At 67.9% G+C, this 115,343-nt stretch carries 90 protein-coding genes and 1 pseudogene; 43 read left to right on the plus strand and 48 right to left on the minus strand.

Annotation, left to right across the window (positions count from 1 at the left end; translation table 11 throughout):
- Positions 1 to 55: 55 nt before the first annotated feature.
- A complete protein-coding gene (locus tag BO221_RS19065) occupies positions 56 to 316 on the minus strand; it encodes a hypothetical protein (RefSeq protein WP_043411435.1) in 261 nt (86 codons plus the stop codon).
- Positions 317 to 698: 382 nt separating this feature from the next.
- Between BO221_RS19065 and BO221_RS19070 the strand changes: the two genes are divergently transcribed.
- From BO221_RS19070 to BO221_RS19085, 4 genes are all read left to right on the plus strand, one after another.
- Positions 699 to 1,589 carry a histidine kinase dimerization/phospho-acceptor domain-containing protein gene (locus BO221_RS19070; protein WP_369865177.1) on the plus strand — a complete coding sequence of 297 codons (891 nt, stop codon included), beginning with the start codon at positions 699 to 701 and terminating at the stop codon, positions 1,587 to 1,589.
- Between the two features lie 5 nt (positions 1,590 to 1,594).
- Positions 1,595 to 3,040, plus strand: coding sequence for a sigma-54 dependent transcriptional regulator (locus tag BO221_RS19075; protein WP_073561920.1), 1,446 nt, complete (start codon positions 1,595 to 1,597; stop codon positions 3,038 to 3,040).
- A gap of 273 nt (positions 3,041 to 3,313) precedes the next feature.
- Positions 3,314 to 4,060 carry a Crp/Fnr family transcriptional regulator MrpC gene (gene mrpC / locus BO221_RS19080; RefSeq protein WP_043411430.1) on the plus strand — a complete coding sequence of 249 codons (747 nt, stop codon included), beginning with the start codon at positions 3,314 to 3,316 and terminating at the stop codon, positions 4,058 to 4,060.
- Between the two features lie 196 nt (positions 4,061 to 4,256).
- The gene (locus BO221_RS19085) at positions 4,257 to 6,137 is read left to right on the plus strand and encodes a DNA mismatch repair protein MutS (protein WP_083681187.1); all 1,881 of its coding nucleotides are present in this window, start codon (positions 4,257 to 4,259) and stop codon (positions 6,135 to 6,137) included.
- Positions 6,138 to 6,168: 31 nt separating this feature from the next.
- Here BO221_RS19085 and BO221_RS19090 read toward each other — a convergent pair whose 3' ends face one another.
- A complete protein-coding gene (locus tag BO221_RS19090) occupies positions 6,169 to 7,398 on the minus strand; it encodes a hypothetical protein (RefSeq protein WP_073561922.1) in 1,230 nt (409 codons plus the stop codon).
- A 315-nt stretch (positions 7,399 to 7,713) separates the two neighbouring features.
- On the opposite strand from BO221_RS19090, the gene BO221_RS19095 reads away from it, so the two are divergent.
- The 4 genes from BO221_RS19095 to BO221_RS19110 all read left to right on the plus strand — a co-directional run bounded on the left by BO221_RS19095 (position 7,714) and on the right by BO221_RS19110 (position 15,676).
- Positions 7,714 to 9,093: a TolC family protein gene (locus BO221_RS19095; protein ID WP_073561923.1), complete on the plus strand. Its 1,380-nt coding sequence runs from the start codon at positions 7,714 to 7,716 to the stop codon at positions 9,091 to 9,093.
- Positions 9,081 to 10,463: an efflux RND transporter periplasmic adaptor subunit gene (locus BO221_RS19100; protein ID WP_073561924.1), complete on the plus strand. Its 1,383-nt coding sequence runs from the start codon at positions 9,081 to 9,083 to the stop codon at positions 10,461 to 10,463. The genes BO221_RS19095 and BO221_RS19100 overlap by 13 nt, the downstream gene beginning before the upstream one ends.
- Entirely contained in the window at positions 10,456 to 13,773 is a 3,318-nt protein-coding gene (locus tag BO221_RS19105; protein ID WP_198956143.1) for an efflux RND transporter permease subunit, read from the plus strand. The genes BO221_RS19100 and BO221_RS19105 overlap by 8 nt, the downstream gene beginning before the upstream one ends.
- 61 nt (positions 13,774 to 13,834) lie before the next feature.
- Entirely contained in the window at positions 13,835 to 15,676 is a 1,842-nt protein-coding gene (locus tag BO221_RS19110; RefSeq protein WP_073561926.1) for an SIR2 family protein, read from the plus strand.
- Positions 15,677 to 15,810: 134 nt separating this feature from the next.
- Here BO221_RS19110 and BO221_RS19115 read toward each other — a convergent pair whose 3' ends face one another.
- Together BO221_RS19115 and BO221_RS19120 are read right to left on the minus strand one after the other, a co-directional pair.
- Positions 15,811 to 16,983, minus strand: coding sequence for a thiolase family protein (locus tag BO221_RS19115; protein WP_073561927.1), 1,173 nt, complete (start codon positions 16,981 to 16,983; stop codon positions 15,811 to 15,813).
- A gap of 88 nt (positions 16,984 to 17,071) precedes the next feature.
- Complete coding sequence (locus BO221_RS19120; protein WP_073561928.1) at positions 17,072 to 19,462, minus strand: 3-hydroxyacyl-CoA dehydrogenase/enoyl-CoA hydratase family protein; 2,391 nt, start codon at positions 19,460 to 19,462, stop codon at positions 17,072 to 17,074.
- 118 nt (positions 19,463 to 19,580) lie between these two features.
- Here BO221_RS19120 and BO221_RS19125 point away from each other — a divergent pair, with 118 nt between their 5' ends.
- Together BO221_RS19125 and BO221_RS19130 are read left to right on the plus strand one after the other, a co-directional pair.
- Positions 19,581 to 21,335, plus strand: coding sequence for a M1 family metallopeptidase (locus BO221_RS19125; protein ID WP_073561929.1), 1,755 nt, complete (start codon positions 19,581 to 19,583; stop codon positions 21,333 to 21,335).
- 164 nt (positions 21,336 to 21,499) lie between these two features.
- Positions 21,500 to 22,681 (plus strand): site-specific integrase, encoded by a 1,182-nt coding sequence (locus BO221_RS19130; protein WP_143195546.1) that lies wholly within the window; start codon positions 21,500 to 21,502, stop codon positions 22,679 to 22,681.
- Here BO221_RS19130 and BO221_RS19135 read toward each other — a convergent pair.
- On the minus strand, positions 22,659 to 23,111 hold the full coding sequence (locus tag BO221_RS19135; RefSeq protein WP_073561931.1) for a hypothetical protein: 453 nt from the start codon (positions 23,109 to 23,111) through the stop codon (positions 22,659 to 22,661). The genes BO221_RS19130 and BO221_RS19135 overlap by 23 nt on opposite strands.
- 893 nt (positions 23,112 to 24,004) lie before the next feature.
- On the opposite strand from BO221_RS19135, the gene BO221_RS19140 reads away from it, so the two are divergent.
- Positions 24,005 to 26,821, plus strand: a complete 2,817-nt coding sequence (locus BO221_RS19140) for a DEAD/DEAH box helicase family protein (RefSeq protein ID WP_143195547.1) — start codon at positions 24,005 to 24,007, stop codon at positions 26,819 to 26,821.
- Between the two features lie 166 nt (positions 26,822 to 26,987).
- Here BO221_RS19140 and BO221_RS53820 read toward each other — a convergent pair whose 3' ends face one another.
- The gene (locus tag BO221_RS53820; RefSeq protein WP_143195548.1) at positions 26,988 to 27,407 is read right to left on the minus strand and encodes a hypothetical protein; all 420 of its coding nucleotides are present in this window, start codon (positions 27,405 to 27,407) and stop codon (positions 26,988 to 26,990) included.
- A gap of 3,972 nt (positions 27,408 to 31,379) precedes the next feature.
- Here BO221_RS53820 and BO221_RS19145 point away from each other — a divergent pair.
- The 8 genes from BO221_RS19145 to BO221_RS19180 all read left to right on the plus strand — a co-directional run bounded on the left by BO221_RS19145 (position 31,380) and on the right by BO221_RS19180 (position 39,617).
- Positions 31,380 to 31,979 carry a hypothetical protein gene (locus tag BO221_RS19145; protein ID WP_143195549.1) on the plus strand — a complete coding sequence of 200 codons (600 nt, stop codon included), beginning with the start codon at positions 31,380 to 31,382 and terminating at the stop codon, positions 31,977 to 31,979.
- A gap of 37 nt (positions 31,980 to 32,016) precedes the next feature.
- Positions 32,017 to 33,213 carry a serine/threonine-protein kinase gene (locus tag BO221_RS19150; RefSeq protein ID WP_073561934.1) on the plus strand — a complete coding sequence of 399 codons (1,197 nt, stop codon included), beginning with the start codon at positions 32,017 to 32,019 and terminating at the stop codon, positions 33,211 to 33,213.
- An 82-nt stretch (positions 33,214 to 33,295) separates the two neighbouring features.
- On the plus strand, positions 33,296 to 33,691 hold the full coding sequence (locus BO221_RS19155) for a helix-turn-helix domain-containing protein (RefSeq protein WP_083681190.1): 396 nt from the start codon (positions 33,296 to 33,298) through the stop codon (positions 33,689 to 33,691).
- Positions 33,667 to 34,107 carry a helix-turn-helix domain-containing protein gene (locus BO221_RS19160; protein ID WP_083681191.1) on the plus strand — a complete coding sequence of 147 codons (441 nt, stop codon included), beginning with the start codon at positions 33,667 to 33,669 and terminating at the stop codon, positions 34,105 to 34,107. The genes BO221_RS19155 and BO221_RS19160 overlap by 25 nt, the downstream gene beginning before the upstream one ends.
- A 182-nt stretch (positions 34,108 to 34,289) precedes the next feature.
- Entirely contained in the window at positions 34,290 to 36,449 is a 2,160-nt protein-coding gene (locus BO221_RS57625; RefSeq protein WP_073561937.1) for a serine/threonine protein kinase, read from the plus strand.
- A gap of 120 nt (positions 36,450 to 36,569) precedes the next feature.
- Positions 36,570 to 37,538 carry a DUF2381 family protein gene (locus BO221_RS19170; protein WP_073561938.1) on the plus strand — a complete coding sequence of 323 codons (969 nt, stop codon included), beginning with the start codon at positions 36,570 to 36,572 and terminating at the stop codon, positions 37,536 to 37,538.
- 280 nt (positions 37,539 to 37,818) lie between these two features.
- Entirely contained in the window at positions 37,819 to 39,144 is a 1,326-nt protein-coding gene (locus tag BO221_RS53825; protein ID WP_233166152.1) for a hypothetical protein, read from the plus strand.
- The gene (locus BO221_RS19180) at positions 39,129 to 39,617 is read left to right on the plus strand and encodes a DUF2019 domain-containing protein (protein ID WP_073561940.1); all 489 of its coding nucleotides are present in this window, start codon (positions 39,129 to 39,131) and stop codon (positions 39,615 to 39,617) included. Before BO221_RS53825 ends, BO221_RS19180 begins: the two co-directional genes overlap by 16 nt.
- 508 nt (positions 39,618 to 40,125) lie before the next feature.
- Here BO221_RS19180 and BO221_RS53830 read toward each other — a convergent pair.
- Together BO221_RS53830 and BO221_RS19190 are read right to left on the minus strand one after the other, a co-directional pair.
- Positions 40,126 to 40,959 (minus strand): hypothetical protein, encoded by an 834-nt coding sequence (locus BO221_RS53830; protein ID WP_143195551.1) that lies wholly within the window; start codon positions 40,957 to 40,959, stop codon positions 40,126 to 40,128.
- 417 nt (positions 40,960 to 41,376) lie between these two features.
- Positions 41,377 to 41,601: a hypothetical protein gene (locus BO221_RS19190; RefSeq protein WP_073561942.1), complete on the minus strand. Its 225-nt coding sequence runs from the start codon at positions 41,599 to 41,601 to the stop codon at positions 41,377 to 41,379.
- Positions 41,602 to 41,806: 205 nt separating this feature from the next.
- On the opposite strand from BO221_RS19190, the gene BO221_RS19195 reads away from it, so the two are divergent.
- Positions 41,807 to 42,010, plus strand: a complete 204-nt coding sequence (locus tag BO221_RS19195; RefSeq protein WP_143195552.1) for a hypothetical protein — start codon at positions 41,807 to 41,809, stop codon at positions 42,008 to 42,010.
- Positions 42,011 to 42,407: 397 nt separating this feature from the next.
- On the opposite strand, the gene BO221_RS19200 is transcribed toward BO221_RS19195, so the two are convergent.
- On the minus strand, positions 42,408 to 43,352 hold the full coding sequence (locus BO221_RS19200; protein ID WP_073561944.1) for a fatty acid desaturase: 945 nt from the start codon (positions 43,350 to 43,352) through the stop codon (positions 42,408 to 42,410).
- 321 nt (positions 43,353 to 43,673) lie between these two features.
- On the minus strand, positions 43,674 to 44,321 hold the full coding sequence (locus tag BO221_RS19205) for a TetR/AcrR family transcriptional regulator (RefSeq protein WP_073561945.1): 648 nt from the start codon (positions 44,319 to 44,321) through the stop codon (positions 43,674 to 43,676).
- A 30-nt stretch (positions 44,322 to 44,351) separates the two neighbouring features.
- Between BO221_RS19205 and BO221_RS19210 the strand changes: the two genes are divergently transcribed.
- Complete coding sequence (locus BO221_RS19210; RefSeq protein ID WP_233166188.1) at positions 44,352 to 44,978, plus strand: DUF998 domain-containing protein; 627 nt, start codon at positions 44,352 to 44,354, stop codon at positions 44,976 to 44,978.
- 147 nt (positions 44,979 to 45,125) lie between these two features.
- Here the strand turns inward: BO221_RS19210 and BO221_RS52625 are convergent, their stop codons facing one another.
- A complete protein-coding gene (locus BO221_RS52625) occupies positions 45,126 to 46,478 on the minus strand; it encodes a hypothetical protein (RefSeq protein WP_143195553.1) in 1,353 nt (450 codons plus the stop codon).
- Between the two features lie 143 nt (positions 46,479 to 46,621).
- Complete coding sequence (locus tag BO221_RS19220) at positions 46,622 to 49,327, minus strand: TonB-dependent receptor (RefSeq protein WP_073561947.1); 2,706 nt, start codon at positions 49,325 to 49,327, stop codon at positions 46,622 to 46,624.
- 402 nt (positions 49,328 to 49,729) lie between these two features.
- Here BO221_RS19220 and BO221_RS19225 point away from each other — a divergent pair, with 402 nt between their 5' ends.
- From BO221_RS19225 to BO221_RS19265, 9 genes are read left to right on the plus strand one after another with little or no spacing between them, the layout of a single operon-like run.
- Positions 49,730 to 50,791, plus strand: a complete 1,062-nt coding sequence (locus BO221_RS19225; protein WP_073561948.1) for an aldose epimerase family protein — start codon at positions 49,730 to 49,732, stop codon at positions 50,789 to 50,791.
- Between the two features lie 27 nt (positions 50,792 to 50,818).
- Entirely contained in the window at positions 50,819 to 51,967 is a 1,149-nt protein-coding gene (locus tag BO221_RS19230) for a galactokinase (protein WP_073561949.1), read from the plus strand.
- A 38-nt stretch (positions 51,968 to 52,005) separates the two neighbouring features.
- Positions 52,006 to 53,091 carry an ABC transporter ATP-binding protein gene (locus BO221_RS19235; RefSeq protein WP_073561950.1) on the plus strand — a complete coding sequence of 362 codons (1,086 nt, stop codon included), beginning with the start codon at positions 52,006 to 52,008 and terminating at the stop codon, positions 53,089 to 53,091.
- Complete coding sequence (locus BO221_RS19240) at positions 53,088 to 54,002, plus strand: carbohydrate ABC transporter permease (RefSeq protein ID WP_073561951.1); 915 nt, start codon at positions 53,088 to 53,090, stop codon at positions 54,000 to 54,002. Before BO221_RS19235 ends, BO221_RS19240 begins: the two co-directional genes overlap by 4 nt.
- A gap of 4 nt (positions 54,003 to 54,006) precedes the next feature.
- A complete protein-coding gene (locus BO221_RS19245) occupies positions 54,007 to 54,831 on the plus strand; it encodes a carbohydrate ABC transporter permease (RefSeq protein ID WP_073561952.1) in 825 nt (274 codons plus the stop codon).
- A 7-nt stretch (positions 54,832 to 54,838) separates the two neighbouring features.
- Positions 54,839 to 56,161 (plus strand): extracellular solute-binding protein, encoded by a 1,323-nt coding sequence (locus BO221_RS19250; RefSeq protein WP_083681196.1) that lies wholly within the window; start codon positions 54,839 to 54,841, stop codon positions 56,159 to 56,161.
- Positions 56,162 to 56,180: 19 nt separating this feature from the next.
- A complete protein-coding gene (locus BO221_RS19255) occupies positions 56,181 to 57,362 on the plus strand; it encodes a family 43 glycosylhydrolase (protein WP_073561953.1) in 1,182 nt (393 codons plus the stop codon).
- A 16-nt stretch (positions 57,363 to 57,378) separates the two neighbouring features.
- Positions 57,379 to 59,262, plus strand: coding sequence for a family 43 glycosylhydrolase (locus BO221_RS19260; protein WP_083681197.1), 1,884 nt, complete (start codon positions 57,379 to 57,381; stop codon positions 59,260 to 59,262).
- Positions 59,263 to 59,292: 30 nt separating this feature from the next.
- Positions 59,293 to 60,240 carry a glycoside hydrolase family 43 protein gene (locus BO221_RS19265; RefSeq protein ID WP_073561954.1) on the plus strand — a complete coding sequence of 316 codons (948 nt, stop codon included), beginning with the start codon at positions 59,293 to 59,295 and terminating at the stop codon, positions 60,238 to 60,240.
- A gap of 35 nt (positions 60,241 to 60,275) precedes the next feature.
- Here BO221_RS19265 and BO221_RS19270 read toward each other — a convergent pair whose 3' ends face one another.
- Positions 60,276 to 61,340, minus strand: coding sequence for a hypothetical protein (locus BO221_RS19270; RefSeq protein ID WP_073561955.1), 1,065 nt, complete (start codon positions 61,338 to 61,340; stop codon positions 60,276 to 60,278).
- 174 nt (positions 61,341 to 61,514) lie between these two features.
- Here BO221_RS19270 and BO221_RS19275 point away from each other — a divergent pair, with 174 nt between their 5' ends.
- Positions 61,515 to 62,381, plus strand: a complete 867-nt coding sequence (locus BO221_RS19275; protein ID WP_073561956.1) for an SRPBCC domain-containing protein — start codon at positions 61,515 to 61,517, stop codon at positions 62,379 to 62,381.
- Between the two features lie 76 nt (positions 62,382 to 62,457).
- Here the strand turns inward: BO221_RS19275 and BO221_RS19280 are convergent, their stop codons facing one another.
- The 7 genes from BO221_RS19280 to BO221_RS19310 form a co-directional block, all read right to left on the minus strand.
- Entirely contained in the window at positions 62,458 to 62,925 is a 468-nt protein-coding gene (locus tag BO221_RS19280; RefSeq protein ID WP_073561957.1) for a hypothetical protein, read from the minus strand.
- Positions 62,926 to 63,150: 225 nt separating this feature from the next.
- Positions 63,151 to 63,912 (minus strand): zinc-dependent metalloprotease, encoded by a 762-nt coding sequence (locus BO221_RS19285; protein WP_073561958.1) that lies wholly within the window; start codon positions 63,910 to 63,912, stop codon positions 63,151 to 63,153.
- Between the two features lie 312 nt (positions 63,913 to 64,224).
- Positions 64,225 to 65,205 (minus strand): pentapeptide repeat-containing protein, encoded by a 981-nt coding sequence (locus BO221_RS19290; protein WP_073561959.1) that lies wholly within the window; start codon positions 65,203 to 65,205, stop codon positions 64,225 to 64,227.
- Between the two features lie 160 nt (positions 65,206 to 65,365).
- Positions 65,366 to 65,938, minus strand: a complete 573-nt coding sequence (locus tag BO221_RS19295; RefSeq protein WP_073561960.1) for a tRNA-uridine aminocarboxypropyltransferase — start codon at positions 65,936 to 65,938, stop codon at positions 65,366 to 65,368.
- Between the two features lie 99 nt (positions 65,939 to 66,037).
- Entirely contained in the window at positions 66,038 to 66,721 is a 684-nt protein-coding gene (locus BO221_RS19300; protein WP_073562333.1) for a hypothetical protein, read from the minus strand.
- 182 nt (positions 66,722 to 66,903) lie between these two features.
- Positions 66,904 to 67,374, minus strand: a complete 471-nt coding sequence (locus BO221_RS19305) for an FBP domain-containing protein (protein WP_073561961.1) — start codon at positions 67,372 to 67,374, stop codon at positions 66,904 to 66,906.
- 330 nt (positions 67,375 to 67,704) lie between these two features.
- The gene (locus tag BO221_RS19310; RefSeq protein ID WP_073561962.1) at positions 67,705 to 67,899 is read right to left on the minus strand and encodes a hypothetical protein; all 195 of its coding nucleotides are present in this window, start codon (positions 67,897 to 67,899) and stop codon (positions 67,705 to 67,707) included.
- Positions 67,900 to 68,069: 170 nt separating this feature from the next.
- Between BO221_RS19310 and BO221_RS19315 the strand changes: the two genes are divergently transcribed.
- Positions 68,070 to 69,611, plus strand: a complete 1,542-nt coding sequence (locus tag BO221_RS19315) for a hypothetical protein (protein ID WP_073561963.1) — start codon at positions 68,070 to 68,072, stop codon at positions 69,609 to 69,611.
- A gap of 19 nt (positions 69,612 to 69,630) precedes the next feature.
- On the opposite strand, the gene BO221_RS19320 is transcribed toward BO221_RS19315, so the two are convergent.
- On the minus strand, positions 69,631 to 71,367 hold the full coding sequence (locus BO221_RS19320) for a methyl-accepting chemotaxis protein (RefSeq protein ID WP_158079876.1): 1,737 nt from the start codon (positions 71,365 to 71,367) through the stop codon (positions 69,631 to 69,633).
- A gap of 268 nt (positions 71,368 to 71,635) precedes the next feature.
- Here BO221_RS19320 and BO221_RS19325 point away from each other — a divergent pair, with 268 nt between their 5' ends.
- Positions 71,636 to 72,934: a hypothetical protein gene (locus tag BO221_RS19325; protein ID WP_233166155.1), complete on the plus strand. Its 1,299-nt coding sequence runs from the start codon at positions 71,636 to 71,638 to the stop codon at positions 72,932 to 72,934.
- 4 nt (positions 72,935 to 72,938) lie between these two features.
- Here BO221_RS19325 and purU read toward each other — a convergent pair whose 3' ends face one another.
- The 4 genes from purU to BO221_RS19345 all read right to left on the minus strand — a co-directional run bounded on the left by purU (position 72,939) and on the right by BO221_RS19345 (position 75,707).
- The gene (gene purU, locus BO221_RS19330; protein ID WP_073561965.1) at positions 72,939 to 73,787 is read right to left on the minus strand and encodes a formyltetrahydrofolate deformylase; all 849 of its coding nucleotides are present in this window, start codon (positions 73,785 to 73,787) and stop codon (positions 72,939 to 72,941) included.
- 127 nt (positions 73,788 to 73,914) lie between these two features.
- Positions 73,915 to 75,243, minus strand: coding sequence for a cytochrome P450 (locus tag BO221_RS19335; protein WP_073562335.1), 1,329 nt, complete (start codon positions 75,241 to 75,243; stop codon positions 73,915 to 73,917).
- Positions 75,244 to 75,258: 15 nt separating this feature from the next.
- The gene (locus tag BO221_RS19340; RefSeq protein ID WP_073561966.1) at positions 75,259 to 75,522 is read right to left on the minus strand and encodes a hypothetical protein; all 264 of its coding nucleotides are present in this window, start codon (positions 75,520 to 75,522) and stop codon (positions 75,259 to 75,261) included.
- Complete coding sequence (locus BO221_RS19345; protein ID WP_073561967.1) at positions 75,519 to 75,707, minus strand: hypothetical protein; 189 nt, start codon at positions 75,705 to 75,707, stop codon at positions 75,519 to 75,521. Before BO221_RS19345 ends, BO221_RS19340 begins: the two co-directional genes overlap by 4 nt.
- A 608-nt stretch (positions 75,708 to 76,315) precedes the next feature.
- On the opposite strand from BO221_RS19345, the gene BO221_RS53835 reads away from it, so the two are divergent.
- Together BO221_RS53835 and BO221_RS19350 are read left to right on the plus strand one after the other, a co-directional pair.
- On the plus strand, positions 76,316 to 77,101 hold the full coding sequence (locus BO221_RS53835; protein ID WP_143195555.1) for a hypothetical protein: 786 nt from the start codon (positions 76,316 to 76,318) through the stop codon (positions 77,099 to 77,101).
- A gap of 3 nt (positions 77,102 to 77,104) precedes the next feature.
- Positions 77,105 to 77,563, plus strand: coding sequence for an Imm26 family immunity protein (locus BO221_RS19350; RefSeq protein WP_073561968.1), 459 nt, complete (start codon positions 77,105 to 77,107; stop codon positions 77,561 to 77,563).
- Positions 77,564 to 77,804: 241 nt separating this feature from the next.
- Here the strand turns inward: BO221_RS19350 and BO221_RS19355 are convergent, their stop codons facing one another.
- Complete coding sequence (locus tag BO221_RS19355; RefSeq protein ID WP_073561969.1) at positions 77,805 to 78,962, minus strand: RtcB family protein; 1,158 nt, start codon at positions 78,960 to 78,962, stop codon at positions 77,805 to 77,807.
- Positions 78,959 to 79,297, minus strand: coding sequence for a ribosome-binding factor A (locus tag BO221_RS19360; RefSeq protein ID WP_073561970.1), 339 nt, complete (start codon positions 79,295 to 79,297; stop codon positions 78,959 to 78,961). The genes BO221_RS19355 and BO221_RS19360 overlap by 4 nt, the downstream gene beginning before the upstream one ends.
- A 406-nt stretch (positions 79,298 to 79,703) precedes the next feature.
- On the opposite strand from BO221_RS19360, the gene msrB reads away from it, so the two are divergent.
- Positions 79,704 to 80,126 carry a peptide-methionine (R)-S-oxide reductase MsrB gene (gene msrB, locus BO221_RS19365; protein ID WP_073561971.1) on the plus strand — a complete coding sequence of 141 codons (423 nt, stop codon included), beginning with the start codon at positions 79,704 to 79,706 and terminating at the stop codon, positions 80,124 to 80,126.
- 12 nt (positions 80,127 to 80,138) lie between these two features.
- Here the strand turns inward: msrB and BO221_RS19370 are convergent, their stop codons facing one another.
- The 4 genes from BO221_RS19370 to BO221_RS19385 all read right to left on the minus strand — a co-directional run bounded on the left by BO221_RS19370 (position 80,139) and on the right by BO221_RS19385 (position 85,290).
- A complete protein-coding gene (locus BO221_RS19370) occupies positions 80,139 to 81,176 on the minus strand; it encodes a polyprenyl synthetase family protein (RefSeq protein WP_073561972.1) in 1,038 nt (345 codons plus the stop codon).
- A gap of 11 nt (positions 81,177 to 81,187) precedes the next feature.
- Positions 81,188 to 81,955: a hypothetical protein gene (locus BO221_RS19375; protein WP_158079877.1), complete on the minus strand. Its 768-nt coding sequence runs from the start codon at positions 81,953 to 81,955 to the stop codon at positions 81,188 to 81,190.
- A 23-nt stretch (positions 81,956 to 81,978) separates the two neighbouring features.
- Positions 81,979 to 84,144, minus strand: a complete 2,166-nt coding sequence (locus BO221_RS19380) for an FAD-dependent oxidoreductase (RefSeq protein WP_073561974.1) — start codon at positions 84,142 to 84,144, stop codon at positions 81,979 to 81,981.
- A 93-nt stretch (positions 84,145 to 84,237) separates the two neighbouring features.
- Positions 84,238 to 85,290, minus strand: a complete 1,053-nt coding sequence (locus tag BO221_RS19385; protein WP_073561975.1) for a trans-acting enoyl reductase family protein — start codon at positions 85,288 to 85,290, stop codon at positions 84,238 to 84,240.
- A 137-nt stretch (positions 85,291 to 85,427) separates the two neighbouring features.
- On the opposite strand from BO221_RS19385, the gene BO221_RS19390 reads away from it, so the two are divergent.
- From BO221_RS19390 to BO221_RS19400, 3 genes are read left to right on the plus strand one after another with little or no spacing between them, the layout of a single operon-like run.
- Positions 85,428 to 86,669, plus strand: a complete 1,242-nt coding sequence (locus tag BO221_RS19390; protein WP_073561976.1) for a hypothetical protein — start codon at positions 85,428 to 85,430, stop codon at positions 86,667 to 86,669.
- A 29-nt stretch (positions 86,670 to 86,698) separates the two neighbouring features.
- Positions 86,699 to 87,343: a hypothetical protein gene (locus BO221_RS19395; protein WP_073561977.1), complete on the plus strand. Its 645-nt coding sequence runs from the start codon at positions 86,699 to 86,701 to the stop codon at positions 87,341 to 87,343.
- A 5-nt stretch (positions 87,344 to 87,348) separates the two neighbouring features.
- A complete protein-coding gene (locus BO221_RS19400; protein ID WP_073561978.1) occupies positions 87,349 to 91,569 on the plus strand; it encodes a protein kinase in 4,221 nt (1,406 codons plus the stop codon).
- A 37-nt stretch (positions 91,570 to 91,606) separates the two neighbouring features.
- Here the strand turns inward: BO221_RS19400 and BO221_RS19405 are convergent, their stop codons facing one another.
- Positions 91,607 to 92,392 (minus strand): hypothetical protein, encoded by a 786-nt coding sequence (locus BO221_RS19405; protein ID WP_073561979.1) that lies wholly within the window; start codon positions 92,390 to 92,392, stop codon positions 91,607 to 91,609.
- Between the two features lie 33 nt (positions 92,393 to 92,425).
- Complete coding sequence (locus BO221_RS19410; protein WP_073561980.1) at positions 92,426 to 93,859, minus strand: ankyrin repeat domain-containing protein; 1,434 nt, start codon at positions 93,857 to 93,859, stop codon at positions 92,426 to 92,428.
- A 62-nt stretch (positions 93,860 to 93,921) separates the two neighbouring features.
- On the opposite strand from BO221_RS19410, the gene BO221_RS19415 reads away from it, so the two are divergent.
- Positions 93,922 to 94,635 carry a lysoplasmalogenase gene (locus BO221_RS19415; RefSeq protein WP_073561981.1) on the plus strand — a complete coding sequence of 238 codons (714 nt, stop codon included), beginning with the start codon at positions 93,922 to 93,924 and terminating at the stop codon, positions 94,633 to 94,635.
- Between the two features lie 188 nt (positions 94,636 to 94,823).
- On the opposite strand, the gene BO221_RS19420 is transcribed toward BO221_RS19415, so the two are convergent.
- Both BO221_RS19420 and BO221_RS19425 read right to left on the minus strand, forming a co-directional pair.
- A complete protein-coding gene (locus tag BO221_RS19420; RefSeq protein WP_233166157.1) occupies positions 94,824 to 95,975 on the minus strand; it encodes an endonuclease in 1,152 nt (383 codons plus the stop codon).
- A gap of 38 nt (positions 95,976 to 96,013) precedes the next feature.
- The gene (locus tag BO221_RS19425) at positions 96,014 to 97,060 is read right to left on the minus strand and encodes a lipase chaperone (protein WP_233166159.1); all 1,047 of its coding nucleotides are present in this window, start codon (positions 97,058 to 97,060) and stop codon (positions 96,014 to 96,016) included.
- Between the two features lie 289 nt (positions 97,061 to 97,349).
- Between BO221_RS19425 and BO221_RS19430 the strand changes: the two genes are divergently transcribed.
- Positions 97,350 to 98,849, plus strand: a complete 1,500-nt coding sequence (locus BO221_RS19430; protein ID WP_158079878.1) for a CotH kinase family protein — start codon at positions 97,350 to 97,352, stop codon at positions 98,847 to 98,849.
- A 417-nt stretch (positions 98,850 to 99,266) separates the two neighbouring features.
- Positions 99,267 to 101,039, plus strand: coding sequence for a hypothetical protein (locus BO221_RS19435; RefSeq protein ID WP_073561983.1), 1,773 nt, complete (start codon positions 99,267 to 99,269; stop codon positions 101,037 to 101,039).
- A 20-nt stretch (positions 101,040 to 101,059) separates the two neighbouring features.
- Here BO221_RS19435 and BO221_RS19440 read toward each other — a convergent pair whose 3' ends face one another.
- From BO221_RS19440 to BO221_RS19495, 13 genes and pseudogenes are all read right to left on the minus strand, one after another.
- The gene (locus BO221_RS19440; protein WP_073561984.1) at positions 101,060 to 101,944 is read right to left on the minus strand and encodes a site-specific DNA-methyltransferase; all 885 of its coding nucleotides are present in this window, start codon (positions 101,942 to 101,944) and stop codon (positions 101,060 to 101,062) included.
- A gap of 279 nt (positions 101,945 to 102,223) precedes the next feature.
- Positions 102,224 to 102,442 (minus strand): annotated as a pseudogene (gene rpmE, locus BO221_RS19445) (50S ribosomal protein L31); the annotation flags it as partial.
- A 123-nt stretch (positions 102,443 to 102,565) separates the two neighbouring features.
- Entirely contained in the window at positions 102,566 to 103,477 is a 912-nt protein-coding gene (locus tag BO221_RS19450; RefSeq protein ID WP_073561986.1) for a 5'-nucleotidase, read from the minus strand.
- A 72-nt stretch (positions 103,478 to 103,549) separates the two neighbouring features.
- Positions 103,550 to 103,696, minus strand: a complete 147-nt coding sequence (locus tag BO221_RS54905; RefSeq protein WP_158079879.1) for a hypothetical protein — start codon at positions 103,694 to 103,696, stop codon at positions 103,550 to 103,552.
- Positions 103,693 to 104,541 (minus strand): tetratricopeptide repeat protein, encoded by an 849-nt coding sequence (locus BO221_RS19455; RefSeq protein ID WP_143195557.1) that lies wholly within the window; start codon positions 104,539 to 104,541, stop codon positions 103,693 to 103,695. Before BO221_RS19455 ends, BO221_RS54905 begins: the two co-directional genes overlap by 4 nt.
- 77 nt (positions 104,542 to 104,618) lie before the next feature.
- Entirely contained in the window at positions 104,619 to 105,938 is a 1,320-nt protein-coding gene (locus BO221_RS19460; protein ID WP_073561987.1) for a CheR family methyltransferase, read from the minus strand.
- Positions 105,939 to 105,944: 6 nt separating this feature from the next.
- Positions 105,945 to 107,021, minus strand: a complete 1,077-nt coding sequence (cheB, locus tag BO221_RS19465) for a chemotaxis-specific protein-glutamate methyltransferase CheB (RefSeq protein WP_073561988.1) — start codon at positions 107,019 to 107,021, stop codon at positions 105,945 to 105,947.
- Between the two features lie 69 nt (positions 107,022 to 107,090).
- Positions 107,091 to 109,547, minus strand: coding sequence for a response regulator (locus tag BO221_RS19470; RefSeq protein WP_073561989.1), 2,457 nt, complete (start codon positions 109,545 to 109,547; stop codon positions 107,091 to 107,093).
- On the minus strand, positions 109,544 to 111,364 hold the full coding sequence (locus tag BO221_RS19475) for a methyl-accepting chemotaxis protein (RefSeq protein WP_073561990.1): 1,821 nt from the start codon (positions 111,362 to 111,364) through the stop codon (positions 109,544 to 109,546). The genes BO221_RS19470 and BO221_RS19475 overlap by 4 nt, the downstream gene beginning before the upstream one ends.
- Positions 111,364 to 113,145 carry a methyl-accepting chemotaxis protein gene (locus BO221_RS19480; RefSeq protein WP_073561991.1) on the minus strand — a complete coding sequence of 594 codons (1,782 nt, stop codon included), beginning with the start codon at positions 113,143 to 113,145 and terminating at the stop codon, positions 111,364 to 111,366. The genes BO221_RS19475 and BO221_RS19480 overlap by 1 nt, the downstream gene beginning before the upstream one ends.
- A gap of 38 nt (positions 113,146 to 113,183) precedes the next feature.
- Positions 113,184 to 113,564 carry a protein CrdC gene (locus BO221_RS19485; RefSeq protein ID WP_073561992.1) on the minus strand — a complete coding sequence of 127 codons (381 nt, stop codon included), beginning with the start codon at positions 113,562 to 113,564 and terminating at the stop codon, positions 113,184 to 113,186.
- Between the two features lie 3 nt (positions 113,565 to 113,567).
- Positions 113,568 to 114,002: a chemotaxis protein CheW gene (locus BO221_RS19490; RefSeq protein WP_043403672.1), complete on the minus strand. Its 435-nt coding sequence runs from the start codon at positions 114,000 to 114,002 to the stop codon at positions 113,568 to 113,570.
- A gap of 27 nt (positions 114,003 to 114,029) precedes the next feature.
- The gene (locus BO221_RS19495) at positions 114,030 to 114,782 is read right to left on the minus strand and encodes an OmpA family protein (RefSeq protein ID WP_073561993.1); all 753 of its coding nucleotides are present in this window, start codon (positions 114,780 to 114,782) and stop codon (positions 114,030 to 114,032) included.
- A gap of 301 nt (positions 114,783 to 115,083) precedes the next feature.
- Between BO221_RS19495 and BO221_RS19500 the strand changes: the two genes are divergently transcribed.
- On the plus strand, positions 115,084 to 115,305 hold the full coding sequence (locus BO221_RS19500; RefSeq protein ID WP_073561994.1) for a hypothetical protein: 222 nt from the start codon (positions 115,084 to 115,086) through the stop codon (positions 115,303 to 115,305).
- Positions 115,306 to 115,343 lie beyond the last annotated feature (38 nt).

Below are 115,343 nucleotides of genomic sequence, written 5' to 3' on the forward strand. Positions count from 1 at the left end.
ACGCGGCCACTCGGGCCACGCGGGGCTGGATGCACCGCGAATGCGGCGCGCTGCTTCAGTCGGCCTTGTTGGCGCCGAAGTTCGCCAGCGACTTGCGCTGCAGCTGGTTGGTGGCCGTCTGTCCCGTGTTCTTCACTTCCTCGTTACCGGCCAGGGCCTCGGCGGAGGCGCCGAAGAGCTTGCGGATGTTGTTGCCGAAGAGGGTGATGACGCCGATCGCCGCGATGGCGATCAGGGCCACGATGATGATGTACTCGGTCATACCCTGACCACGGCGCTTGCCCAGCTTCTTCAGGTTCTTCTTGGTGGCGATCATTGAAATCTCCGGGGTGGCAGGTGGCGGGGGTCAGCCACCAACGACGATGTGCAACCTACATGGGTCCCCGCCCCACCTCCATCCGTCATCGGGAGGATGATCGTACTTCCCTCGGATTCCATGGACCTGAGAACTGGCGGACTTCCATAGCCGTCAGAATGTTACCTGGCGGACAGATAGGCGCCCGTCAGGGCCGCCGCATGGGGGCCCGGAGCGCCAAGTATCGGATTCTAAAGGAGAACCCCCTCCCCCGCTGGGGACATCAGGGGGGGCGATTCGTTATGTTTCGCACCTGCCCATGAACCTCCACTTGCTGCAAGCCGTCCAGATTTCATGGTCTCCCAGCCTGCGCGTGACTCGCGCCGGGGGGGAGTGTGAGACCGTGCTGCACCGCCCCCCCTCGGAGCTGATGGAGCGGCCGCTCCACGTGGTGCTGGGAACCACCCCGGAGAAGGTCCGGGAGCTGGATGCCCTGGCACGCGAGGACCGGCGGGCCGTGGAGTTCCTCTATGCCTCGCTCGGCGGGGGAGATCCGCTGCCCCTGCGGCTGACGCTCGTCATGGAGGAGGGCGAGGCCACCGCCGTCATCGTGGACCTGCGCACCCTGCTGGAGGGCGCGCCGCCGGTGCAGCTCTCCGGGCTCGCCTCGCAACTGAGCCACGAGCTGCGCAACCCGCTCAGCTCGGTGAAGATGGCGGTGCAGACGCTGGCCCGCAACACGGGCCTGTCCGAGAGGGACCAGCGCCGGCTGACCATCGCCAACCGGGAGATCCGCACCCTGGAGCGGATGCTCTGGCAGCTGTCCGAGTACGGCCGGGGCACCACGCCCAACCTGGAGCAGCACGCGCCGCGCACCCTGGTGCAGGAAGCCATGGCCATGGTGACCCCGGAGCTGACCGAGCGCCGCGTCGAGATACAGATAGACGAGGCACCGGACGTGCCCCGGGTCCGGGTGGATGCGGGCAGGCTGCGGCCGGTGCTGGCCCAGGTGCTGCTCAACGTGGCCATGGGGATGACGGAGGGGGGCACGGTGAAGGTGTCCATCCGCCCCGGCGCCGAGGGACGGGTGGTGATGGAGCTCGTGGAGCCCGCCAGCCTGCTGCCCGAGGAGAAACGGGACTCGCTCTTCAAGCCCTACGAGTGCCATCTGGCACGGGGAGCCGGCCTGTCGCTGGCGGCCTTGCGCCGCGTGCTGCAACACCAGGGGGGTGAGGTCTCCGCCGAGACGGCCCCCGGAACCGGCACCGTGTTCACGCTCACCTTCGCCGCCTGAGGAACATGGAGACGCTTCTCATCGTCGACGACGACCTCTCGCTGCTCGAGTCCTTGAAGATGCACTTCGAGGACATCGAGCACGATGGCGCTCCGCGCTACCAGGTGGTGACGGCCACCCGCGCCGCCGAGGCGCTCCGGGTCGCGCAGGAGGTCATGCCCAGCGTCGTCATCCTCGACATGAAACTCCCGGACCGCACGGGCCTGGACATCATCGAGGAGATGAAGAGCCTGTGCGGGGACGCGCGCATCATCCTCGTCACCGCCTTCCATGACATGGAGACGACCATCCGGGCCATGAAGGCCGGGGCTTTCGACTACATCCACAAGCCCTTCCCGGACCTGACGGCCCTGGACATCGTGGTGTCCCGCGCCCTGGAGTACCGGCAACTGTCGCGCCGGGCGGCCACGGTGAACGTGGAGACGGCGGCGGCGCGCCTGGGTGACATCGTCGGCACCAGCCCGCTCATGCAGCAGCTGGTCAAGGAGATCGGCAAGGTGGCCGCCAGCCGCGCCACCGTCCTCATCCACGGCGAGAGCGGCACCGGCAAGGAGCTCATCGCCCGCGTCATCCACAACTACTCCTACGACGAGCCCAAGCCCTTCATCGGCATCAACTGCTCGGCCATCGTGGACACGCTGCTGGAGAGCGAGCTGTTCGGCCACGAGAAGGGAGCCTTCACCGGCGCCAACGCCGTCAAGCCCGGCAAGTTCGAGATGGCCGAGGACGGCACCATCTTCCTGGATGAAATCGGCGACATGTCGCTGATGCTCCAGGCCAAGCTCCTGCGCGTCCTCCAGGAGCGCGAGTTCGAGCGCGTGGGCGGCGTCAAGCGCATCAAACTGCGCGCCCGCGTCATCGCCGCCACCCACCGCAACCTGGTGGAAGAGGTGTCCACCGGCCGCTTCCGCGAGGACCTCTACCAGCGCCTCAAGGTGATTACGCTGCAGCTCCCCCCGCTGCGCGAGCGCCGCGACGACATCCCCTCGCTGGTGCACCACCTGCTGGAGCGCATCAACGAGAAGGTGCACAAGCGCGTCACCCGCGTGCCGCCCGAGGTGTTGGCCCACCTCATGCGCCTGCCCTGGCGGGGCAACGTGCGTGAGCTGGAGAACGTCCTGACGCGTGCGGTGGTGCTCGCCCCGGGTGAGGTGCTGCTCGCCGACAACCTGCCCGCGCTCGAGTCCAACGAGCTCGAGCACGGGGGCACCCCCGTCAACGGCCACCCCGTCCACACCAACGGACACTCCCTGCCCGGCTTCCTGGTCGCCCCCATCGATGATCCCAGCCGCATCCCCACCCTGGAGGAAGCGGAGCGGATGCTCATCGAGCTCACCATGACGGTGACCAAGGGTCACAAGGGCAAGACGTGCCAGATCCTCGGCATCAGTCGCCCCACCCTGGAGCGCAAGCTCCAGAAGTACGGTGTGCGACAGGATCAGCAGGTCTGAGCGTCGAAGGACGCTTTCCGGACATTGTCACCCTTCCGACAACTCCCCGCACGAATTGAACGAAACGTTCAGCTTGATCAGACTGTTTGAACGTTCTGTTTCAGGTTTCGGACACTCGGAAGGTGAGAATGGAGGGGTGTAGCGCCAAGTAGCCGTCATTGCAGGCTTTTTCAGGACTTGGGAGAAGCGTTGGGGTTGGCACAAAGCTTGGAAAGGGACTGTTCCGTCCGCAGCAAAGCAACCCAACTTTCAACCGCCTGCAGGAGTGCCCACATGCACGGTTTCAATCGTCCCCTCGGTCCCATCGGCTCCAACGTCGTCGCCCCCATCCAGACCACCAGCTCCGGGATGCTCGTCACGGCCAACAAGCTGATCCCCGGCCAGGAGGCGATCGACTTCAAGGGCTACTTCAAGGTCGAGAGCTTCCCGCACAACTCGGTCATCTACCGCCCGGGCGACACGACGGACCGCGTGTACCTGCTCAAGAGCGGCCGCGTGCGCCTGATGCGGCTGGGCAAGAACAGCTCGCGCTCGGTGGTGAGCATCCTGCGCCCGGGCGACCTGTTCGGCGAGCTGTTCCGTCCCGAGGGCACGCCGGTGGAGGAGATGGCGATCGCCTCCGGTGAGGCCGAGGTGTGGAGCATCGAGGGCCGCGACTTCCGCGCGCAGCTCGAGGCCCGGCCGGCCCTGGCGGTGGACGTGGTTCGCGCCTACGCCGAGCGCGTGCGCTCCCTGCGCAAGCGCGTGCTGGGACTGACCTTCAAGGAAGTGCCGGCCCGTCTGGCCGACACCCTGCTCACCCTGGCCGAGGCCCACGGCGAGCGCTGCCCGCACGGCGGTGAGACGGACCTGCGTGGCATCACCCAGCAGGACTTGGCGGACCTGGTGGGCGCCTCCCGCTCCTTCGTGTCCACGCTCATCAACGAGATGAAGCGCGACGGCGTGCTGGGCAACGTGGGCCGCATCCTCTGCATCCGCGACCAGAAGGCGCTGCGCAAGCTGGCCTCCAAGGAGAAGTGAAAGAGAAGTGATTCGGCCGTAGAGCGGTTGTCTTCGGTGGGCACCCGCGGTGCCCCCACTGCGTGTCCCGGTTGACCGGGCACGACACCCGAGAGCCCCGGCCGCCTCCCCTTCTCAGGGCCTGGCGCCGGGGTTCGCCATTTTCCGGGCACCACGCGCGTGTCCGGGCTTGCCCTGTCCGCCCGGGCGACCCAGCATGCGCCCGCCCGTGACCACTTCCCTGCCAGAGTCCTCCTCCCCGCATCGCACGTACACCGAGCGCCGCGCCACCGCAGAGGCGGAGCTGAAGCGGCTGGACGATGTCAGCGCCCGCTACGCCAACCTGCGCGCCCTGGTGTTTCTCTCGGGAGCGGCGGTGGCGGGGCTCGTCCTGTTCCACCGGCTGCCGACGACGTGGTGGTGGGCGGCGGGAGCGGCGTTCATCGGCTACCTCGTGCTGGCGGTGCTGCACCACCAGGTGTTCCTGCGCGAGGAGCGGCAACGGCTGTACATGCAGCTCAACGAGCGGGGGCTGGCGCGGCTGACTCGGGGTTGGCACGACTTCGCCGAGCGGGGGGAGCGATTCCTGACAGGCTCGCACCTGTACGCGGCGGACCTGGACGTCTTCGGGCAGGGCAGCGTCTTCCAGCTCATGAACGAAACGGCGACACGGGCGGGCGAGGAGCGGCTCGCGGCGTGGCTGGCCTGGCCGGCGCAGGCGGAGACGGTGAGGGCCCGGCAGGGAGCGGCGCGCGAGCTGGTGCCCCAGGTGGCGTTCCGCCAGGACATGTGCGTGGAGGCGCGCACGGTGGCGAAGGAGAAGGCGGACCCAGGACTCTTCATCCAGTGGGTGGAGAGCGAGCGGTCGCTCACGAGCATCCGGTGGGCGAGGCCGGTGGCGGTGGTGCTGCCGCTGGTGACGCTGACACTGATGGTGCTGGGAAGCTTCGACGTGGTGCACGGACGGGCGTGGTGGGGAGGCGTGCTGGCGCAACTGGCGGTGGTGAGGGCGACGCGGGGCCCGCTGCGCGCCATGGAGGAGAAGCTGAACGCGGGCGAGCACGGCTTCGTGCGCTACGCGCCCATCTTCGAGCGGGTGGAACGGGAACGTTTCGAGCACCCGGAGCTACGGCGGGTGCAGGGAGGGATGCAGCACGAGGGAGAGCCGCCGGTCTCCACGCACCTGAAGCGCTTCAGCTGGCTGTACTCGTTCGTGGAGTTCAAGCGGCACCAGTTCCACCCCATCGTGCATCTGTTCACGCTGTGGGACGTGCACGCGTTGTTCGCGCTGGAGCGCTGGAAGGCGCAGCATGCGGCGCGGGTGCGAGGCTGGTTCGAGTCACTGGCGGAACTGGAGGCGCTCTCGTGCCTGGCGGGGCTGGCCTTTGACCGGCCGGGCTTCACGTGGCCCACGCTGGAGGCGGACGGGCCGAAGGTGAAGACGGTGGGAGTGGGCCACCCGCTGCTGGACGAGCCGGTGCTGAACGACGTGGAGCTGCCGGGGCCGGGCTGCGGGCTGCTGCTGACGGGCTCGAACATGTCGGGGAAGACGACGCTGCTGCGAGCGGTGGGGCTGAACACGGTGCTCGCGCTGGCGGGAGCGCCGGTGTGCGCGAAGAGCTTCTCGGTGTCACCGCTGCAGGTGCTGACGAGCATGCGGGTGAAGGACTCGCTGGAGCGGGGCGTGTCGTACTTCTACGCGGAGGTGCAGCGCATCAAGGCGGTGCTGGACGCGGCGGCGGCGGCGAAGGGACACGCGATGTTCCTGCTGGATGAAATCCTCCTGGGGACGAACACGCGGGAGCGGCAGATCGCCTCGCGTGAGGTGCTGAGGCTGCTGCTGGCCACGGGAGCGATCGGCGGGGTGACGACGCACGATCTGTCCCTGGCGAGCCTGGCGGAGGAGCACAGCGGGAAGGTGGTGAACATGCACTTCCGTGACCATCTGGAGAACGGAAAGATGGTGTTCGACTACCAGCTGAGACCTGGGGTGGTGGACACGACGAACGCCTTGCGAGTGCTGAGGATGGCGGGAGTCCCGGTGGAGGATCCGGAGCAGGCCAATATCCCCTCGCCCTCCGGGAGAGGGACGGGGTGAGGGTGCCCGTCCCCGTGCTCCAACCCCGAGCTCACAACCAGTTATCCGGGATGTGCGAGCGCTGAAGATCCCGCAGTCCCTCGGTGAGCAAAGGCAACAACCGCTGAGCCTCCACGGGCCGGGGATTCCACCTGCGAAGCTCGGCCTCGAAGGAATGAATCAGCGCCAGCGACTCCTTCCGGCCGAGCCGCGAGAAATCAGGAACGCGCAACCCGAGCGCCCTGAACCCACTCTGGATGCTGGACCGGTGCGTCTCCTGGAAACGAGCCGCGACGTTGCCATGGAAGAGCAACCGGAGGGTCTGATCCCGCGCCCGCTCGAGCCCGCTCCGCTCGAGGGCGGAAATCTCCGGCCGGCCCAGCAGGGCCTGGAGGGTGTTGTAGTGCTCCCGCAGCGGGCCGTGCTGGGAATCACGCACCACCGCGGCCCCCTGGAAATAACGCTCGAAGGTCACGTGGCCCGCCGAGAGACGGGCACGCAGGTCTGCGGTACTGACGCGCACGGTGGCGGTCTGGTGCCCTCCCAATCGTGACCACACCGCGAGGTTATCCCCCTTGCGCATCCCCCGGAGCAGATCGGGCCGGAGCGACTCCACCGAGCCGCGAGTCGCCTTCTCCCAGCGGGCCAGATGAGCCGTGGCGCCGGAGAACGTACCGGGCGCACTGCCGTCATAAGCCCACATCGTGCGGAGGTTGGGGAAGAGCTCGCGCCACGCCTCCATGGTGGTCTCGCCACCGTTGTAACAAGCGGCGAGGCACAGGTCCTCGACCCCCGCCGCGGCCCTGGGCATGGCCTCCGCGAGCCGGGCGAAGTCACGACGGGTGAGCACTCCATTCTTGAAGCTCCCCTCCTCACCCCACAGGCTCGAGCCCCCGCTGTGCCCGGAGAGCACGAGGCGAGAGGGAACGACGCCCCCCTTCTCCGCCCGGGCCCACACCAGGGCCAGCTGCGCCAGCTCGTCACGGGCATCCTCGCCCGCCCTCTCGATGGCCGACGCCACCTGTTTCCCCTGGGCGAGCGGCAGCCCCAGGGTGGCCACGAATCTCCGGATGCCGTCGGGGGTCCGCAGATCATGAACCCGCATCGCGCCATCCGGACCACTGGCACGGACGTGATCATTCTGGAAGGAGTCCCGGACGGTGATGACCCGGGCGCTGGGGTTGGACTTCTGGAGGGCCTCGCCCTCCGCTTGGGCGTGCGGGTTCATCCCGAGCACGAGGGTGTCATCGTTCCGCCGCGAGCCTACGCTGGTCATGGTCATGCCCGGGCACAGGGCAAGTCATGGGCCACGGCGGCGCGCCGTCATTTCGAGCCCTTGCGAGAAACAGCCACGCCGGAAGCGTCCCGAGGGCCGCGCAGCGTCCATGGCGCGAGACCACGCACGCGCATGCCGTTCACCCGTTGACCGTGGGGAAGGCACCCTGACAACGCCCGCGACAGGTCCTCCAGCACGAGGAATCTGTGAGCGATCGGGCAGGCAAAGCGTTGAGTGCCCTACCCTGCCCCGGTCCAACGTCTGCTCCATGCTGCGAGGGGGCTCCGGATTCACCATCTGGAACCCATCTCCTCTTCGCGCATGCTGCTGGCCCTCTTCCTGCTCGCCGCCGTCCCCGCCACCGGTGAAGCCGGAGTGACCTCATCGGCGAGCACCGACTCCGAGCCTGTCGCGGAGTTGACGGTCCCTCCTGCCCCCGAGGTGCGGCTCACCGGTTGGGGCGAGGCGGTGGAGCGGCTTCGGACGCGCTCGGTGGAGTTGCGGACCGCGCTCGCCCAGTTGGAGCTGGCCGGGGCCCAGGGCCGCCTGGCACTCGCGCCCCTGCTGCCCACCGTCAGCGCTTCCCTGTCCCTGCAAGAGCGCCTGGCGGGAGGCGGAGGCTCGCTCGTCGTCGAAGGTGGCGGCGGTGGCGGCATCAACGTGGGTGGCGGCGATGAGGGAGAGTCGAGACCCACCTCGCCCCTGCTCGCACTGCGGGCCAGCGCGAGCCAGTCGCTCCTCAACGTGCCAGCCTGGCAGCAGTTGTCCGCGGCACGGGCCCGGGAGCGCGCGGCGAGTGCCTCCGCGCAGGACACCTGGAGGCTCCTGATACGCGAGCTCGCGCTGGGCCTCGTGTCGGTGGTGGCCGCCGAGCGGGTGGTGGAGCTCAACCAGATGGGCCTCGAACAGGCGAGGGAGAGACACCGGCTCACCCTGGAGGCGGAGCGGCTGGGCTCCGGGCGCAAGCTGGACGCGCTGCGCACGGCGAGGGACCTGGAGGTCGCGCGCGCTGAGTTGCTCTCCAGCGTGGAGTCCCTGCGCCGCGCACGGGCCGGGCTGGGGCTGGCGCTCGGCACGGGCGCGGAGGTGGGACTGGCGCCCGGCTTCCGCCTGGACGGGCTGCGCGACGAGCTGGCCGCGCTGTGCCGCCCGCTCGAGGGAGAATCCCGCGCGGATCTCGTGGCCGCGAACGAGACCCTCCGCGCGGCCGAGCGGGAAGTGGCCGGAGCACGCGCGGCCTACGTGCCCAGACTGGGAGTCCAGAGTTCCCTGACGGCCCTGTCAGTGGACCCGGGGCTTGCGCGTGTGAGCGTGTGGAACATCGCCGCGGTGCTGGAGGTGCCCTTGTGGGACGGGGGCGCGCGGGGAGCCACGGTGCGAGCGGAGCGGGCCAACCGCGAGGTGGCCGGGCAACAGCTCGAGTCGGTGCGGCGGACGCTGGACGTGGAGGTGGAGCAGGCGCGCCGGGGCGTGGCGCTGGCGGAGGCCCTGCGGGTGGCGGCTCGGCGCGCACGGGATGCCGCGGCCCGGACGGATGCCCTCACCCAGGAGTCCTTCCGCGAGGGTGTGGGCACCAGCCTGGAGCTGGTGCAGAGCGCCGAGGAACTGCGCGAGGCGGAACGCACGCTCGCCCTGCGGGAGCTGGACCTGGTGCAGGCGCGCGTGGAGGCGTTGATGGTGGAGGCGGCATGTCCTCTCTGAGGAATGGACGGACCCCGCACCTCGGGCGGACGGTGGGGCTCGCGCTCCTGCTGGTGCTCGGGGCCTGTGCGCGCGAACCGGAAGGCGGACGCCAGGGGGGCCCGGGTGACGGAGGCCAGGGCACGGTGGCCGTGGACGTGAAGGAGGCACGGCGGGGACAACTGCGTACGCCCCTCACGCTCGTGGGCACCACGCAACCGGTGGAGCAGGTGGCGGTCCGCGCGCGTGTGGAGGGTCACCTGGAGCGGCTCACGGTGGACGTGGGCGACGCCGTGAAGGAGGGCCAGGAGCTGGGGCGGCTGAGCACGGCGCTCCTCGACGCGGTGGTGCACCAGACAGAGGCGGGGCTGGCCGAGGCCCGCTCGGAGGTGGCGAGCGCGGAGGCTGGGGTCGCCCAGGCGAGGAGCGAACTCGAGCAGGCGCGGCTCGCGCTGGCCCAGGCGCAGGTGGAAGCACGGCGCTACCAGCGGCTCGCCCAGCGCGGCATCGCCAGCCGGCAGGAGGCGGAGCAACGCGCCACCCAGGCCCGCACCGCACAACAGGCCGTCCGGGCCGCGTCCGGGCAGGTGCGCACACAGCGGAGCCTCGTATCGGCGGCGAAAGCCCGGGTGCGAGCCCAGTCGGCCCTGCTCGCCGCGGCACGAGAGCGCCGCTCCTTCTCCAGCCTGCGCTCGCCGGTGGACGGACACGTGGTGGAGCGGATGCACTCGCTGGGAGACCTGGTGCTGGCCGGCAACGAGGTGCTGCGCGTGGGAGACTTCTCCCAGGTGGAGGTGGTCGTCTCCGTATCCGAGCTGGAGCTCTCGCGGGTGAAGCCCGGACAACGGGTCGCCGTTCGCCTCGATGCCTTCGGAGACACGCCCTTCACCGGCACGGTGGCGCGCGTGTCGCCTCAAGCGGATCCACGGAGCCGGCTGGTGCCCGTGGAGGTGGTGGTGGACAACCCCGAGGGCCGCATTGGCAGCGGACTGCTCGCCCGGGTGCGGCTCGACAATGGGGGCGAGGCCCGGCTGCTGGTGCTCGAATCGGCCCTCCGGGTGGACCAGCCGGGCGGCCCGGGAGGCCTCTCCGGAGCACAGGGCGGCTCTGGCAGCGGCACCGGTGACGGACTCCCGGAGGCCTCACCGGACAAGGGCCGCGTCTTCGTCGTGACGAACGGAGCCGATGGGGGTGGACCCCGGGTAGAGGAGCGGCAGGTGCGCCTGGGCGCGCGTGCCGACGGACAGGTGGAGATCCTCTCCGGGCTGCGGGAAGGCGAGCGGGTGGTGGTCCGCAGCGAGCGGCCCCTGAAACCGGGCACCGAGGTGCGTCCCAGCGCCCTGTCGGACGTGCCCGAGCCGGAAGGTGGCGGCGGAGGTGGCCGTGAGTGAGGGGGCAGGGGCGCCCTCGGAGGGCACGGGAGGGACACCGCGCCAGCGGGGCGGCCTGAGCGCGCTCGCGGTGCGGCGGCCGGTGGGCACCCTGATGCTCGCGGCCACGGTGGTGGTGCTCGGGCTCTTCTTCCTCTTCCGCCTGCCGGTGGATCTGCTCCCCTCCATCACCTACCCGCGCATTGGCGTGCGGGTGGACGCGCCCGGCGTGGCGCCCTCGGTGGCGGTGGAGGAGATCACCCGCCCGCTGGAGCAGGCGCTCGCGGCGACGGAAGGCGTGGTGCAGGTCTACTCACAGACGCGCGAGGGGCAGGTCAGCATCAACCTGTTCTTCCAACCGGGCGGCGACGTGGACCAGGCGCTCAACGACGCCACGGCGGCCGTCAACCGTGCCCGCGGCAACCTGCCGGACACCATCGAGCAGCCGCGCCTCTTCAAGGTGGACCCCTCGCAGCAGCCCGTCGCGGAGTTCGCCCTCACCTCCCCCGGCCTCTCGGGCCGGGCGCTGCGCGTCTTCGCGGACGAGGAACTGGCGCGAGAGCTGGCGGTGGTGCCCGGCGTGGCGGCGGTGGACGTGTCCGGTGGCGCGGTCGAGGAAGTCCAGGTGCGGTTGGACCTGCAGCGGCTGCAATCCTCCCGGCTGGGGCTCGTGGAGGTGCTGCAGGCGCTCGCGTCGGAGAACCAGGACATCTCCGCGGGACGGCTGGAGGGCCGGCGATCCGAGGCGCTCGTGCGCACGGTGGGCCGCTTCCGCGAAGCCTCCGAGCTGGAGCGTCTCACCTTCCTCGTGGACGACGCGCCAGCACCTCGAACCGCTACCGGGACCCCAGCGCCGCCCGTGGCGCCCCAGCAGCGCAAGGTCCTGCTAGGTGACTTCGCCACCGTGGTGGACGGAACCGAGGACCAGCGCGTCTTCGTCACGCTCAACGGCCAGCCCGCGGTGAAGGTGAGCATCCAGAAGCAGCCGGACGCCAACACGGTGGAGGTCGTCGACGCGGTGAAGGCGCGGGTGGAGGAGCTGCGGCGCCGGGGACGGCTTCCGGAGGGCACGGTGCTCACCGCCACGCTGGACGAGTCCGTCTTCATCAAGCGCTCCATCCAGGACGTGGCGGTCTCGGGTCTGGCCGGCGCGGCGCTGGCGAGCGTCATGGTGCTGCTCTTCCTGGGCTCGCTGCGGCAGACCTTCATCGTGGTGCTGTCCATTCCGCTCGGCACGCTGCTGGCGGTGAGCCTGCTGTCGCTCGCGGATGCCTCGCTCAACATTTTCAGCCTCGGCGGGCTGGCGGTGGGCATTGGCGCGGTGGACAGCTGCATCGTGGTGCTGGAGAACATCGTGCGAGGCGTGGAGGAGCGGCGCCGGCGCGACGAGGGCAACGGAAACGGCAACGGCGGTGCGGACACCCTGCCCCTCTCCGAGCTCGTCCCCCTCACCCAGGCGCGCGCCACCGAGCTGGAGTCGGCCCTGGTGGCCTCCACCACGACCAACCTCGTCGCCGTGGTGCCCTTCCTGCTCATCGGCGGCTTCGTGGCGCTGCTCTTCAACGAGCTCATCCTCACGGTGCTTTTCACGGTGGGCGCCTCGCTCGTCACCGCGCTCACGGTCATCCCCTCGCTCGCGGCGCGGCTGCTCGCCATCCGGAAGACGAGTGGCCTGTCCCGCCTGAAGCCGGTGCGCTGGTTCGGCGCCCGGGTGGAGCGCCTCACCCACGGTTACGGAGCGCTCCTCGCGCGTGCGCTGGCCCACCGGCTGGCGGTGCTCGCCTCGGTGTTCGTGGGGCTCGGGCTGCTCGCGGCCCTGGTGCTGCCCTTCCTCTCCACGGAGATCCTCCCGCGCGTGGGCACGGGTCAGGCGCGCCTCGTCGTCCAACTCCCGCCGGGCATTCCGATCGCGGACAACCTGCGGTTGATGAAGCAGGTGGACGAGCTGCTGCTGCGCCAGCCGGAGACGCGCTACGCCTTCACCACGGTGGGCGGCTTCCTCTTCGGCACGGCCACGTCGGAGAACGCACTGCGCTCCTCGAGCACCATCACCCTGAAACCTGGCACGGACGTGCAGGCCTTCGTCTCCCGCGTCAACGCCGAGATGGCGAAGCTCAACCTGGTGGGCATCCGGCTGAGACTGTCGCCGGAGCAGATCCGCGGCCTCATCACCAGCAACTCCCCGGTGCGCGCCGAGGTGGACGTGGTGCTCGAGGGAGAGGATCCCCAGGCCCTGGAGCGGGCGGGACGGCAGGTGGTGGCGGCGCTCGACGAGAAGGCGAAGCTCGCGCGCTTCCGCCCGGACGCGGACCCCGTGCAGCCCGAGGTGCAGGTGCGGAGGGATCCGGAGCGCGCGGGGCTGCTCGGACTGTCCTCCGGAGACATCGGCCAGGCGGTGCAGACGGCGCTGGAGGGCTCCATCGCCACGCAGCTCCAGCGCGGAGAGCGTCTGGTGGACGTGCGGGTAAAGCTGGCGCGCGAGGCACTGCGCACCCGCTCCCAACTCGAGCAGCTTCCACTCGTCTACCAGGGGCAGGCGCCGGTGCGGCTCTCCGAGGTGGCGAGCGTATCCGAGGGCACCACGCCCGCGGAGATCCAACGCATCAACCAGCGGCAGGTGTTCATCATCGCGGGAGACCTGGCGGAGGGAGTGAGCCTCGGGGATGCGCTCGCGGAGACGGAGCGGATCCTCTCCGAGGTCGAGCTGCCGCGCGGCGTGTCGATCATGGAGAGCAACGCGGCCCGGAGCAACCGGGAGCTACAGCGCTCGCTGTTCGTGCTGGGAGCGCTCGCCGTCTTCCTGGTGCTCACCGTGATGGCCGTGCAGTACGACTCACTGGTGGATCCGCTCGTCATCCTCTTCACCATTCCACTGGCGCTGGTGGGAGGAACGGTGGGACTGGTGGTGACGGGCGTGGCCATGGGAGCCACCGCGCTCATTGGCATGGTGATGCTGGTGGGCGTCATCGTCGGCAACGGCATCATCCTGGTGGAGCTGGCCAACCAGCTGCGCGAGGAGTCCCCGGGCCTGTCTCGCCTGGAGGCGATGCACCGCGCGGCCCCCCTGCGCTTGCGCCCCATCCTCATCACCACGTTGCTGGCCACGCTGGGCCTGGTGCCCATCGCGCTCGGATTCGGCGAGGGCACCGAGCTGCTACGCCCGCTCGCGCTCGTCACCCTCTCCGGGCTGAGCGTGGGCACGCTGCTCACGCTCTTCGTTGTGCCGTGCCTCTACGTCAGCCTGCACGCGCTCGTCGCATGGCGCCCCGGGGGGCGGCGGCGGAACACGGGCAGCGGATTGACGTCCCCCCCGGGCCGCCTCGGGCCTTGAGTGGCCCGCCACCTCCCGCCAGACTCGCGCCCGTCCGCCGAGTCCGGGTGGAGGGGAGCCCATGACCTTCGATGACATCCTTCCGTTCCTCGCCAGCGCGTACCGGCGAGGCGTGCTCGTCCCCTTCATCGGCTCGGGAATGAGCATTCCCGCCTGCACGGGCTGGCTGGAGTTCCTCACCCGGCTGGCGGATGCAGCCGGCGTCCCCGTGCCTGATCATCTGAGGAAGGGCGAGCCAGGAGACAAATCGGAACTGTACCGTCTGGCCGACTCGGCGGTGCTCGGACTTGGCGCGCTGGGAGCGGAGAAACGCGCGGAGGCCTATCGCCGCGCGTTGAACGCCGGTGGCAAACGCTCGGGCGACTGCATCATTCCTCTACAGACGCGGGCGCTGGCGCGGAGCAACTGGCCCCTCGTGGTGACCACCAACTACGACGACCTGTATGCGGCGAGCTGGTTGGGGAAGCCGGACGAGACGAACATCCCGGAGGTGCTCGGACGGAGCATCGAGGACTGTCACAAGGTCGTCCGGGCTCTGGATGCGCCCACGCGGCCCATCCTCTGGGCCGTGCAGGGCTTCTTGGGAGGACAGGCGGCCGAGCCCGAGGCGCTCGTCCCCCACTCGCGACGGTGCCTCGAGCTGGCGGGACAGGTGGTTGTTGGCCATCAGCAGTACCAGAACGCCATCAACGCCCATGCGCACTTCCGGCGCGCCTTCGCCGAGGTGCTCCACCGGCGCTCGCTCCTCTTCCTGGGCTCCGGCATCCTCGAGGACTACCTCATCAACCTCTTCGGCGAGATCGCCCACCACTACGGCCCCGGCCCACATCCGCACTTCGCGCTGTTCTCGGAGGACAAGCGGAAGACGCTCGATCCCCGCTTCCTCCAGATGCGGCTCGGCATCATCCCCGTCTTCTATGGGCACTACTCGGAGCTCCCGAGCCTGCTCGACCGTCTGGCCGACACCGTCTCGGGCCCGGGGAGTGCCCCGAGGGCGGGTGCCGCTCAGCCCGTGGGGTGGTTGCCGGACGAGCTGGGCTTCAGCCTGACCGATGGCGCGAAACCGCCGTTCAGCCCGGCCAGGAAGAGACTGCGGCTGAGGTACGCCACGCTGGAGGTTCCCGCCCGGGATGGCGACGAGTGCGTCATTCTCAGCCTCGGCAGGGAGCCGGACAATCAACCCATCCATGGCAGTCAGGCCAGGACGTTCCTCGACGAAGCGCGCCAGGCCGGGCTCATTGCGGAGACGGAGGTCCACCACTGGCGTGCATTCGACGAGGCACCGTCGTATGCCTTCCGGTTCGGCGGCTCGCCCATCTTCGGCGTCGCCGCCCGAGTCCGGAGCCCGGTGGGCATTCCCGCCCCCGGCGAGCCCAGGGACCGCCGGAATCTCAGCATCATCGATGAAGCGGTCTACGTGGCCCTGCGCGCGGCGAATGACGCGGGTTTCCGCCGGGTGCGCCTCGGTCCAGTGGCCGCGGGGCAGTTCCGCCTGTGGAACCCCATCCACCCGTTCGTCCAGACGCTGGTGGGCATCCGCCGGTTCTTCACCGACCATCCCGGCACCGCCATCGAGCAGCTCGACCTCCACGTCTTCACCCCGGCGGTCTGGTTCCCCGTGGTCTCCGGCAAGGTGCCAGTCTCGGAGATCCTCTCCACCGACGTGATGAAGGTGTGGGTCGACGTCCGAACGCCCGAAGGGGTCTCGGAGATCTTCGCGATCACCGCGCGGGGGCCCATGACCGTGAAGAAACTCAAGGAACTCTGCGGGCTGACGCCCGACCGGTGGAGCACGGAGATCATGCCCCGGCCAGGTAAGGAGCCCGCCTCGGCCGAGGACGATCTGCTCGTCGCGCCCACGGCCATCGTCGTCTTCTCGCCCAGGGCCTTGCCCACGGCCTGAGCCCGGAAACACGAAGGCCCCTCCTGGAGTGCCAGGAAGGGCCGCGTGAGGGATTCAACCCGAGGAACCCATACCCTCACCCCGACCCTCTCCCAGGGGGAGAAGGAGGAGCGGCGTGGGAGGAGCGGCGTGGATTACTTCGCCAGCTCGATGAGGGCCGCAGCGCCCATGCCGCCGCCGATGCACATCGTCACCACGCCGTAACGGCCGTTGCGCCGCTTCAGCTCGCGCAGGATGGTGGCCACCAGGCGCGCACCGGACACGCCCAGCGGGTGGCCCAGCGCGATGGCGCCGCCGTTCGGGTTCACCTTGTCCTGGGAGATGCCCAGCTCGCGGATGCAGTGCAGCGCCTGCGCGGCGAAGGCCTCGTTCAGCTCGAAGACGTCGATGTCCTCGACCTTGAGGTTGTTCTTCGCCAGCAGCTTCTTCACCGCGGGCACCGGGCCCACACCCATGATCTCCGGCGGCACGCCGGCCACCTGGTAGTCCAGGAAGTAGCCGAGCGGCTTCACGCCGAGCTGCTGGGCCTTCTCCTCGCTCATCACCACCGCGGCCGCCGCGCCGTCGGTCAGCGGCGACGCGTTACCGGCCGTCACCACGCCCTTCTGGTTGAAGGCGGGGCGGAGCTTGGCCAGGCCCTCCAGCGTGGTGTCCGGACGCAGGATGGTGTCCACCGAGACCGTCACCTGGTGCGCCTTGCCCTCCTCATCGAAGACGGTGGTGGTGACGGGGAAGATCTCCTCCTTGAACTTGCCCTGCTCGCGCGCGGTGGCGGCACGGCGCTGGCTCTCGTAGGCGAACTTGTCCGCGTCCTCGCGCGACACGCTGTAGCGCGAGGCGATGTTCTCCGCGGTGGCGCCCATGGAGGTGTAGACCTCCGGGTACTTCTCCATGATCTCCGGGTTGGCGCTGACCTTGTTGCCACCCATGGGGACCATGGTCATGGACTCGGTGCCACCGGCCACGGCGACCTGCATCATCCCCGCCTTGATGGCCTGCGCCGCCTGGGCAATGGACTGCGTGCCCGACGAGCAGAAGCGGTTGATGGTCATTCCGGGCACGGTGTCCGGCAGGCCAGCCAGCAGGGCGGCGTTGCGCGCCACGTTCATCCCCTGCTCCGCCTCCGGCATGGCACAGCCGAGGATCACGTCCTCGACCTCTTCGGGCTTCAGGCCGGGGACCTGCGCCACGGCCTCCTTGATGGCGAGGGCCGCGAGCGTATCGGGCCGGGTGTCCTTGAACTCTCCCTTGTGCGCGCGGGTGAACGGGGTGCGCACCGCGCTGGCAATCACGACTCGACCGGGCATCTGTCTGTCTCCTCGCCCGGGGAGCGACCCCCGGGCTTCGAAATCTTCAATCAGTGGATGACTTGGAAACTCGCTTAACGCCGCCGCCTCAGTTGCGCAGCGGCTTGCCCTTCTCGAGCATGTGCATCAGCCGGTCCTGCGTCTTCTCCTCGCCGCACAGGCTCAGGAACGCCTCCAGCTCCAGCTCCAGCAGCCGCTCTTCGGTGACGAGCAGCGACGGGCTGGTGTCACCACCGGTGAGCACGCGCGCCAGCTTCTGGGCGATCTTCCGGTCGTGCGCGGACACCTGTCCGTTGAGCTCCATGTCGTAGAGGAGCATGTCGATGGTGGCGTAGCCGCTGGCGCCGGGCAGGCGGAAGCGGGTGGGCCGCGGCGCGCGGAAGCCCGCGTTGGCCATGCCGATGACGCGCTGCTTGGCGTCCGACAGCAGGAAGTCGCGGTTGGCGCTGATGCCGTCGTTGGCGTTGAGGAAGCCCAGCTCGCGAGCCTCTTCGGCGCTGGTGGCCACCTTCGCGGTGCCGATGGCCAGGAACACCTTCTTGATGAAGGGGAAGGCGTCGAAGTCCTTGTCCGCCGAGTACTGGCCGTACACGTTGCGCAACAGCTGCATGGTGCCGCCGCCGCCGGGGATGAGGCCCACGCCCACCTCGACGAGGCCCATGTACAGCTCGGCCGAGGCCTGGATGGCGTTGCCGCCCATGGCCGTCTCGGCGCCGCCGCCGAGCGTCAGGTTGAAGGGCGCCGTCACCACCGGCACCGGGCTGTAGCGCATGCGCTGGTTGGCCGCCTGGAAGCCCGACGCCATGTTGCGGATGGTGTCGAACTCGCCATTCTTCGCGCCCCACAGCAGCGCCATGATGTTGGCGCCCGCCGAGAAGTTCGCCCCATCGTTGCCGATGACCAGGCCGCGGAAGTTCTTCTCCGTCTCGTCCAGGGCCGTGTTCATCATGGCGATGATGTTGTCGTCGATGGAGTTCATCTTCGAGTGGAACTCCAGCAGCGTCACGCCATCGCCCATGTCCCAGAGCGTGGCGCTGTCATTGCCGGTGATCTTCTTGTTGCCGCGCTTGAGGTACTCCACGCGCGACGTGCGGGCGTTCTCCGGCACCACCTTCACGGACTTGGAGGGGATGTCCCAGTAGGTGTCCTTGCCGTTCTCCACGCCGTAGAAGCTCGTGCGGCCCTTGGCGAGCATCTCCTCCACCCAGGGGGCGGCCTTGAGGCCCAGCTCCTTCATGCGCTCCAGGCCCTTCTTCACGCCGTAGGCATCCCAGGTCTCGAAGGGCCCCAGGTCCCAGGCGAAGCCCCAGCGCATGCCGCGGTCGATGTTGACCACGTCATCGGCGATCTCCGGAATCCGGCGGCTGGCGTAGGCGAGCACGTCCAGGGTGATCCGCTCGGCGAACTTCGCGGCCTTGTCCTGGCCGCTCATCACCGTGGCCACGCGCTCGCGCACGTTCTCCACGTCCTTGGCGGCGCCCAGCGACTCGTAGCGCACCTTGTTCTGCGGCCGGTACTCGAGCGTCTTCAGGTCCAGCGCGAGGATGTCCTTGCCGCCCGCGCTCCTGTCCTTCTTGTAGAAGCCGCCGCCGCTCTTGTCGCCGAGCATCCCCTTGGCGACCATCTTCTGGAGGAACTCGGGGATGGCGAAGACGTCACGCTCCTCGTCCTGGGTGAGCGTGTCGTAACAGTTCTTCGCCACGTGGCTGAAGGTGTCCAGGCCCACGATGTCGGCGGTGCGGAACACGGCGGACTTGGGACGGCCCATGGCGGGGCCAAAGATCTTGTCCACCTCCTCGATGGTCAGCTCCGCCTTCTGCATCTCCGAGATGGTGCGCATCATCCCGTAGGTGCCCACGCGGTTGGCGATGAAGTTGGTGGTGTCCTTGCCGTAGACGATGCCCTTGCCGAGCACCTCCTCGCCAAAGCGGTGGACCGTCTTCACCACCTCGGGGTCCGTCTCCGGGCCCGCCACCAGCTCCAGCAGCTTCATGTAGCGGACGGGGTTGAAGAAGTGGGTGACGAGGAAGTTCTTGCGGAAGTCGGCGCCGCGGCCCTCCAGCATGCCCTTGATGGACAGGCCCGAGGTGTTGGAGCTGATGATGGTGCCCTTGCGCGCGTGCTGCTCCACCTTGGCGAACAGGGCCTGCTTGACGGCCATGTCCTCCTTCACCACCTCGATGACCCAGTCACACTCCTCCAGCCGGTGCAGGTCGTCCTCGAAGTTGCCCACCTCGATGGCCGTGAACACCTGCTCGGACACGATGGGGCTGGGCTTCTGCTTGCGCATGTTCGCCAGGGCTCCCTGGGCGAACTTGTTCTTGAAGGCCTTGGAGGCCGTGTCCTCGCCCGGCGCCGCCTTGGGCGGAACGATGTCCAGCAGGAGAGCACGTACGCCCGAGTTGGCCAGGTGCGCGGCGATGCCGCTGCCCATCACGCCCGCGCCCAGAACTGCCACTTTGCGGATCCGCATCGTCATCGAAAGAGGCTCCCGAATTGAAAAAGGGTGGCACCAGACATTGCGCCGGTTGATTCAAAAGTCAACCGGCTCTTGAGGCCCCTGTCACCGGCTGGTGGAGGGTAAGGTGCGAGCCCCCATGGCCCGACCCGACCCGCACTCGTACAACGACGACACTCAACCCGAGACCGAGAGCCTCACCTGGAAGGCGCGCGTGGACTTCCGCACGCGCCGGCTGCACGCCGAGGCCACCCTCAGCCTGAAGGAAGCATCCGCCGGCCCGCTGGACCTGGACACGCGGGAATTGGAGATCCGCTCGGTGGTGGACGCTGAGGGCAAGCCCCTGCCCTACCTGCTGTCGCCGCCCGAGCCCATTCTCGGCAGCCGCCTGAGGGTGGAGCTGCGCCCGGGGACGAAGCAGCTCACCATCCGCTACCGGACGTCCCCGCAGGCGAGCGCGCTGCAGTGGCTGACGCCGGCCCAGACGGCGGGAGGCGAGTACCCGTACCTCTTCAGCCAGTGCCAGGCCATCCACGCACGCTCGGTGATGCCACTCCAGGACACGCCGCGAATCCGCATCCGCTACAAGGCGGAGCTGACGGTGCCCAAGGAGCTCAAGGCGGTGATGGCGGCGGGCTTCGTGGGGCGCGAGGAACAGGGTGTGGAGGCGCTGGAGCGCTACGAGATGCCGCAGCCGATTCCGCCCTACCTGCTGGCCTTCGCGGTGGGGAGGCTGGCGGCGAAGGAGCTGGGCCCGCGCTCGCGCGTGTGGGCCGAGCCCGAGGTGCTGGAGGAGGCGGCCGAGGAGTTCGAGGACGTGGACGCCATGCTGCGCGCGGCGGAGGAGCTCTTCGGCCCGTATGACTGGGAGCGGTTCGATCTGCTGACGATGCCGCCGTCGTTCCCGTACGGAGGCATGGAGAACCCGCGGCTGACGTTCCTGACGCCCTCGCTGCTGGCGGGAGACAAGAGCCTGGTGACGGTGGTGGCGCACGAGCTGGCGCACTCGTGGACGGGCAACCTGGTGACGAACGCAACGGCCGAGCACTTCTGGCTGAACGAGGGGTTCACGGTGTTCGCCGAGCGGCGCATCGTCGAGGCGCTCTACGGGGAGGACGTGTCCAAGCTGCACGCGGCGCTGGGCCGGCGAGTGCTGGAGGACGCGGTCCAGCACTTCAAGGCGCATCCGGAGCTCACCGCGCTGCGCACGCACCTGACGGGCGTGGATCCGGACCAGGCCTTCTCCCAGATTCCCTACGAGAAGGGCTACCTGCTGCTGAGGGCGATTGAGGACGCGGTGGGCCGGCCGGCGTTCGACGCCTTCCTGAAGCGCTACCTGGAGGCGCACCGGTTCCAGGCGCTGACCACCGAGCAGTTCACGGCGTTCGTGGAGAAGCACCTGCCGGGGGCGTTGGCGAAGGTGGACGCGGAGGCCTACCTGAACAAGCCGGGCGTTCCGGGCAGCGCGCCGGTGCCGCGCTCGGAGCGGCTGGAGCGGATGGCGAGCTACAAGAGCAAGGTGCCCACGAAGGACGACGTGAAGGACTGGACGCCGGCGGAGTGGCAGCTCTACCTCCAGTCACTGCCGCAGGGGACGTCGAAGGAGGTGTTCCGGCAGTTGGAGGACCGCTTCCAGCTGACGAAGAGCCAGAACGCGGAGGTGCTGGTGTCGTGGCTGACGGTGTCGTTGCGAGCGGGCTGGGCACCGGCGCTGGGGCGCACGGAGGCCTTCCTGGGCGAGGTGGGACGCATGAAGTACCTCAAGCCGCTGTATGGGGCACTGGCGTCCACGTCCGAGGGCAAGGCATTGGCGCGCAGCCTGTTCAACCGCTACGCCGAGCGCTACCACCCCATCGCCCGGGGTGCGGTCGAGTCCATCCTCAACCGCGCGTAGCCGCGAGGCTCACGGAGGCGGCGGGTTCGATTCCCGCCGCCTCCACTAGAAGTTACCCGCCGCTCCGAGCCGCGCTCCCCTCCTAGCAGGGGGGCGCGGCTTGCTTTTGGGGACCAAATCGGGGCACCTGGGGTCCAAATTCGGACCAAAACGGAGCCCGCGACGTGGGAAACAACAGAGAGTGGACAGGGAAGTGGAAGGGGGGGCGGACCTTCAACGGCAAGGACGGCCGCCCGGTGTTCGTGCTGCGCAAGATGGTTCAGGGACGGGCCTACACCATCCACCTCGACGCCAGCAGCGAGACGGAAGCAGAGGCCGAGCTTGCGCTTTTCATTCGCGACCCTGAGGGCTACAGCACCAAGCGGGAAGCGAGGCAGCAACAGCAGGAGTCCGCCGTTTACGTCAACGCTGAGACCGTGGGCCGATTCCTCGACTCCATGAGGCGCGCGGGCACTACGGATCGCTACGTCGGGAATGTCGGCTTCTACTTGGCGACGTGGGCCGAAGCTCTCGCGGGCCGGGATCTGCGCACCGTCACCCTCCAAGAGCTTCTGCGGGAGTTGGCCCGGCACAAGACGGGCAGGAAGAACCGCATTACCGCGATCAAGTCCTTTGCCTCTTGGCTGCGGGAGCAGGGCGCCCTCGCCCTGGCCGAAGACCCCACCGTCTCCCTCAAGGTGCCCGCTACCCGTCCCGAGAAGGCAGTGCGGGAGAAGGGTTACAGCATCGAGACCACCGAGCGGCTTTATCGGGCGATCAGCGGGTGGGAGTTTACGAACTTCGGGCAGGAGGCGACGCGGCGCACGACGGACGTGCAGGGTGTGCGCGACGTGCTGTGCATCCATGCGAAGACCGGGATGCACGGCACCGAGATCGAACGGCTGGCCAGGGGTGAGGGCAAGGTGGCCGTGTTCAAGGACCAAGGCGAGATCGCCGCAACGGTGACGTTCATCCACAAGAGCGGGAACGTCCACCGTCAGAGCATCGACCGTCAGACCTTGGCGGCTGTGCAGCGGCTACAGGCGCGCGGGGCGGCGCCGGTTGATAGCCATATCCGCCGGGTTGTTGCTCGCGCCTGCAAGACCCTTAGGATCAAGCCGGTGCATTTCGGGGAGTACCGGCACAGCTTCGTTACCTGGGCCTCCGAGTGCGGGCAGGAGGTACGGCCCAGGGCGGGAGGGCTGCCGCTGACTGCGATTGCTGCTGTCGTCGGCCACCACTCCGCAAACACAACCAAGCGTTTTTATGACAACGTGAAGGTGCCCCCGATGATCAAGATTCCGATCAAGCTGGAGCATCCCGACGACCCGGCAGACCTGCCGGTCAGGCTTGCCGAATCAGCTTGAGGATTGCGTCCTTCTCAGCCCGCCCGGTTGATTGCTGGGCGGGTTGCCGCTTGCGCTTGGGGGCAGGCTCGCGGGCGAAGCACTCTTGAAGGGCTTCGAGGCTGTCCAGGGTGATCATGGCGACCTTGCCCACCTTGGGAGCACGCCGCAGCGCCCCCGAGCGCAATAGCTCGAAAATCCGAGAGCGCCCGCAGCCGAGGAGGGCCTGCGCGGCGTCAATCGAGATGGCGCGGGCCGCTTGAACCGGGGCAGCATTGGCGATCCGGTTCTGCATATCTCCGACCATCGCGCGCAGCTTGCACAACTCCGCGTAAATCTCCCGCAGCAGGTGGGGCTCGGCTCCGCTGTCCGGTGCAGGCGGTGGGGTCGGCTGGGTTTCGTCCTGAATGGCCGCCGAATCAAACGGCGACGTGATGCCTTGCGACTTCATGTCCCATATTTTCCCGCGCCATCACAAGCACGGTCAAAGCGTTTCGGGCGTGCTGTCCAGTTAGGGCCAGTTAGGGCTAGTTGCGGATAGGTGCGGGCAGGTTGGCCATGGTTGGGCACCGTTGGCCGTGGTTGGCTAGGCCCGAGCTTCGGCTGCCACGTCGCTAGCGCAACTCCACGGGCCCGAGGCTCGGCTGCTGCCCTGGTGCCTCCAGTGCGCCCGAGCTTCGGCTGCCGCGCCCTGGCTCCACCGCGCCCTGGTGGTCTCCACCGCGCCCGAGCTTCGGCTGCCGTGCCCTGGTGGTCTCCACGGACCCGAGGCTCGGCTGCTGCCCTGGTGGTCTCCCCGGGCCCGAGGCTCGGCTGCTGCCCTACTAGCCCATCCACCGCGCCGCTGGTGCGCTCCACCGGCCCCAGGTTCGCGCCGTGGCTGCCGCTCTACTGGCGTGGGAATGGCGCTGCGTCCTGGCCCCGCCCCCGAGATTTGGCCGACGTACCTGGCACCCTCCACCCGCGCCCGAGGTTCGTGCCGTGGCTACCGCTGTGCCCGAGGGGTGCGCCGCGTTGGGGCTGCTCCGCTGCGCCTGAGCTGGAGTCATACCGGGGCCTCATCCATGGGCCCCACGAATCGGCCGCAGTGCCCCTGGCGCCCTCCAGAGCGCACCGCGCCCGAGGTTCGCGCCGTGTCTGCTGCCGCGCCCAAGCCTGGGCTGCCGCGCTACTCGCGGCCTCCACAGGCCGGACGCTGGGGTCGCGCAGTGCCTGCCGCTGCGCCCTGGTGGGCTACACTGTGCCCGAGCTTCGGCTGCCGCGCCCTGGCGGCCACCATGCCCGAGCTTCGGCGGCGGGTGCGCTGGCGTCCTCTACGGTGCTCTGGCGTCGTCCGCTGTGCCCGTGCCCGAGGTTCGGCTGCTGCGCCCCAGTGCGCTCCACCGCGCCACTGATCCGGCCAGCCCAGTGCATCGAACCCGGTTGCACCGCAGCACGACGCGGGAGGATGATGATCTCGGTGCGGGCATCCATCCTCACAAAATTCCAACGGAGCCACCCTTGCCGCTACCTACTGACTATGCCGCCTTTCTTGGCGAATTTCACTCAGCGAAATTTGAGAAGTTGCTTCCTGCTCAGGCTTACGTTCTAGAGAAGTATGCGGCGTCGTTTGCCCAGGAATCAGACCTCGCGATTCAGTTGCCCACGGGAGCTGGGAAAACGCTGATCGCGCTCCTCATTGCTGAAGCTTGGCGTCGTGAGGGGAGGAGCGCAGCTATCCTGTCTGCGAACAAGACTCTTGCTCGGCAGATGGAAAAGGAAGCCAAGCTATTGGGCATGCCCGCAGTGCTCATGGAGGGAAGCGGGCAAGATATACCGGCGGCACATAAGCGCGCCTTCCACCGGCACGCCGCAGTAGCCGTTATGAATTACTGGGTCTACTTCAACCAGAAGCCTGCAATCGATCCTGCCGACCTAATTATCATGGACGATGCACATCTGGCCGAACACTGCTTGCATTCGCTCTATTCGGTTGAGATCAATAGGTTCAAACATCAGGAACTATTCGCAACCATCGCGACGGAGCTAGCATCCCGGTTCCCAGAGTATCCGGCACTTGTTGATGCTGCTGCATCGGGCAAGTCAGACGATGCATCAGGCATGTCAAGCGACACGTCTGCCGAACTCCTCTCGTTCATTTCTCAAGCTGATATTTTGTCAAGACTTGTAGAAATCATTGAGTCCTCACCGAGTCTCCAAAACGACACGGACCTAAAGTTTCGCTGGAGGCGACTACGTAACCACGTCGGCGATTTCAACTTTTACGTGAGCGGTACGGCCATATGGCTTCGGCCGTATGTTTACCCCTTGTCCACCACTCAGTATTATTCCCAGGCTCAGCAAGTCATTTACCTGAGCGCAACAATTGGAGATCCAAGCGACCTTCGGCGGCGTCTTGGTGGGCGGGCGATCAAGTCAATGCCTGTTCCCAAAGAGCACTCAGAGGTGACTTCTGGTCGTCGCCTCATTGTCATGAATCGACTCGCGGACAAAGAGGACATCCCAAAGCGCATGCAGATATTGCTTCTTGCGGCGCTGACGAAACATCCGAAGAGTCTTTGGTTGTGCTCAAGCGAGGCTGAGGCGACACGGGCTCGAACTGCTGTGTCTGAATGGCTTAACAAAAACGGCTTGGTTCATCCAAGCTGGGTGCTTACGCCGCTTGGCGATGAAATTGACAAGTTCAAATCCTCTGCGATTGGGCACCTCTTTGTGGCAGGGCGTTTTGATGGCATGGATTTCAAGGGTGACGAGTGCCGACTCGTGGTCCTGCTTACCCTTCCCAAGGCTATCAATCTCCAAGAGGAATTCATAACCAGTTACCTGCGCGACTCCGACTTCATGAGGCGAAGACTGAACCAGCGCATTGTGCAAGCTCTGGGGCGCTGCAACCGAGCGAAGGATGATTATGCACTGTATCTCCTAGCCGATCAGCGTTTCCCGACACACTTCGGGCACGACGCAAATCTGGTGGGGCTTCCTTCGAATATCGTCGGGGAGTTGGATATGGCGCAGGATTTGGCTGATGCTGAAGAGGCAGAGTTGGTCGAATTAGTGACAAACTTTATGTCCGGACAGTTTTCTAAGTTCGACTCGCTCGCAAAAAATTACGAAGGGCCAACATTGGCGAGCAAACCCCTTCAGACTGCGCCCGACACAAGCGAGGACGAGACCCTGGGCTGGAATGCTTTGTATCCAAGTCAAAACTATGGCCTAGCCGCAGATCATTTTGAGCGTTGCTGGGACAAGATGCGACCGATTGTCAATACTGAAATTGGCGCACTCCATGGATGGCAATGGGCCAAGTCGCTCTACTCGCAACACTTACAGGGGGATCGTGCGGCGCGAACCAAGTTTATCCAAGTGTTGCAGGATGCCTTGGGCAAGGGGCAAAAGAGTTCATGGTTTAATCGTCAGCGTGCTGCGCTCAATAGGTATTTGGCGGACGCCGTTGCTGCGAGCGAGGCATTGCAGGAGGAGTACCCGAACGCAATTATTCGGGCGTTTGATGAATTGCTTGAGAAGGTGGGGGTCAAGGGCGAGAAGTTCCAAAAATACTGCGAGAAGATTTCATCAAACCTCGTCTCTGATGATCACTCCCTCTTTCAGGATGGATTGGAGGCGCTAGGGCGGCTCCTTGGTTTTACAGCGACTAGGCCAAAGTATAGCGCCGCCACGGACTGCCGATGGCGCGGCTCATTTGGAGCCGCCAAAGAGGCGTATACGTTCGAGGCGAAGATAGAAAATAAAGAGACGAGCGCCCTGAGTGCAACTGATATAGGTCAGGCGCATATCCAGCTTGCGCGCGCGGCAACTGAGTTGTCAAACATGGGATTCGCAGTGCACGGCACGCTAGTAACCCATCTAAAGTCGTTTCACTCCGGGGCTCAAGGCTCGCTTGGGGCAATCAGAGTCATTGAGAAGCAGGCTGTCTTCGAGTTGTGGAAGGTCGTGCAAGGAATTCTTGTCAAGTACAGGGCGCATTGGTCGCTTGAGGATATTCCTGCGCGCCTTGCTGCTGCTGAGGGCATAAGGAGCCGACTCCCTAGGGCTGGGTGGTTGGCACGGGCGCTTGAGTTGTCGGAAACGTTTGTTGGTAGCGCCGTGCTCTTGTCTGAGTGGAAAACGGCAGACTCCGGAAGTGCGTCGCCTCACTCCTAAAAGGCTTGGAGATGTTTCTAGTACTACAGCAGTAGATCGCTCCCCGGGCCCAACATGTTGCGCTTCCCCGCTAGCGGGGACCACAATACCTGCGCTGATTGGGGCGAAGCACTGCTGTAGTACTAGCACCCACCACCGCGCCCGAGCTTCGCACCGGGCCCCGTGACTACCACTGCCCGAGGATCGCGCCGCCCCGTGTCTGCCGCTGCGCTGGTGGCGCCTTCCACCGTGCCCAAGGTTCGCGCCGCGCCTTGGCGCCGCTGCCGCCGCCCTGGTGCCCTCCACCGCGCCCGAGGCCCGACTGCCGCGCCCTGGGCGCCTCCACCGCGCCGCTGATGCGCGCCACGGGCCCGAGGCTCGGCTGCCGATGCGCTGGCGCCCTCCACCGCGCCCTGGTGCCCTCCACGGGCCCGAGCTTCGGCTGCCGCGCCCTGGTGGTCTCCACCGGGCCCGAGGCTCGGCTGCCGATGCGCTGGCGCCCTCCACCGCACCCGAGGTTCGGCTGCCGCGCCCTGACGCCGCTGGCGCTGCTCCACCGCGCCCGAGGCTCGCGCCGTGTCTGCTGCCGCGCCCTGGTGCCATCCACCGCGCCCGAGCGTCGGCTTGCCGCTCCCAGGTGCCATCCCCCGCGCCGCTGACGCGCTCCACCGCGCCGCTGGTGGCCTCCAAGGGCCCGAGGCTCGGCTGCCGGGCCCTGATGCCGCTCGCGCCCTGGTCCGGCCCGAGCTTAGGCTGCCGCGCTGCTGGTGCCCTCCCGGGCCCGAGGTTTGCGCCGTGTCTGCTTTCGCGCCCTAGTGGGCTCCCCTGGTCCGAGCTTCGCACCCTGACTCCAAACCGCGCCCGAGCGTCGGCTGCCCTGGTGCCGCTGGTGGCCTCCATCGGCCCGTGCTTCGGCTACCGCGCCCCGGGGCCTCCACCGCGCCGCCGATGCGCTCCACGGGCCCGAGGTTTGCGCCGCGCCCTGGTGCCGCTGCCGCTGCACTGGGGCTGCTGCCGCTCCACCGCGCCCGAGGCGCGGCTGCTCCTGCTGCGGGTGGCTCTACCGCGCCCAAGGTTCGCGCCGTGGCTGCCGCTCCACTGGTGCGGGAATGGCGCCGCGTCCTGGCTCCGCCCCCGAGCTTGGGCCGGCGTACCTGGCGCCCTCCACCCGCGCCCAATGTTCGCGCCGTGGCTGCCGCTGTGAACGAGGTGTGCGCCGCGTTGGGGCTCCTCCGCTGAGCCTGAGCTGGAGCCATACCGGGGCCCTATCGGGCCCTATCCATGAGTCCCACGAATCAGCCGCGGTGCCCCTGGCGCCCTCCACGGAGCACGGCGCCCGAGGTTCGGCTGCTGGTGCGCTGGTGGCCAGCAGTGCGCCCGAGCTTCGCGCCTTGGTGCCGCTGCCGCCGTGTCTGCCCCTGCCGCCGCTGCTGGCGTGCTCTACCGGCCCGAGGTTCGCGCCCTGGTGGCGCCGTCCACTGCGCCGCTGGTGGGCCAGCACCGCGCCCGAGGTTTGCGCCGCCGGTGCCATCCACCGCGCCCGTGCCCAAGTGGGCCACCATGCCCAAGGGTCGCGCCGCGCCCTGGTGACTTCCACCGCGCCCGAGCTTCGGCTGCCGTGTGCTGGTGGGCGCCACCGCGCCCGAGCTTCGGCTGCCGCGCCCCGTTTGCCTCCACCGCGCCGCTGGCGCCATCCACCGCCACCGCACCCAGGTGGGCCACCATGCCCAAGGGTCGCGCCGCGCCCTGGTGGGCTCCACCGCCCGAGGAGCGCCGCCGCGCCGCGTCTGCCGCTGCGCCGCTGGCGCCCTCCATGCGCCCGAGCTTCGGCTGCCGCGCCCTCCCGGGGGGCGCGCCGTGGTGGCGGCCACCGCGCCCGAGGTTTGCGCCGCTGGCGGGCCTCCACTGGCCCGAGATTCGCGCCGCACCCTGGCGCCGCCGCCGCGCCGCTGGTGGATCTGCCGCGCCCTGATGGTCCCCCGCCACCATGCCCGACCTTCGCGCCGTGTCTGCCGCCGCACCCTGGCGCCACCACCGCGCCCGAGCTTCGGCTGCCGCGCCCCGTTTGCCTCCACCGCGCCGCTGATGCGCTCCAGCGGCCCGAGGTTTGCGCCGCGCCCGGGTGCCCTTGCCGAATCGCTGGCGCCCTCCACCGTGCCCTGGTGGCCTGCATAGTGCCTAAGCTTCGCGCCCTGGCGAGCTCCACCGGCCCGAGGCTCGGCTGCTGCGTTGCTGGCGCCTTCCACCGGGTCCGAGGTTTGCGCCGTGTCTGCTGCTGCGCCGCTGGTGCCCGCCACCGCGCCCGCGCTTCGGCTGCCGCGTCCTGGTTGGGCTTTCACCGGCCCGAGATTCGCGCCAGCCCTGGCCGCCCCACCACGCCCGAGGTTCGCGCCGCTGATGCGCTCCTCCGCCCCGCGCTTCGGCTGCTGCACCGCTGGCGCCCTCCACCGCCCGAGCGCCGCGCCCTGGCTGCCGCTGCGCCGTGATGCCCACCGTTGGCCCGAGGCGCGGCTGCCGCGCTGCTGGCGCCCTCCACCGGACCGAGCTTCGGCGGTCCCCTGGTGGACTACACCGCGCCCGAGGTTCGCGCCGTGTCCGCTGCCGCGCCCGAGCTTCGCGCCGCCCCCGGTGCCCTCGCCGCGTCGCTGGCGCCCTTCGCCGCGCCCGAGCTTCGCGCCGCGCCGCGTCTGCCGTTGCGCCGCTGCCGCGATCCACCGGACCGAGGTTCGGCTGCCGCGCTGCTGGCGCACCACCGCGCCCGAGGTTTGCGCCGCTGGCGCCCTTCGCCGCGCCTTGGTGGCGTCCACCGCGCCCGAGGTTCGGCTGCCGCGCCCGTCGCGCCCCTAGTGCGCTCCACCGGCCCGAGGTTCGCGCCGCGTACTGGTGCGCACCACCGGCCCGAGTGCCGCGCCCTGGCGCCGTCCACCGCGCCGCTGATGCCCGCCGCTGGCCCGAGGCTCGGCTGCCGCGCTGCTGGCGCCCTCCACCGGGCCCGAGCCTCGGTTGCCGCCCCCTGGTGGCCTGCACCGCGTCCGGGTGCGCTCCACGGGCCCGAGGCTCGGCTGCCTGCCCTGGTCGTCTCCACTGCCCCCGGGGCTCGGCTGCCGTGCCTCTCTGCGCCCGAGCTTCGGCTGCCGCGCCCTGGGAGCCTCCACCGCGCCCGAGCTTCGGCTGCTGCCCTGGTGGGTTCCGCCGCGCCCGAGCTTCGGCTGCCGTGCCCTAGTGGGCTCCACCGCGCCCTGGTGGCTACCACGGGCCCGAGCTTCGGCTGCCGCGCCGCTGGGGCGCTCCACCGGGCCCTGATGTCGACCACCGGGCCCGAGCTTCGGCTGCCGCGCCGCTTGCGCCCTCCGCTGCGCCCAAGGCTCGCGCCGCTCCCGGCTGCCGTTGCGCTGCGCTGGGGGGCGCTGCTGGCGCCCCACCACGCATGAGGTGCGCGCCGCGCCATGGCTGCCGCGCCCTGGTGGCCTCCACCGCGCCGAGCTTCGGCTGCCGCTGCGCTGGGGCGCTGCCGCGCCTGGGGTTGCGCCGCGCCCCGGTGCTCCCGCCGCGCCCCGGTGCTCCCGCCGCGCCCGAGGTTCGCGCCGTGCCCTGGCGCCCTTGTCGTGTCGCTGGCGCCCTCCACCGCGCCCTGGTGGCCTCCCCACCGGCCCGGGCTTCGGGCATTTTGATACGGGCCGGGGGGGCCGCCGTGGCTGCCACCGGCCCGAGCTTCGGCTGCCGCGCCCGGGCGCCTCCACCGCGCCGCTGATGCGCTCGCGCCGCTGATGCGCTCCACGGGTCAGAGGCTCGCGCCGCGTCCGCTGCCGCGCCGCTGGCGCCCTCCACCGCGCCCGGGGCTCGGCTGCCGCGTCCCTGGTGGAACCGCTGCGCCCTGGTGCCGCTGCGGCGCTGCTGGTGGCTCTAGCCTGCCCGAGGTTTGCGCCGTGCCCTGGTTCCCTGGTGCCCTCCACCGGCCCGAGCTTCGGCTGCCGCTGCGCTGGTGATCTCCACCATGCCCGAGGTTCGCGCCGCGCCCTGGTGCGCCCCACCGGCCCGAGGCTCGGCTGCCGCGCTGCTGGTGCCCTCCACCGCGCCCGAGGTTCGCGCCGCGCTGTGTCTGCCGCTGCGCGTAGCAGCCGTCGCGCCCTGGCGCCGTACTCGAGCACTCATGAGCCGCGCCGAATCCCGGCACACTTCAGAGGCCCGGATTGCCGCGCAACCGGGGCGCCAGGTCTGCGCCCCTGCCCCCAGGGCGCAGCGTCGGACGGAGTGGCCCCGAGCCATCGGCAGCCGAAGTTCGGGCGCGGTGGCGCGCAACAGGGCATGACAGCCGAGCCTCGGGCTGGTGGAGGGCACCAGAAGCACGGCGGGCCCCTCGGGGGGCAGGGGGCCAGAGGACGGCAGCCGAGGCTCGGGCGCGGTGGAGGGCCCCACCGTGGGCACACCTGGCCCCTCCCGCTCAAGTCGGGTTGCCCTGCTAACCCCCGCAGTCGGGTGGGGCTTCCCCCCCGTTGGCCCCGCATGTTACCTGGGGTTCATCCATTCCGGTAAACAGAAGGTTTAGCCGCCCTCCCGCTGTCCTCACCCCGAGGTGTCCATGCCGAACGCCCCCCATGCGTGCCGGATAGGGGCCCGTGTTGCCCGCGCCCAGCCCCGTCCGCTCCCGTCCGCCTTGCTGGCCGTGCTGCTGCTGTGTCCCGTGGCCTGCGCCAGTGGCCAACACCCCGAGGTGTTCCGCGCCATGCGGGACGCGCTCGCGGAGCTGGACGACTTCGGCGCGCTGCTGCTGGAGGCCGGACTACCGGCAGACACTCTGCCCACCGGCCCGGAGTTGACGCCAGAGGAGGCCATACGGCTGCGGGTCTCCTTCGGCCTGTACCCGTCCACCTCGCGCACCTTCGGCCCGAGGCTCGTTGCCGAGGTRCTGCTGCGGGAAGTCATCGCGGGCGGCGCTCCYGTCATGCGCTCCGCCCTGGACGCTCGCCTGCTGCACTACCAACACCTGCGGGTSATGGGCCCTGATGGTTTCCTCTCCGCCGCCCTCACCGGCAMCCCCGCGCAGTGCGTSGGCCCGGTGGAGGTGAGMAACGGCGTCCTGCGSGCGGGCGAATTCGAGGTGGGTGGCTTCTACTCGCCCGATGGAAACGGCGGCTGGGTACACGTCGTCTTTCGTCCCGCTGGCGAGCGCACCCCGTAACCCGTACCCGAAGACTTCCCAAAGACAGGAGTTTCCCATGCCCTCRACGCCAAGAGAAACGCCCCGGCGCGACAGTCCYCGCCGCTACGCCGTCAAATCGGAAGACTACCGTTTCACCTTCGAGGCGGGCGAATACCGTTACGAGGTGACGGARCCGCTTGTACTCCATCCCTACTACGACACGCTTTTCATCGCATGGCGTCGGCTCCTCTCGGGCGGGCCGCGTCACATGGTCGARCTCAAGAAGGTGAACATGGTCCCCGGRCGCGACGCACGCGCCAGCGCACGGGAAGAGGTTCGCCTTGCMTCGCTGCTGCGTCACCCCAAGATTGCCCGCGTCCATGACTTCATCGTCAACAAGGGGATTCCCTATGTCGTCATGGAGCACATGAAGGGCTGTTTCCTCCTCACCGTCACACATGCGGCGGCGCTCGTGGAGAAGAGGCTTTCCCCTGCCTTCGCCGTCTACGTTGCCGCCGAGGTGGCGGACGCGCTCGAATACGCRCACAACGCCGAGGATGARACCGGGGCGCCGCTCCGGCTCGTACACCGGGCCGTGGGGCCCCTGCGYATCCGGCTTGGGGCGGATGGCCGCGTCAAGCTGTGCAACCTCGGAGCGGCCTATTCCGAGCTGGCCGGACGCATGGTCACCCCCCGCGACCTRCTGAGAGGAGATCCRGCCTATATCGCCCCGGAACTGCTGCGCTCCATGTGGGCAGCCCTCGAAAGCAAGACGGACCCACTCACCCCGAGGGAGCTTGACGGCAGGGCGGACATTTTCTCCCTCGGGTTGGTMCTGCTGGAGATGCTGACGGCGAAATATCCGCTTGACCCGCTCGGACTGGTGCCGAGCCGTCCGGCGACGCRCTTTCCCCAGGGCCTGCGCGCCGAGCGGCCGACATGGGTGGAGCTTGAGGTTTTGTTTAATCGCGTCCTCAGCTTCGGGCCCGAGGAGATWGAGCGCCAAGCGGATTTGGTCCCCGAGCCTTTGCGGAAAATCCTGGGCAAGGCACTACAGCCCAACCCGGAGAAYCGCTACAGCACTGCCGCCGAGATGCGCGATGACTTGCGTTTCTATCTTCGCGCGTCCGGGGCCTCCAGCTTCGGACGGCTCGAAGTGGCGGCGGAGCGGAAAGCGATTCTGAACGAGGCGGCCGAGCGCAAGCTGCTGGCGGCGCAGACAGTCGAAAGAGGCGTCCTCCCCAACCCGGAAGAGTTCCTGGACAATGGGTAGACATACCAAGCCCCCCGCCGCTGTCGCTGACACTCGACAGCCGACCGAGGGCCCCAAAACTCCGCCGAAGCTGGCGAAACACATGGGAGAAGTCGCGCGGAATGCCCGCAAGCAGGCAAGGCTGACGCAGGCGGACGTGGCCGAGCGGGTTGGGCTTGCTACGGAGGTTTATGGCCGCCTGGAGCGCGGCGGAATGCTTCCGAGCGTGCCCACCCTGCTAAAGCTGTGCTTTGTCCTCCGGGCGGATGCCAACGCGCTGCTAGGGATTACCTCCGGCTCGCTGCCGGTACTGGTGGACGAGCCGAAGCAGGGGAAAGAGGAAGAGGCCCCCCCCCGGGTTCGGCAAGTGCTCCGCCACTTGCGGCGGCTGACGCCTACCCAGCTCAATGCCATTGGACACGTTGCGAGCACCTTCGCCAAGTCAAACACGGCCCCATCAGACGGAAGGGACGAATGCGTACAGGACCAGAGCACATGACCCCCGAGGAGTTGATGACCACCATCGGACCTCTCGCCCGAGAGGCCCGGGAACGGCTGAAGATGAATCAAGCCGAGGCTGCGCGTGCGGCTGGGATTTCGGCTGTTGTCTATGGGAAGATTGAACGCGGGTTGATGCTGCCCGCCGTTCCCACACTGCGAAAGATAACCCTGGCGCTCGGCATTTCGTCGGACGTGCTGCTGGGCATCAGTCCGAAAGAAGTAGCGCGGACGATGAACGAGCCCGCGCCCGAGGTGCCACTGAGCCCCGAGCTTCGCAAGCTGACGCGCACCCTGCGGGCATGGCCTGACGAAAAGGTCCGCTTCCTGGCCCGTATGGCAAAGCTGCTGGACTCGCCTTCCGTGCGGGTGGAGTTCTTGAAGGACTCCGAGAAGGAGTCCGAGCCCGAGGACTAGGCGCCGCTTGAGCGATGGGGTTGGAGCGTGGGTAGGGGGCGGCCGTGCCCTGCGTGGCCGCATTCGGGAAGGGTGTACCCATCGCCCCGGCTCCAGCCTCCAACCGGGCGGGCATCCGCGCGACTGCACCAACCACACCCGCAGGGTTCTGCTAGAGTGGAGAACCTTCGGAGGCTCCTGGCTTGGTCATCCACCTTCCCCAGAAAGGCGCCAAGATTGGCGCTTATGAAGTCATCGAGCAACTTGGCCAGGGCGGCGGCGGCCACGTCTACAAGGCCGAGCGCGGCGGGCGCAATTACGCCGTCAAGGTCCTGGCTACCCTGGACGTGGACGGCTGGACGCGGCGCGAGGTCACAGCCCTTGTCAATCTTCCACTCGATAACGTGGTGCGCTTTGTTGGCTATGACAAGTGGCCGGATGCCGAGACGGGTTGTCCCTGCATCATCATGGAGTTTGTCTCGGGGTTGACCCTCGATTTCTACGTGCTSCGCCACAATCCGTCCACCCGGCGGGCRCTYACAATCTTTTTGAAGATCGCCCGGGCGCTTCGGGAAGTCTTCCGGCTCGGGGTRCTGCATCGGGACATCAAGGARTCCAACATCATCATTCGCTCACATGATGGCGAGCCGATAYTGATAGATTTTGGCTTCAGCTCCGTGGCTGGCATGCCCACCGTGACAGACGCGGGAAGGYTGCCACCGGGAACGCCAGAGTACCGGAGCCCCGAGGCCATGCGCTTTCTCGCGGGCATGACGGAAGAGGATTCTTATACATATAGCCTCTCGGACGAACTGTGGGCGYTGGGGGTGACTCTGTACTGGYTGCTTACGGACGTGCTGCCGTTTGGMAATCGAAGGGAGCCGGGGCTYAATGCTCGCATCCGCTTGGACTCCCCGCCGCATCCTTGYGTCGYCAATCCGCGACTGCCCGAATCGGTCAGCCGCTTGTGTCTGCGCATGCTGGAGAAGGACCCGCAGTCACGCTTTCAAAGCCATGACGAGATATGTGGCGCCGTTGAGGCCCTGTTGTCTGCACATGAGGGGGATGCTGGCTGGGATGTGCCGTTGATTGATCCGGAGTCCCCAAACCGTGTGACAACAGTGGGGGGACCGAACGCGGACAAGCCGAAGAATGAGCAAGAGAAGGAGGTAGCCCAGTGGATAGGCGAGAAGCCCCGGCGGGGGCTTTGGAGGGAGGGCGATGCACTCCAGCCACCCGCGCCGGGCAAGCTGCTACCGCCCGTGGGKTTCCTGGAAGGGCAAGCGCGGGCCTTGCCCGACGTGCCCGCCGTGGACGYAGCCCCTGSGGAGGTGCAGGAGGACGCAGGCGCCGCACCGCCCCGGRGGGAGCCCGCAGGGCCGGTGGGTGGCGCAGCCGCGCCCCCGGTGCAGGGGCGGGCCGAAGCTCGGGCACCGCCCGCCCGCCGGGGGGCCTCGGGCGTGCGCCGTTGGGTGTTGGGGGCGGGGCCCTTCCCCACGGGGCGCCTACTGCTGGACTTGCTCAAGCGGCCCCCGCTGGTCCTGGTGGCGGTGCTCGCCCTGGTGGCGCTTGTGGTGGGCTCCGTGGGCGCGTGGCGCTCGGAAGCTCCGCCCGCTCCGCTGGCAGGGAAGACGGCGCCCCCACGTAGCGCGTCTGCCGGGAGTCGGCAGACGGAAGGGGCAGCACCCATCCGCGAAGTGGCGCAGCCGCACAACCCAGCCGAAGCTAACGCGGGCGCGGCGCCCGTGAGGGCCCAACCCCCCGCGCCCCCTCCTAACACCATGCCTCGCAAACCAGACACGACGAAAAAGCCGGACGACGCACCCAAGCACCAGCCGCAACGCGCGGGCAGACTCCCCTCCTTGAAGAAGGCCGCCGCTGTGGGTGCTACCTGTGCGCTGCTTGAGGGATGCACCGGCGGCACGGCACCCCAGGTGCGCCCCACGCCCACGCCCGCGCCCGCCGAGTGCCCCGCCGATTGGCGGGAGGTACACCAAAGGCTAGTCATTAACTCCGGGGCAAACGTCGTGCTGCAAGGCTACGAGGGGGTGAATACCGAGAGGGCCCCCGTGCGGGAGGGCCCCGTTACCGTGGTGCTAAGCGGGTTCGGCATGGGCGAACTGCCCCGGGGCGCTTTGCTTTCGGGGACGTGGCAGCTTGGGCAAGGCCGCTTCTTTGGCACCTTCACCCGGGCGCAGATTCCAGGCGGAGACACCTACCCCGTTTGTCTCGTCATTGGCAGGGACGCGCCGACAGACGTTTGCCCCGAAGGGCTGGGGGAGTGCCCCGCGCCCGAGAGCAGGCCGGGCAATGTGAAAACCTTCACTCGCTTTTGGGTGTTCCCCAAGGGCTACGATTTTTAGCCAACACCGCCCGGTAGCGTTGGTGCGGTGTGACATAGGGCGCCGCCGCGCCGTTGCGGTTAACACGGGCCCGCAGGTTGTCTGACGCGGGCCCGCTTGCATTCTGGAGGTTGAATTCTCGTGCTGCCCCCGTCCCCTGGCGCCCTCCTGGCGCTCGCCCTCCTCGCTGGCGCCGCGCAGGCCGCCGAGGCGCCCCCCAGCCCGCGCTGCGCGGCTACCCCCCGCGTTGACGTGGCGCCGGACTCCACGCGGCAGGCGTCCGAGGTGTGTGTCAGCCCGGACGAGACGACAACGTTTGTGTTTGACTCCCGCCTTGCGACAGGGGCGGTGGAGGTTCAGCCAGAGGGCCGCCTTGCGGATTGGACCCCGGGCAAAGAGGGCCTGACTCTCCATGTCATTCCCAGGGGGGATTTTCTGCCAGGCGAGAGGGTCAAGGTAATAGTGCGCTTTGAGGATGGCGCGGCCCCGGCAAGCGCAACCTTCTGGCTGGTGGGCCACGTGGCAAGGGGGGCGCGGCGCGTGGAAGTGTTCCGCCAGCCGCGCCCGGCGGACGTGCTCCAGAAAGAGAAGGACGAAGCACAGGCCGAAGCCCGCCAATGCCAGGAGGACAAGGTGCGGCTTCTGGCCGAGCGCAAGGAGCCCGGCGGGCTCATGGGCGCCGCATGGCTGGAGCGCGAAAAGGCGGTTGAATCGCGAGACATTTGGAAGGACTTGAAGCACGATCCGGCCAACGCACTCTGGACAGAGGCGGCCCGAAGCTACACCCAGCGTCAAGGAAAAACCCACCCGGGAGGCATGGCGGTAAGGCTTCAACTCGCAAACCCTGGCGCCGAGCCCTGGACAGCGGCGGGGGCGGTGTTGAAGGACTCGACGGGCGCGGAGGTGGCGCTATCCGCGTGGCAAGCGTCGGCCATTGATCCCGGTGCCCTGGGCTCTGTCGTGGTGGGCGCGGAGAGGGAGCCGGGGCAACTCGCTTGCCCCTGCTCCCTCAAACTGTGGGAAGCGCAAGGGCCCCGTACCGTCAGCCTTGAGAACGTCACCTTCCCGTTTGGTGAGCAAGCGGGTAAGCAAGGCGCGGCGCGCGAGTAGTGCCGCCGCCCCATCCAGCCCGAGAGAAATCCAACCTACCCGATTGGTTTGCAGCACCGCACCAGACCCGGCGGCTTGACCTAGCTGTCCGCCGCTTTCTGTAATCAACGGGTTTGGGCTTCAACTCGGGCGGCTCGCCCGGAGAGGTGCGGCAATGTCTTGGCGTTCTGTCGATACTCGCCCCGTGGACACACGGCGGACCCTTCGCGCGGGTGCGCTGGCGCTGGCGGCGTTGATGCTGGTGACAGCGTGCGCCACGGAACCCCCCATGGGTGGAGGGTTGACGGCTTCTCGCTACCGGTCGCGCGTGCCGCACGACTCGCCCGAAACGCGAGCGCTGGAGTCAGAAGCCGAGGACGAGGGCCAGCAGGGAGAGGCTTTCTTTGCCAAGCTGCCCACGGACTTCGCGCCTGTGCAGGTAAGCGACGCTGAGTTTTCGACGGCCATGACAACGCTTTGGCTCAACATTCCGCTTTGGGTGGCCGCGTCTCGCCCCCCGTTGTATGTGGGCCGTAGGCTGGCTTTGGCTTCCGCGCCCCTGAGTGGCGAAACGTGGCAATCAGACCTGGCCCGTTCCTATGGGCAATTTTGCGAGCGGTGCGGCACTCCAGGGGATTGCCTGACGCTGTTTGAAGACGGGTCCCGCTTCCAGGATGACGACAAGCGCAGCCTTGCACTTGCCCTGGCGGTTGGGCCCGCCCTGGAAGGCGTCAACGCGGAAGTGCGGGCCATGCTCGATCCTACGCGAATGCTCGCGATGATCAGCATCAGCATCACGGTTTATATGGCGCTGCTGTTGGCACCAGTGCCCGAGCCGATATCAAAGGGCGCGGCCCTGGTGTTTAGCGCCGCCTTGTGGGGTTATCTCGGTTATGAATTCTTCGACTTGCTGCGGGCCTATGCGCAGCTCTACGAAGATGCACCCCGAGCCTCCACCTTTGCGGAACTGCGCGAGATTGGCGAGCGCTTCGGGCGTGTCATCGGTCCCAACAGTGTGCGGATACTCGTCATCGTCGGGACGGCGGCCATTGGTGAAACGGTGGCCCTTACTTCCAAGGCCCCGAAGCTCCCCGGATTCACGCAAGCTTCGGAGAGAGTCGCGGCTCGTACCGGGTTGGGCCTGCTGGAGACGGCAACCGGAGCCGAGCGACTTATTGTCTCTGTGCCAGAGGGGACGATCCGCGTGGTGTTGGCGCCTCATGCCGTGGCCATGGCTGCCCGAGGCGTTGCCGCTGGAACTCCTGCGCCGAGTCGGGGAAAGCTCCTTCCCAACGGACACAGGGCGTGGGGGTCGTTTGGTGGCTTCAAGTCGGCAATGGGGCCAGCGGGCCCGGGAAAGCAATGGCATCACATTGTGGAGAAGACACCGGGCAATGTGAAGCGGTTTGGAGACGAGGCCCTTCACAACACCGAAAACATCACAGCGCTCAACGAGGGGCTACACACCGACGTGAGCGCCTTCTACTCGTCGATTCGAGAAGGAATCACCGGCTCCAACATCCTGACGATTCGGAAATGGCTTGGCACTCAGTCATACGAAGCCCAGCGTCAGTTCGGACTCAAGGCAATTGAAAACATCAGGAGAGGAATTTGGAAAGTCAGGTAAAACAGCTAGAAGAACTGACGGAACAATTTGCCCACCACACAGCAGAACAGACGGACGCAATCTTCCGAGGTGATGCCAGAACCGGAAACAGGCACGCGAAGCAGCGGATCGCCACGTTCAAGAAGTTGCGCGCTCACGGGAACGCGGGGAGGGATGCGCTCGCCATGTTGCTCATGCACCCGCGAATGGACGTACGAGGCATGGCGGCGGTCTACCTGCTGCGCTATCGGACGGCGGAAGCCAAGGCCGTCTTACTGGAGATCGCAAAAGGTGAAGGACTGGCCGCTTTTGAAGCTTCGGAGGCCCTGAAACGCTGGGAAGAGGGCACTTGGGCACTAGATCCAGCCGAGGATGCTGCGGGGCTGCCAGAAGCACCCCGCCCGGCACCGCCCAGCAAGCGCAGCCGACCACGCACGGAGCGCGCCGCGAGTGACAGACTGAGGAGGAGCAAGCGGGACAAACCGGGTGGTTGAGCTTGAGATGCGCGTGCCAGGGCCCGGGCAGGCGAAGCTCGGGCCGGTGGAGGCACCAGGGCAGCCCGGCAGCCACTGCGGGCACCTCGGGCCCGGTGGAGGCCACCAGGGCACGGCAGCCGATGCTCGGGCCGGGTGGACGCCACCAGAGCAGCACGGTGGGCACCTCGGCCGATGAGAGGCCACCGGGGCCGGGCAGCCGAAGTTCGGGCCCGGGTGGAGGCACCAGGGCGGCCCGGCAGCCACGTCGGGCACCTCGGGCCCGGTGGCGGCCACCAGAGCCGAGCAGCCGAAGCTCGGGCCATGGGGGCACAGAACCTAAGGGCAGTTGATCATGAACGGGCTGCGCGAGAGCCCAGCAGGGGCAGCTCGGGCCTTTGGCGGCCCGGCAGCCACACGGCGGACACCTCGGAAGTTTGGGGCAACTAGAATGCAGCGGCCAATGCTACCCGCAGCCGCTCAGGAGAAGCATTTAGGGCGATTCTTCGACAGTCACTCCCTGCAATCACTACACGATGTGAAGAACCGAGCCATCCATAAATTCAATTGAGATCACCTTCCAGCGTCCGATCCGTTCATTGAACAGGAGGCGAATACGGCTAGTGACCTTTCCCTCGTCCATCTGCCGAATGGCAGCCTCATTGGCAAGCTGCAACCCATCGTCGAGAACATCGCGGGAAAAGGCTTGCTCCTCATGTTGTCGTGCAGGAACGAAGATGATCTGCACTGCATCGCCAGAAGGTAGTCTGGCCATCTGCATGAAGTCGGTGGAGGCGCCCTTCTTCCACCAGCACTCGCGCAGCTTGTCGAACTGCCGGCTGAGATGAGGCCAGACAACCTGCTTATAGGTCTGATCCCAGATTGGCGTGAGTATCAATGTCATGAGACCGACGAGTAGGCTCACCGCGTTCGGCGACAGTTCCTTCTTCAACCACTTCCCAACCAAAACAGGCTCGTCTTGATTCAGGATTTCGTCGAGGAGGCCATGCTTATAAGCGGGAAACGGAACGAAGTGTCCGAAATGAGGCACGTCTGCGTTCCGCGCGACTGATACGGTAGCCGACCAGCTAAACCCTTTGAGATCTGGGTTTGCGTTTACATCGTCTTCATTGATCTCCACGTCGGCCAGGATAGCCCACTCTCCAGGCACGTCCGGGTGAGGCGCTACCCGTTGATTCGTAATGAAACCGACCGATGGAAGTCCGAGGTTGTGCCGTTGATGCAACGGGACACGCTGAGGCATGCCTGAAACAAGCTGTTCCAAGAACTCCTTGTCGTATCGTTCCCCCTGCCTGTCTTCCGTTGTGCTTGCTAATACCTGCCCAATAATCTTTTTCGACATTGCCTTTCCTTTGAATGGGTAATGGGGGGTCAATTCAGGATAGGCCAATAATGTTCTCGTTGCAGCTATTTTGAGGGGAGCAAGCGAGCAAGGGGGCAATCGGCAAGGGAGCAAGCAGAGGAGCAAGGAGGCTAAGGGGTTTGGTTGAGAGCTTGAGCAAGACCAATTTCCGTCCGGTAGCCGTTCCTCGTCCAAGTCTGATGGCCGCCCTTTTAGCGCCATGGCGGGCATTTTCGGCCGTGAGGCCCAGGTGCCCGACAGCCGAACCCCGGGCAAGTAGCTGCCACGGCGCGGCGACCCTCAGCCGAGTAACAAGATGCCCGAGGCTCGGGTTGGTCGAGGCCACGAAGGGCAGCCCGGCAGCCACGATCGCCTCGGGCCGGGTGGAGGACACCGAGGGGGCAGGCAGGGGTAACGCTAGCCGGTCGAGGCCACGAAGGGCAGCCCGGCAGCCACGATCGCCTCGGGCCCGGTGGAGGCCACCAGGGCACGGCAGCCGAAGCGTAAATGCTCGCCCTGCACCATGGTGATGGGGTGGCCACCGATCATGGGCCCACAGCCGGGCAGCTCCGCTCCACTCGAAGTGGGGATGAAGTGCGCGGGACTCTGACGCGGTGTCCGTCTGGCGTGTTCCACCAGCATGGCAGGCTGCTCCCTCTCCTCTTCCCCTAGGGCACGGCGATCAGCCACCTGATTTTCTCAGTTATTGCGCCAGCTTAGCCGGTTCCCCGACTTAGGAAGAATCGTGCCTGCCTGCTCGGTGCCGCCTCTTCCCACAGTGAAGAATTTGCAGGTATTTTCGCCGTTTCCACCCCAGACAGGGAGACAGGGAGGCAATGTGGGCATCTTGAAGGACAAGTTGATCGAGGATCAGGAGGCGGGCGAGTGCCCGGAGTGCGGTACGCAGTGCGAGGCCAACGACGACATGGAATCGTACTGTCCAGAGTGTGACATCAGCTACGAAAAGCATTGCTCAGGCTGCGGAAGCCCCACCAACGACGAGCGCGCCGTGTGCAGCAGTTGCGTCGAACGCGCCATGGGCAACGACTGAGGTAAGTGTTCGCCGTCCCCCGTCGTGACAGGGTGTCCACCAGACGGGGCACGGCGAACAGATACGCCGAAGCTCGGGCCGTGTAGAGGCCCGGCATTAGTAGGCTACGGCATCGGCGCCAGAAGCTGGGACGAGGGGCGAAGGGCCTGCCACTTATCGCCCGGCGAGGGGTCCAAGGGGACCAAAAAAGGACCAAATCGAACGGACGCGCCTGGACTCGCCCGGACAGATGGGCGCCCCATTTTCAGAGGGAAACGGGGGGTGTGCCTCTGGTCCCGAGTGGAGGCGACTCCGCCCTTAGCGGCTTCGATTCCCGCCGCCTCCATGCCTCGCAGCTATCTGGGGGCCATCCCTCCCCTCCTCCTCACCCATCAGATGCGCGGCAGGAGTCTGGGCGCTAGTCTCGCCGCCGCTCCACGCGCCGCTTGATGCGGCTGTAACCGCCCAGGCTCGGGCGCATGACGAAGTTCCAAAGCGTCGCCGTCCACGATTGGTGCGACAGCAGACCGTCGTAAAACTCCGGCGCCATCGCGCGTAGCTTCGGCAGGCGCGAGCCAGGAACGTAGGGGAAGTCGTGGTGCTCGTTGTGGTAGCCGACATTGAACGCGAGCACGTTGAGCGGCCCGTAGTACGAGTAGGTCTCCTGCCCTTCGCGGAAGACGTAGTGCTCCGAGATGTAGTGTCCGGCAATCGGATGTAGCCCCATGACGATCAGCGAACTGATCGGCAGATAGGCAAGCGCTTTGACGCCCCAAAAATGGAACACGGCCACGTTGAACGCGACCTGCACGAGCAGGTTCGTGATCTCGGAAGCCCCCGGCTTCTTTGGATGCACGAACAGCGGGCGGAGCGCGTAGGCAAAGCCTTGGCAAGAGAGCCAGAGCAGTTTGCTCGCGCGATTGCGCAGCAGGCGCGCCTCGAACTCCGTCGGGATATCCGTGTCGAGCCGCTCGTCACCCTGATGGATGTGATGGCGCAGGTGGTAGTAGCGAAACGTTTCTGCGACCGGCACACCCACGGGCAGATTGATGAAGACGCCGAATACGCGATTGTGCCAGGGCTTGCGAAACGCGAGATTGTGAGAGAGCTCGTGAATGGCCAGGAGTAACGCCTGGTTGATCACTCCGCCCACCGCATAGGCGACCAGAACAATCAGCCACCAGGGCGCGTCACGCAGCAGGAAGGCGAGCGAGAGTTGCAGCCCGACGAGCAGCGTGCAGACGTACTTCGTGCGCGAGCACGGGCCGTAGAGTTCCTTGATCTCGGGATGCGTGCGAAGCATCTCGAGCCGCCGCGCGGCATGCGGTTCGTCCGCGCTGGACCAGATGAAGCCATTGGACATGGCGCCAACGGTACCTCAGCACAAGGGGGATGGGCACACATGCCGTGCTGTGCGCTCGGGTGCGCTACCTCCGCCCCCCCTTGCGGCGCATAAGAGAAATAGGGGCAGGGTTGAGGGCAGGGGGATGGGGCAGAGAGGAGGGGGAAGGCAGCAGACGGGAGCCGAAAAGAAGTGAGCCATGCCAGTGCACGCAGAGTGAGGCCGCCTTGAGGCACACGTCGGCTCCGGCCGTCCTGCCAGCAGGGGCAGAGCTAGCGGAGGCCTCTGACATGGCCTGCTTCACCCAGGTCACCCTCCGCGCCTCGTCGAGCGCTCCGGGCGTCAGGTGCGGGAGTGGCCCGGGGGAGGCACGACGAGCGCGGTGAGGAGGGTCTGGGCGAGCCAGGTCTCGTACTCATCGGGTGTGAAGCCACCTTCGAGCACGAGGAGCCGGTAGATGTCGCGGCTGGTATACATCCACAACAGGCGGCGGGCCTTCTCGAGGGTGAGGCCTGCCTGGGCCTTGCCCGCCTCGAAGAGGTGACGGACGCGCGCTTCCTGGAGCGTGAAGCGCTTCTCCTCGAGCGTGGCCTCGAGGCGCCGGAGCGCGAGCGAGAAGCTGGAGGCCCCCCGGAGGAGTCCGAGCTCGGCGGCTTCGCCCTCGTAGATGCTGCGCGCCACGGACGCCGTCATTCGAATCTGAGCCACGGGATCCGCTTCCGCGTCGAGTTGCGCGCTCGCGGCCTTGTAGCCCTGCCCGAAGAGCGCCTCCTGGAACAGGGCCTGGAGGAGGCCTTCCTTCGATTTGAACAAGGCGTAGACCGACGAACCCGAGACGCCCGCGCGCTCGGCGATCTGCGCGATGGTCACCGCATCGATTCCGCGGCGCGCGAAGAGCGTCTTCGCCGCATCGAGGACGCGAGACCGGGTGGCGGCCGCGGCCTCGTCCCGCTTGGGCGACGCGTAAACACGTTTGCGTCGAGTTGCCATATTCGATGGAGTAAACTACATCGAATGACCATGACCAGGCAATCCGCTCGAATCGCCGTTGGGGCAGCATCCGTCGCGCTTCTTGCCCTTCTCCTGCTGCACGTGCTGCGGCCAGACCTCGCGCCGGCGTCCCACATGATCAGTGAGTACGCGATTGGCCCTTATGGCTTCGTGATGGGCGTTTCATTCGGGGCCTTCGCGCTGAGCAGCCTGGCGCTCCTCGTGGCGCTCGTGGGTTCGGCACGCGGTTGGCCTGGCCGGCTGGGACTCGTCTGTCTCTTCCTGACGGCCGTCGGGCTCGCGCTGGGTGGAGCTTTTCCCATGGACCCGGCGACGCCGGATCCGGCGGCGATGTCCTTCTCCGGAAGGATGCACGGCGTGGGATTCATGGTCGGCGTGCCGGGCGAGCTCCTGGCCGTGCTCCTCGTGTCGCTCGCGCTGAGGCGGGAAGCGCCCTGGTCCGGGACGCGGCTGCTCCCGTGGGCCGCCGCCGTCTGGTTGAGCCTCGTGGTCATGGTTCCCCTGCTCATGCAGATGCGCTACTTCGGGATCCCCAACCGGACGTTCATGATGGCGTACGGCATCTGGGTGATCCTCGCCGCGCGGCCGCTGACACGAACGCACCTCGTGCCGGAGCGTGTGGCTCACGCTCTCTGACCCCTACGAGCGAGATTCAGGCCGCGAGCCTGGATGCTTTGGAATCGCTCTCCAGGGCCCCAGGCTGCTCCAGCCAGCGCTGGGCGTAGCGGGCCAGGGTGACGGGGCACTTTTCTCGGGCCTGCATGGTCGATGCCCCGAGAAGGACTACGCCCCTGCATGGGAGGGCGGCGGCTGCACCTTGAGCAGCTCGGGCACCAGCGTCTGGCAGATGGCTTCCACGCGGTCGAAGAGCCAGAAGCCGAAGGGCTGAATCTCGTCGGGAGCCAGGGGTTGCTCCGGCCAGGAGGCCCCAGGGTCGTTCTCGTCGAACGCGTGGATGCCGAACTCGCCCTCGGGCGTGCGGGTGCGCCGGTCGAAGATGAAGCTGAGGCCATCATGCCAGCCTCCATGGAAGACGTGGGCATCCGCCAGCCCTGGCAGGGGTTGCTCCAGGTGATTCGCGAGTTCCTCGACGTTGTACTCGTCCGCGTTCACCTCCAGAACACACTGGCCCCCTCCGCTGACGTTTCCGCTGTAGTGCGTCGGCACCTTGCCGGCCCACTTGACGACCCAGGTCGCGGTCCCATAACGCCGCACGAAGTACTCGAAGGACGAGCCCTCCGTCGGCGCTTCCGCGGGCCGAAGCCAGCGGCCGAAGCGCTCCGCGTGCAGGTCCCTGAAGAACTGGCTGCCATGTCCCATGGAGTCGAGCCTGTCCCGGTCCGTGTCGGGCTGGAGGAGCTCGACGATGAAGTGGCCCGCCCGCAGCTTGTGGTGCAGTTCCGCCAGGCGAGCGACCGCGGCATCGACGGCCGCATGAGGTGTCTCCGGGCGGGCGAACGCGGTCAGCGCCACCGGCGGCAGCCCCGGAGGTTCCGGATTCACCTGGGTGCTTTGGGGCATGGATAGGGTGAAGGGGCTGAGTCCCTCCTGCTCCAGCGCGAAGAGCCGCTGCTCCGCCGCGGCGACAGCCTCCTCGCGGCTGGCGAAGGACGTACGCTCCTCGGCCACGGTCTTCTCCGTCCCCACGACTCGCGTGGACACCGTGAGCCGCACGGCCCCGTCGACCTGCACCTGCTCCGCGCGCAGCAGTCCAGGCTGGGTGAGCCGAAGCTCCCGCTTGAGAAGCCGCTCTCGTGACACGTTCCATCCGTACACATGCTGGAAGCCCAGCTTCCGGTAGTGGGCCGCGAGGGCCTCCACCTCGGTGGGCTTCAGAGAGGCCTGGGTGCAGCGGCCTCCGAAGCTGCCCCGGGTGATGATGGCCGTACTCTCGAAGAGGGCGATGTCGACATAGAGCCCGTCGAGCTTCTGGACGAGGAACACGCGCTCGCGTGCCGCGGCGGGGCTGGGGACGCGCTCCTCCTCGAGTAACGCCCCGTGGCTCCAGACGTGGAGGCGGAAATCCGCACTGTGGAACCAGCACTCGTCGGGATGGTCGAACACGAGCATCCGGCTGTCGTTGTAGACAGCCCTGCCGTTGTTGAGTGCCATGACCTGCTGAATGCTGCGTCTCACGTAGGTGACCTCCGCGCCGGAGCAAACTGGCATGCGGCACTCCATGTCCAGAGTCTGGTGCACCGCGCTCAGGGGGAGATTGGGGTACACGCCGGTGGGACGGCGAGGCTGGAGCGATTCCCAGCCTCGCCATGCTTCATGCGTCAGATGCGGACGCGGATGCCCAGCGAGTAGACGCTCTCCTCGTAGCGCACGTCGCGGGGGTAGGTGTCGCCCTCGGGCGTGAACTGCCGGAAGCTCCGGAAGGGATTGCCGAGGATGTTCGACGCGTCGAAGGTGAAGCTGACCTTCTCCCAGGGCGCGTAGCTCGCCGAGAAATCGAGACGCGACACGCCGTCCACGTACTCGCCCGTGAACCCGTCCCCGTCCGGGTTCTGGACGTAGGAGGTGATCCACCGGGAGCGATAGTTGTAGGCCAGACGGGCGGAGAGCTTCTCGCGCTCGTACATCGCGACGAGGTTGTAGGACCAATTGGACACGCCGGGGATCCGGCCGGTCTCGCCCAGCGCGAGCTGGTAGCCCGCGGGGAAGGCCTGCTCGTCGTTCAGATAGGTGACGTTGCCGTAGGCGCCGAAGCCGCCGAGCCAGCCGGGGAGGAAATCGAAGAAGCTCCCCAGCGTGGCTTCGAAGCCCTGGATGCGGCCCTCGCCGGCGTTCACCGGGATGTTCACGCGGACGCGGCCGGGCCCATAGGTCGGGTCATCCCGGGTCACGTCGAGGTTGGTGATGAAGCCGTTGAAGTCGCGGCGGAACACGGCGAGGGACGCCATGCCTGTCTGCAGGAAGTAGTACTCGAGCGAGGCGTCGTAGTTGTTCGACCGGACCGGCTCGAGGTCGGGGTTGCCGCCGCCGCCGGTGATCTGACAGCTCGGGGGCGGGCTGGGCTCGGACAGACAGGCGGGAGGCGAGTTGAGGACGATCGGGCGCAGCTGATCGAAGCCCGGCCGCGTCCGGGTCTGGTTGGCGGAGAGCCTCAGCTGGAGGTCGCGGAGAAGCCGGATCCTCGCGCTGACATTCGGGAGCAGGTCGGTGTAGCTGCCGCTGGCCGTCTCGATGGTGGTTTCGGTGGGATAGGAGTTGACGGTGGTGTTGGTGCGCACGGCGCGGAGGCCGAGCACGCCGTCCACCCGCACGCTGCCCACGTTGAACTCGTAGCGCGCCTGCCCGTACCCGGCGAAGCTCTGCTCGTTGGCGTCGAAGACGCGCAGCCGCTCGGGCGCGCCCGGAGTGAAACCCTCGAGGGCGCGGAGCTGATCCACGTTGCTCCGGATGCTGTCGTACGGCGGCACGATCCAGGTCCGCGTCCGCTGGATGTCGCTGCCGCGGAAGCCGCCGCGGAACACATGCAGATCCACCGGAATGTCGGTGAGCGGCATCCCGGCGTGCGCATTGCTATAGCGCTGACCATTCTCCTGGTAGGCGTCGCGCGTGGTGAAGCGGAGGCCGGCCTCCAGCTTGGGGAGGAAGGAGAGGCCTGTGCTCACGTCGAGGTCCGTCCGGGCCTGCCAGTCATCGCCCCCCGCGATGTAGGACCTGTCGAAGAGGCCGACGTACTGGAAGTTGGCGGGATTGGTCAGGTCGTAGTCGCGGAGGGAGAACTCCATGCCACCGGGGCCCCGCGGCACGTCGAAATTGACGTCGAACGTGGGGGCGGCGGCCAGCTGCTGGTCGAAGCTGTAGAGCGACAGGTCGAACTGACTGGCCGTCCTCGCCAGATCGGCCGTGAGCCGCACGGGGCCCGTTTCATAGGAGCCGCCGACGGCGAACTGAGCGGTGTCGGTCTGGCGGTAGGTCGCGCCCTGGAACATGAAGGGCTGGGCGGCGTTCTCCACGGTGAGGCTCTGGGCCTGGTCCGTGGTGCCCGGCCGCAGCATCACGTTGGTGTACCGGGCCCCGCCGCCCCACAACCGCATCTCCAGTTGGCGGTCCGAGACGCTGTCGCGGTACCCCTGCCAGAGTCCATCGGCGTAGAACTCGAGCCCGGGTTGCGGCCGCCACTGCACCGAGCCGTTCACGGACGGGCGTTCGCGCTGGCCGGCGCCATAGAAGATGCCGACCACGTCGGGGAAGCGGAACTGCTGGCCCGTCTCCGCGTCCCGCCCGTTGGGGCTGATGAACCCGGTGTTCCAGCGCGCGGAGTCCAGATAGTTGAGGCGGGTATAGGAGACGTTGAGCAGCGCGCCGATGTCACCCGCGCCGGTGCGCCAGCGGTTGGTGATCAGAAGGTTGCCGTTCGGGTCGAACGCGCCGGACTGATTGGCGTAGGTGCCCCGCAGGGAGCCCGAGAGCTCGAAGCCTTCGAAGTCGAGCGGCCGGCGGGAGCGCACGTCGATGAGACCGGCGAGACCGCCTTCGATCTGATCGGCGGTCGTGGTCTTGAAGACCTCGAGCGCCGCGATGCCACCCGAGGGAAAGTCGGCGAGTGCGACGCTGCGCGTTTCGGCGGTGAAGATCTCCCGGCCGTTATAGGTCGTGGTGACGTCGGGCAGACCGCGCACCAGCACCTGGCCGGCCGCTTCGCCGCGTTCCCGGGCGACCTGGACACCTGGAATGCGGGCCGCCGTCTCGGAGACCGTGACATCCGGCAGCTTGCCAATGTCCTGCGCCACGACGCTATCGACGATCTGGTCGGAGTCGCGCTTGATGGTCTGCGCCTTCTGCATGCTGCGTTGCAGGCCGACGACGACAATCTCCTCGACATACTCTTCGTCGGTCCCCGTGCTCTCAGCCGTCGCGGGGTCATCCGTTTGCGGCGGGGTGCTCGCGCCGGCCGCTTGCGGCGCCGGTGCGGCTCCAGGGGTGTTGGGCGCGGTTTGCGCGGCCTGCGCAAGCGCATCGGCCGTCAGCATCGTGAGGGATGTCGAACAAAGAACAAATATCTTGAAACGCATCAAATGCCCTCTTCAACGGCGCGCACAAATCCGTCGACTCCTCCGCCTGGCTGGAGTTGCCAGGCGAGGTCCTCCGGTTTCATACGTGTTCGTGGGGCCGCGCATCTCACTCATGCCCATGAAGGGTGTCAAGGCGCGGTTTCCGTGAATCCGTGGTTCGCGGCTCTAGCGTGGTGCGTCAAGATTCACATCCAAAGCCACGCTCATCCGCTTCGCAGTCAGTGAAGGCGACACCAACAACCACCACCCCTGGCCAGCAGAACACCTCTCGCGGCATGCCCTGCGTGCTATACGGTCCGCGGTCCGCTCGGCCCCCCACGAGACAGGCCGCGCGCATCCCTCTTCATGCCAGGAGACGTCGTGGAACGGACCCCCTTCGGTACGGCCCCAGGAGGACAGCCCGTCGAGGTCTACACCCTCACCAACAAGAGGGGAATCGAGGCGCGAGTCACCAATTACGGCGGAATCATCCTCAGCCTGCGGGTGCCAGACCGGGACGGCCGCTTCGACGACGTGGTGCTGGGCTACGACGCATTGGCGGACTACCTGAGGGAAACCCCGTACTTCGGCGCACTGATCGGCCGCTATGGCAACCGCATCGCCCGGGGCCGGTTCACGCTCGATGGCCAGCAATACATCCTGGCGACGAACAACGGCGTGAACCACCTGCACGGCGGGCTCAAGGGCTTCGACAAGGTGGTGTGGACCGCGGAGCCCTTCGAGAACGAGCAGGGCATGGGCCTCGTTCTCACCTACGTGAGCCCCGACGGAGAGGAGGGCTACCCGGGGACCCTGAGCGCGAAGGTCACCTATACGCTGACGGACGATGACGCGCTCGTCTTCGACTACCACGCCACCACCGACAAGGCGACGCCGGTCAACCTCACGCAGCACAGCTATTTCAACCTGGCCGGCGACGGGAAGGGCGACATCCTGGGTCATGTCGTCACGATCAACGCGGACCGCTTCGTCCCGATCGATCCGGCATCCATCCCGCTCGGCGGGCTGCGCGACGTGACGGGCACGCCGTTCGACTTCAGGCGGCCCACACCCATCGGCGCGCGCATCCGCCAGGACGACGAACAGCTCCGCAATGGGCAGGGCTATGACCACAGCCTGGTGCTCAACAAGGAAAGGGCCGGCGAGCTGTCGCTGGCCGCGCACGTCCTGGAGCCCACCACCGGCCGCGTGATGGAGATCCACACCACCGAGCCGGGCATGCAGTTCTACTCGGGCAACTTCCTCGACGGCACGCTGAAGGGGAAGAAGGGCGCGGTCTACCACCACCGCTTCGGCTTCGCGATGGAGACGCAGCACCTGCCGGACTCGCCGAACCAGCCGGACTTCCCCTCGACGATTCTGCGCCCGGGCGAGCACTATCGCTCGCGCTCCGTCTACAGGTTTTCTGTCTCGGGCCGGTGAACCCAGGCGCCCGCTTCTGGAGAAACGATGACGCTACTCGAACAGGTCGAGCAGGACTTCCACGAACGCTTCGGCGCGGCCCCCGCCGCGATCGTACGGGCTCCGGGCCGGGTCAATCTCATCGGTGAGCACACCGACTACAACGACGGTTTCGTGCTCCCCATCGCCATCGATCGCGAGGTGTGGATCGCTCTGCGCCCGCGCGATGACCGCCGCGTCGTCGTCCACTCGCTCGATTACAAGGCGTCCCTCTCCTTCGAGCTCGGGCAGATCTCCCACACCGGCACGGACTGGTCGGAGTACGTGAAGGGCGTTGCCTGGGCGCTGCAGGAAGCCGGTCACACGCTGCGGGGCCTGGAGGCGGTGATGATGGGGAACGTGCCGCGTGGCGCGGGCCTTTCGTCCTCCGCCGCCGTGGAGATGGCCATGGAGCGCGCCTTCGCCACCGTGAGCGGGCTGCAGTGGAAGCCCTCCGAGATGGCGCTGCTCGGCCAGCGGGTCGAGAACAAGTGGATTGGCGTCAACTCGGGGATCATGGACCAGATGATCGTCGCGGGGGGCCGCGAGAACCACGCGCTGCTCATCGACTGCCGCAGCCTGGAGCTCCAGCCCGTACCCGTCCCCGAGGGCGCCGTGGTGGTCGTGCTCGATACGGGGACCCGCCGGGGGCTGGTGGACTCCGCCTACAACGAGCGCCGGAGTCAGTGCGAGCAGGCCGCGCGGTTCTTCGGCGTGAAGGCGCTCCGCGACGTGGACTCGCGGACCTTGTCGGCGCGCCAGAACGAGCTCGACCCGCTGGTCCGCCGCCGCGCGCGGCACGTGATCACCGAGAACGAGCGCACCCTTCAGGCCGCCGAGGCCATGCGAGCCGGAGACCTCACGCGGCTGGGCAAGCTGATGGACGCCAGCCACGACAGCCTGCGCGACGACTTCGAGGTGACCAATGACGCGCTCAACGCCATCGTGTCGCTGGCGCGAGCGCAGCCGGGTTGTTTCGGAGCCCGCATGACGGGAGCAGGCTTCGGTGGTTGCGCGGTGGCCCTGGTCACGCCCGAGCAGACCCATGCGTTCGTCCAGAACATCCGCGAGAAGTACACGCAGGCCACTCGGAAGACGCCGCACATCTACGTGTGCCACGCCGCGGATGGGGCGAGCGTGCTGGAAACCAGCCGGTGACGGAGCCGGGGCGGCCGACGCCCCCAGGAATATGAACGATGGCTGATGTACTGCTGCGGGATGTGCAGAAGCGATATGGCTCCCAGTCGGTGATCCACGGTGTCTCGCTCGAGCTGAAGCACCGGGAGTTCATCGTCTTCGTCGGCCCCTCGGGGTGCGGCAAGTCCACCCTGCTGCGCATGGTTGCCGGGCTGGAGCGAATCACTGACGGAGAGATCCTCATCGGCGGGCGACTGGTCAATGACACGCCGCCCGGCGACCGTGGGGTCTCCATGGTCTTCCAGAACTACGCCCTCTACCCGCATATGACGGCGGCGGAGAACATGGCCTTCGGTCTGCGCAACATTGGCACGCCGGGTGCCGAGATCACCGAGCGCGTGAACGCCGCCGCGAAGACGCTGCAGATCGAGCACCTGCTGAAGCGCCGCCCGGCGGAGATGTCCGGCGGCCAGCGCCAGCGCATCGCCATCGGCCGGGCCATCGTCCGCCGGCCGGACGTCTTCTTGTTCGATGAGCCGCTCTCCAACCTGGACGCGGCACTGCGGGTGCAGATGCGAGTGGAATTGGTGCAACTGCACCAGCGGCTCGAAGCCACCTCCATCTATGTCACGCACGATCAGGTCGAGGCGATGACCATGGCCGACCGCATCGTCGTCTTCCGCGAGGGACGGATCGAACAGGTGGGCTCGCCGCTGGAGGTCTACCGGAACCCCGCGAACACCTTCGTGGCCGGCTTCATCGGTGCCCCCAAGATGAATCTGCTCGAGACCCGGGTGGTCGCCGCCAGCCCCAACCGGGTGGAGGTCGCCCTGCCAGGAGGGAAGGCGGAGCTCGCGGTGGATGGCCGCGCGCTGACCGTGGGGGCGCCGGTCACCTTCGGCGTCCGGCCCGAGCACGTTCGGCCAACCCCTGGCGAGGGCATCTTCCGCGGTCAGGCGAAGGCGATCGAGCGGCTGGGCCGAGAGACCCTGCTGCATGTCACGGGAGCCGATGGCGCCACGCTCATCGCCACCGACACGGGCGACAGCACGGTCCGGCTCGGTGACACCGTGACCCTGACGCTCGAACCCGGCACCGGCCGGCTCTTCGGCGCGGATGGGGTGGCACTCAGGGGCGCGCCATGAACGTGGCCCTCGAGCAGGCGCCCGCCGTGCGGCGCGGCTGGCTGACACGGTACCGCGACACCATCGCCGGCTATGGCTTCCTGGCGCCATTCCTCGCGTTCTACGCCGTCTTCCTGATCTACCCCTTCTGCCTCGGCGTGTGGATGAGCCTGCACGACTGGGAGATCGTCGGGGACTATCGCCAGTACATCGGCTGGCTGAACTACCAGGAACTGTGGGACGACCCGTATTTCTGGGAGGCGTTCCAACGCACCCTGCAGTTCGCCGCCATGACAGCACCGGCGGCCACGGTGCTCGGCCTGGCCCTGGCCCTGGCCCTCAATGGGCCGCTGCGGCTCCATGGCGCGCTGCGGGCGATCTTCTTCGCCTCGAGCATCTTCTCGGTCACGGTCGTCACGCTGGTGTGGTCCATGGTGCTCAACCCCGACCGTGGCCTGATCGCCAACGGGATGCGCGCCGTGGGGCTGGAGCCGATCGCCTTCCTGGCGGACCAGACCTGGGCCATGCCGGCACTGGTGGTGACGACCTTGTGGTGGGGTGCTGGCTTCCCGATGGCGCTCTTTCTCGCCGGGCTGCAGCAGATTCCCCCCGAGGTCTACGAGGCCGCCCGGCTCGACAACGCCTCGCGATGGGCGGTGCTGCGGCACATCACCCTGCCGGCGCTGGCGCGCACGACGCTGCTCGTGGTGGTTCTGCAGACCATCATGCATCTCCAGGTGTTCGGCCAGCCGCTGTTGATGACGCGCGGCGGTCCGTCCAACTCCACCCGGCCCCTGGTGCAGCTCATCTACGAGACCAGCTTCCGGGACTGGCGTGCCGGCTATGCCTCCTCGGTCTCGATGGTGCTGTTCGCCTTGATGTTCTGCGTGGCGTTGCTGCAGCTCCGGCTGTCGCGGCAGGAGGAGAAGTGAAGCCATGACCCGGACCTTTGGTGACCGTCTCCTCCTCGCCCTGATGATCGGCGCCGCGTTCGTGTGGATGATGCCGATGCTGTGGGTGCTGGCCCTGTCGCTCAAGCCCAACTCCATGTTGGTGAGCTCCACCCGCGGAATCATTCCGTGGCCGCATACCCTGGAGAATTTCGCCACCCTGCTGCGGGTGTCGCTGACGCCACGCTGGCTGCTCAACAGCGTGATCGTCGCCCTCAGCATGACGGCGTTGGTCCTGCTGCTGTCGTCGCTCGCCGGCTACGCCTTCGCCCGGATCGACTTTCCCGGCCGCCGCGCCGTCTTCCTGCTGGTGCTGGCCGGGCTGATGGTGCCGGAGCAAGCCATCATCGTGCCGCTGCATGCCCTGTTCGCCCGCTGGGAAATGCACAACACCTACTTCTCCCTCATCGCCCCCCGCCTGGCGACGCCGATGGGCGTGTTCCTGATGACGCAGTTCTTCAAGGCCATCCCGCGCGAACTGGAGGAGGCCGCGGAGCTCGACAACGCGGGCCGGCTGAGGATTTTCTGGTCGGTGATGCTGCCGCTGTCCCGCCCGGCGCTGACGACGCTCGGCATCTTCACCTTCCTGTTCGCATGGAACGACTTCCTCTGGCCGGTCATCACGGCGACCCAGCCGGAGATGTATACCCTCAGCGTCGGCCTCGGTTCGTTGCAGGGCAACTTCGCCATGTCCGAGGGGCTCGGCTTCCTGATGGCCTCGGCCGTGTTCGCCAGCGCCCCGATGCTCGTTCTCTACGTCGTGTTCCAACGCTACATCGTGCAAGGCGTTGCCATGACCGGCGGTAAGTAGGCTCCCCATGAAGATGAAGACACTGCTTCCGGCCTCGCTGCTGCTGGCCGTGGTCCTCGGCTCCACCCCCGCGCTGGCCGCCACGGAGATCACGCTGTTCCGCTTCTTCGGCGGCTGCAGCGACGAGTACGCCAACGTCACCGACCTGGCGAAGGCCGTCGGTGAATGCGGCATCATCCAGGTGCTGACCAACAAGTTCAACGCGGAGAACAAGGACGGAATCATCGTCAAGACGCAGTCGGTGGAATGGGGCGTCTACTACGACCGGCTGAGCGCCAACGTCGCGGCCCGCACCCCGCCAGACATCGCCGTCATGCACCGCAGCGTCCTGCCGAACTACCAGTTGCGCAATCTCCTCCAGCCGCTCGGCAAGGACTTCGCCGCGGTGGGCATCGACACCGCCGACTTCGTGCCGGTGGCTCGCGAAGCCGTGAGCGCCAGGGGTGAGCTCTGGGCTCTGCCTTTCGACGTGCACGCGCTCCTGTGGCACGTCAACGCCGACCTGTTCATCAAAGCGGGGCTCGTCGACGACAAGGGCCAGCCGAAGATGCCCACCAGTCCGGCCGAGTTGATGCGGCACGCCGAGCTCATGAAGGCGAAGACGGGCAAGCCGTACTTCGCCATTCCCTCCGGGGCCGATCCGATGCCCACCTGGCAGTACCTCACCTGGATCTGGCAGCAGGGCGGCGACCTCGTCGACACCGAGAGGCAGGCGCAGCTGGGATCGAAGGAGAGCAAGGAGTCGTTGCGCCTGCTCGACACGCTCTACGCGGCCGGCCACGCCAATCCCAGGCACGACTATGCCGGAGCGCAGCAGGCCTTCCTCGGCGGCGAGGCGGCGGTGCTCGTGAACGGCACCTGGGGCGTGGATACCTACGCGGCGCAGGCGAAGGAGCCGAACGTCGCCCTCAAGAACTACGCCGTGCGCGACATGCCCACGCTCCATGGAAAGGATGCCGTCTGGTCCGACAGCCACACGTGGGTGGTGCCGAAGCAGCCGAAGCCGGATGCGGCGAAGCAGAAGGCCGTGCTCACCTTCCTGAAGTTCCTCTACGACAACAATCTGCAATGGGCCCGGACCGGACACCTGCCGGTGCGCGCCTCGGTGCTCGCGAGCGCGGAGATGCGGGCCCTTCCGCACCGCGGCGAGTACACCCGCACCGCCATCATCGCCACGGCGCTACCGCCCATCGAATTCCAGCGCGGCATCATGGACGTGATGGTCAACGAGCTGAACTCGACCTGGCTCGTCCACAAGGACCCGGACACGGCCCTGACGGCTGCCCAGCGCGCGATCTCGGCCATCCTGCGCCGCTCCCGCTTCCGGTAGAACGGACGTCCCCTCCCCTATGAACACCCCCTCCTTCGACCTTCCCTCGGACGAGTCGCGCACACTCCAGGACATCATCGCGAACCCGCAGCCGGTTCCCGAGCCGCTCGTCCACGAGACCCTGCCCGATCCCTTCGTGCTGCGGCTGGATGCGCGGAGCCCCGGTGGCGCGCGCACCGCGGGCCTCTGGCTGGTCGCGACCACCAATGACCAGCCGTTCGCCTTCCGGCTGTACCGCTTCGTGGGTGGCACCTGGGTGCCACACATCGTGGATGGCCAGCATCGCGCCATCTTCCCCGAGGGCAAGCTGCCCGCATGGTGGAACGCTGGCGAGTTGGATCCACTCTCGCCCGGCCTGCCCAGGGACCTCGTCGTGGCGCGATGGGCTCCCGAGATCGACGTGCGCAACGGTCTGCTCACGCTGCACTACACCGCGAGGGATCGCGCTGGCATCCTGCGCTCGGCCTACGCCACCGCCACCGCCATCGATGGCGAGTGGGCGGACCATGGCTTCCTCGACATCAACGTCCGCGTGAAGGAGCTGGCTCCCGACTACCCGGGAGGGCCCGCGGGCGAGAACCCCGTCATCGGAATGATTGACGGCCACGTGGCCGCGACCGTCGATGCGGAGGGCAAGGAGCGGACGTTCCTGCTCACCAAGGTGGACGGGAACGGGTTGCAGTGGAAGGACCTGGTGACGCAGGAGCACCGCAAGGCGCCCACGCCCATCCTGTCGCACGAGTTCAAGCAAGAGGCCGGTGGGCGCATCACGCTCCTGGGCCCGGCGAAGGTCCTGTTCACCAATGGCCTGCACCATGACGGCCTGGTCGAAGGCCAGTTCATCGTGCACGAGAACGGCCAGTCCTATCTCTTCTACAGCGCCGGTTTCTTCGGGAACTCCGAGTACCGCACGTACGTCGCGAAGGTTGACCTGCTGGCCAACGAGGTGACGGACGAGCGGCTCTTGATCGACAGCGAGAGCCCGGCGCTCGGCGGGCACTGGAACGGCCCGGGCCACCCCTCGTTCGTGAGGATGGGAGAGGGCCTGTACGCGATGTACCTGCACGTCTGGCGCAACGGCACCGACTACGGCAAGGACGGGGACCAGCGCAGGGCCATCCAGCGCCATGTCGCCTTCCGTGACCTAGAGGGCCGCCCCTGTGAGCCATTCGTCGTGGAGGAACGCTTCTCCAGGCCGTAGACATGAGGGAGTTCGCATGGGCACTCGTCACTTCACCCGGTCGGACACCCTGCCACGCGCGCTCGCGGCGCTGTGGCTGCTGGCCACATTCGCTGCTCCACCGGCGCTGGCCGCCAGTTCGAAGAGTCCCGGCTTCTACACCAACCCGTTGAAGCCTCGGATCCCGGAGGGTGGCGTCGTCGAAAGCTGCGCCGACCCCGCGGTGCTGCGTGGACAGCAACGGGACGATCCGTACTGGTACATGTACTGCACGACGGATCCGCTGAACGACAAGGACCGCGACGCCCAGGGGAAGTGGGTGTTCCACAAGATCCCCCAGCTGCGGTCTCTCGACCTGGTGAATTGGGAGTACGTCGGCGACGCCTTCCAGTCGGTGCCTGGCTATGCCGCCAGCAGCGCGGGGCTGTGGGCACCCGATGTCGTCTACTCCGCAGCGCACGACAAGTATTACCTGTTCTTCGTTGTCACCGACACGACCGCGACGACGTGTGCGAGCGACAGCGCGATCGGTGTCGCGACCAGCGACAAACCCACGGGGCCGTGGAAGTTCTCCGACGCGCCGGTGATCGGCCCGCGCAAGGACACCTCCAACCCGGATCCCTGCGCATTCCAGTGGACCTACGATCCGGACGTCCTGGGTGACTCGGTTGGCACGGACAGCGTCTTGTATTACGGCAGTTACTCCGGAGGCATCTTCGCCAGGACGGTCACGTTGACCGCGGACGGGGCAACCGTTGGCGGCGACGAGAAGCGGATCACCATCGGCGACCGCTACGAAGGCGCGAACGTCGTCTCCCACGACGGCGCCTATTATCTATTCGCGTCCGCGACGAATTGCTGCAACGGCGCGCTGACCGGCTACAGCGTCTTCGCCGGGCGGTCCACCAGTCCGTTCGGTCCGTTCGTGGATCGCGAGGGCCAGTCGCTGCTGGACACGCGGGCCGGCGGAACACCCGTCATCAGCATGAATGGCAACCGGTGGATGGGCCCCGGGCACAACACGGTGTTCCAGGACGCGGCGGGCCAGTGGTGGACCGTCTACCACGCCGTCGATCAGTCCCACCCGTTCTTCGAATCGGCGACAGGCTTCACCAAACGGCCCGCGCTGTTGGACCCCTTGGACTGGGTCGACGGGTGGCCAACGGTGCGCGGCGGCCTGTGGGCTTCGGATGGCAAGATGCCGTCGCCCGCGGCTCGAGACGGGTTCAAGTCCCGGTACCGCACGAAGCGGGTGCCACCCCACACCCTGGGTAAGCGCACGGCGGCGGCGTCGGACGAGCTCGATGGGAGCACGCTGAGCGCCTCATGGTCCTGGGTGCGGCCGCCAGACGCAAGCACGTATGGCATTGCGGACGGGACGTTCCGCTTCGAGGTCCAGAAGGCCGACCTCCACATCGACACCAACAACGCCTCCCTGCTGACACGCCCGGCGCCCAAGGGCGACTACGTGGTCGAAACCCGGGTGCGCATCGATGTGCCGGCGGAGGGCTGCTGCTTCAACTCGGCGCAGGCGGGTCTGGTGCTCTACGGCGACGACGACAACTACATCAAGCTGACGGTCACCTCCATGGGGGAGACGCGTCAGACGGAGTTCGCGAAGGAGCGGGCACCGGTGCCAACCGGCCATGCGCGCTATGGCAACACGGTCGCCGGTCCCTCTTCGAGGGACTGGACGTACCTGCGCATCGCGGTCGAACGCCTCACGGGCGAGGCACGCCGTGCCGCTGGCGGTGACACCGTGGCGTACACCGCGTACACGAGCCAGAACGGCACGGACTGGGTTCGTGGCGGCACCTGGACGCACGCGTTGACCAACCCGCGAATCGGCCTCGCGGCGATGGGGGGAGGAGGCAAGTTCACCGCCGGGTTCGACTACGTCCGCGTCTACTCCATGTGGTGAGCGAAGCCCTCACGGTGTAGTCATGGCGTCATGTCCATCCACTACTGCAATCCGGTGCATGACGCCTATTTCGCGGATCCCTTCGTCCTGCGAGTCGCTGACGGCTATGTCGCCTATGGCACCGGCCAGGTGATCGACGGGCGTGCCTTCGAGGTGCTCACCTCTCCGGACCTCGTCACCTGGCGCAGCGTGGGGGGTGCCCTCGAGCTGCTACCCCGGGAGCTCGGAAGCGACTACTGGGCGCCGGAAGTCGCCGAGGCGCACGGGAAGTGGTGGATGTACTACTCCGTGGGAGTGGGAGACGTTGGCCACCATCTGCGGGTCGCGGTCGCCGATAAACCGACCGGCCCGTTCGTCGACCAGGGCATCAACCTCACCCCGAATGAGCGCTTCGCCATCGACGCGAGTCCGTTCCGGGACGATGACGGAACCTGGTACCTCTTCCACGCCCGGGACGTGCTCGAGGGCGGCCGGGCCGGCACCATGGTCGCCGTGGACGTGCTGGAGGACATGACCCGGCTGCGTGGGCAGAGCCGCACCATCCTGCGCCCCAGTGACGACTGGCAGATCTTCCTGCGCCAGCGGACCATGTACGGGCAGGTCTACGACTGGCACACGCTGGAGGGCCCGTTCGTCCGCAAATACGAGGGCCGCTACTACTGCTTCTACTCCGGCGGCTCCTGGCTGGAGCCCTCGTACGGCGTCGCCTACGCCGTGGCGGAGCACCCGCTCGGGCCCTGGGTCGAGCCGGCTGGCGCCCCGCGGTTGTTGCGCACCGTGCCGGACAAGGTGATCGGCCCCGGGCACAACTGCGTGGTCGAGGGCCCTGACGGGCAGGATGTCATCGTCTACCACGCGTGGGATCCGGCGCGGACGGCTCGACGGATGTGCATTGATCCGCTTGTCTGGGAACAGGGTGGCCCCCGGATGCTCGGGCCGTCCTTCACGCCGGCACGGATTCCCCGCGAGGCCCCCTGAACGATGAAGAGGGATTCCTCGGGACGAACCAGGAACTACCTTCTCTTGTCCGCGAGGCGCGCCTCATCTGCCTCCTGATACATCTTGACCAGGGCGTCGGCGGCTGCCGTCGGGTCGTTCTGGATATAGGCGTACATGCCTTGCAACGCCTCGAGCAGGGAGTGGCGGTCAGGGGTCAGAACTCCCCCTCGGACCCACGAATCGTCGTTCAGGTACTTGTCGATCCAGTGCAGGGCCACGCTGTAGCCGACGAACATCTTATCGTCGTCGTTCAACCCGATGGCTTCGCAGAGTTTGAGCACCTTCATGATGGTCGCGGAGGCGCCAAACATCGTCGTAGGCGCATAGTAATCCTCATCCCGGTACTTGACGACGGCATGGCGATCCCACGGATTGAGCCGTCGAAGAACGCTATGCAGAAAATCAGCGAGGCCGGTCGGGAACTTCAGGGTCGTGGCGAACTGGCCGATCTTCCACGTGAAGCGAGACAGTTCGGCATCCGTGCCGGATGCCATGCGTGGCTCTTTCTTCTTGTTCTCGTCGAAGTGCTTCTTGATGTCTTTTTTATACGACTCAGCGCAGATGACGAAGGTGCCCCCCAGCATGCAGATTGCCTGATCGGTCCAGTCATTGCCGCTTTTCACCAAGGTACTGCTCACCAGATCGAGCGCCTCCGTCGGGGTATGGCGCATCTGGGAGGAATCGAACACCGCCAACGTCCCGCTGTACGGGTGATGACCTGACGATGAATGCTGCTTGGAGTAGGCATCGAGTTTCTTGAGCGCATTCGAGAGCGACGCGCGGGTTGTCTCCACGGATTTCTTGAGCGTCGTATCCAGCGCGATCCGGTCCCAGGTCCACTTACGAATGACGTGCTTGGAAGTCCCCGGCCATGGGATGACGTCCCATTGGGAGCGCATGTCGTGTTTGCCGACATCGGATTGGAGTCTGAGCGTCGCCTTCTCCGGCTCTGACAATCGGCCGTAGTAGCCTCTGTATCTGAGCATGTAGAACAAGTAGAGCCCCAGAAGCAGGAGACCACCGGCGCCGGGAATACCCCGAAGCCAGGCCATGAGAAACAGGAGGAAAAGCTTGATCATGGTCGCACCTTCCAACGTGCTTCGTTCGCGGGGAAAGCCCTTTTTGCCCGGATGGCGATGAGTCCATGAGCATTGGCTCGTGTCAATCCCCGCACGGGGATTAGAAAGAACGTGCGCGTTGGCGGGACCGTGGCACGCCGCTATCGTGGCCCGTCATTCCCAAGGAGAAGCCCGATGAGCGGTACGTTTCAGGCCATGGTGCAGGTGGCCGCGCCTCGCGCGACGGTCTACCGCGCGCTCACCGACCCCGCGGCGCTGCGCGCCTGGCTCGCCGAGTTCGCCGAGGTGTCCCTGCCCGAGCGGCGCTTCGAGTTCTGGGGCCGCTACACGCCGCAAGGCGAGCGGGGCCGGCAGCAACTGCTCATCGCCCAGCCCGACAAGCTCCTGAGCTTCGCCTGGACGCTGGATGGAACGCGGACGAACGTCATGTTCCAGCTCCAGGACGCGGGGCCCTCCGCCACCCTCCTGGCCCTGAGCCAGGATGGCATCCCCCCCATGGAGGAGCTGATGGCGCCCACCGGGCGGCGCGACGGCCTGCACACGCTGCACACCTTCTGGGGACTGGCCCTCGCCAACCTCGCCGAGTGGGCCGAGGGGCGCGAGCTCACCCCCCGGTGCGACTTCAGCGCCAGCCGCCCCAACGAAATCCGCATCGAGCTGACCATCCCCGCCCTGCCCGCCCAGGTCTTCGACTCCCTCATCGACCCCGCGCGGATCGCCCGCTGGTTCGGGTGGGAGGCGGAGGTCGAGCCCCGCGTCGGAGGACGCATCACCCTGGGGGCGGATGGAACGATCTCCGAGTTCCAGCCGGGACGGCTCCTGGCCTACGCCGAGCCCGGGATGACCACGCGTTGGGAGCTGACGGAGGCCGGAGGAAAGACCCGGCTGACCTTCCTCCAGCAGGGCTTCCAGCGCGACGAGCTGGACAACGTGGCGCAGCATGAGGCGGGCTGGGCCGCGGGGCTCGCCGAGCTCAAGCGGCTGCACGAGCTCGGACCCAGATGGCAGCCACTCATCGGGGAGCTCGCCCCCCAGGGCTGAATCCCCGCGGGCCTGAAGACCCGAGCCTCTCTTCCGGGGATGAGGGAGCCGCGCTCGCCTTCGCGCGGCCGCGGGCTCAGCCCACGCGTCCCCCGGGAACCACGACGAGGCGTTGCCGTACTTGCGAGGCGTGCTCGACCAGACCGTTGTCCCGCAGCCGGTCCGCCGCCCACGACACCGCCGCCGGCCACGAGGCCAGGATGGAGTACGGCACCACCGAGGGTTTGATGCGGTGGATGATCGTCCGGGTGACCAGCGCCAGGGTCGGAGAGTTGATGAGCGCCACGATCCCCATCGAGCACTGGCGCATCAGCACGGCCTGTTCCCGCAGGAAATTCCACTGCTGCTCGCGTTGCTCGGAGGTGAGCGATTGGAGCTGGCGGAAGTCCACCAGGGCGACGTGCCGATTCCCCGGCTTCAGATAGGACAGGACGCTCGCGAACAGCTCCGCCTGTTGCGCGTTCGTGATGACGCGCGGAAACGTCACCCGGACCAGGGGCCAGAGTGAATCGTCCACGGCAATCGGCGAAGTCGGCGAACGCATGCGAGGAAGTCAAGCGCTTCCCCCTCGTTCTACCATGACGCACCTGCTCACGCGTACGCTTCTGTCCACACGCGTGGTGCGGGCCAGCCAGGGGCACACCCATGCCGTGGAGCGGAAATGCAGCGGGCACCGCGGCTCCATGGGCCGAAGCCCGGGAGTACGGTGCCCGCGAGAAGCGCGCCCCACGGAGTCACGAACGGACCCGGGGGGCTGTCGCGCCCTCTCTCAGTAGAGGTAAGCCAGCGCGGTCTTGTCCGAGCTGCTCCACTCGCCGGACTCGCTCGAGCGGAAGCAGGAGTTCATGATCGACCCGCCCACGCGGGCATCGGTCGGCGTCCCGGGGATGTGGATGGCGCCCACGTTGGAGGCGCCCTCGTTGGCGGTGGAGCCGCCGCAGCTGATGGACCGATCGTAGTAGTCCGTGTGGCGGAAACCGATGCAGTGGCCGAGTTCGTGGGTGATGACGTGCTCGTTCACGTCATCGCTGTAGTTCTGCAGCCCGGTACCGATATTGATGGTGCCGTAGGGCTTGCCGCCCGTGGGGAAGCCCGCGGAGCCGCCGGTGCCGTTCATGGTCCTCGCGCTGATGGTCGCGCTGCAGTCGGAGGCCGAGCCCCGCGCCAGGGTGAAGCTGAGCCCCAGCGAGTTGTAGTTGGCGATCGCCAGATCGAGGCCCGCGCTGAGGCGGCTGTAGCTGTTGAACTGGGAGGTGGGGATGACGCAGATCTTCGTCACGCTGCTGCTGACGAGATTGGTCGTGCGGTACTGCTCCGCGCCCTTGGCGGGCTGCAGCATCTCGCGGGACGCCGCGAGGGTCACATGGGCGTCACGGCCCACGTACACGGAATCCTCGACGACCATGATGTCGTCGGCCGGGAAGCCGGCCTCGACCAGGTTGGCGATGATCTCCTCGTTCTCGGCCTGCGGCTCGACACCGCAACCCACGAGGGCAACACCGGCCAGCAACGCCATGGAGAGCTTACGCATGGAGGATTCCTTTTCGAGAGACAACAGGGGTTGAACGCAGCACCTCCCAACGGAGCAACCTTCGGGCCAACTTCCCAGAGTACCAGAAAACAAGAACTTGGCGGGCAATACCCGATCAGCACTGGAGCATGGAAATCCAGCCGTCCTGAGATTTTTTGTAAAGAGCCCAGCCGTTTCCGGGTGAATCCTCTGTCAGCTCAAAGGGTTGTGCGCGGGGCGCCCAGGCTGTCCAAGTCTCGGACACAGTGACCGAAACTCGGACAGCGGGCGCACACCGGCACATGGCCTGCCCACTCGGAGCGCCACCTCGTTTCAGCAGGAGCCGCAGTCCAGGCCGCAGCTCTCGGCGGACATTCCCATCCCGCAGCGCTCCGTCACCTGGCACACCCCGTCCCCGCAGCTGTAGAGGTCCGCCTGACGCACGCGCGTGGTGATGGGCGGATAGGTGACGCCATTCCAGGTGCACGATGTGTAGAAGGTGCCCGACGCATCGAGGGTGCAGATGTCCTCGCACTGGCCCACGTGGACCAGGGGGGCACACCCCTGGAGGGTGCTCCCCTGGGCGCAGGCCCGCGAGGTGCTCTCACCGCCGCTCAGCGAGAGCCCGTCATTGCCGGCGAAGAGGACCGGCTCGTTCTGGAACAGGTCGCCGAAGAAGCAGCCTTCCCTGAGGCCATGACTCTCCAGCTCCTCGGAGGTGTAGGGGGTGGGCTGACCCGTTGCATCCAATCCCAACACGGAGATGGAGACATGCTGGCCATAGGGATTGACATGCGCGGCCAGGCACGCGGAGACAATCCGCAGCTCCGCCGCCGTCGCCGGCTGGCCACTCGCCCAATCCGGCGCCAGACCCAGGGAACCACTCCAGGTGTACGTGGTGAGCGTCTGCGGGTTCATGAAGGTGCGTTGCTCTCCCGCGGGGACCGCGCATTGCACCACGTACTTCATCAACATGGCGTGACGTGTCACGTCTTGATTGAACCAGGAGCGGAAGTCAGGCGTGTTCAGGCCAATGGCACTGAGTCCGTTGAGGTTGGTCCCATTGAGGTTGGTTCCGTTGAGGTTGGTCCCATTGAGCTCGATGCCGTTGAGCTCGATGCCGTTGAACTCGATGCCGTTGAGGCTCATGGCGGGCTGTGCCATGGACTGGAGGGACAGGGACTCCTCGGGGAAGGTTGCGTCCGGTGCGCAGCCCGAGGCGCCTCCCAGCAGGAGCACGGAGGCAAGGGCCCACGGGGCCAACACCCGTGACGTCATTCCGCTCGAGGAAGCGCGAGTCGGCAGGTCGTGCATGTTTTGAGCTCTCCGATGGATGGGGGTGGACAGCGCCCCCATGATGGCCAGCGGGCACGTTCAGCCGATGACACTGAAACGAGCTCTGTCTTTTCCCGGACAGCAAGACGGCTGAATTCCTGGTCAGCCAGGAATATCGGTTGGGTTTCCAACCGTGGGCTCAATACAGCGTCCCGCACTCGGCGATCCGTTGCACCCGAAGCGCGGCCAGCCGCTCCAGCGGCGCCGCCGCCTCCGGACCCTCGAGCGCCGCCACCGCACGGGCAATCGCATCCAGGGTGGACATCCCGGACGGGTGCGTGGGCTCGCGGAGCCGGAGCATTCCGGGCTCGGGCGGCGGCAACACCAGCCGGGGGAGCGCCCGCAGCACGGGCAACCGCTGAGTCATCCGCCGCGCCTGGGACCAGCTCGCGTCCAGCACCACCAACTGCCGCGGCGCGGGGGCGTCCGGCGGCGCGGTGGGTCCATCGGGGTAGAGCAGCCAGGTGCCGGGCTCGGAGAGCAGGGCGGTGTCCAGGGACTCATCCTGTGCGCCATGGATGAGCAGCCTGGAATTCGCGAGCGCCAGCGCCGCCACCCGCCCGGTGTTGCTCTTCTTCCACGTCTCCACCACGTGCTGGACGAGCAGGAAACGGGTGCGCGTCTCCACCCGGGGAATCTCGGCACACAGACACAGGTGCGGCGGGAGGTTGCAGCGGGGACAGCGAGGCCGTTGGGAGACACGGGAAGACATCCTCCGGCATCCTGTTCCGCTGGCCCCGGGAAGAGAAGCGTTCGTTTCCGCCTCCACCCGGGGCCGCTGGCAGCCTCCTCGGAGGGCTGGGGGCTGCGCTCAGTTCATGTCCCAGCGCGCGGCGATCTCCTCGCACGCCAGCTGCACGTCCCCCAACCGCCGCTGCCGGGCCTTGGGGGCCACGAACACCTTGCCCGCGAACACGTCGAAGACACGCACCAGCCGGTGGTCCACCTCGCCCTGCTGCTTGAGGTTCTGCTCGGCGAACAACTGGAGCACCGTGGCGATGTACTGCCCGGAGGTCTCGTCCAGCGGCGTGTGCTTGGAGAAGTAGAGCTTCAGCAGCCCCGAGCGCATCGCCCCGTGGCGGTCCACGCTGCGCAGGAGGAGCTCCGGCCGCACGTTGATGGCCACCCCCGCCAGCGCCAGCGGCGGCAGCCCCTCGTCCGCGGGGCTGGCCACCGCGTGGGTCAGCGCCAGCTCGCCCGAGGACTTCAGGAAGTGCTGCAAGGCCTCGGCGCACAGCGCCAGCCGGTGGGCGTCGAAGTCCGACCCGGGCACCGCGTGGAGCAGCCGGTGCTGGTGGTAGCGCAGGATGGACTCGTCCCGGCCGTTGCACAGGAACTCGACGATGGCCTGGGCCGCCTCCGGGTAGCGCAGGTACTTGGGGTCACACGGGTTCTTCTGGGCGTGGATGATGCGCTTGCGCAGCGCGGGCCGCGCGGTGAGGTACTGGCCCAGCTTGTTGACCGAGACGCACGGATTCTCACGGAAATCAGCCACGGAAGACCCTTCCTTGCCGGTGTTGGGCATGAAGCAACACTACCGGGTGGGTCTGACATCTCCGGCCGGGGCGGCGGCCCGGGAACGGCCCTCCCGCCCAGAGGAGAAAGGAGGTGGGATACCCACCTCCCCGGGTCACTTCGCGCGTTTCGCGCCCTCGAGCCGGCGAGGAGGGGCCGGGCTCAATCCTCCGGAACGGTCTCGATGTGGAGCGCCTCGCGCGCGAAGCGGCTCATGCGCTCCATCAACGGCTTCATGACCTCGAGCGGGTGCCGGCCGGACAGGTCCGCCGCCGTCTCCAGCTTCTCCTTGCAGCGCAAATCCAGGCACAGACTCACGCCCACCCGGCGCTTCGAGTTCACATCCGTGGTGAGCATCCCGATCTCGTCCGCCGTGCCGTAGGAGTGGCACCAGTCGCACATGCACGAGCCCGGTCCACCGCCCTGCGAGTCCCGGCGGAAGGCGACGCCCACGGGCAGCCGGCTGCCCTGCGAAGGCATGACCAGGAATACCCGCGTCCCGGCCGGCTCGGTCCACGCCAGGTAGTCGCGGACGAAGAGTGGGAATTTCAGGCCCGCGGGAAGCTCGAGCGTCTTCCGGTCCCTCGGGCGGAATGCCTGCAGCAGATCCTTCTCTGTCTCGATCCGGAACATCATCCTCTCCTCGGTGCGGCCCCATGTCCCGCCCGGGGCCGTCTGTGCACTCCCTTCATAAGGGCTTCGGCGGAGCGGGTGCACGCTTCCGGTGTTCACGGGCGCTCGTCAGGCTCGCCGGAGGGCACTCGAGGCGGAGACCGCTCGCCCGCGATGCAACGGCCCGGCCCCTCGGGCAATCCAAAGCGTGGCAACGAAAAGAAAGACTTCGCCGGGCCTGGAGCGGCCAGGCCCACACAGACAGGGGAGCCTTTTCATGTCTGTGTTCCCGCGGAGGCCGCCGCGGGTGCCAACACGGGGGACGGTGCCGCCCGGTGACCGGGTCCGCCCTCAGAAGTCCTCGGGCTTGGGGGCCGAGAAGTTGACGGCGAAAGGATCGAACTTCTCATCCTGGCGCTTCTTCTTCTCGGCCGGGACCTTCAGGTACGGATCGATCTTCACCCGGAGATTGAACACCTTCGTGTTCTTCTTCGTCTCTTCCTGAGGCTGTCCGAACTGCTGGGACTTGTTGGAGGAGTCGCTCATAGGCCCTGGATTCTACCGCATGGCGAGCCTTCTCGCCGCCGCTACCGTGAGCTGGGAAAAAAACACCAACACAGGGACGGCGTCCCACGGGTGGAGGGCCGGGGCGGATTCCTCCGAGTGGAACCCCCGTGTTAGGAGTCGGGCTACCCCCACCCCCTCAGGTGATCCACATGCCCTCGACCCCCGAGTGGTTCATCGCTCAACTCAAAGCAGACATCCAATTTCTCGGCGCCCAGGGCGGAGTCCTCACTCCGTCCGTCTATGACACCGCGCAGGTCCTCCGCTACGCGCCCCCCGAGGATCCCCGGCCAGCTGTCGGTTGGCTGATGCGTCAGCAGCGCCCGGATGGAGGCTGGGGCTCGGATCTCATGCCCCTGGCGCGGCACATCCCGACGCTCGCGGCCGTGCTGGCGCTGCGTGCCACCAGTGACACGCCGGAGAGCCGCAAGGCCGTGGAAGGCGGCATCGAGTTCTTCCGCCGCACCGCCGAGGTGTGGGCCTTCGAGGGCCCTCCGCCCGATGACATCCCCGTGGCCGCCGAGCTCATCCTCCCGCGGTTGCTGGAAGAAGCCGCCGCGGTGGGCATCACCCTGCCCCACCAGCCCTTCCAGTCCCTGAGCGCGCTGGGCACCCGGCGGCGGGGGCTCATCGCCCGGATGAAGCACCGGGCCGGCACCGCGCCCATCCACTCCTTCGAGGCCTGGGGCACCGAGCCCGACATGAACGTGCTCGATGACTCCAAGGGCGTGGGCAACAGCCCCGCGGCCACCGCGCACTGGTTGCGCCTGCGCCGGGCCGCCACGCCCGGAGCCCGGGAGCTCCCGGAGGTGAGCGGAGGGGAGGCCTTCCTCCGGGCGGCCGCGGAGGCCACCGGGATGGGCATTCCGGGCGTGGTGCCCACCGTGTGGCCCATCGTGCACTACGAGCAGTCCTGGAGCCTGCTGGCCCTGTTCTCCACGGGGCTGGTGGAGCACCCGGGCCTGCGCGACGTCGTGCGCCCCCAGCTCGACGCCCTGCACCGCGCGGTGCGCCCGGAGGGCTACGGCATGAGCGAGTTCTTCGTCTGCGACGGGGACATCACCTCCACCTGCCTCGCCATGCAGAAGGACTCGGGCTACGCCGTGGACGGCGGCCTGCTGCAGCGCTACCAGCTGGCGGACGGGCAGTTCATCACCTACGCGCACGAGATGCAGCCCTCGGTGACGACGACCGCCCATGGCGTGATGGCGCTGGCGATCCTCGGCCAGGACGTGTCGCGGCAGGTGCGTTGGCTGGCCGAGAAGCGGGGCGCCGATGGCCTGTGGCGGATGGACAAGTGGCACGCCTCCTGGCTCTACAGCACCTCCCAGGTGATGCTCGCGCTGTGCCGCGCGAAGGCCACCGACGTGGTGCGGCCCGCGGCGGAGGCCCTGCTCCGGGCCCAGCACGCCGGGGGCGGATGGGGCATGGCGTCCACGCCCTCGCTCCTGGAGACGGCCTATGCCGTCCATGCCCTGCGCGCCCTGCGGGACCAGGGCCACTTCGGGCCCGAGGTGAAACGCGCCCTCCAGCGGGCCGCCCGGTGGATGGCGGCCCAGAAGGACGTGCCCCCGGAGCAGCAGGAGATGCTCTGGACCGGTAAGGAACTCTACCGGCCCTTCCGGTTGGATCGCGTCTTCGAGCGCAGCGCCATGCTCGCGCTGGAGCTCGACCGGGACAGCCTGACGGAGTGAGACGGCCGGAGGGCCCGCGCTACGAGCGCGGGCCTTCCTGCTGCAAGCCGTAGCCCGCGACGATGCTGGAGACCTGCTCCGCCACGCTCCGCACCCGCGCGAGCACGTCGTCCGAGGCGCGCAGCTGGTTCATCGTCTGATCCATGCCCTTGGACAGATCGTTCACGGCCTCGAAGATCTGCGCGATGCCCACGTCCTGCTGGCCCACGGCGACGGTGATCTGCCGCACCGAGGAGGCATTCTCCCGGACGATGCCGGAGAGCTGCTGCACCTGGGTGCTGAAGTCGCGGATCTGCCGCAAGCTCACCTCGACGCGATCCGAGCCCTGCTCCATCATGGTCATCGTGGAGAGGATGGCGTTGCTGATGTCCTGGAGGATGTCGGTGATGTCGCGGGTGGCCTTGATGGATTGATCGGCCAGCGTGCGGATCTCCCGCGCCACCACGCCGAAGCCCTTGCCGGCCTCGCCGGAGCGCACCGCCTCGATGGCCGCGTTGAGCGCGAGCATGTTGGAGCGGTCCGCCAGCCCCTTCACCAGGGTGGTGATGTGGGCGATCTGCCGGGCCCGCTCGTCCAGCGCGCGGATGCCCGTGGCCATCTCGCGCACCTGGGAGCCGATCTCCTGCATGCCCGACAAGCCCTCCTTGAGGGCGGTATCGCCCACGGCGGAGATCTGATCCGCCCGCTCGGTCTGCTTGAGGATGGCCTCCGCCTTCTGCGAGGCGAGCACGGACGTGTGCTTGATCTCCTGCGCCGTGACCTGCGTCTCCTGGAGGGCGGAGGCCTGCTGCGTCAGCACCTCCGTCTGCCGGCCCGTGGACTGCCCGAGCTGCTCCGCAGAGTCCCGGAGGGCCTGGGCGGAGGACTGCAACGAATTGGCGAAGGACTTGAGCTGCGCGAAGACACGCGCGGTGGTGGCGGAGAGATCGCCCACCTCGTCGGTGGAGACCCACTCCGGCAGCCGGGGCCTGCCCTGAACCAGCCCTTCCAGGGTGAGCTGCACGCTCCGGGTGCCCTCCGTCTGCCGCCGCGCCAGGAACCAGGCCGCCAGCGCGGAGCTGATCAGCAGGTAGGCGCCCACCAGGACCATGGGCAGCACCGAGCCATCCACGAGCATCTGGATGACCTGGCGCACCAGGGGAGCCACCTCGGCCGGGCTCACCTTGTCGAGCCGGCTCATCAGCATCTCATGGGCGTCGTACGCCTGCCGGCCGATGATGGTGCCGATGGACGCCAGGGTGCAGGCCACGAAGATGGCGAACGCGTACGGGAGGTACCAGGACTGGCGGGGCCAGAGGAAGCCATTGCCCTGGGGCATCCGTCCGGGGTTCTTGTGGAACTCCGCGAGCGCGTAGGGCTGGAGGATCTTCTCGAACCAGACCCGCTCCTGCAGCGTCAGCAGCGCCACCAGCAACCAGATGGTCCCCATGGCCCACGGAATGGTCCAGAGGCTCTTGCCATGCCGCAGGACGGACAGGCCCACGAAGAGACCCGAGGAGATCATCGTGCTGATGAGCGTGGTGGCGTCGATCACCCCCGGGACCTTGAGGATGCGCGCCAGCCGCGCGCCAGGGGGCTCGCCCGGCACCACCTTCAGGGCGGTGCGCACGGCCAGGTAGATGACGAGGTACGGAACGGCGAAACCCATCACCGGGACCATGACCGGCAGCAGCACCTTGGAGACATCGATCGCCTGCGCCCCGTCGAGCCCCGAGATGAGGATCATCAGGTACACCAGGGGCGGGATCCCGAACATGGTGTAGATCTGCTGCGTAATGACCATCCGGCGGACGATCGGGCCGGTGTCATTCGACGGAGAGCTGCTGGAGGCGCTGGCTTGCACGGGCCCAGCATACGAGGCTCCGTACAGACAGTGAACAGCTGGGGGTACGGAGAAAACCCCTCCGCCATCCCGGGCGGAACTTTCGAGTCTCAGTAACAGGGGAGCATCCAGGCAGGCGCCTCCCTCCCTCCAGTGACCCGGGAAGTGTTCCGGATGCTGGCGGTTACGATGGCTCCGCGCCATGCCCAAGAACGCCGCCCGCCTGCCGCTCCTGTCGCTGCTCGCCCTCCTCCTGCCCCTGGGAGCCCGTGCCTTCTCGGTACCGGATCATGAGGCGATGACCCGGGCCTCCATCAACGCGGTGCTCGCGACGGGGGCGCACCCCGAGTTGGAGACACACCAGGCAGCCATCGTTGAGGGCAGCCGGGCGGAGGACCTGAACCTCCACGTCAAGTGGACCGGCTACCACCACTTCTTCCACCCGGGCACGTCGCTGGACTCCGGCTTCCGCAAGGACTCCGGGGCCCGCGTGCGCATGCTGTGGGTGGAGGCCGAGGAGGCCGCGAGCAACGGGGATCTGGCCCGGGCCTTCGATCGCGTTGGCCACCTGGTGCACCACATCCAGGACATGGCGGTCCCCATGCACGTGGTGCCGGTGATGCACGGGCTGTCGGATCGCTTCGAGCAGCACGCGGCGAGACAGGCTGTCTTCCAGGAGGGGCGGGAACTCGCGCCGCTCTCCGGAGAAGAGGCGCAGCTCGCGCTGGCCCGGGAGACGCTGGAGGTGGTGCGCATGGGCTCGCTGCCCGTGGAGGGAGGCGCCATTCCCTGGAGCGCGTTCTGGGCCGCGCCCGCCACTCCCGGGCCCGGGGCCTTCGGGGGCTATGGCGCGGTGGGCAACGCCTTCGACTCGAAGGAAGTGCGCTGGCAGGGACGGACGTGGAAGGTGAACCCCTCGGCGTACGACGACTTCGTGGACGCGCGGGTGGAGTCGGCCGTGGCCTACTCCCGCGCCTTCATCCTCTACGCGGCGCAGCGGCTCACCGCCCTGGCGCAGGCGCGCGAGCAGGCCGCGAAGCCGCTGTGGAAGCCCGCTCCCGTGCTCGGCCTGGAGGTGCTGGGAGGTGCCGTCACCACGCTGCGCGGCGCCGCGCCGGTGGCGGGCCTGCGCGCCCTGTTCCCCCTCCCCTGGTCCCTGGGACTCTCGGCCAGCTTCGCGCGCGCCCTGGCCCATCCGCTCGCGGGAGGAACCGGGGCGAGTGCCTGGTCTCTGTCGGTGCTCACGCCCCCGCTGCTGGCGGCGCGGATCGGCTACTCGCGAGGGGTGGATCTGCGCGCCTCGGTGGGCGCGGGGTTGTCCTCCCAGGCGGGCCAGCTCCACCCGGAGCTGCCGGTGGGTCTGCGGCTCCACACGATGCTCGGCCGGCGCGTCTCCCTCAGCGCCGAGGCGCAGTACCGCGCGTTCGCCCCCCGCACGTCTCCATGGGCCCAGGGCATCGGCTTCATGCTCGGCACCGGCTTCACCTGGGGCGACAACTGAGCCGCTACTCGAAGACCACGGTCTTGTGACCGTAGGCGATGATCCGGTCCTCGAGGTGGCAACGGACGGCTTCCGCGAGCACCACGCGCTCCAGATCTCGTCCCTTGCGCTCCATGTCCGCGACCGTGTCCCGGTGCGATACGCGAGTGACGCCCTGGGCGATGATCGGCCCCTCATCCAGCTGCTCAGTGACGTAGTGGCTGGTGGCGCCCACCAGCTTCACGCCCTTGCGGAACGCCTGCCGGTAGGGCTCGGCGCCCGCGAATGCCGGCAGGAAGCTGTGATGGATGTTGATGATCCGGTTCGGATACGCGGCGACGAAGCCGCTGGTCAGAATCTGCATGTACCGGGCGAGGACGACCAGGTCGACCCGCTCCTCGGCTAGACGGGCCAGGATGCGCCGCTCCTGCTCCGCCTTGTTCCCCGCGATGGGCTCGTGCACGAAGGTGTAGCCGCGGCGGGTGAACTCCGGACCGAGGTCCGGGTGGTTGGAGATGATGACGGGCACCTCGCACTGGAGTTCCCCGGTGCGGTGACGGTCGAGGATGTCCATCCCGCAGTGCGCGTGCTTCGAGATGAGGATGCCCACGCGCAGCCGCTCGGACAGCACCCGCAGCGAGTGCTGCATCCCCAGTGCATCCAGCCCCTTCGTCAGCTCGGTGCGAACGCGCTCCCATCCTTCCGGAACGGGGAACTCGATGCGCTGGAAGAAGAGGTTGGCCTCCGCGTCCAGGTGCTGGTCCGCGTGGTGGATGTTGAGCCCCAGCTTGAACAGGAGCCCGGACACATCCGAGACGATTCCCGGCCGGTCCGGGCCGGTGATGCGAACGACTGCGCGGTGGGTCGAGGTCATTGGCTCCACCACTAACACGAGCCCGTTGAGTTCGCGCCCCGTCTCAGAGGCCAGGGGGCGGCGTGTTCGATTCCCGCCGCATCCCTCACAGGTTCAACCCTTCTTCCCCTGGGACCCGTTCACCGGCTCAGAACAGGACGGGCAGCTTCGCGAACCCGCGCAGGAAGGTGTTGCTCCAGCGCAGCTCCTCGCTCGGGACCGCGAGCCGCAGCTCCGGCATGCGCCGGAACAGCGTCTCGAAGGCGATCTGCGCCTCCATCCGCGCCAGGGGCGCCCCGATGCAGATGTGTATGCCCTTGCCGAACGCCACGTGCTTGTCCGCGTCCGGCCGGGTGATGTCGAAGACATCGGGGTGCGGGAAGCGCTCGGGGTCCCGGTTGGCCGAGGCCAGTCCCACCATCATGGGCTCGCCCTTTTGAATGTGCGTCCCGGCCATGTCGAGGTCCACCTTGGCGATTCGCCTCGAGATGAAGTCGACCGGGCCCCAGTACCGCAGCGTCTCCTCGACCATGCCCTTCACCAGTCCGGGATTCGCCTTCAGCTTCGCCAGCTGCTCCGAGTGGCACAGCAGCGCGTAGGCCCCGTTGCCGATCAGGTTCACCGTCGTCATGTGCCCGGCGAGGTAGAGGATGAAGACAGTCGACAGCGTCTCCTCCTCGTTCAGCTTGTCGCCATCCTCCTCGATGCGCAGCAGCTGGCTGATCATGTCGTCCGCCGGCTGCTTCCGCTTGGCCACGAAGAGCCTGCGCAGGTAGTCGGTGAACTCCCGCAGCTTGGCCCGGCTCTCCGGGTCCATCCGGTTGCCTCCGAGCAGGCTCTCCGTCCAGGCCCGCACCATCTCCCGGTCCTCGCTCGGAATGCCGAGCATGTCCGAGATGACCGTGACCGGCAGCGGGTAGGCGAACTCCGCGATGAGGTCCATGCGCCGCTCCAGCCGGGGCTCGCCGCGCTCGGCCGCCGCGCGCTCGGCGGCGTCCAGGAGCTCCTCCGCGATCTGCTGGATTCGCTCCCGCAGCAGCTCCATGGCACGCGGGGTGAAGCTCGGCTGGATGAGCTTGCGCAGCCGCGTGTGATCCGGCGGATCCGCGGTGAGCAGGCTCTTGAAAACGGGCCGCAACTCCTCCGGAACCTGGGGCAGCCTCTTCTGCTGCTCCGGAGTCATCGCGGTGCGGGGATCCGACGACAGGCGGTCATCGAGCAGGGAGGCGATCACGTCGTCGTATCGGGTGATGAAGAGGTGCTCGTGCCCCAGGAACTGGCGGAACTCCGAGTCCACCCCGGCCGGGCCGGCGTTCTCCCCGAAGGTGAAGGACACCCGCGCGATGCGGTCCTTCTCCCTCGCCTTCGCGTAGTCCTCGGGCGAGACATGCGGATCCAGGGTGAGAATCATCGGGCCCGCGGACGGTGCCTCGGGAGAGGTCTGCTCTTTTGCCGCGTTGGTGTCATGCGCTGCCATGTCGTTCTCCTTCACTCATCGAATGACTCGTCGGGAAAGCCGGCGTGGCCGCGTGCCCGCCTCCCCATGCCGGGGGAGCCGCCGCCGAGCTGTCTTGTCGATGCCGGCTCCGGGCCGTTCGTTCCTCGCCGGCGGCGCGACGGCGTCTGGCTCGCCCGGTCCGAGCGCGCGCTCCAGCACGGCGAGCGTGCGGCTCAACGCGAGGAGATCCGAAGGCGCCGCCACGGCCAGGTGCTCCGCGAGGGCTCCGGTCAGCTTGTCGTCGACCGAGCGGCTCATCTCCAGACCCTTCGCGGTGAGCGCCAGGTACAGCCGCCGATGGCACGCAGCGCCGCGTACTGGCGAAGGCTCAGGTCCAGGCCGGCGCTGACCTGGCTCACCAGCTCCCGGGTCCAACTCGTCAGGTGCGGGAGGCACTGGAGCAACTGCGCGGCGTGTTGGAGGGGAAGGTCGCCCGGAGCCATGGCGGGAAGATTTTACGTCATCGATAATATATGACGTAAAGCAATATTCCCAGCCGGGTTATCCGGGACTGTCAGTCGCTCTGGGAGTGCCAGGCGGCGGGTTCGAATCCCGCCGCTTCCAATAGAGGTTGCGGCTGCCATCGGTGTGGCACAGGCCGTGCTAGCCGCTCTGCCTCTCACTTTCGCTGTCCCTTGGTTGACTCGGCCCCACAGCCTCTCTGTAATCCCGCGTGGGACGCCTCGCGAGCGGAGCCCAGGCTTGGAGGCACTGAATGCCAAGAGGGGTGGCTCTGCTGACATGCATGTTGCTCGTGGGGTGTAGTAGCGCCCCCCGGAGCGTTTTCCCTGCCACTGGACAGACAAGGTACTGCGTCTACGTCCCGAGCAGCGGCTTTGCGCAGACAGAACGAGGTGGAGCATCTGCCGCCGTGCCTGCGCCGAGGGCGAGCTCGCCGACAGCTCCACTTCCCCCTTCCCCACCATCGCTGAGAGGGCTTCCCGGCGAAGGCGCAGGAGATGGGGTACCCCGCGGCATGATCCGCCCGGTGCCCCAAGGAGGCACGACCGCGGCAGGAGCAGGCACTGGCGCCGCGGCAGGAGAAGCCCTGGTGACGGGCGGCGCGGTCGTCGCGGCCGCGGGCAGTGTTCTGCTGCTTTGCTTCACCGTCAAAGCGGTCGTGGACGGTGAGCAGACCCCCATCGACATCGCGGACAAGTTCTACGGCACACACTTCGGAGATGTTTCTGGATGGGTTCAAGGCCGGTATCCCCCAAAGGGCTCTGCGCATCCGGCCACCCTCGAGATGGAGGTCATCATTCACCAGGCGCCTGATGGCACGGTGTCAGTAGAGACAAGCGTGCCCACGCCCCAACCCGAGCCGGTGTCTTCGCCCCGCACGCTTCCCAGTGGACGGCCAGATGCGGAATCCGCCAGAGAAAGCAAAAAGAAACGCGGCCGACTCTATGCAACCTACAGGAAGCTCAATGAGGCAACCAACCTTTACTACTCTGGGCGGACCAGCATGGTCGTTGATCTCGGTCTGCCACTCAGACTCCAGGCAGAGTTGGCCGTTCGGTTCCGAGACATGAATCATCACGTTGACGAGAACAAAGAGCCGAGGAGTGCTTCATTCGATGATGCACGGCTTGATGTGTTCGACATCGGGGCTGCCATCGACTACGAGCAAAGGTATGATGACCCAGCATATTGGCGGACTCGCGGAAGAGAGCAGCAACTGATAGACCTCAGCGGAGGCGCCCAGTCCGACACGGGCAAGCCCCATCGAACCGAGAACGCCGTGCGCGCCGTGGCAAAAGACAACCCGCGGGGCAGACGGTTTCACGATGCTGCCACGATTCGCTGGGGCGAGCTTCACCGTTACACAGGATACTAGGACATGCTGCCAACGCATAAACCAGGCTCATTTTGGAGAGTTCCTCTCCCAGACGGCTCCTTCGGCTATGGAAGGGCTCTCGAATGGCATTTCGATGCCTTCTACAATCACAGGACTGCCGATCCAGACGCAGACCTGGATAGGATCGCATCCAAGCCCATCCTTTTCAGGATCCTGGTCAAGTATCCCTACCCGAAGTCATGGGAGCTCATCGGATGGAGAGAGATTGAGGAACACCTGACGCAACCCGTTGTCCGATTCCACATGGAGGTGGGCCCACTCCGGCGCTGTTGGATTTTCGACAGCCTTGGCAACGAGAGAGAGGCGACCCCCCAAGAATGTATTGGGCTCGAGCCAGCGACCGTGTGGGAACCGCACGGTGTCGAAAAACGTCTGCTTGATGCCTTCATGGGACGTCCCAACCCAGTACTGGAGCGCATCAAGAGGGAGTTGGGGCAGTAGCGTGCCTTGACTCGCAGGGGCGCCGCGCTCCCGAGCTGGTTCTCGTCCGCATCAAATGGCGCGACATGTATTACCGCAGGGTGATCCCCAGCCGCCTGCATCACGGCATAGGGGACGTCGACCGGATCATTGCTGAGCACCAGCCCTAGTCGAAGCGACAAGAGCCCAGCAACCCGTTGAGATTGCTGGGCTCCTAAATGAGGAAGCGGCGGTGTCGATTCCCGCCGCCTCCCTCAGAGGCTCAGCCCTTGAGCACGGCGATGGGCATGAGCCGCAGGACGGGTGTCACCAGCTCCTCCTCATCCTCCAGCACCTCCGCGATGTCCCGGTAGGCCGCTGGCGCCTCCTCCACCAGCGACTCCACCCGGCCCCGGTCGAACACCACCCGGCGCAGCGCCTGCTCCAGCGCCGCCGGGCGGATGCGCGCCCGCGCCTCGCTCCGCGTGAGCACCCGCCCCGCCCCGTGCGAGCAGGAATGGAAGGATCTCGCCTCTCCCCTCCCCTCCACCACGTACGAGGCCGTCCCCATCGAGCCGGGAATGAGGCCCCGCTGCCCGGCCTCCAGCCCCACCGCGCCCTTGCGATGCACGAGCAACGTGCGCCCCAGGTGCGTCTCCGCCTCCACGTAGTTGTGGTGCACGTCCACGCTCGCGCCCGGCTCCGGCTCGCAGCCGAGCGTCTCGGCCAGCACCTCCACCGCCCGCACTGCGAGCATGTCCCGGTTGGCGCGAGCGAACCGGCACGCCCAGGCGATGTCCGCCAGGCACGCGGCCCCCTCGGGCGAGTCGGTGCGCAACCCCGGCAGCGAGCCCTCCCCCCGCGCGGCGGCCACCCGCAGGTGGTGGGAGGCAATGGCGCCGCCAATGCCCCGCGAGCCCGTGTGGATGAGCAGCCACAGGTCTCCCCCGGCATCACGGTCCAGCTCGAGGAAGTGGTTGCCGCCTCCGAGCGTGGCCAGGTGCCGCGGCGCGAGCCGCTCCCACTCCTTCTGGAGCCGGTGGGTGGAGAGGCTCGCGGCCTGGAGCTCCGGGGGCAGCGGCAGTCCCGAGCCCCGGTGCACCGCGTCTCCCACGGGCACCCGGCGCGCCACGGCCGCCAGCAGCCGCTCCAGGTCCGCCCGCCCCAGTGACGCCGCCGGGAAGGAGAACCGGTGGGCACTGACTCCGCACCCGAGGTCTCCTCCCAGCGCTCCTGGCACGACGGTGCGCTCGGTGGCGAAGACGGTGCCCACGGCCACGCCCTGGGCCATGTGGACGTCCGGCATCGCCGCCACGTGCTCCACCACGTACGGCTGGCTGGCGATGTGCTGCAACTGCTTCACCGCGCCCGGTGGCACCTCGCGGGCCCAGGCGAGGATGGGCACGGCCCCGGGCGGGCTCTCGAGGACACGAGGCATCATGACTCGTCTCCTTCCCCGTCCGTGGCCAGCAGGCGCGGCGCCACGCCCACGCAGACGAAGCGCAGGTTCGGCACGCGCTTGAGGTTCAGGCCCAACGCGAGCTGTGAGCGGATGAAGCCCATGGCGCGCTCGAGGGCCTCCTCCACCGGAGCGGGGCCGGACTCCTGGCGCTCGGGCGGAAGGGTGAAGCCGATACGGGCATGGCGGCCATCCGGGGACAGCTCGAGCGTCGTCACCGTGACGCCCTCGAGCAGCGGGTCGGACAGCTCACCTCGGAACAGGAGGGACACCTCCTCGAAAATGGAGGACTGCAGGCGCAGGTGACGCGCCGGCACAAAGGATTCTTCGGACGAAAAGGAATCAGCACCCGCGCGACGGTGCGACGCGCGGGGACGGCGAGGCTTGGAGCTCATGGAGCGAACGGTTCCCTGGACGCCGCACCCGCACAGGGGCACGGCGCCATCGGTCAGGAAGAGACGAGGCTCCACACCGGTGCCCGAGCACCGGAGCCAGCGGGTCCGTTCAGCGGTGAGACGGAACGCGCCCGGCTACGCGAGCGGCGGCGTGGAGAGACCAGAGACACCGTTTTCGACACGTCCCATGGCACACCTCCCGCCGCGCCAGCTGCGTCCGCGCGAGCCGAATGCCCAGGATGGGCACCCGCACACCATGTGTCAATCCCCGAGCGCCGCGCCGCAAGGAACGATTGCTCCCGGACAAGGCGGACAGCAGGATGAGGACATGGCTGACAAATTCATCCTCAGTGACGAGGAGTGGAGCAAGCGTCTGACACCCCAGGAGTACCAGGTGCTGCGGCACCATGGCACCGAGCGCCCCGGCAGCGGGTGCTTCCTCGGGACGAAGACGCCCGGCACGTACGTGTGCGCCGGCTGCGGCAACCCGCTGTTCAAGTCCGGCGAGAAGTTCGAGTCCGGCACCGGCTGGCCCTCCTTCACACAGCCCCTCCAGGCGGACGCGGTGACGGAGTACCAGGATCGCTCGTACGGCATGCTGCGCACCGAGGTCCGCTGCGGCCGGTGCGATGGCCACCTGGGACACGTCTTCCCAGATGGCCCCCCGCCCACCGGGCTGCGCTACTGCATGAACTCGGTGGCGATGAAGCACGTGCCGGAGGGCCAGCCCATCCAGCTCGTCACGAAGTGAGTGGCGAGGCGCTCAGGCCCGCTCGATGACCCAGGTGGGCAACGCCGCGAGGAAGTCCTTGTCCGGTGAATCCGGCACATCGGTGAAGGCGAGCGCGAACTCGTGCAGGGCCGCCCCGGCCAGTCCGTGGGCGACCTGCCGCGCGTAGTCGATGGACCCGTACCGGTCCATCTGCTCGCGGACCCACTGGACCTCCTCCCGGGTCCGCTCCACGCGAGACCTCCCGAGCACCCGGGAGAGCCGGTCCCTCGCCTCGGGCTCCATCGCGTTGAGCAGATGGATGAGCATCAGCGTGCGCTTGCCCTCCCAGATGTCCCCATCGCGCTCCTTCCCGTAGCTCGCCTCATCCCCCACGAGGTTCAGGAGATCGTCCTGGATCTGGAAGGCCGCGCCGACGAAGAAGCCGAAGTGGAGATAGCCATCCAGCTCCACGCCATCCCGGGTGCCGATGAGGGCCCCGACACGCATCGGGTAGATGGTGGTGTACCAACAGGTCTTCTTCAGGACCATGCGCAGGTAGTCGGTCTCGCCCAGGTCGATGACGTGATGCTGGCGCCACCACAGCTCGAGCGCCTGTCCCTCGACGGACTCGCGCGCCATCCGTTCCGCCTCTTCGAGAATCCGCAGGGCGAGCCGCGAGCCCAACGCGCCCACGTTGTCGATGAGCGGACGCAGGCTCAGGACGGCCAGCGCGTCCCCCGCGTTGATGGCCAGCGGAGCACCGTGACGCAGGTGCAGGGTCGGACGTCCGCGCCGCTCCTCGCTCTCGTCCTCCAGGTCGTCGTGGACCAGGAATGCATTGTGGAGGAGTTCGAGCGCCACGGCCGAATTCAGGGCGTCCGTGGGCGGGGCTCCGAAGGCGCGCGCGGTGGCCAGACAGAGGCTGGCACGAAGGGACCGCCCTCCCCGCTCGGGATAGTCCGAGACGAGCTCATAGAACGCGTGGTGGGACTGTCTGTCCCGCAGGTACTCCCTCATGCGGGACCGGGCCGCGGCGCCGTACTCCTCGAGCGTCTCCCGGACCCGCGCGGATGCGGCCGTGGTGGACATGAGATCTCCGGTCAACGGGGAGGAATCCGCACGGTGAGCGTGCCGCGCGGAAGGCCCGTCCGCTCGTCGACGATGAGCCCGCTGTAGACCCCGGGTGGATGCGCTTCCGGGACCTGGAGATGGAGAATCACCCGTTCCTCTTCGGACAGGCACTCGATCCCCACGCCCGTGATGCGCGGCTTGTCCGGCTCGGGAGCGCGCAGATCGTGAACCACGAGCGGCAGGGTCGAGGAACGCGGGCGAAGCTCGAGCGAGACCTCGACGCGCCGGGGCGAGTCGACATCGAGGGTGAGACCCAGGGGCACAACCGCCTGGGGCTCCGGAACCACCTGCGGTGCCGGCGCCACGGCCTTCGGGGGCTCGGGAGCAACCGGAGCACCTCCCGATGGGAAGGGACCCGCTGTCCCCACGGGAGGCGTGACGCCCGGAGCGGCGGCGGCTCCACCCGCGCCCATCCTGCCCATCAGCTCCATCCACAGACTGGCGAAGTCCGTGAAGCTCCGGAGCATCGCCCCCATGCGGTTCTGGAGCCCATCATCGGCCGGAGCACCCCCGGTAGAGGGAACCCCCATCGCGCGTGCCACGTTCTGTCCCTGGCGCAGGTACTCCTCGATCACCCGGTAGCCCATCTCCACGCCTCGGGAGACGGCCTCACCTGGCGGGGGAGCACCTCCCGGCGCTGGAGCACCTCCCGGCGGTGGCGTGCGCGGTGGCGTGCCCGGGAACAGCACGTTCCAGTTGCGGATGGGCTGCGTGCGCTCCGGCTCCGGCTTCTTCACTCTCTCAGGAGGATCCATGGCACTCACGGGTGATCGAACCCCACGATCTCCTCGAGCCGGGGTGCGCCCGAGATGGAATGAGCCGCCAGCCGGCCCGACATCACCGCGGCCTCGACACATCCCTGGTTGAAGCCACAGTCCGTCCAGTCACCCGCGACGGTGAGGTTGTCGTAGGTGTTGTCCAGCGGCGAGAGGCGGAACTTCAGACTCCCGGGCAGCGAGAGGGTGTACCGGTCCGTGGGGTTCACGTTGGCGGTCCAATACTGAGAGGAGAAACGGGCCTCGCCCTGGGCGCTCGCGCCAGCCTCCGGCGATTCCCGGGCATCCTGGAGCAGGTCCCATCGGAACCCGCCAGAGTCACCGTGGGCCCGGGGCCACAGGTGGACGATGTCCCGCTCGAGGAACTGGACGCAGTTGCGCCGGACCCGCTCGTGCTGCTCGTGGGGGAAAGCGGGCCGCTGCCGCTCCTCCTCGGGGACATCCGGCAACACGTTGCAGAAGTAGGCGATCGCCGCCGGGGGCTGGGACCAGCTCTCCTCCGAGGCGAGATGGGACATGTCCGCCCAGGTGTCGAAGGGCTCCACGAAGCCCGAGACGTTGATGGGCGGCTCGGTCCAGCCGAGCTCACTCATGTTCGCGCTCATCCAGAGCTGAAAGGCCTGGGTCGGCACGGTCTTGACGCGCTCGACCATGGCGCGCCACCGCGAATCCCTCTCCACCAATTGCTTGCAGACATGGGGGATGGCACCACCGCCCACGGCGAGGATGGCGACATCGAAGTCCTCCCCCACGCGCAGCGTCCGCGTCCCCACCTTGCGCCGGTCCCAATGGGACTCGAATTGCCATCCCTCCCGCTCGAGCCGCTCGCCCTCCACGAGCTGCCGGTAGTCGGGAGCCACGGGCCAGCAGGGCAGCCCACGCACATCGACGAGCGGCTGATACTCCCCTCCTCCCACGACCTCGGCCTGCACGTCGAACTCGAGCGCCTCCACATAGGGCCGCTCGCCCGGCGCGAGCCGCTCGGGCGCCACGAGCCGGACGTCCTCCAGGCGGTGGAAGAACGCGAAGCGGACCCCCCGCCGCTTCAGCACCTCGTAGAAGGGAGCGAACACCACGTCCCCCATCCCCGACTGCATCTTCCAGAAGAAGGCTCCCCGGTAGGTGAAGAACGCCCGGAACGCGCCGCGCAGCCCCTGTCCGGCGGCGACCCGGGGCTTCTTCACGTCCCCATCCTCGTAGGCGAAGGTGAGATCGTAAAGCGCCCGGACGAAGGCACCGTTGATCGTCCCCTCCGAAGCGCCGTTGAGACGCAGCCACTCCCGGCAGTCGTAATCATCGATGGCGTCGAAGCCCCGGGGATCCGTCAGCAGGCGGAAGCGGAGTCCCCCGCGGACCACCGCCAGCATCATGTCGATGATCTCCCAAAGGCGGCGGAGCTGATCATCCGTTTCGATCAGCTTCGCGAAGCGCTCGCGCAGCGCGGCCGCCACCGCGTCATGGAAGCGGAGGAGCAGGTTCTCCGGGTAGCGGCGCAACGTACCGAGAGCAACCTCCATCAAGCTCAGGGCCTCCAGCACCGCGGCGAGCGTGGCGAACTGTCCGTACTTGAGGAGGCTCGACATCGACTCCAGGACCGCTTCCGGAGTCCCCACTCCCGCCGGGGCGCGCTGTGCATCGGGTGCCGTCCCACTCGCGGGCTCCCACACCGTCATCACCAGGGCACGCACCAACTCCAGGCTCCTCGCCAGGTAGTCGGCGATGCTCCACCGGGGGACCTCGTTGCCGGAATCGCCGGGCAGCCCCTCGAAAGGGGGCATCCGTGCCGTCCAGGGCGACCAGCCCCCACGCGGGGACCAATCCGCCAGGCCGTTGAAGTGATCCGGGACGAAGGCATCACGCCAGCCGGCGATGCGACAGGTGGCCGGGTCCCGATTCAGCTCCGCGTAGCACTCGCGAATCAACCGGAAGGCGTTCTCGTAGAACCCCATCCACAGGTGGAGCCCATGCTCCTGGATGCGATCCGCCGGCCCCCTGCCCGATGCGCCCTTGCCCCCCAGCCTCCAGCCAAGCTGGTACACGGTGACGCGATAGCGGCCCTGGTGCTCGGGTCTCGTCAGCTCGAACGCGGCGGCCATGCCCGCGCAACCGCCTCCGATGACGGCGATGTCGATGGGGCGCTCGTTGCTCATCGCCGCTCAGTGAAGAAGACAGACACGCAGCCCGTCAATTCAGCACGAGAGCCGAGCGTCCATCCGCCAACGTCCCCCAGCACTCCAGGGCAATCAAAACTCCTCCCGAAAGACATCCGCGAACGAGAGCACGAAGTCCGGGCCATAGACTCGCGCGGGCGTCTGGGCTCCCACCTCCAGGTCTCCCGCGAGCACGCGCTCGACGAGGGCCAGCGCGGTCGTACAGCTGAACGTATAGGCCTCCGGGGTGCGCAGACGTCCACGAAGGCGGCGGCCCGAGGCGTCCTCCACCTCCGCGACGATGACGCCCTGGCGTCCAGCGCGCTGCTCGGGAGTAGGACCGTCAGGCAGTGCCCGCGCCTGGAGCTCGAGCCCGAGCCGCCCCACGTCCGAGGCGAGCAGCCCCCCGAACCAGCGGTTCGCCATCACCATCATCCACAAGGCGGGGATGGCGTCACAGTACACCTCGATGTCCTGAATGCCCGTCGAGTAATACGCGGTGCTGACATCTCCCCAGCTCATGGCGAGGCTCGTCCGCGGCCCCGAGCCGAAATCGAGCTCGCGCTGGAGCGAGCCCGGGACGGCCTCGAGGATGCGCCCTCCCCGGCGGATGAGGATGGACTGCCCCGCGCCCTCGGCGAGCGTCCGGAACGAGCCGCGGGAAATCATCTCGAGCCCGGAGATGCCCAATACGAGCCGCCGGGCTCCCCGCACCTGGCGCGACAGGTGGAGCGCGAGACAGTCCGAGGGAACGACATCGAACCCAACCCCCGGCATGAGCATGACCCCACGCTGGCGCGCCTCCGCTCCGCGCTGGAAGACGCCCTCGATGGCCGCCACCTCTCCGCTGAGATCGAGATAGTGGGCCCCCGCGCGCAGGCAGGCGTCGACCATGGGACGGCACGTCGAGGAGAACGGCCCCGCGGCATGGAGGACGGCCTGGACTCCCCTCAGGGCCTCATCCAGTCCGGCCTCCAGACGGGCCACGCGGTACTCCAGCCCCAGCTCCGAGGCCATGGCCGCGAGCCGGGGCTCGTCCCGGGCACACAGGATGGGGCGGAGTCCCCGCTCGCTCGCCGCGCGTGCCAGCAACCGGCCGGTGTAGCCCGTGGCTCCGTAGAGAAGAAAGGGATGGGTGGTCGGCATCGGGTTCCCCCACCGCCAACCTACGACAGGACACACGCCCCGTCGCACGCCCGGCCCTTGAGATCACATCAACCTGACTCATTCTCTACTCAGTAGGGCTCGGGCAGTGCCCAAGCGTGCCGTGATGGTGGGGATTGATGGGCATTACACTACAATCCGACGGCTTCCTCCCGGAGCGGGACCCCGGTGTCCATGAATACCGGGCGAGCCTGTTCAGCGTGTTCCTGCACACGGACCCCAGGGGCGAAGCCTCGTTGGCCCTCCCCCCGGAGATGCAGCCGCTCCCCCTCTCGAAAGCCATTGATCTGATTCATCAACTGCCCGGAGGACGGACCGAGGAAGCGCTGGCCTCCGCCCAGTTCAAGCTGGCGTCCGCCGTGGTCGTCGAGCAACGGGATGAGTTCATCCCCCATCTCGCGCACCTCCTGGGCATTGAAGTGGGGAATCCCACGGCCTTCCGCAGGGCGCTCATCGCGAGCATCAGGGACACGATGCCCGGCGAGCTCCAGGTGCGCCCCTTGAGCCATGACGACATCAGGAACTTCGTCTATCGCGATCTCGCCAACACGGCGCCCACGGAAACTCCGTCTCCGGCGGAGCAGGCCCCCGTCGTCCCCCTGATCTATCCAACGTATCCGACCCGGGAGAAGGGCCTGCGGAAGGCCCTCCTCCGCGTGATGGGCCTGACGGCCGAGGCGCCCGCCCCACCCGAGGCCCAAGCGCGCTTCGCGGTGGAAGCAGCGCCGCTCCTCGCGCGGAAACCCGAGAGCACGGTGGACCTGAACACGCTGGTCACCACCGTGGACATCCCCTCCGAATCCCGATGCGACTTCGGGGTGCTCGCACGCACCCTCGATCCACGAAGCTGGGGCCCCTCTCCCTTCTGGCCGGAATGCTTCCAGGTGCAGCCCACCCCGGACAATCGCGCGTTCGAGCCGCTCCCCACCGCCCTCGAGACCCTGAGAGGAACGGATTGGCACGGAGTCCTCTTCGAACACGTCGAGTGGAACTGGAACACGTTCCGCGTCGCCTCGTTCCGCAACTTCCTCAACATCGACTACGTCGTGAAGGAGCCCGAGCAGACGATCGACATGCGCTTCTCGCTCTTCTCGTGCGAGGGCAGCGAGCTCTTCGTGGTGTCGTTCGACCGGGGCATCGACGTGGACGTGGGTTTCCAGACGGTCGCGCCCATCCCCAATCCTCTCCCCGGAGGCGCCCGCTTCCGGCTCCAGACCGTGAAGAACATCCGCTACTCGGACCTCCTGGACAGGCGGACTCCCAGCCTGGCCCCCCCAGGCTCCGGTCAAATCCTCTCGCATCTGGCCCCCGTCGTCGTGGGGCTCTGGATGAACGAGCTCGTCAAGAAACTCTATTGCTAGATCTCTGTTGCTAGACAAAGGAGCCCGCGATGACGACGCCGATCAGTGGTCCCAGTGGAGCCCCCTCCGCGACGGCGGGGACGACCACCGCCGTCCACAACCTCGACGAGTTCCTGAAAGCCTCCACCACCTTCGTTCAGGACCAGCTCGGCCGCTGGACCGGCATCCTCCAGAAGGTCCGGGCGGGGACCTACGACTCCACCCAGTGGATGCAGGATGCCGTGGGAATGCTGGACTCGTGGATCGATCTGGCGACCGTCCCGTTCCAGTTGGCCGCGGGGCGCGAGAAACAACTCCCCACCCTGCTCTTCGTCGTGGATGGTGACGCCGAGTTCTGCCCCCCGGGCGACGCACCGACGAACATCTTCCTCCCTCCCGGCGTCACACCCGAGGTGAGCGATCTCTACCGTGTTGGAGATGACATCCTGGCGGGAGGCCCCCCGGCCTCGGGAAGCCGCACGATCTCCGCCCAGGCACACGTCCGGGCCCGCCTCTCGCCGGAAGGAGACAGGGTGGTGGTCACCCTGGTCGATATCGGCAGGGGCAAGAGCGTGCGCGAACAGAAGGGCATCTTCCCGGGGCTCTACGCGGGAGCCGTGTTCGCCAGGGAAGGATCAGAACGCCGCCCCCTCGCGATCATCTGTGCCCTCGTCGAAGAATCCACGTTGCCGTAGGCCCCGTGGCGGGCAAGCCATCTCGCGAGCAGGCCTTCATCAGGTTGGGTAACGAGATGGGACAGGCCATCGGTCATGAAGAGCGCAACGGTTCGTTCCTCCTAAAGGGCTCCACCTCGCACGTGGGCTCCGAATGGGAGGATTCGTTCCTCCGGGAGATCTCCCAACAGGCTCCACCTGTCCCCATGCCCGTCCTGGGAGAGCGGTTGGGGGGCCTGGATGGGAGCCGGTACGAGATCCTCGAGTTGATCGGCGAAGGCGGCATGGGGCGGGTCTTCCGGGCGCTGGACCATGAGCTGCAACGGACGGTTGCCCTGAAGTTCCTCCTCTCCTTCCTCCAGTTCCCCCAGCAGGAGGTGGCGTTGCTCGTCCGCGAGGAGGCCCAGGCGACGGCGCGGGTGGATCACGACAACATCGTCCGGCTCCACGACGTGTCCCTGTGGAGCACCGGGTTGCGCATGGCGAGCGGTCTCGCCCCGTTCAAGATTCCCTTCCTCGTGATGGAGCACCTGGAGGGAAGGAGCCTGCATTCCCTCATGCGCCAGGAGAGGCTCGGACTGCCACGCGTCCTGGGCATCATGATCGACGTGGCGGCGGGCCTGGCGCATGCCCATGAGCGCCAACTCGTCCACCTGGACCTCAAGCCGGGCAACATCTTCATCCTCTCCACGGGCCGGGCCAAGCTGCTCGACTTCGGCCTGTCCCGGTTGCTGATCGGCACCGACGCCGCGCGTGAACCGGGTGGCTCGGGAACACCCCCCTATATGTCTCCGGAGCAATGGAATCAGGCACAGCCCCACGCGTGCGATGACATCTGGTCCTGCGGCGTCCTGCTCTTCGAGCTGCTCACCGGCGAACTCCCGTTCCCGCTGCTGACGCGCCAGGAGCTCCGGGCGCACACCCTCTCCGAGAGGCCGATGCCCCGGGTACGCGAGCGCCGGCCCGAGCTGCCCCGGGAGGTGGAGCGGCTCGTCGCCTCGGCACTGGAGAAGGATCCATCACAGCGCCCGGCCGATGGCTCCGAGCTGCTCAAGGGGCTGTGCGAGCTGCAGGAGCGCCTCGCCCTCCGGCCCGAGCGCCCGAAGGCCCAGGCCGAGCGCCGGCCGGTGACACTGGTGTCCTGCCGGCTCACGCTGGCTCCCGACCCCGGTGGATGGATGGATCCCGAGGACTCCAGCGAGCTGGAGGCGGCCTTCCACCGCACCTGCACGCGCATCATCCACCAGCACGGCGGGGCCATCACCACGGCCGTCGGAGGCGAGGTGCTCGCGTGTTTCGGCTACCCCCGCGCCGGGGAAGACGATGCGGAGCACGCGGTCCGCGCGGCGCTGCAACAGACGGAACAGATCCCGCGAGAGTTGCTGTGCATGTGGCGTCACGGCCTGTCCGTGCGCGTGGGCATCCATACCGACCTGGTGGCCCTGGCCAACGTCATGCCCGAGCTCCAGGGAATGCTCCCCGCCATGCAGGGAGAGGCCCCGAGGATCTCCTCCTGGCTGGCGGCGCAGGCCGAGCCGAACACGGTGCTCGTCAGCGATCGGACCCATGCGCTCGTGCGAGGCCGGTTCCAGACCCGGCCGATGGGTCACCGGAGCTTCGAGGGGACGGCGGGGGGCCAGACCATCGGCATCCACCGGGTGCTCCAGGAGCGCAGGAACGTGACGCGCTTCGATCGTGCGCTCGTCATGGGCCCGCTGACCCCCCTGGTGGGACGGGAGCGGGAGCTGTGGCGTCTGGCCCTGCTGCGCGAGGAGGCCGCGCGCGAGCACGGCGCCTTCATCCTGCTCCAGGGCGAGGCGGGTATCGGCAAGTCCCGCCTCATCCAGGAGTTGCATGATCAGGAGCCTCCCGGCTCGAGCACCTGGGCCCGGTGCCAGTGCTGGCCCCAATTCAAGAGCAGTGCCTTCTACCCGCTCATCGACTGGCTCCAGCGCTTCCTGGAGCTCGCTCCCCAGGACAACGCCCAGCAGAAGCTACGCATGCTGGAGGAGCGCTGCGCCGCCCTCGGCCTGCCTCCCGAGCAGGTGCCACCCCTCGCCTCGCTCCTGTCCCTGCCACTCCCGGCGGGTGCGCCCTTCCTCCTGCTGCCCCCCGAGCGCCAGCGGGAGCGCGGGGTCCAGGCCCTCTCGGCCCTCCTCCAACGGCTCACGGAGAACCGGCCCCTCGTCTTCGTGGTGGAGGATGTGCACTGGGCCGATCCCTCCACCCTCCAATTCCTCGGCATCCTCCTGGGGTACCTCGAGCGCCTTCGCATCTGCGTGCTGCTCACCGCGAGGCCCGGGCTCACGCAAACGTGGGCGGAGCAACCCGGCTACCACGAGCTGCGGCTCGCGCCCCTCTCGCCCCAGGACACCGCCACGCTGGCGCGGGAGACCGCCCAGGGCAGGGCCCTGCCGGCCGGGGCGCTCGAGCAGCTCGTGGCCAGGGCGGATGGCGTCCCCCTCTTCGTCGAGGAGATGACCCGGATGGTGCTGGAGCAGGGAGGCAAGGCCGGGGGCATTCCGGCCACCCTGCATGAGCTGCTCCTGGCCCGGCTCGACCACCTCCCGCCCCGGACGAAGGCGCTGGCGCAGCTCGCCGCCCTGCTGGGCCGGGAGTTCGGCCAGGAGGTGCTCCGCGCCATCTCGTTCCTTCCGGAGGACGAGCTGCAACGGGACATCGAGCAGCTCGAGCAGGCCGGATTGCTCTTCCAACAGGGCTGGCCGCCCCAGCTGACGTACGCCTTCAAACACGCGCTGGTCCAGGACGCGGCCTACCAGTCGCTGCCGAAGAGCACGCGCAAGCACTACCACACCCGCATCTTCCACGTGCTGAGCGAACGGTTCCCCGGGATGGCGGAGGAACAACCGGAGTTGCTCGCCAACCACGCCACCCGTGCGGGGCTGGCGGAGCAGGCCGTGACGCTGTGGCAGCGGGCCGGTCAGCGGGCCGCCGCGAAGTCCGCCCTCCCCGAGGCCATCCACCACCTGACCCAGGCCCTGGAGCAACTGGCGCTCCTGCCGGCCTCGAAGGAACGGGACGAGCGGGAGATTGCCCTGCTGGTCGAGCTCGGCCAGGCGCTCGTCGCGACGAAGGGCTACGCAGCCAAGGAGGTCGAGGAGGTCTACACCCGCGCCCACGCGCTCTGCGAGCGGTACGGGGACGTCCCCTTGTCGGTGATCTGGGGAATCTGGGTTGTCGCGCTGGTGCGGGGCAACCGCGATGACGCGGCGCGGGTGGAAGCGCGCTTCCATCGCATCCTCGAGCAACACGATGATCCCACGACCCAGGTGGTCATCCATGCGGCGATCGGCTCGTTGGAGTTCTGGCGGGGTGCGTACGCCGAGGCACTGCGGCACTGCACCCTGGCGAAAGGGTTGATCCGCCAGGAGCACCCCCTGGAGACCCTGGCGCGCATCCGCGGCGGAGGCAGCGAAAGCTACTTCTCCGAGCAGGTGCTCTACACGCCCCTGTACGAGGCCTTCACCGAGTCGATGCTGGGAAACATCGCCCGGGCCCGAGCGGCGTACCAGGAGGCGCTCGCGTGGGCCGAGGCGATGCAACACCCGTATGCCGTCGCGGTCACGCTCTCGTACGGTGCATCGATCGAATACGAGGTGGAGGAGCCAGAGGCCGCGCGAGACATGGCGAACCGGCTGATCGCCGTCTCCGGTGGAAACGGATTCCTGTCCACGCTGGCCATCGGCTACTGCGTCCTGGGCTGGGCTACTGCCCGGCTCGGAGAGGCCGACAAGGGAATCCCCATCATCCAGCAGGGCCTCGCGCTCATCCAGGCCATGGGCGCGCTCGTCATGTACCCCACGTGCCTGGTGTGCCTCATCAAGGCGTATCTCGTGAGCGGACGCATCGACGAAGGACTGGCCGCCGTGAAGGAGGGACTCCAGGTACTCGAGCCCCTGCTGGCGCGCCGTGCGCACCCGGACCTGCTGTGGCTCCAGGGAGAGTTCCTTCTCCGGAAGGGAGAGACGGCGGCGGCACGGGCCTCCTTCGAGGAAGCGCTCACCCTGGCCCGGCGGTCCGGGGCGGCGCTCCATGCGCTGCGCTCGGCCTCGAGTCTGGCCCGGCTCCTGTCGCGAGCAAGCGAGGAGCAGAAGGCCCGCGAGCTCCTGACGGAGGTCCTCGGAGGAGTCTCCGCGGACGCAAGCCTCCGGGACTATCGGGCCGCCCAGGAGTTGCTGGCCGGGCTCTCGGGCCACGCATCCGCTCCGGGAACGGAGCCGGGGTGAGACCTCCGCGAGCCCTGGGCTGGCGAAGGCGACGGCCCTACGGCCGCTTCAACCAGGAACGCACCACCGGGCACTCGATTCGCGAGCCCATCGACTCTTCCATCACGTATCCATAGAGTTCGGCGCCATCCCCTACGTTGACATGGACCATCCCCTCGATGCCCTGGCGCACTCGCGGGTCCATGCGCGTGCCTCGCTCGGCGAGCAAGCGCGAGATGACCGCACTCCACTGCTCTTTCGCCGGTGGTTGGCCGGGGGAACCCAGGGCGGAGAGGGCACCGCAGAGAGCGGTGAGATCCTCACGCATGCGCGCCAGTACCGCCTGCCGCTCGGCGGCCGTCGTGCGGAAACGTGCCCACACCTCCACCTGGACCGATTCCTTCCCACCAGCCGCCTCCCTCTCACCGACGGGATGAGCGGGGAAGGACCAGGTCTCGAGGATGCGCTCGACGCAGAGGGTGTCCAGGTAGAGGCCGCGCACGCTGAAGGACGCATCCCTCGAACCCTCCCGCAGCACCCGGCCCTCCGGTGAGAGGGCGAAGCGCAACTGAACGCGGTCATCCGCATTGGGCAGATCATTCCAGACCACGTGCTCCACGTCGCCACGGGAAGGATCCGTCGCCTTGCGGAGGTAGACCACGCGCATGCAACGGGCCAGCTCCTGGCGCTGGCGGTTGAAGACACCGCGCACGGCATCGGGAGAAAGGCCCGGCGTGGTCTCCACCCGCTCGGCGGGAGAGACCTCCGCGGCCTGGGCGGCGAAGAGGCTGGAAGTGAGCGCGAGCAACAGCGCGAAACGTCGAGGATTCGAGTGTCCGAGCATGGCGCACCATACCTCCTCGCCATGCCCGGAGGCTCACGTCCTGAAGACAGGAAGCCCCTTGCTGATGCGGTAGAAGAGCTCGCCCTTGTCGAGCCGGGCTCCCTCCTCCTCCTCTTCCTCCTTGAACACCTCATCGACGAACAGCTCACGCAGCCGCTCGGGCACGCCCTCGCCGTAGCCCTGGGAATACGTGTCCATGTCGAAGTGCTGCTCGGCCTCGACGCTGGCCATGGTGGCGTGATCATCCTCGATGACGACCCGGGCCTTGATGGTGCCCGCGCTCAGGATGTGATCGTTGTAATAGCCGAGCACCACGTCACGTGCCTCGATGTCACCTCCGACGGTGAACTCGCCGTCCGTGTAGAGCGCGTGGCACTTCAAGCCGCCAAGGACATTGATGAGTGAGTCATTGGCGCAGTCACGCACCACTCCGTGGACGATGACGTTCCCCGTCACCGCGAACGGCCGGTAGATGTCGAGGTCTCCGTCCACCTCCAGGTCGCCGTGGTGGAAGAAAGCCCTCTTCAGGGACAGGGGACCCTTCAAGTGCACCTTCCTCGGCGCCACCCCGAGCGAATCACGCAGCGCCGTGAGCTTCTCCAGGGACGACTCCGGCTCTCCGTAACCGTGCAACCCGGTGGCCACTTCCTGGGCCGAGCTGACCTCGTGCTTGAACGAGAGCTTCTTGCCCTTCAAGGCGGCGTTCAGCGCGGCGCCATCCAGGGGGAAGGGAGCGAGGGGGTCGTCGCTCCGCGGATAGGAGATGCCCGGCTTCCCGCCCGCCGCCTCCAGCGCACCGACAACGGCCTTGAACGCGGACTGACGATTGTTCGCCGTGACCCAGGGCATCGCCTGCGTGCGCAGCGCCACGCCCAGCGGCGTGCGTCCGAGCCCGTCGAGCGCATTCACCTCGGCGCCTCGCGCGAGCAACAAGTGGATGGTGGGTGCGGTCCCCATGCCCGCCGCGGAATGAAGTGGAGTCCCGCCGGCGTCATCCCTCGCGTCGATGGCGGCGCCCGCGTCGAGCAGTTCCCTGTAGAGCGCCTCACTCGTGGACTTGAACGCACCACCGCGCCCGTCCTTCACATCCGAGGGGACCTGTCCCCCCGCGTCCCGCAGGACGCGGATGATTTCCAGGGCCCTGGCTTCGATGGCCTCACTCTGCTCGGAAGGGACCGCCCGCAGCACGGGAGTCTGCTGGTGGTTGTCGCGCGCATTCACCTCCGCCCCCGCCTCGAGGAGTGCACGCACCACGCCGGCGTCTGGAAGCGGCTCTGCCTTCGTGTAGGGCCCCTGCACGGCGAGGTGCAGGGCCGTCATACCGTTCTTGTTGCGCGCCTTCACGTCCGCGCCCTCGGCCAGCAGCTTCTTCACGCTCGCCGCGTTGAGTTCCGTGTGCCAACGGCGCTTGTCCTCGCATAGCGAGAGCAGGGCCTGGGTCGCGTCTCCATCCGATTTCGCCGGCATCTTCCTCCCCGGGGCGCCAACCTTCGACGCCGGAAGCCCATTATGCGAGCGTAGGGCCCGACATGCGTTCTTTCTTCGTCCCCCGGAGTCTCGGACTCGCCGTGCTCGGAGGGCTGGGCGTCGCCGCCTTCCTCGCCGGCATCCATCTGGAACACTCCTGGTTGAAGCTCTCGAGCAAGGCCGTGCCGGTGCTGTGCCTCGCCGTGTGGCTGTGGCCTCCGCGTGAGCGCTACGCCCGGTGGATCGCCGCCGGTCTCGCGCTCTCCCTGGTGGGAGACATGGTGCTGGAGGCGGACGGGCGACTGTTCCTGCCCGCCCTGGGTTCCTTCCTGCTGGCCCATGTGGCCTATGCCGCCGCGTACCTGTCGGTCTCGCGTACGCCGCGCTGGGGCCTGGGCGTGTTCTTCCTCCTCTTTGGCGTGGGCAGCTGGCTGTTACTCCGGCCCTACCTGGGAGAGATGGCCCTGCCCGTGGGCGTCTATATCGCCGTCATCTGCACGATGATGTGGCGCTCGGCCGCCCTGATGGGCGCGGATGGGCTCGCCCGGAGTGAACAGTGGGCCGCGCTGGTGGGGGCGCTGTGCTTCGGCCTGAGCGATGCGCTGCTCGCCTTCCAGCTTTTCGTGTCCCCCGTCGCGGGCATGAGCTACGTCAGCATCCTGCTCTACTGGGCTGGGCAGCTCGGCATCGCACGCTCGGCGGTCTCCACGCGGAGCCGAACGCAAGGGATGAGCCAGACGCAGCCACTCGCGAGTGCCGCCAGCGCCGGGCCCTGATCTCCTCGAGCGAAGATTTCCCCTCTCCCCCCGGGAGAGGGACGGGGTGAGGGTGCCAGGACCCCGGGTTGAACCCCCTGTCCACACCGAGGGCCACGGGTTTGAAGAACGGGCTCGGATACCCTCACCCCAACCCTCTCCCGGGGGGAGAGGGAGTATGGGCCTCTCCGGCCACTTCCCTGAAGGGGTCAACAGCCAGGCTTCACCCGGATCCACCGGCCGTAATGATCCGAGTGGGTATAGAAGGGCCACTTCCGCGCCCCGGTCGTCGTCTTCCACGCGGGAGCCCAGCCACTGTAGGCGATCTCGATGGGCGCGCATTCGCCGAAGGCACCGGGCTTGCCCACCAGCACGGTGTCGTAGTCCGCCTTCGCCCCCGTGGCCATGCCATTGGGGCCCGTGTCCACGGCGCCTCCCAACCAGTTGGACTGGAAGCCGGGCGTCTCGTAACCGCCCAGCACCGCGTTCATCATGGAATAGGCATACGGCTCATAGAAATACGTCTGGGCAGCGGCCTGGACGAGCAGTTGATAACCCCGCGAGTAACTGCTGGCGCTGGTGAAGTCGGAGTTGAAGTCACCTCCGAAGAGGACGAGCGACGGCGGATAGCCCACCTGGTTGGCATTCACCTGGTTGCGGATATAGGCCAACGACTGCTTCATGTTGGAGATACGTGAGGCATCCGAGGCGGCATCTCCCTCCAGGTGACCCTTGTTCCCGTACGTGAAGTGCGTATCGAAGACATAGTAATACTTCCCCTCCTTGGCGAAGATGGCGCCCCAGACCCCCTTCTCCTTGTGCACGTCGGTCCCGTTCACGTCGGTGAAGGGCTGGAGGGTGAACTCCTTCACCAGCGTGGTGCCACTCTTGTAGAACATCATCAGGCCGCTGCAATCGTTCTCGATGCCACCCCAGGCATCATCACAGTAATAGCCGCTGGGGGTGAGCATGTTGAAGCCGCGTGAGGCCATGTTCTGCTTGGGACCATCCTGGATGATGTCGTCATAATCCCAGGCCTCCTGGTACAGGACGATGTCCGCGCACTTCGTCACCTTTCCAAGGCTCTGCTCCATCTCGTCTCCGAAGTCATAGACGAAGGGCACGTTGTGGAAGATGTTGTAGGACGCCACCGAGAAGTAGCCCGTGTCGCCGCACGTCTCGTTGAGCTGCCAGCCGGGTGTGAGGGATGGATTGAAGTACTCATCCTCGGCCACCTCGTCGTACCAGGCGGTGGGGTTGTTCGAATAATAAGGGTCATACGCCCACGCCTGGCCTCCGAACATCAACGCCACCAACACGGGCAGCAGGCGGTGACTTCCCTGGTTCTTGTGAGTCTTCATCGGGCTGGCTTCCCCCCGCGCAACCGCGGCCGGTCCTACTACAGGTGATATTTCTCGAAGAGCTGTTGGTCGATCGCCGGCATCCGCTCGCGCAGTTGCTCTGGCGTGAGACCCGCACGGGTCAATTGCTCCAGGAGCCGGGCGCGCTCCTGGTTGAAGGCGCGCAGGCGCTCGCCCCGGTCCTGTTGCTCCATCTGGTGCTCGAGGTAGAGCCGCGTGGTCTCGGAGCCGGCGAACCGCTCCAGGATGGCCTGCTGTTGCGCGGGCCCGAGGGCTCCCGCCGTCCCGTGGAGCCTCAAGGCATTCTTCGCCAGCTCGATCGGCTCCACCACCGAGGCGAGCACGACGCCGTAGTCACGCGAGATGCGCTGGAGCGCGTCCTCGTAGGCCGCCATCCGCTGCTCGGGCGACAGACGCGAATCACTGACGAGCTCGTCCACCAGGAAGGGCAGGCGCACCAGCTCGTCCGAAAGCCCGAAGAGTCTCCGCTCGACATCCGGGCCCACGATTTCCTGGCGCTCCTCGCGGAAGCGCTCGTAGGCCGCGCGGAACGCCTCACCGCGCGAGGTGGAAGCCTCTCCGAGGACGTGCCGCTCCGAGGCCTCGTCCACCCGCGCCAGGGACTCCCAGAACCGCGCCTGGGAAGTCCCCTCGGGCAGGGAGAGCCGCTCCTGGAGCAGCGAGAAGAGCAGCTCCCGGCACAGCCCGTCTGCATCGGCTCCCGAGAGACCGAGCCGCTCCCGATGAGCAAGGAGCTCCTCCACATGACGCCGCACGAGTCCGCAACGCCGCGAGAGGAGGCCATCGAGGATGTGGCCCGGCGCCAGGGCGAAGTCCCCCTGCGAGGAGGCAAGCTCATAGCTCCGGCCAAGCGAGGCCCGGACCTTCGCCACCAGCATCCGCGACTCGAGCTCCCGAGCATCGAGGTTCATGGACGCGGCCGGCGCACTCCAGGTGGGCGTTGCCGGACGCCAGGTCCTGGCCGGCGAAGACACCGGGTCATCGGGGAGGGGCGGGGCCTCAGCGGCCGCCACGGAGTGGGCCGAGGGCCACCCGGCCGCCAGTCCCAGGAGCGCTGTCCCCAACAGGACTCCCAAAACCCTTACATCCATCCGCATGGGAGTACCTCTGCCGAGCCACAAAAGCTCAAACAGAATACCGTGCGATTCTGTTCGAATCAAGACACTCGCGGGGCGCTCGGGGGCGTGTTGTCGGGATGAGCGCGAGTCCCCACCTAGCGCTACCGGGGTGGTGGTGAACGACATGATGCCAATTCGAATCGGAGTGAGCGCCCTGCTGTTGGGGGGAGTCCTGGGCTGTGGAAACGCAGATGACGGGAGTGAAGTCCGCAAGCATCAGGAGACGCGAACGAGCGTGCTCCCGCTCGATAGGCAGGACGAAGACGACAAGTCCGAAGCCCCCTGTGTCCCGACGGCGGGCGGTCCCCATTGGCTCGAGGAGGGGGAGACGCTCTCCGTGAAGGTGTCGTGCGCCGATGATACGGAGGTGAAGGGCTCCGCCTTCCATCTCAAGAACCTGCCCCCCGGGGCATCCTACGACAAGAAGACGGCGACGCTGAGTTGGACGCCGGGGCTCGATCAGGCCGGGGTGTATGTGATTGCCCTGAAAGGCAAGGAGAAGCAGACCGGCACGGTGAAGATCGGCGTGGCGGACAATTGGAAGGACCCGCACAACGTGCCGGTGCAGCCCACCGTCTACACCGAGGAATATGGGCTGCCGGTCATCCACTTCCAGGGCGCGTCCCATCTCAACCCCGACGACCACGTGCCCCTCACCGTCATCTATGGGGGCCACACCTACGCCGCGGAGGGCAAGCTGCGCGGCAGCAGCTCCCTGGCCTTCCCGAAGAACAGCTACACCCTGAAGTTCTCCGCGGAGGATCCCTTCCAGGAGCCCGCGCGAGCCGGGGGGTTCACGAACCGGCGCTCGCTGGTGCTCATCAACACCTTCAATGACAACTCATACCTGCGCGCGCGGATGGGCTTCGAGCTGTGGGGCCGGCTTTCGCCCGAGAGCCTCCAGGTGAAGACCTTCAGCGTGGTGGTCTACCTCGACGGGGTCTACCACGGGCTCTACACGCTGGCGGACCACGTCAACAAGCACCTGATGGCGGCCCAGGGGCTGAGTGTGAACGGCAACCTCTACAAGGCCGACACCGGGGCGGCCAACTTCCGCCTGGAGGACAAGGACGGCCAGCCCAAGCCCACCCCACACGCGGGCTTCGTGAAGCAGGACGGAACACCCAAGGAGGGAGAGCCGGGCGCCTTCGACGACCTCGACGCCTTCGTCCGCTTCGTGGCCACCGCCAGCGATGCGGACTTCCGGACCCAGGGGCCCCAGCTCTTCAGTCAGCGGGACTACGAGAACTGGTGGGCCTTCGTCACCCTGCTGGTGGCGATCGACTCGGATGTGAAGAACGCCTATCACTACCACGACCCCCAGGGCGGACCCTGGCGCTACATCCCCTGGGACCTGGACGGGACGTTTGGACAGACGTGGAAGACCCAGCGCTTGCGGCCCACGGCACCGCTCGATACGGGGGCGGACAACGAGATGTTCCGGCGCCTGCTCGCGGAGCCGACATTCGCGGGGCCGCTCCGGACTCGCCTCCGGGCTCAGCTCTCCCAGGAGCTCGCCCCCGTCCTGCTCCACGCGCGCCTCGATGAGATCGCCGGGGAGATCGCCCCGAGCGCCCGGCGCGATGAGGCCCGGTGGATGGAGCAGTACCGGAGCTTCCCCCTCTGGTCCCAACGGACGGACTTCACCACCTTCGATGAGGAGGTGGAATACATCCGCCAATGGCTCACCCTGCGCTGGGTTTTTCTCGACGCGCAACTGGCCCTCATGCCCTGACGCTTCTCCGGACCCGCTCCTGGCGGACACAGGAGCGCGTCTCCCATGGGACTCCCAGCACAATCACAAACGTCCCGCCCCTGAGTCTGCCTGTTTGAAACGCAGGACAAACAAGGAGCAGACCCATGAAGGTCAAAACGAACATCCGTGGTGGATTGCTGCCGGTCAGAACCATCGACATCGATTACATCCCGCCCCCCAGTCTGGGTGGTGGATGCCGCGGCTATCCCTAGCCACGGAGGAAGGCCGCGCTGTTGATCGGGTCGCCAGTGGGCAGGTGCATCGCCCGCTCGCGACTCTTTTGTCCGATGGGGGAAGCCCGGCCGTTCCTCCAACAGGGCACCCGGAAGTGCCGTGCATCACAAAGCCGCGCCCCGTGCTCCATCCAGAGGAGAACCCCATCCATCTGGAGCTCCCATGAGCCAGGAAGCCGTGCCGGTCGAGCCCCATGAGACGCTTTACCTGCCCATGCGGCGCCGCTCCACGAGCGAGTACGTGACCACCCCCGAGGGCACTCGGGAACTGCACATCTTCTTCGGTATCAAGGAGATCACGATCGATGAGCCGGACCTGCTCTCCTTCGGTGAGACGCTGCTCCAGCAGGACCAGTTCAGGGCGGGCAGCGCCACCGCGTGGAGCTCGGGTGAGCCCTATCCCTGGGAGCGCGTGAGGGAGTTGCTCGAGACCCTCCTGGCCGAGGACATCCTCTCGCGCGAGGCCCCGAAACCTCTCGCCGGGAGTGACCTGCATCAAAAGTTCCTGAAGACCGAGGCCCTGAGAGAAGCCCCCACCGAGCCCCTGTGGTGGAACCCGGACTGTTCCCGCGTCATGGAGCGGTTGACGGGGCGGCCGCTGGAGCCAGGGTTCCTCGAAACCGTGCTCCCGGTGCATCGCGTCGCACACCCGGCGCTCGACGCGGAGGGCCGCCATGTCGGCGAGATGAACGTCTTCCCCGAGGCCATGCGCATGAAGCTCCCGACGGAGTGGCGGGTGTGCCCCTACCCTGGCAGCCGCTACCGGGACGAGGTGCCGATGAACGTGACGGCCCTCAAGTCGATGACGCGGCACTGGAAGCCCGTGCTGCGGGGAGTGCTCGCGGTCCGCGAGGAGTTCCTGAGCCACCACCCCCTGCTCCCAGACGGACGCTGGCGGCTGGGAGATCTCCACGCCCTGTCCTATGTCGTGCTGGCCCTGCCGGCCCTGTTGCTGATGCGCGCGAACGCGCCCGTGCCCAATGGCGCGTTGGATCCCGTGCTGTCCTCCATGTTCCGGGTGACGGACGGCGTGCGAATGATGACGTCCTACCTGCTCCTGCTCCTGGAGGATTCGCTGACGTACGACGCGCCCATGACGGCAGCCGAGCTGTACCGCCTCACGGAGCAGACCAACCAGTTCCTCTCGAATCGCGGCGTATGCGCCGGTCCCCCGCACATGGTGGAGGAGTTCTTCGAGACGCTGCTGGATGGCAAGCCCGTGTCGGGTGCGCCCCTCCCCACGGCGGAGTGGGATGCCGAAATCCCCGCGGCGATGGAGTACGGGCTGCTCGGAATCCAGCTCTATTCCCTCCAGTCCAACCTCTGGAGCCACATGTGCCGCGCCTACGAGGTGATTCACGCGGCGCTGCTCGGGGTGGAGGATGAGCCGGGGAGTGTCCTGGGCCGGCTGCGCGAACATGTCGAGCGCGATTGGCCGATGATCCTGCGCTCGGGGCTGAATCAGCCCACCGCGCGAGCACTGGCCGAGGCCCGCTACGGCGAGATGTACGAACGCGCCCAGCGTGGCTCGAAGGGTTTCCGGGAGGATGCGCTGCATCGCTTCCAGGACGCATTCACCCCCGCGAGAGACGAGGTGGATGAACAGGCCCGCTCACGGCTCCGGGAGCTGCTCCGCTCGCGCGCGGGCGCTCCCTCGGGGAGCCGGGGAGACGTCCTCGATACCGTGGCGGACACCGTGGCGATGCACCTGGCGATCGAGCGCTCGACACTTCGCGCCATGGAAGGAGCTCAACGCCAGATCAATGCGTTGCTCCAGCGCCCCCACCCGGCACGGAAGCTCTCTGGCGCGGATCTCTCGCTCAATCACCGCCTGCGCATCGGCACCGTCCTCATGCGGCCCCACCTGCTGGACGTGCTCCAGGAGGAGCTGGGCATCACCTTCGACAACACGGAGGACGCCACCTGGTGCCACTGAGGGACACCCTCCGCGAAGGACTACCGGCGGGCAGCGCGCTCGGCCTCGGCCAGGCGCTTCTGCGACAGCTTCAGGTACTGCTCGTCCATGTCGATGCCCACGTAACGCCGGCCCAGCTTCATCGCCGCCACACCCGTGGTGCCGCTGCCGTTGAAGGGGTCCAGCACCACCGCGTCCTCGGGGGTGCTCGCCTCGATGACGCGCTCGAGCAGCGACACCGGCTTCTGCGTGGGGTGGCTGCCGTGCGCCTTCTCCTCGCGGCGCGGCGCCGTCATCGTCCACACGCGGCCAGACTCGTCCGCGGCCAGCTCCTCGTCACCCGTGCGCGGCAGCGCCCACACGTCGCGCATCTGCTTGCCGCCGTTGTCCGCCTTCATCTTCGAGTAGTTGAAGGTGTGCTGGAGCTTCGCGGCCGGCTTGGGCGAGGCCCAGATGAGCAGCTCGGAGGAGTGCGTGAAGTAGCGGCACGCCAGGTTGGGGCTGGCGTTGGGCTTGTACCAGGTGACGGTGTTCAGCAGCTTGTAGCCAAGCTTCTGCATCGCGAAGCCGACCGAGAAGATGACGTGCTGCGTGCCGCTCACCCAGATGGTGCCGGTGGGCTTGAGCACCCGCTGGCAGGCCTTGAGCCACGCGGTGGTGAAGGCGTGGTCCTCGTCCACCCCGCGCGACACGTCCCAGCCGCCCTTGTTCACCGCGGCGCGCTTGCCGTTCTTGCAGGTGAAACCACCGTTGGACAGGAAGTAGGGCGGGTCGGCGAACACCATGTCGAAGGTGCCCGGCTCGAACTGCTCGAGCAGCGCCAGGCTGTCGCCCTGGTACAGCCGGTAGCCATCGCTCTTGGCGAAAAGGCTCTCGCGCAGAGAGGGCTGCTGAACAAGCTTCAGGGCAGTGGCTTCCGCGGACATCTCGCCTCCGTCAGGGGTCGTCGTGACGGGCGGGAATGTGCGGGCAACACGGTGCTACGTCTAAATTTTTGCCTGTAGCACCCTGAAACTTGACGTGGAACGAGGACTCCCGAAACGCCGCGAGCACGGCGGGAGTGCCTCTCATCGAGGCCTTCCAGCGCCGTGCTCGGCGGGTGCTACGCGGTGGTGCGGAAGAGACTAGGCCTTGGCCTTCTTGGCGGTCTTCTTCGCGGCGGGAGCGGCGCCCTCGGCGGGAGCAGCGGCGGCACCCTCGGCGGGAGCGGCGGCACTCGTCCCCGCGCCCGTCCCGTACTTCTTGCGGAACTTCTCCACGCGGCCCGCGGTGTCGAGCAGCTTGTACTTGCCCGTGAAGAAGGGGTGGCAGTTCGAGCAGACTTCCACGGTGAACGAGCCACGCGTGGACTTGGTCTCGACGGTGTTACCGCACGCGCAGGTGATACGGGCGGCCGGGTAGACCGGGTGCAGATCGGGCTTCATTTGGACAACTCCCTGCGCCTTGCCCCCACGCTGGGGTGGGAGGTCTGGCGTTCTAGAGGTAGGCCGGCGCTTATAACGGCGGACCGGTCCTGGCACAAGGCCCGCGACCGGGCCCCGTCCAGACTAGTGAGATGCGGACCCCGGGGGTTCGATTCGCTCCACCCGCTTCTTCACCTCGGGGTCGTCCTGGATGTTGCCGCCCAGGGCGATGTACGAGAGGCGCAGGGAGCGCTCGGTCCCCTGCTTGCCGGATTCCACCTCCAGTGCGAGCGCCTTCTGGCGCGCCTCGAAGTCGGCGATGGTCTCCTGCCACGTCTTCCGGGTCCGCTCGTCCTTCGCCGCTGCCAGGCTCCGCCTCGCCTGCTGGAGGTTGGCCTCGAGCATCTTCAGGTTCTGCCGGGCCCGCTCCGTCCCCGACAGGTCCACGAAGGGCCCCTTCCCCCCCACGGAGAGCGTCAGGTGGCCGATCTCCCGCCCCCGCTCGCCCGTGGGGAGCAGGGTGGCGAAGTCGTTGCGCTGGGCCATGCCCTGCCCCCGTCTGTCGTTCGACTGGAGGATGAGGTCCACGGCGTCGCCCGACTCCATGGAGAGCTTGACGGCCTCCATGTAGGGCATGGCGGCGAGCACCACCACCACGTCCACCTTCTCCTGGGTGCGCAGGCGGCGGGACTCGGCGATGGCCGCCGGCACGGGAGGTCTGCCCACCACGCCCTTCTGGCCAGACACCGGCCCCTCCGGGGAGAGGCCCACCAGGCCGAACTTCACGCCGCCCACCGTCACCACCGTGGAGGCCGGGAAGAGCGGCTTGCCCCCCGCATCCACCAGGTTGGCGGACAGGAGCTTCATCTTCCGGTCCTTCGAGGCGCGGAGGAGGAAGTCCGTCCCGAGCGTCAGATCGCGCTCGCCCACGGCCATGGCCGTGGTGCCCAGCGCATCCATCGTCTCGAGCAGCAGCGTGGCCCGCTCCTTCTCCTTTGGATCACTCCCCTTCGCGGCGAATTTGAAGAGCGCATTGCCCGCGTCCAGCACCAGCACCGGCTTCCCGCCCGCGCGCTCCTGCGAGAAGGCCGTCTTTCGTCTGGCCAGACCGCCAGACGGGTTGTGGCGTCAACCACAGGGGGCGATCTCGCCCCCGTTGTCTCCGGTGAAGAGGAGCACCACCTGCTTCGGCGCCGCGTCCGCCACCCAGGGCGACACCAGCAGCGCGAGCACGGCCAGCAGCAACAGACGCCCGCTCATCAGACGCCCCTTCATTTCTTGCCACCCTTCTTCGCCTTGTCCAGATCGGCCAGGCGCGCCTTGGCCGTCTTGGCCGCATCCGACTTCGGGTAGCCCTTCACGAGCTCCTCGAGCGCCAGCCGCGACTCCTCCTGCATCTTCAGCTTCTTGAAGCAATCCGACGAGCGCAGGTACGCATCCGGCGTGGAGTCCGCCTTGGGGTGCTCCTGCATCAGCTTGCCGTACTCGTAGAGGGCCTCGCGGCACTTGTCCTCGGCGAAGTACGTCTCCCCCAGGCCGAAGTGGGCCTCGGCGGCCAGCGCGTCCTTGGGCCACTTCTTGAGGAACTCCGAGTAGAGCTGCCGGGCCACGGCCACGTCGCCGCCCTTGGCCTTCTCCCGGGCCAGCGCGATGAACTCCTTCTTGTCCGTGGGCCGCTTCAGCTCCTCGGCCTTCTTCCTGGCCTCGGCTTCCTTCAGGGCCTCATCGCCCTTGAGCGCCTGCAGCCGCTTCTCCGTCTCCTCGCTCGTCTTGGTGAGCGCACCCTCCAGCTCGCCAATCTTGTAGAGGTACGTCTCCACCTGGCCGCGCAGCTGGGCCAGGTCCTCCACCGTCTTCTGCAGTTGGATGCCAATGTCCGCGCCCGAGCGGCGCGAGGCGGTGTCCAGGCTCTGCAGCGCCTTGGAGACCTCGGCGATCTTCGCGTCGATCTTCGGCAGCGTGGCGTCGAGCTGATCCCGGGTCTGCTTCAGCTCCGCCTGGAGCTGGGCCTGGGAGGCATCGAGCTTCTCGAGCCGGGACTCCAAGGCGCGGCCGCGGTCCGCGGGGTAGAAGCAGCCGGCAAGCGCGAGCGGGAGGGCGATCAGGGCAAGCCTTCTCATAAGGGGGCGCATCTTACGGTCAAACCCCCTGGCCCGCGCGGGCTTCTTCATGCGCTCGGGGCCCGCCTGCCTGCCCGTCAACGCGACGGAGGCGGACCGGGGCCCCGCTCCACCCGCTCGATGGCGCGCGCGCAGGCCACCTGGAGCCGGGCGTTGTTGAGGAAGAAAGGGGTGGTGCGCGCCCTCCCCTCCTCCAGCGAGCGCAGGGCCCGCCGGTACTCCACGGCGGCCTCGGCCGGCACGCCCCGCTGCTCGAGCAACATCCCCAGCAGGTAGCGCGCCGCGGCCAGGTCCGGGTCCAACACGAGGCAGCGCCGCAGCGCCTCCGCCGTCTGGGGGCTCGCCTCGCCCCCCGAGGAGGCCCACTCCAGCACCTTCGCGAAGAGGGCATCCGCCTCCGTGTGCGCGCCGGCATCCCCGGGCCGCACCTCGGCGGGAGTCTCTGGTTTCGGCGGAGCGGGGATCGCCGGGAAGCGGCCCGACGTGGGGGAGCGCGACGCGAGCAGGGCCCCCACGGCGGGCAGTCCACTGGAGCTCGGCGTACTCCGGGCCACTGGCGGCGCCGCTTCGGTGAAGGCCACGGCCCCCTGCGCCCGCGCATAGAAGAAGGCCTGCTCGAAGCGCACGGTGCGCAGGGCCGGCGGCGCGCGCAGCAACGGCTCCGCCGCCGAGAGCACCAACATCCCCTCGGGGGTCAGCCGCCCCGCCAGTGACGACACCACCCGATCGAAGGGCTCGGGGGCGAAGTAGATGAGGACGTTGCGGCAGACGATGAGATCGAACCCCTGCCCCTCCGCCGCCACCGGGTAGGGCAGGTCCATCAGGTTGTGGCACTCGAAGCGGGCCCGATCCTTCAGGTGCCCCACCAGCGTGAAGCGGCCCCCGCCGGCGGGAAGGAACCAGCGCTCGCGCACCCCGGACGGCACCCGCTGGAACTGCTCCGCGCTGAAGCACAACTCCCGCGCCCGCGCGATGGCCGTCTCCGAGATGTCCGTGCCCAGCACCGTGCTGGAGGGATCCGCGCCCGCCTCGGCGAGCATCACCAGCAGCGTGGCCACCTCCTCGCCCGTGGCGCAGCCCGCGCTCCACACCCGCAGCGGCCGGTGCATCCTCGACACCATCGGCTCCAGCACGTGCATGCGCAGCGCCGCCAGTTGCGGCTCGTCCCGGAAGAGCTCCGTCTTCTGCACGGAGATGGCGTCGATGAGCTCGGCCAGGTCCGCCGCGCCCGCGGGCGACTGCAGGTGCAGCAGGTACTGCGGCGTCAACCCGCCCGGCCGTGCCGTCAGCTTCTCGTCGAGCCGGCGGCACTGCAACTCACTCAAGGCCATGCCCGTCCGCCGCGCCACGAAGGCGTGGAAGGGACTGGTGGCTGGCGGGAAGGCGGGAGGAGTCACCTGCGCTCAGCGCCCCGCGGTGAGCGTCTCACCCCGCGCGAGCCGCACCAGCGCTCCCGCGATGTCGTCACCGTGGACGAGGTGATCCACCGCCTTGCGCGCCACCGACGCACCCGGCATGCCGAACACCACGCACGACTCCTCGTTCTGTGCCAGCGTCAGCCCACCGGCCTGCTTGATGGCGAGCATGCCCTCCGCGCCGTCCTCGCCCATGCCGGTGAGGATGAGCCCCAGGGTGCGCCGCCCGTAGGCCTTGGCCGCGCTCTCCAGCAGCACCGTGCCCGAGGGCATGTGCCCGTCCCGCTCCACGCCCGGCCGCAGCGCCACCCGCCCCCGGAAGGGAATGGACATGTGCTGCCCCGGCGGGGCGATCAGCACGTTGCCCGGCAACAGCTGTTCGCCGTCCGTCGCCAGGCGCACCTTCAACTTCGAGGAATTGGCCAGCCAGCCCGCCAGCGACTCGGAGAATGCGGCGTTGATGTGCTGGACGATGACGATGGGCGTGGGGAAGTCCGCCGGCAGCTCCGAGAGCATCCGGAAGAGGACCTGCGGCCCACCGGTGGAGCTGGCCACCGCGAGCACCCCATAGGGCATGCCCACCGGGGGCGAGGGCGCCACCACCGCCGCCCCACCCGTGCCCGGCAACGGCGGCCGGCGCTGCTTGCTGTTGTGGATGTGCCGGATGACCCGCACCGAGGACAACAGCTTCACCTCGCGCGACAGGTTCCACGCCTCGGTGCCCGCGTCGATGGCGGGTTTGATCTGCAGCGCCAGCGCGCCCAGCTCCAGCGCCCGGCACGTCAGCTCCGGCGCCTGCTGGCGAGGATCCGCCGTCAGCATGAGGATGGGCGTGGGCACCTCGGCCATGATGTGCTCCACGGCCGTGAGCCCATCCATCACCGGCATCTCCACGTCCATGGTGATGACCTGCGGACGCAGCTCCCGCGCGGCCTCCAACGCCTCCTTGCCGTTGGCGCAAGTCCCGACAACCTCCAGGTCCGGATCCCGGCCCAGAGCTTCACAAATCAGCTGTCGGCAGATGTGCGAGTCGTCGACGACCAGCACTGACACTTTCTTGCCCATGTGGCTTCCATACTCCGTGCGCGACGCCCCGAGTATACCCAATTGGGCCCGCTGTCCCGCAGGCGCACGTCAGCCCAGGAGCCGGCCCACCACGTCCACCAGATCCTGACGCACCAGGTCACCCTTGGTGATGTAGCCGTCCGCGCCCGCCGCCAGCCCACGCTGCCGGTCTTCCTCTCCTCCACGCGTGGTGAGAATGACCACCGGGAGGACCTTATGGGTCGCATGGGCCTTGAGCCGGCGGGTCAGCTCCAACCCGTCCACCCGGGGCATTTCCAGGTCGGTGCAGACCAGGTCCACCCGGGGGCCATTGGAGGTGGCGTTGAGCATGTCCAAGGCCTCCATGCCGTCGGTGGCCATGATCACGTCGTACCCCACGGCCTCCAGGAGCGAGCCGATCAGCTCCCGGGTGAGGGGGGAGTCGTCCACCACCAGGATGCGGCGGCGGGGAGCGGGAAGCGGGCGGGCGGCGGCGGGCGCCCGGGGTACCCGCAGACCCATGGCCCCCTGGGCGCTGGCGATGACGTGGGCCGCCGACAGCACCATGGCGAGCCGGCCGTCCGCCAGGGTGGTGGCGCCCGTGAGGTGAGGGAAGCGCGCCAGCAGTCCCTTCAGCGGCAGGATGGCCTGGACGCTCTCCTCCAGGACGCGGTCCACCGCCAGCGCGGCCGTGGCCCCCTGGCTGCGCACCACCAGCACCAGGGCCCCCTCGCCCGCCACCTCCTCCGGCCCCAACCCGAGCAGCGCCCCCAGCGAGGCGAAGGGCATGGGCTGGTCATCCACCTCCAGCACCGCGCGCCCGGCCACCTCGCGGATCTGCGAGGCCTCCACCTTCACGGCCCGCGAGACGTGGGCGGCGCTCAGGCAGAGCGTCTCCTCGGCCACCTTCACGAAGAGCAGCGGGGCCACGGTGAGGGACACCGGCACCCGCAGCTCGAAGCGCGTGCCTCCGCCCGGCGTGGAGGCCACCAGCACGTCTCCCCCCAGCGCCCGGAGCGAGCTGCGCACCGCGTCCAGCCCCACGCCCCGCCCGGAGATGTCCGTGGCCACCTCGCGCGAGGTGAAGCCCGAGAGGAAGATGAGCTCGCGCGCCGCCTGATCCGTCAGCGCCGACGCCGAGGCCTCGTCCAGGAAGCCCTTGCGCACCGCCGCCCGGCGCAGCAACGAGGGCTCCAGGCCCACGCCGTCGTCCTCCACGCGCAGCACCAGCCGGTTGCCGTCCCGCGCGGCCCCCAGCGTCAGCCGTCCGCGCGGGTGCTTGCCCGTGGCCACCCGGTCCACCCGCGACTCCAGGCCATGGTCCAGCGCGTTGCGCACCAGGTGCAGCAAGGGATCCCTCAGCGCCTCCACCACCGCCCGGTCGGCGCGGGTGTCCTCGCCGTCCACCACCAGCTCCGCTTCCTTGCCCAGCTCGCGCGCCAGATCCCTCACCATGCGCGGGTAGGGCTCGAAGAGCACGGAGAGCGGCAGCATGCGCAGGCGCTGCACCTCGTCGGCCACATAGCCCAGGTCGCGCAGCTCCTCGTTGGCCAGCAGCTTCGCCTCGCGGTGGAGGGCGGCGGCCAGTTCCTTCGCCTTGCCGAGCCGCTCCGAGAGCGCGGCGGCCGCCGGGCCCAGGTCCTCCGCGGCCCGCGCCAGCAGACTCAGCTCCCGCGCCAGCTCCAACCGCCGGGTGGTCGCCAGCTCGCGGCGGCGCGATACCTGGGTGAGGTTCGTCACCGCGCTCGTGAGCAGATCCAGGCTGGCCACGCCGATGCGCACCGAGCCGTCCGCCCTGTCTCCCGCGCGCACGCTAGACGCCGAGCCCGTGCGCACCGGCACCTCGGGCGTGGCCGGTGGCATCCGGCTGATGGTGGTGGTGGCCGTGGCCGTCGCGGAAGCCTGCGCGCGCGGAGGCTCCACCGGCACCGACCGGCCCACCAGGGGAGGCCGCGCCGGGGAGGCCGCCGGCACGGGGGGTGACGACGGGGGCGGCGCCTGCCGCGACACCAGCGAGGACACCATGCCGCTCAGCGAAGCCGAGCCCCACGCGGGGGTGACATCCTCCCGCTCGTCCCGATCCTTCTCCGGGGCCTCCTTGCGCGCGGGCGGCACCGGAGGGGACGACGGGCCCGGGATGGAGGCGGGCACCGCCTGACCGGAGACCTCGGCGCGGGTGCACTCCTGCAGCCAGCGCACCAGCTTGTCCACCTCGGGAGGCGGCTGGGCCGGCTCGGGCGACGCACCGGCGAGCACCAGCACCGCGTCTCCCGCCTGGAGCAGCGCGTCGATGGAGCCGGCGGTCATCGCGTGCTCGGCGCGCTCGGTGGAGCGCACCAGCTCCTCCATCTCGTGCACGACGGAGTTGATGGCGTCGAAGCCCATCATCCGGGCCTCGCCCTTCAGCCCGTGCAGCTCGCGCAGCACGGTGCGGCCGGCCTCCAGGCTCGCGCCCGCCTCCAGCTCCACGATGCGGCGGTTGATGCGCTCCAGGCGCACCCCCACCAGCTCCCGGAACTGCTTGAGCAACTTCTCCCGCGCGCTCACACCTTGCCCCCTGGCGCGGGTGGATCGATCTGGAAGCGCTCCACCACCCCTCTCAAGTCACGCGCCAGCGTGGACAGATCTCCATTGGCGCTGATGACCTGCTTGGTGGCGTTGTGGCTCTGCTGGGTGATGCGCAGGATGTCCGCCATGGCCTCGGCGAGCAGATCCGTTCCACCCTGCTGCTGCTGCGTGGCCAGCGAGATGGCCCGCACCGCGTCCGACGTGCGCCCGGCCAGCTCGACGATCTGCCGCAACGACTCGGAGACCTGCTGCGCCAGGGCGGTGCCCGTCTCGGTGGCGCGCACGCCGCCCTCGGTGGCCATCACCGCGCCGCCCGAGGCGTCCTGCACCTCCTCGATGAGCCCCTCTATCTCCTTGGTGGACTCGATGACGTTCTCCGCCAGCCGGCGCATCTCCGCGGCCACCAGCGAGAAGCCCTGCCCCACCTCGCCCGCCTTGGTGCCCTCCAGCTCGGCGTTGAGCGCGAGCAGGTCCGACTTGTCGGCCACGCCGTTGATGAACTCGACGATCTTGCCGATCTGCTGCACGCGCTTGTTCAACCGGGCCACCGCGGTGGCGATGGCCTGGTTGTCGTGACGCATGCGGTTCATCGTCTCGAGGAAGGCCTCGGCGCTGGCCTGACCCTGCCGGGCCGCCGCGAGCGTCTTGTGGGCGATCTCCGCCACCGAGCCCGCGTTCTCGGCGATCTGCCGGGCCGAGCGCGCCAGCTCCTCGGTGGTGGCACTCGTCTCGTCCAGCGAGCTGGCCTGCTCGGCGGCACCGGCCTCGTAGCGCGAGGAGGTGGCGAGGATCTCCTCGGTGGTGGTGCCGATGCGGTAGCCGGCGCGCTGCAACTGGGCCAGCACGTCCGCCAGGTGGGCCCGCATGGTGGAGAAGGCGGCCGAGACGGACCACACCTCGTCCTCGGCGGGGATGATGCGCGGGCGGCTCAAGTCCCCCTCGGCGATGCGGTGGGCGTCCTCGCCCAGCTGGCGCATGGGACGGCCCAGCAACGTGCCACCCAGGTAGGCCGCGGCCAGGGCCACCCCGAAGACGAGCAGGCACAGCGCTCCGCCGGACCACAGCGCCTCGGTACGCAGCAGCTCGGCCAGCTCCGCCTGCCGCTTCGGATCGGCCTCCGTCAGCATCTGATCGAAGGCCCGGTTGGCCAGCGAGTAACTCACGTCCCAGATGAGCGCCGCGGGCGTCACCACGACGATGGCGGTGAAGAGGCTCAGCCGCGTGCGGATCTGCGAGCGCCGGGGCGCCACGGAGATGGCCAGCTCGGGCGTCAGGCCCAGGGGGCCCATGTCCAGCACCACGCGCCGGGCCCGCATCGTGACGATGCAGTACGTCAACAGCGCGGAGAGCGGACCGAAGATCAGCCCCGGCAGGCCGAGGCGCAGGGCCTCCAGCAGGTCCATGGACGCGCCGCTCACCCACAACCCCACGTTGACGAGGACGGAGTTGAGCAGCCACATGGCCAGCGTGGAGACGAAGGAGAAGTCCGCGAGGCCGTGGACCTCCCGCAGCGCCTGCCCGAGCAGCTCCGGCTGGCTCGGCCCTTCCGCGGCCTCCACGACGAGCAGCCCGCGCAGCCGGCGCAGGCAGAGCACCGCCTGCACCACGATGGCGGTGAAGGAGAACACCGCCATCAGCTTGAGGAACAGCGGCAGGCTGTCCTCCAGCCGCTCCCCGATGGTGAGCTGGGCGTAGCGCCCGCTGAGGATGGAGGTGGTGAAGTTGGCGTAGACGACCGCCATCACCAGGCGGCGGCTGAAGGGACGCCGGTAACGCAAGAAGCGCGGGGTCCGCATCACCCGTCCCTCTCCGCCACGCGGAAGCGCTGCACCGTGGCCTTCAAGTCCCTCGCCAGTGCGGAGAGGTCCGTATTGGCCGCCACCATCTGCTGGGTGGCCTCGGCGTTCTCCTCGGTGACGCGCAGGATGTCCCCCATGGCGGCGGCGAGCTGATCCGTGCCCGTCTGCTGCTGCTGGGTGGCCAGGGAGATGGAGCGCACGGCGTGGGACGTCTGCCGCGCCAGCTCGAGGATGAGGCCCAGGCTCTGGTCCACCTGCGCCGCCAGCGAGGCGCCGCGCTCCGTCGTCTTCAACCCCGCCTCGGTGGCCATCACCGCCGCCTGGGTGGCATCGCGGATTTCATCGATGAGCCGCTCGATGGCCAGGGTGGAGGACAGCACGTTCTCCGCCAGCCGGCGCATCTCCGCGGCCACCAGCGAGAAGCCCCGGCCGGGCTCGCCCGCCTTGGTGCCCTCCAGCTCGGCGTTGAGCGCCAGCAGGTCCGACTTGTCGGCGATCTCGTTGATGAACTCCACCACCTTGCCGATCTGCTGCACCCGCTTGTTGAGCCGCACCACGGCATCCGCGATGCCCTGGTTGTCCCCCTTCATGCGGTGCATGGCCGCGAGGAAGGCCGCCGCGCTGCGCTGCCCGCTCTGCGCCGCCCCGAAGGTCGTCTCCGCCATGGTGGACACCGACTCGGCGTTGACGGCGATCTGCTGCGCCGAGCGCGCCAGCTCCTCGGTGGTGGCCCGCGTCTCGTTGAGCGAGATGGCCTGCTCCCCCGCCCCGGACTCCTGGTCCGCCGAGGTGGCCACCAGCTGCTCGGTGGTGGAGGAGATTTGAAGTCCCGCGCGCTGCAACTGCACGAGCGCCTGGGCCAGTTGCGCCTGCATGCGGGTGAAGGCCCCGGACACGGCCCACACCTCGTCCTCGGCGGGGATGAAGCGCGGGGTGCGCACCTCACCCTGGGCGATGCGGGTGGCGTCCTCGGACAGGGCGCGCAGGGGCTCGGCCAGCGCCGTGCCCGCCACGTACGCCGTGCCCACCACCAACAACACCACCAGCCCGGCCAGCACCACCAACGGCTTCCCGGTGGCCTTGCGCGCGTCGTGCACCACCTTGTGCTGCAACGCGGGCGCTCCCCTCGCATCCAGGATCTGATCGACGGTGCGCAGCGTCTGGCTCACCGACACGTCGAGGATGAACATGGACGGGCTGAGCACCGCCACCGCGGTGAACATCACCAGCCGGCGCCGCAGCCGCAGCCGCTCGGCGGGAAGCGCGGCGATGACCTCCTGCGGGGACAGGCCCTGCGCGGCGATGCGCTCGGCGGCCAGGCGGCCCCGGCGCACCACCAGGAGGTAGACGAGCATGGAGGACAGCGGACCGAGCGACAGGCCCACCAGGATGATGCGCATCCCCGTGCTCCACGGCGCCTGGGCCAGGGGCGGGAACGTCACCGCCAGCATCAGCGCGCCCCCCACCCAGCCCTGCAGGGTGAACCAGAAGCAGCGCCCGGGGATGCGGCGGACCTCCTGGAGCGCACGGCGCAGGTTGTCCGGATTGGTCGGCAGCCGCCCCTGCTCCAACGCCCGCAGCACGCGCAGCGCGTGACGCTCCTGGGCGCCGGACAGCACGGCGTTCATCACCAGCACCGCCAGCAGCAACCCCAGGAAGAGCCACCCCCGCCCATCGGGAACCGAGCCGGTGAGACGGCCGTAGAACAGCGCCAGCCCCAACCCCACCAGGCCCCCCAGCCAGGACGGCTGTGTGGTCCACTCCGACAGCCCCTTCATCCCCTCCTGGACCGTCCCCTTCAATCCCTCCAAAGCGCTCACGCGGCCTCCCGGGCGGAGGGCGCCAGGAAACGCCCGAAGTCAACCAACGACATCAACGGCCACAGCGCGCCACGCACCTGGACGAAACCGCGCAGGCTGCCACCCGCCACCCGCTCCAGCAGCGCCGGCGCCGGCAGCAGGGCGAACGGCTCGGAGTCGATCTCCAGCGCGTCCACGCCGACCGCCTCACCCGAGGCGGCCACGAGGATGCGCTCGGCCGCGGTGGACGAACCGAAGGCCTGGCACGCCGCACCGGCCTGGCCCCCGAAGGTGCTCGGCGATTCGATGGTGGCCACCTCGTGCGCGGAGAACGCCACCCGGTGGTCGCCCGCCCGGCACAGGAGCATGCCGGTGATGCTGCGGCTGCCCGTGGCCATGGCTCAGCTTCCCTGGCTGAGGTGATCGAACAGACCCTCGGGATCGATGACCGCCACGTCGCGCTGGGCGCTGCGTGCGGGCCCGCGCAGGTGGAGGTGCACCCCGTTGGCGCCCAGGGGCTCCAGGCGTCCATCCACCTGGGACACGCCGGCCACCCGGCTGGCCGTGAGGGCCAGGGTGCCCCGCGTCAGCCGCACCAGCACGGCGCGGCGAGTGGGCTCGCTCTCCCCGGACACCAGCGTGCTCATGTCCACCACGGGGATGACCTCCCCGCGGTGAGCGAAGACTCCCAACAAGTGCCCGGGGGCTCCGGGCACCCGCGTCAACTCCGGAAAGCTGACGACTTCCGCCGCGCACTCAGCTGGTACGGCGTACCAGCTGCTGCCACAGGCGAATACGAGGTAGGACTGTCGCGTCTCGGTCTCGGTCGAGGCCATTTCGCGCGCAGCCTACCTCAAGGACGGCTAGCGCACGAACTCGACGCGACGGTTGGCCGCCCAGGACTCCTCCGTGGCGCCCTGCTCGACCGGCTTGTTCTCGCCGTAACCCACCGTCTTCAGCTGGCTGGCCGGCACGCCCAGGTCCACCAGGTACTTCTTGACCGAGGCGGCGCGCTTCTGGGACAGCTGGAGGTTGTACTCCTCGGTGCCACGCTCGTCCGCATGCCCGCCGAGCTCGATGCGGGCGCCCGAGTCCTTGATGCACTGGGCCAGCTCGCTCAGCTGGCTCTGGGCCTCGGTGGGCAGGGTGGACTCGTTGAAGCCGAAGCGCAGCGGCTCATAGTTGCACTCGGCCTTCTGGGCGACGGCCACGCACTTGTTCTCCTTGCACTCCTGGTCCCCACCGCAGTCGGTGTTGGAGTTGCAGGCGCCCGGCGGCAGCGCGCAGCGGCCCTTCTGGCACTCCTGGGCGCCCTGGCACTGGTCCTTGGAGGTGCACTGCGGCTCGGCGCACTTGCCGGCCTCGCAGATCTTCCCGCCCGTGCACTGCTCATCGCGCGAGCACTCGGGGCCCTTGGGAACGCACTTGTTCTCCTGGCACGCGAAGCCCTCCTTGCAGTTGGCGTCGGAAGCACACTCCTGGCAGGAGCCGTTCACGCAGACCTCGCCCTTCTCCTGGCAGGTCTCATCGCTGTTGCACTTGGGGTAGGTCGGCGGGCAGCCGGCCAGCACCGTCACAGCGAGGGCGAGCCCCGCGACCATCGAAATCCGACGCATTTCTCCTCCAAAAAAAAGGACGTCCCAAGGACGAGTCACACCTGATACGAGCCGTCCGCGTCTAGCCCGCACCGGAACGTGGAGTCAAAGGCTTTTGTCCCTTCTGGAAGGTTGCACCCGGCTTCGAAGCCCTTGATAGGACAAGGAAATTCAAGGGGGTCGCGCCTGGCCGCCCGCCCTGCGTCCCGCCGGGCGGCCCACTTGCTTTCAACTCCCTGTGCGGAACGCGAAGGGTCCGTACCTTCCTCCTCGTCACGAGGTTCCGGCGGCCAAGGGCCGGAGCCCCACACCAGGAGGGGATATGACGAGGAAGGCACTGCTCGCCGTAGCGCTGGGAACCCTGTTGGCGGGAGTGGGCTGCAGCCACACGAAGGAGGGCGCCAAGCAGGACGCGGAGCGCGCCGCGGAGAAGACGGAGGACGCGGCCGAGAAGGCGGGCGACAAGGCCGAGGACGCGGCGGACAAGGCCGGCGACGCCGTCGAGAAGGCGGGCGACAAGGCCGAGGACGCGACCGACAAGTGAGCGGGCCGGAGGAACTTCCCCGGCACCCTGGCCCACGC

It is taken from the genome of Archangium sp. Cb G35 (genome assembly GCF_001896145.1).
GTDB classification, from domain to species: Bacteria; Myxococcota; Myxococcia; order Myxococcales; family Myxococcaceae; genus Archangium; species Archangium violaceum.

Excerpts from the sequence above, each read along its gene's own strand:
- BO221_RS19065 (WP_043411435.1), bottom strand. The coding sequence starts at position 316 with ATGATCGCCACCAAGAAGAACCTGAAGAAGCTGGGCAAGCGCCGTGGT.
- BO221_RS19075 (WP_073561920.1), top strand. The coding sequence starts at position 1,595 with ATGGAGACGCTTCTCATCGTCGACGACGACCTCTCGCTGCTCGAGTCC.
- mrpC (WP_043411430.1), top strand. The coding sequence starts at position 3,314 with ATGCACGGTTTCAATCGTCCCCTCGGTCCCATCGGCTCCAACGTCGTC.
- BO221_RS19085 (WP_083681187.1), top strand. The coding sequence starts at position 4,257 with ATGCGCCCGCCCGTGACCACTTCCCTGCCAGAGTCCTCCTCCCCGCAT.
- BO221_RS19090 (WP_073561922.1), bottom strand. The coding sequence starts at position 7,398 with ATGACCATGACCAGCGTAGGCTCGCGGCGGAACGATGACACCCTCGTG.
- BO221_RS19095 (WP_073561923.1), top strand. The coding sequence starts at position 7,714 with ATGCTGCTGGCCCTCTTCCTGCTCGCCGCCGTCCCCGCCACCGGTGAA.
- BO221_RS19100 (WP_073561924.1), top strand. The coding sequence starts at position 9,081 with ATGTCCTCTCTGAGGAATGGACGGACCCCGCACCTCGGGCGGACGGTG.
- BO221_RS19110 (WP_073561926.1), top strand. The coding sequence starts at position 13,835 with ATGACCTTCGATGACATCCTTCCGTTCCTCGCCAGCGCGTACCGGCGA.
- BO221_RS19115 (WP_073561927.1), bottom strand. The coding sequence starts at position 16,983 with ATGCCCGGTCGAGTCGTGATTGCCAGCGCGGTGCGCACCCCGTTCACC.
- BO221_RS19120 (WP_073561928.1), bottom strand. The coding sequence starts at position 19,462 with ATGACGATGCGGATCCGCAAAGTGGCAGTTCTGGGCGCGGGCGTGATG.
- BO221_RS19125 (WP_073561929.1), top strand. The coding sequence starts at position 19,581 with ATGGCCCGACCCGACCCGCACTCGTACAACGACGACACTCAACCCGAG.
- BO221_RS19135 (WP_073561931.1), bottom strand. The coding sequence starts at position 23,111 with ATGAAGTCGCAAGGCATCACGTCGCCGTTTGATTCGGCGGCCATTCAG.
- BO221_RS19155 (WP_083681190.1), top strand. The coding sequence starts at position 33,296 with ATGGGAGAAGTCGCGCGGAATGCCCGCAAGCAGGCAAGGCTGACGCAG.
- BO221_RS19160 (WP_083681191.1), top strand. The coding sequence starts at position 33,667 with ATGCGTACAGGACCAGAGCACATGACCCCCGAGGAGTTGATGACCACC.
- BO221_RS53830 (WP_143195551.1), bottom strand. The coding sequence starts at position 40,959 with ATGTCGAAAAAGATTATTGGGCAGGTATTAGCAAGCACAACGGAAGAC.
- BO221_RS19190 (WP_073561942.1), bottom strand. The coding sequence starts at position 41,601 with ATGCTGGTGGAACACGCCAGACGGACACCGCGTCAGAGTCCCGCGCAC.
- BO221_RS19200 (WP_073561944.1), bottom strand. The coding sequence starts at position 43,352 with ATGTCCAATGGCTTCATCTGGTCCAGCGCGGACGAACCGCATGCCGCG.
- BO221_RS19205 (WP_073561945.1), bottom strand. The coding sequence starts at position 44,321 with ATGGCAACTCGACGCAAACGTGTTTACGCGTCGCCCAAGCGGGACGAG.
- BO221_RS19210 (WP_233166188.1), top strand. The coding sequence starts at position 44,352 with ATGACCAGGCAATCCGCTCGAATCGCCGTTGGGGCAGCATCCGTCGCG.
- BO221_RS19220 (WP_073561947.1), bottom strand. The coding sequence starts at position 49,327 with ATGCTGACGGCCGATGCGCTTGCGCAGGCCGCGCAAACCGCGCCCAAC.
- BO221_RS19230 (WP_073561949.1), top strand. The coding sequence starts at position 50,819 with ATGACGCTACTCGAACAGGTCGAGCAGGACTTCCACGAACGCTTCGGC.
- BO221_RS19235 (WP_073561950.1), top strand. The coding sequence starts at position 52,006 with ATGGCTGATGTACTGCTGCGGGATGTGCAGAAGCGATATGGCTCCCAG.
- BO221_RS19240 (WP_073561951.1), top strand. The coding sequence starts at position 53,088 with ATGAACGTGGCCCTCGAGCAGGCGCCCGCCGTGCGGCGCGGCTGGCTG.
- BO221_RS19245 (WP_073561952.1), top strand. The coding sequence starts at position 54,007 with ATGACCCGGACCTTTGGTGACCGTCTCCTCCTCGCCCTGATGATCGGC.
- BO221_RS19250 (WP_083681196.1), top strand. The coding sequence starts at position 54,839 with ATGAAGATGAAGACACTGCTTCCGGCCTCGCTGCTGCTGGCCGTGGTC.
- BO221_RS19255 (WP_073561953.1), top strand. The coding sequence starts at position 56,181 with ATGAACACCCCCTCCTTCGACCTTCCCTCGGACGAGTCGCGCACACTC.
- BO221_RS19260 (WP_083681197.1), top strand. The coding sequence starts at position 57,379 with ATGGGCACTCGTCACTTCACCCGGTCGGACACCCTGCCACGCGCGCTC.
- BO221_RS19265 (WP_073561954.1), top strand. The coding sequence starts at position 59,293 with ATGTCCATCCACTACTGCAATCCGGTGCATGACGCCTATTTCGCGGAT.
- BO221_RS19270 (WP_073561955.1), bottom strand. The coding sequence starts at position 61,340 with ATGATCAAGCTTTTCCTCCTGTTTCTCATGGCCTGGCTTCGGGGTATT.
- BO221_RS19275 (WP_073561956.1), top strand. The coding sequence starts at position 61,515 with ATGAGCGGTACGTTTCAGGCCATGGTGCAGGTGGCCGCGCCTCGCGCG.
- BO221_RS19280 (WP_073561957.1), bottom strand. The coding sequence starts at position 62,925 with ATGCGTTCGCCGACTTCGCCGATTGCCGTGGACGATTCACTCTGGCCC.
- BO221_RS19285 (WP_073561958.1), bottom strand. The coding sequence starts at position 63,912 with ATGCGTAAGCTCTCCATGGCGTTGCTGGCCGGTGTTGCCCTCGTGGGT.
- BO221_RS19290 (WP_073561959.1), bottom strand. The coding sequence starts at position 65,205 with ATGCACGACCTGCCGACTCGCGCTTCCTCGAGCGGAATGACGTCACGG.
- BO221_RS19295 (WP_073561960.1), bottom strand. The coding sequence starts at position 65,938 with ATGTCTTCCCGTGTCTCCCAACGGCCTCGCTGTCCCCGCTGCAACCTC.
- BO221_RS19305 (WP_073561961.1), bottom strand. The coding sequence starts at position 67,374 with ATGTTCCGGATCGAGACAGAGAAGGATCTGCTGCAGGCATTCCGCCCG.
- BO221_RS19310 (WP_073561962.1), bottom strand. The coding sequence starts at position 67,899 with ATGAGCGACTCCTCCAACAAGTCCCAGCAGTTCGGACAGCCTCAGGAA.
- BO221_RS19315 (WP_073561963.1), top strand. The coding sequence starts at position 68,070 with ATGCCCTCGACCCCCGAGTGGTTCATCGCTCAACTCAAAGCAGACATC.
- BO221_RS19320 (WP_158079876.1), bottom strand. The coding sequence starts at position 71,367 with ATGTTCGGGATCCCGCCCCTGGTGTACCTGATGATCCTCATCTCGGGG.
- BO221_RS19325 (WP_233166155.1), top strand. The coding sequence starts at position 71,636 with ATGCCCAAGAACGCCGCCCGCCTGCCGCTCCTGTCGCTGCTCGCCCTC.
- purU (WP_073561965.1), bottom strand. The coding sequence starts at position 73,787 with ATGACCTCGACCCACCGCGCAGTCGTTCGCATCACCGGCCCGGACCGG.
- BO221_RS19335 (WP_073562335.1), bottom strand. The coding sequence starts at position 75,243 with ATGGCAGCGCATGACACCAACGCGGCAAAAGAGCAGACCTCTCCCGAG.
- BO221_RS19340 (WP_073561966.1), bottom strand. The coding sequence starts at position 75,522 with ATGAGCCGCTCGGTCGACGACAAGCTGACCGGAGCCCTCGCGGAGCAC.
- BO221_RS19345 (WP_073561967.1), bottom strand. The coding sequence starts at position 75,707 with ATGGCTCCGGGCGACCTTCCCCTCCAACACGCCGCGCAGTTGCTCCAG.
- BO221_RS19350 (WP_073561968.1), top strand. The coding sequence starts at position 77,105 with ATGCTGCCAACGCATAAACCAGGCTCATTTTGGAGAGTTCCTCTCCCA.
- BO221_RS19355 (WP_073561969.1), bottom strand. The coding sequence starts at position 78,962 with ATGATGCCTCGTGTCCTCGAGAGCCCGCCCGGGGCCGTGCCCATCCTC.
- msrB (WP_073561971.1), top strand. The coding sequence starts at position 79,704 with ATGGCTGACAAATTCATCCTCAGTGACGAGGAGTGGAGCAAGCGTCTG.
- BO221_RS19370 (WP_073561972.1), bottom strand. The coding sequence starts at position 81,176 with ATGTCCACCACGGCCGCATCCGCGCGGGTCCGGGAGACGCTCGAGGAG.
- BO221_RS19380 (WP_073561974.1), bottom strand. The coding sequence starts at position 84,144 with ATGAGCAACGAGCGCCCCATCGACATCGCCGTCATCGGAGGCGGTTGC.
- BO221_RS19385 (WP_073561975.1), bottom strand. The coding sequence starts at position 85,290 with ATGCCGACCACCCATCCCTTTCTTCTCTACGGAGCCACGGGCTACACC.
- BO221_RS19390 (WP_073561976.1), top strand. The coding sequence starts at position 85,428 with ATGGGCATTACACTACAATCCGACGGCTTCCTCCCGGAGCGGGACCCC.
- BO221_RS19395 (WP_073561977.1), top strand. The coding sequence starts at position 86,699 with ATGACGACGCCGATCAGTGGTCCCAGTGGAGCCCCCTCCGCGACGGCG.
- BO221_RS19405 (WP_073561979.1), bottom strand. The coding sequence starts at position 92,392 with ATGCTCGGACACTCGAATCCTCGACGTTTCGCGCTGTTGCTCGCGCTC.
- BO221_RS19410 (WP_073561980.1), bottom strand. The coding sequence starts at position 93,859 with ATGCCGGCGAAATCGGATGGAGACGCGACCCAGGCCCTGCTCTCGCTA.
- BO221_RS19415 (WP_073561981.1), top strand. The coding sequence starts at position 93,922 with ATGCGTTCTTTCTTCGTCCCCCGGAGTCTCGGACTCGCCGTGCTCGGA.
- BO221_RS19420 (WP_233166157.1), bottom strand. The coding sequence starts at position 95,975 with ATGAAGACTCACAAGAACCAGGGAAGTCACCGCCTGCTGCCCGTGTTG.
- BO221_RS19435 (WP_073561983.1), top strand. The coding sequence starts at position 99,267 with ATGAGCCAGGAAGCCGTGCCGGTCGAGCCCCATGAGACGCTTTACCTG.
- BO221_RS19440 (WP_073561984.1), bottom strand. The coding sequence starts at position 101,944 with ATGTCCGCGGAAGCCACTGCCCTGAAGCTTGTTCAGCAGCCCTCTCTG.
- BO221_RS54905 (WP_158079879.1), bottom strand. The coding sequence starts at position 103,696 with ATGAAGGGGCGTCTGATGAGCGGGCGTCTGTTGCTGCTGGCCGTGCTC.
- BO221_RS19455 (WP_143195557.1), bottom strand. The coding sequence starts at position 104,541 with ATGAGAAGGCTTGCCCTGATCGCCCTCCCGCTCGCGCTTGCCGGCTGC.
- cheB (WP_073561988.1), bottom strand. The coding sequence starts at position 107,021 with ATGGGCAAGAAAGTGTCAGTGCTGGTCGTCGACGACTCGCACATCTGC.
- BO221_RS19475 (WP_073561990.1), bottom strand. The coding sequence starts at position 111,364 with ATGCGGACCCCGCGCTTCTTGCGTTACCGGCGTCCCTTCAGCCGCCGC.
- BO221_RS19480 (WP_073561991.1), bottom strand. The coding sequence starts at position 113,145 with ATGAAGGGGCTGTCGGAGTGGACCACACAGCCGTCCTGGCTGGGGGGC.
- BO221_RS19485 (WP_073561992.1), bottom strand. The coding sequence starts at position 113,564 with ATGGCCACGGGCAGCCGCAGCATCACCGGCATGCTCCTGTGCCGGGCG.
- BO221_RS19490 (WP_043403672.1), bottom strand. The coding sequence starts at position 114,002 with ATGGCCTCGACCGAGACCGAGACGCGACAGTCCTACCTCGTATTCGCC.
- BO221_RS19495 (WP_073561993.1), bottom strand. The coding sequence starts at position 114,782 with ATGCGTCGGATTTCGATGGTCGCGGGGCTCGCCCTCGCTGTGACGGTG.
- BO221_RS19500 (WP_073561994.1), top strand. The coding sequence starts at position 115,084 with ATGACGAGGAAGGCACTGCTCGCCGTAGCGCTGGGAACCCTGTTGGCG.